Source organism: Carboxylicivirga sediminis, from assembly GCF_018156225.1.
Taxonomy (GTDB): domain Bacteria; phylum Bacteroidota; class Bacteroidia; order Bacteroidales; family Marinilabiliaceae; genus Carboxylicivirga; species Carboxylicivirga sediminis.
The window spans coordinates 1-115,343 of the sequence record NZ_JAGTAR010000012.1 but is presented as its reverse complement, the minus strand read 5'-3'; the positions used below and the strand labels follow the sequence as shown (position 1 = coordinate 115,343).

Genomic DNA, 115,343 nt, shown 5'->3' with positions numbered 1-115,343 from the left:
TAAGGATAGGTGCCATATTTTATCTTTTACTGAAGCTATGCTTCCGGTTCTGTTACCAATTGCCTGTCAGGGACTTGGAGAAGGTTATTTTGTTAGCCAGTTAAAGCATTTGAAAGAACACTATACTCTTGACATTAACTGTGTTTTTAAGGCCGATAAACTAATTGGTTTTAGTTTGGCCTATCAGTGTACTATTGAGGGTGCTTTATGTGATTATGGGCTTAATGTTTCTTCTTATGCCGAATGGGACAGGCAGGTGTATGTGCTAAAATCAATGGTTATTGAAGAAAGTTATCAACGCCGGGGATACGGTACAGAGCTTATGAAAAGTGCTTTGAATAAGGCTAAAGCTAATCAGTTGGATGCAATTATTTTAGTAGGATGGAAAAGTGTCAAGGGAACAAATATCGAGCATCTGATGGATGACTTTGGTTTTGAAGTAATTTGTGAAATACAAGATTTCTGGCATGCAGAAAGTATCATCAACCAATATCAGTGCCCTGTTTGTGGCAACCCATGCAATTGCACGGCAATTATCTACTCAAAGGAATTGAAGATGTAGTTTTTCGTAGTGATTTATTTACTTTTGCACTTTTAATAATAAAGCTGTGCATTTTAATCCCTATAACATAGATTTGCCAATTACTGAGGTAATTGACGATGTGAAAAAACACTTATCGGCGTCAAATACCTTGATTGTTAATGCACCTCCTGGTGCCGGCAAGAGTACCTTATTGCCACTAGTTTTACTTGAAGAGAGTTGGCTTAATGGTCAAAAAATCATCATGTTAGAACCTCGTCGCCTGGCCGCAAAAACCATTGCCATGCGTATGGCCGCATTATTAGGCGAAAAGGTGGGGCAACGAGTAGGGTATCGCATACGTTTTGATAATTGTATAGGTGAAAGTACACAACTGGAAGTGGTTACTGAAGGGATACTGACCCGCATGCTGCAGCAGGATAATGCTCTGGAGGGTGTGGGACTGGTAATTTTTGATGAGTTTCATGAGCGGAGTTTGTTTGCGGATACCGCTTTAGCCCTGGCCAGAGAGGCCCAGCAGGTATTGCGTTCTGATCTGCGCCTGATGATTATGTCGGCTACCCTTGACATGCCACAATTGACCCAATTACTAAAGGCGCCCTCTGTTGTAAGCCAGGGAAGACAATTTCCTGTGGAAATACTATATGGTGGTGATAGTGACTTGATGCTCTTACCGGAATTGACGGCTAAAACGGTGTCAAAAGCCGTGAAGGAGCAAACCGGGGATATTTTAGTTTTTTTACCAGGAGAAGCCGAAATAAAAGCATGCGAAATATTACTAAAACGCTCACATCCTGTTATATCTGTTCATCCGCTCTATGGTCAGCTACCACCCAATAAGCAGTATGCGGCTATTATGCCGCACAAAGAGGGTAAACGTAAGATAATACTGGCTACTTCAATTGCTGAAACCAGCTTAACCATTGAAGGTATTAGCGTGGTAGTGGATTGTGGTTTTAGCCGCACCTTGCGCTTTAATCCTAATTCAGGCTTATCAAAGTTGGAAACTGTTGATATAACACTGGATTCAGCTGATCAGAGGGCTGGGCGGGCCGGACGCCTTGGTTCCGGGGTGTGTTACCGTATGTGGACCAAAGCAACACACAATCGTCTGCAGGCTCATCGTAAGCCTGAGATTGAGGAGGCAGATTTAGCTTCTTTAGTCCTTGAGATGGCACGTTGGGGTGTTAATGATATCAATCGTCTTACCTGGCTGTCGCCACCTCCTAAAGGGCATGTAGCCCAGGCAAGGGAATTATTGCATCAGCTTGAGGCCCTGGAAAATAATCGCATTACTGAACATGGCAAGGCTATTCATGGTTTACCATGTCACCCTCGATTGGCACACATGCTCTTACTGGCTGAAGAAGAGGGCTTAACTGCTCTTGCTGGCGACATAGCAGCTCTGTTGGAAGAGCGTGATCCCTTAGGGAAAGAAGCTGGTATTGATATCAATACACGCATTGAGGCTTTGAGACGCTACAGACGTGGTGAGCTGAAAAACAAAAAGCTTAAGCGCATTGCCAAAATTGCTGAACAATACCGGAAGATCCTTAAAGTTGAAGAAGAAAATAACGCGGTAGATCCATATGAAACAGGATTATTGCTGGTATTTGCTTACCCTGAGCGCATTGCACATGCCAAGCCAGGAAATAATGCACAATTTAAACTGTCGAATGGGAGCATTGCGGCAGCTGGTCATCAGGATGATTTGGCGCACGAAGCCTGGTTGGCTATAGCCAATGTAAATGCCCGTGATGGTGTGGGACGTATTTTTCTGGCTTCACCTTTAAATCCGCAGGATTTGGCCCCAATGGTGAAATCAATGGCATCCATTACCTGGGATACTAAAAACGGTGGGTTTAAAGCAGTGACAGAATTACGAATAGGTAGTATCATACTGCAAAGTAAACCTTTATATGATTATGATGAGAATTTAAAAATCAGTGCTATATGCGATGCCTTAAAGCAGGAGGGAAGCTGGCTCCTTAATTTTAGTAAAGAGGTGGAGCAATGGCAGTATCGTGTTCTGAGCCTGAAACATTGGGATAAATTGCATCACTGGCCTGATGTTGCTACAGAAACATTATTGATGACCTGTGAAGACTGGTTAGGTCCTTATCTGCATGATGTTAAAAAGCCGGCCGACCTAAAGAAGATTGATCTCAAAAGCGTGTTACAGCACCACCTGAGTTATGAACTGCAAGGTTTGCTTGATGAGCTGGCCCCAGAGCGTATTAAGGTACCTAGTGGTTCCAATATCAAACTCGAATATAAAGCCAATGGGGAGGCGCCTGTATTGGCCGTGCGCCTGCAAGAGGTATTTGGTATGCTTGATACGCCAAGAGTATGCGGTAATCAAGTGAATGTATTACTGCACCTGCTATCGCCTGGTTTTAAACCGGTGCAGATTACCAATGACTTAAATAGCTTTTGGAACAAGGCCTATTTTGAGGTAAAAAAGGAGCTTAAAGTAAGGTACCCCAAACATCACTGGCCCGATAATCCTATAGAAGCAGATGCTGTAAGAGGGGTTAAACGTAAGTGAAATTGGGCAATCAGTAAATAATCCTTAATTTGCAGAAAGTGTGATTTTATGAGGATTAATTTATGCATATTGAGTCTGTTATTTCTTGGTGTTTTTACATCGTACACCAAGGCTCAAACAGTTGAACTTAAAGACAATTTTTTTTATATAGATGGTGAAAAGTTTTTCGTCAAAGGTGTTGGTTATGAGCTTGGTGCATTGCCCGGGCAGCTTCCCTGGCAAAAGACATTCTCGCCAGAGCAGATTCATAATGATATCCAGCGTATTCTGGCGGGTGGTTTTAATACGATACGCACCTGGGCTCCCTTTACCAAAGAAGAACTTGATGTAATTGCTGCCTATGACATTAAAATTATTATGGGCATATGGATTGATCCGCATGGTGATTTTTCTGATCCTGTCTTTATAAATGAAGCTGAAAACATAGTAAGGGATGTGCTCAGCTACTCTAAGGATTATGGTAATATTATTGCATATCTCATAATGAATGAGCCATCTCCAGCCACAATTTTTGATTCTGGTTACACCGAAACAACAGATTTATGGCAACAGTTAGTTCAAATAATTCACTCCGGTCATCCCGGACGACCAGTCAGCATATCTAATACCTGTAATGGAACGTATATCGATTCGGGCATATTTGATTTTAAAGCATTTAATGTTTATGTGTACAATCCGGTTACAGTCAATTATCTGTATGAATACCAGGATTATATTGCATATTTAAGAACTTTGAATCAGCCAGAACAACCATTGATTATAAGTGAGTATGGATTGTCAGTTTCACCATCGGGACCTGGAAATTGGGGTTATGGAGGTAATACTCTTTCAGAACAGACCAATGGAGTATTACACATGTATCAATCATTGGTGAATGGAGGTGCCGCAGGTTCATGTGTGTTTAACTATGCCGATGGATGGTGGAAAGCCGGCAATGAATATGTACACGATGATGCTGCAGAAGAGTGGTTTGGCTTAGTAGAATATTCGTCACTAAGCGATGCGGTAGGGACCGAACGTCCTGCCTGGAATGTCATACATGATTATCAGCGTGCTATTATTACAGAACCCCGTAATGGTGAGGTATATGGTACATCCATTCCTGTTGAAGTGTTTGTAAATGATGGCATTGGGCGAATGCAGGTTTACATTGATGATTTGGTCATGCTGGATAGGATAGTTGATAATAATTATTTGAAGGAATATTTGCAATTGGAGTCAACTTCCGGAAAAGATATTGAACTGGTTTTTAGGTTTTATGATAAAGCTGGCATTCAACTGAAGGAAGAGGAGCGGAGAGTCCTGTTCAGTAACGATGAAATAGGATTACCATCAATAAGTATCAGCATCAATAATTCGGCTTATTGGGAGCAGGGATATGTTGATGTTACATATACCATCAATGGTTCAGATGCATTTCAATTAGGAAATAAGCTGTCATATTGCTTTTACCCTCACATAGGCTTTGAATATGGTTTCAGTTACTCAGAAGATATCGCAGCTCTTCAAAACCTGTCACATAGCGTGCGCCACTATTTTAATTCTACTGTGGATGTAATAACCTTAGGTGCAGCAATGGATATTAGCTGGGGTGCTTTTGAAAAACGGATTGTAAACTCTAAAGTACTATCGCGTGAAAATACATTGGTCACCAGCCTGCCTGTTTCTGTTGCAAGCAATGATTTTACTGTATATCCTAATCCTGCAGAGTCTTATATTACAATTCAGCCCATGCACAAGGGAAGCGTTCAAATTTATGCGATTGACGGCACTCTAATTAAGTCAATAAACTATACAGGACAAAGGATTAATGTAGCTGATTTAGTACAAGGAATGTACATTATTCGCTTCAATAATTCTATTGGGCGGTTTATTAAGCTATAATGCTCGACAGATGTGAACAACTCTAAATATCTGGAATGGTTGTGAATCATGTTCAATTGGTTAATATGTCCTTTGTTGTGGTTTTCTTTTAAAAGTTTCAAATATTACTTGTAATATTCAAAATCATTTAATTACTTTGAAATTCAAAGAACTTTTAAAATGAATACACAAGAGCATTTAAACCAGTTGACAGAAATCAAATCCTTAATGGAACGTTCCAGCCGTTGTTTATCATTGAGTGGCTTATCAGGTGTTGCAGCTGGCAGTGTGGCTATTTTGTGTGGTAGCTATGCCTGGTGGTATATTGGCAATGGCACCTTCGCTACACCTGTTACCGTCACCAACCATTTTTTAGCTCTGCCTGTTAACAGTCAAACATTCCTCCACCTGCTTATGGTTGCTGCGTTTACATTGGTATTTGCCATTGGAACTGCATTTTTCTTTACGTGGCAAAACAGTCAGAAGAAAGGGCTTAAGATATGGGATGCATCAACCAAAAACTTTCTGATTAACTTATTTTTGCCTCTGATAGCAGGCGGTTTATTTTGCCTGGCTTTAATTTATCATGGCGAATTATACCTTCTCGCATCAACTACACTCGTTTTTTATGGTCTGGCTTTGTTAAATGCCAGTCGCTATACACACCGCGAAATCCGCTATTTAGGTATTTCCGAAATCGTATTGGGATTAGTTAGTCTGTATTTTATAGGCTATGGTATACTATTTTGGTTGTTTGGTTTTGGTTTGCTGCATATAGTATATGGACTGCTGATGTATGCCAAACATGAAAAAGTATAACTGACTGATTTGGAATAATGAAGCATATAATTGATAATTTGAGCAAACTGTTTGACAGTCGTTTACGTTTGGGTATTATGGCTGTATTAATGGTCAACGACAAGGTCGACTTCAATGCATTAAAAGAATATTTGGATGCCTCAGACGGCAACCTGGCCAGCCATATTAAAGCGCTTGAAAAGCATGATTTAATTATTGTGCATAAACAGTTTGTTGGACGGAAACCAAAAACCAGTTATGAAGCCACTCCACTGGGGCGTCAGTTGTTTCAGAAACATCTCGATGGCCTCAATAATTTAATTAGTAATGTAAAGCAATAATTTTTTTTATTCATACACTTTGAAATACAAAGTACTTTTAAATTATATATCGATGAAAACAAAACTTACTTTGGCACAGCAAATAGGGCTGACTATGATGTCCCTAAGTGTGCTCATCTATTATTGGGTGCCACAATCCCAGAATACACTTAATGGATGGTCATTAATTAATTATGTACTTGCCGTGGCATACTTCTTTATTTCGTTCTTTGATAAACCTGTTAATACCAACATCTTCAGGTTGGTTAGGCCGCGTATGAACTGGCACATATTGCTGGCCTTGTTACTGATTAGCTGTTTCACACTGAATAAAGATGTGCATGTTTTTGCCAAGGCCCCACTTTGGTTGGAGTTGGGATTGATTCCTTTGTTGTTGGCATTTGTATTAACAGGGTATCCAAATGGTTTACCAATGTATATGAGGAAGGCTTTGTGGTTTTTGTCTGGTGTATTGTTTCTGATAATACTCTATTATTCGATTGTTCTTTTGCCAACCATGCTGCTTGCAGTCTTTGGCCTTATTTTACTGGGCATATCCATACACCTGGCGGTACCGATGATCATACTGATTACCCAATTGCGCTATGTACTGGCCGGTAAATCACCCAATCGAATGCCTGGTTGGTTCTGGACAGGCTTTTTGTCGGCAGTACTGGTCGTTGGGGTTTATATTGGGTTATTTGCCTACCAGAATGAGAAAATTACCAGTGCCCAGGGAGACATCATACTGAATGAAAGCCTGGAGTTACCTGAGTGGGTGCAGTATGCTCAAAAATGCGAATCATCCTTTTGGGCCAGGCGGGTTATTGGATTAGGACTGCTGTATGAAAAGTTTTCAGATGACTGGTGGGGCTTCGATTTTAACCGTGGTTCGTTCTCTGAAATACGTGTACACGATCCTTTAGTGGCCTTGGCTGGTGCGAGGATAGGTGATTTAGACTTAAGCAAGGAGGAGAAGGTGAAAATCTTATCAACCAGCGCTGATACAAGACATTATGCATATGAGAAACTGTGGTCAGGACGTGATTTAAGAATAAGCAAGAAAATAACTGATATGCGCGTTTATCCAGCATACCGTCTGGCATACTCCGAACAAACATTTTGGATTGAAAATACCCATCAACATGAACGCAGCCGGCAGGAGGCCCTGCTTACGTTTTATTTGCCAGAGGGTGCGGTAGCTTCGTCATTGTCACTGTGGATAAATGGTAAAGAGGAGCAGTCGCGCCTCACAACCAGGAAAAAAGCAGCGACAGCTTATCGTCAGGTGGTTGGTGTTGAGAGACGTGACCCGGTTGTGTTGCACTGGCAGGAAGGCAACCGGCTGACCGCCACTATTTTTCCATGCACACCCGTTGAGTCAAGGCGCGTGAAGGTGGGTATTACCATACCGATGGCAGTTGATAACGGATCACTGGTGCTTGAAAACATGCAGATAGCTGGGCCTGATAACAGAGGTGCAACAGAGATGGTGCATTTAAAAATAGTAGGCGATTCAAAAACGGCGAAAGTACCAAACGGATTTAAGCTAAAAGCAGCCAACCAATACCTCTACAGCGGACGGCCACTGAATAGCTGGCAAGTGAAAATCCCGCTGCAACCCCTAAGTACAAAACACTTTGCGTTTAACAATCAAAGTTATTGCCTGAAAACACTCACTGGCGGAACCAACTTAAATCCATCAGCTATCTACCTCGATGTAAACAGCCAATGGACATTGGAAGAGGTGCAATTCTACCTGCTATCGGCACAGGACAGGCCGGTGTATGTTTACACTGACCGGTTTCAGCAGTTGGAGCTGGCATCGCTTGATTCGATATATCAACAATTGGCCCGGCATACTTTTAGTGTATTCCCGGTGCATAAGCTGACCAAGGTCAGCGGGGCATTATTGATTACGAAGGGTCAAAAGAATGCGCCCATTCCTTCGGAATTAAGTGGTTCTGAGTTTTATGATGATTTAACCTTATCGCTGAGTCATTACCAGCAGTCAATAGCCTGTTTGGTAGTGGATGGTATGAAGTCTGACTATATTGCGAGTCTAGAGCAGTACAAATTATTGAATTGTCAGGTATTAAAAACCAGGCAGGCGAAAGAGCGCAGTATTGAATCCTGGTACAAAAGCTATCCTGAGAGCGAGAAAGCGGTAATATTGGCTAATTCTGAAATGATGATTGTCAAAAGCCCGATTGTATCAGCACAAGCAGCAGATACCGGTGCTCCCTCACACTTGTTGCGCTTATATAATTATCATGCGATCATTCAGCAAGCCGGACATTTGTTTTTAAATAATGCAGATGAGATAGGTGATACTATTTATGATTTGTTCGATGAAGCTTTTGTTGTATCACCAGTGTCGAGCTTAATAGTGCTTGAAACGTTGCAGGATTACGACCGATTTGATATTGACGAGAGTACCAATAGTGTGAAAAATGCCAGTCTGAAGGACTCTGGAGCTGTACCCGAACCCCATGAATGGGCACTGATAGCGGTTGTTCTGGCAGTAATTGCACTGATGTATTTTAAATTTAAGTTGTAGTATGATCTATCGTTATGTCAGGCAGCTGGCCATAATATTGTGCTTAAATCATCCTGGTTTGTGTATTAAGCTGGCCAATACCATCGAAACCATAAGGCTTCTTTGGATAAAGGCATTAAAGATATGCCATTACAAGGCTTATATGCAGATTGCTTTGCTAATACTGGCTGCCACTCCTGTGTTTGCTGCTTATGGTGGATTAAGTTTAGAGCAAATACTCTTTTTTGTCACCTTACCATTAACACTAGGTAACAACAGGGCGAGGCGATATACAGGATTTACGTTTGTAGCATCAGCCTTGTTTTTAGGTCTGTTTTACCTGACACATGTATATAGCGCTTTTTATATAGGTTTTACCCTTTCTTTACTGCTCACTTTGATGCTAACACCGAAACAACCAGGCCTGCTGTCCTATGTATTGGCGGGTATAAGTACTCCTGCTTTTCAGTATTTATTTCAGGTGTTCAGCTTTTCAATACGTTTATTTTTAACCCGTCTGGCAGGCAAGATATTGGCACTTATATTTCCGTCCATCGAATTGGCTGGAAATAGTCTGGTAATGGATGACGTGAGTTTTACTGTTGCTCCGGAGTGTATGGGACTTAACATGCTTTCTGCGGCTCTAATTGTTGCGATTAGTTCGTTGGCCTTTATAGCCCGGCGATATAATAAACGTATTGCTATTTTCCCTTGTTTATTATTTCTATTGGCAACTTTGCTATTGGTGATATGCGGCAACATATCACGGATCATCCTTACAGTAATTTTGAGAGCCATGCCTGGTACCTTTATACACGAGATAATTGGCCTGTTGGTGTTTAGCATCAATATTTGCTTGCCTCTGGTTCTGTTGGCTGTTTATATGCAGCCGTTGTATAGTGAGAAAGGGCATGAGGCGCCTGTCATCAAGCAAGTCACCTTTCGAAAGGTAATTTTTCTATTGCTACTGGTAGCAGGATCAGCCTTGGTGCGCCAGAATCATGTTCACACCCAAGGTGGAACACCATCTCTTAACTTACCTGATATGCAACAAAGTATTACAAAAGATGGTGTAGTGAAGTACAGCAACAACAATGCTTTAGTGTATGTAAAGCCTCCGGCATTTTTTCTGGGTGCCGATCATCATCCGTTTATTTGCTGGCGAGGTAGTGGTTATCAAATAGCAAATGAGAATATGGTGCAAATCAATCATCATGAGGTATTTACTTTTGAATTACACAAAGAAGGAGAACCGGTGTTGTATTCGTGCTGGTGGTATTCCAATGGCCTTCAGCATACTTGCAGTCAGTTCACATGGAGAATGGCGGCTATAAATGGTGAGGCAGCCTATAGTGTGATTAATGTATCGGCCCCAAGCAGGGAGGTTTGCTTATCATTGGCGAAGCAGCAACTCAAATAGCTGGATAAAATGGATGCGAGTATTTTGATTAGGCATGCAAATGCTTATTGAATACAAGCAGCTGAAATGATTTTATTTCGTGCATTAATAGTATATTCGTTTGATTGATACTAATTCTCGTCTAAAGATATGGCCAGGTTTTTAAAAGCAAAAAAAGAAGCAATTGGATTATCACCTTATGAATTAAGGTTTTTGGGAGAGCAAAAACTTGATTTTGTCAAGTTGCGGCTCATTAATTACAGTGAAGACCAATTAGAAGAGCGGGAGTTGGCCTCAATATCAGAAATCAAGGACTTTCAGTCTGAAGATGCTGTTTCTTGGGTGAACATTGATGGACTGCACGACACCGGGGTGCTGGAGGAGCTGATTGCAGAATTGCAGATTGATAAACTGGTGGTGGCTGACGTGCTGGATACCCATCGACGTCCTAAGCTGCAGGAATATGAGAATTGTCTGTATGTATCGGTTAAAATGCTGCAGTTTGATGATGACGAAGACCAAATAACGTCAGAGAATCTCGTGTTGGTTTTCAATAATAATTTGCTCATATCTTTTCAGGAACGAGTGGGAGACGTGTTTAATCCTATAAGAGAGCGCTTACGCAAAAACAAAAAGCGTATTCGTAGTTCTAATGCTGATTATTTGGCATTTGCCCTGCTGGATGTTGTGATTGACAATTACCTGCACATCATCAGCCGTTTGGGTGAAAAAATTGAGGATCTGGATGATGAACTCATCGAAAAACCATCATCTGATAGTCTGGTGAAAATTAATACTTATAAGGTAGAAATCAGCTATCTGCGGAAAATAATTAAGCCCTGCCGTGAGATGATACAAAACCTCTGCAGGTTAGATTCAGAGCTGATTGATGAAAGTATTCAGGTGCATCTGGATGAACTGAGACATAATATTGAACAGGCCAACGAAGCCGTCGATAACTACCGCGAAATCTTATCCGATCAGCTGAATATTTTCCATACTACCGTAGCTTATAAGCTCAATGATGTACTTAAGATGCTGACCATTTTTTCAGTAATTTTTATTCCCATCACTTTTATTGCCGGGGTATATGGTACCAACTTCGAAAATATTCCGGAGCTTCATTACAAGTATAGTTATTTTATCATGTGGGGCATCATTATCATTACTGTGCTGATAATGTTGTGGTACTTTAAACGAAAAAAGTGGCTGTGAAAAGTTTGGTGATTCATATTTGAACGCCGAGTTGTATAAAAGGATGCAAATTCATAGATGTAATCATGTTTATTATATTGCATCTTGTGATGGATGTATATCGGTTGGTTTTGGGATATTTTAGTTAAAGAAAATTTGCGTTTGTGCGTGGACAATTGAAACTGATTAATTGCAAAGATATAAGTCGTTAATAATTAGCTGTATAGTGGTCTTGGTGAGACTGTAGAATACAAAATGTTTAATGGCAGATTTGCATTGACAAATACGATTAGTGACAATAAACTTGCTGATTTTTTAATTGCATACCTTATCTTGGTCCAATATTTAAGGATGAAAATTGGGCATTCTGCTGTGTTGTTTGTCATAAATTATGAAGCTAGCTGGAAAACAAATAGACTATAACAGTTCGTTATTTAAGGATATCTTTGAACGTCTGTTTCCCTCCATGTGTCTGTTGGCAGCCCGTATTCTAAAAGACGACGATGTGGCCAAAGATATTGTACAGGAGGCTTTTGTAAAGCTTTGGCAAAAAGACAATGAAGACTTTACCGATGAAAACACCTTACGTGCCTATCTGTACGTGCTTGTAAAAAATGCTTGCATCAGTCAGCTACGCAAAGAGAAGCATAAAACAAATGCAAGCATTGACGAAGGATTAACAATTGGCGACCAGGAGTTTTTAAACGAAATTTTAAGAGAAGAAACTTACCAGCTATTGCGTGAAGCCATTAATGAACTATCACCCAAGGCATCTAAAGTGGTTCACTTATCACTAAAGGGATACAGTAATCAGGAAATTGCTGACGAATTGGATGTGACCATTAATACCATCAAAACAGTAAAAAAACGTGCCTACAAAGCACTAAAGGAAAGGCTTGGTGCTGAGTATATTATTATATTGCTTACTCAGTTTATCAATTTTTTTTAAAAAACTTCGAATACCTGTCACTCCCCACAACATTTATTTGCGTCATTCACTTGAAATCAAGTTGTATTTTGTCGATACTTAGATTATGAGAAAAGGAATAGACGTACAAATCAAGAATGCTAAGTTATTAGCCGGTAAGGTTCTTGATTCGTTGAATAAAGAACAAAAAGAGGCTCTGTCTGAATGGGAAAAGTCAGCTCAAAACAGGATCCTTGCCAAAGATATTTTGGATGAGCAGGCTTTCGACCATTGGAATCAGGCCTTTGATGGAGTGGATGCTTCAGAGCAATGGGAAGTTTTTCTAAAACGGATGAATAAGGAGTATCGTCGGGGCAAATCAGTACGTATGCAGGTATATAAGGCAGTGGCATCTATTGCTGCAGTATTGGTGATTGGCATTGCACTGTTTGTATTATTTCAGAAACACGAATACAAGTCTCAATACCAATCGGTTGTCGAGGCTTCTATCGGTCCAGGTTCATCTCAGGCTCAGTTAATACTAAATAGTGGTCAGGTTGTGGATTTGGAAGGACTGGCAAGCGAATCCATTGACGAAGGCAGCATGTCGATTCATAATAAAGAAGGTATTTTGGAGTATCAAGAGTCCGATGCAAAGAAAGAGTTACCTTCAATGATGAACACGTTAAAAATTCCACGAGGTGGAGAGTATCAATTGGTGTTACCGGATGGCACTCAGGTTTGGTTGAACTCCGACAGTGAATTAAAATTCAACGTTCCTTTCACAGGCAAAGAAAGAAGGGTGCAGCTAAGGGGAGAAGCGTATTTCGATGTGGCACACAATGCAAACAAACCTTTTATTGTTGAGTCTAGTGGTCAGTCGGTTGAAGTATTGGGGACAGAATTTAATATTTCGGCCTATCCAGAAGATTTAAATATTATCACCACGCTGGTGGAAGGGAAGGTTTTGGTTGAGCAGCTACTCGACGGACAGACAGCCATGCATGAATACCTGGAACCCAACCAGCAAACGGTTCTGAACAAAGAAACAAAGAACATTTTTAAGCACGATGTTGAAACCTATCTGTATACCTCTTGGAAGGAAGGACGCTTTAAGTTTGATAATGAACCTCTGGAATCATTCTTAACTAAAGTGGCTCGTTGGTACGATGTCGACGTATTTATTACAGATGATAGCGTTAAAGATATCCGCTTTACAGGTGATTTGCCTCGCTATAAAGACATGAATAATATTCTTAATATTATTGAGGCAGAAATGTCGGTGCATATTGAGATAGAAGACAATAAAACAATATACGTTTCACGATAATAACGAAAAAAAAGAGGGTGTTGGCGCACCCTCTGAATATAACGTACCCTTAATAGAATACATTATTTATTAGCATTTACAAAAGTATGAAAAAAAAGAAACTATTAACAGCTCTCCGGCCACCCGGTGAGTTAAGAAAATTATGGTTAATTATGAGGTTATCCATTATTATGGTATTTAGTGCTGTTCTTTCTGTATCAGCAAGTTCTTTTTCTCAGGATAAGCGAGTGAGCATTAATCTGAAAGACGTTAGTATTGCCAAGCTGTTTGAAGAAATCAGGCAACAAAGTGATTATAGCTTCTTCTTTAACCAGGAAAAGATGGCTGCGCTTAATACGGTTACAATCAACAAGTCAAATGTAACTGTAGAAGACGTACTTAAGGAGGTGTTAGCCAATACCAACTTAACCTATACAATGGTCGACGATGTAATAATTATTAAGAACAGGGAAGAAGCCGCTAATGATGTACAACAGGAGACAGTAACTATCAAAGGAACAGTTACCGATTCTGAAACGAGTGAAACATTGCCAGGGGTAAATGTATTGGTTAAGAATGGTATATTAGGAACCATCACCGATTTGAATGGCCAATTTAAGATGAATTCGCCACGGCCAGTAGAAGTATTGATCTTTTCATTTATTGGCTATGAGAAACAGGAAGTAGCTTTGAATGGTCGCACTTCCATTGAGGTTCAGATGGTACCTGAAATGCAAGAGTTGGCTGATGTGGTTGTGACTGGTTATCAGGTAATTGACAAGAGAGAATTAACATCCTCTATTGCCTCAATTGAAGCTGAAGACCTTGATATGATTGGTTCATTGAGTGTTGACCAAATGTTGGAAGGAAAGGCTACTGGTTTAATGATTACTAACCTGAGTTCAACACCAGGAGCGGCTGCCAAAGTACGTATCCGAGGTGGAAGTACCTTTACCGGAAACCAAAGTCCGTTATGGGTTATCGATGGAGTCATCTATGAAGATCCGGTTCCTCTATCAGCTGATGAGATTAATAGTTTTGATAATATTAACTTGATTGGTAATGCCTTAACAGGTATCAACCCACAGGATATTGCCAAAATTGATGTACTAAAAGATGCATCGGCAACCGCCATTTACGGTACGCGCGCTGCCAATGGTGTGATTGTAATTACAACCAAGCGAGGCAAAGAAGGAAAACCTACGCTAAGCTATTCAGGAGGAATGAGTGTGGTACGTGCACCTCAATATTCAGACTTCAACCTAATGAATTCTAAAGAACGTATTGATGTATCGCGTGAAATATATGAGCAAAACCTTGGCTTTAGTTCATCATACAATAATATTGACCATTTAGGTTATGAAGGTGCTTTAACAAACTACTGGAATGGAACTTATAATTTTGAACAGTTTCAAAATCAGGTATCTTACCTCGAAAGCTTAAATGCAGATTGGTTTGGCGAGTTATACCGTCCGGCTGTTAAACAGCAACATTCATTAAATGCCAGTGGTGGTAGTAAAAATGCACGATACTATTTTTCTTTGGGTTATGACGACCAGCAAGGGACAGAGAAAAATGTTGATTTAAATAGGATTACAGCGCGTTCTAATCTCGACCTGGACTTGCGTGATAATATTTTATTGTCATTTAAAATGAGTGGTTCGGTTCAGAAAGCCACTTATAACCATAGCTCTATTAACCCATTTAATACAGCTTATTATACCAGCCGAACAATTCCGATTTATGACGAAAACGGCGACTATTATTATACGAATAAGCAGATGTATAATGGCGTTAATGGATATGTTTATGGGCGTTATAATATTCTTAATGAAATGGATAATTCAGAAAAGAATATTACAAATAAGGATTTGGCATTATCAGCTTCGTTACGTTGGAAGTTCTTAAATAATTTCCGTTTTACATCATTGGTTAGTTATCGAAATACAACCAACCTAACCGAAGAATGGATTAACGAAGATACCTATTACATTGCTGCATTGAGAACTTATGATTCGTTTGAGGACATGATCGCAGAAGACGTGAATAAAGGCTCTACAGTCCCATTTGGTGGAATTTACTCAGGAGGAATGGTAAGTCAGGATACTTATTCAATAACGAACCAGTTAAACTACAATAAGGTTATTAATGGTAAGCATGTGTTTAACGTTAACCTAGGGCAGGAAGCTCGTTCGGCTAACTATTGGGGGGCCACCGGATTTCAAGTGCCGGGATATAATCATTATCAGGGTCGCGGTTTTATTGTTTTGGATCACCCTTCATATAGTTCTTCAATTGGAGGAATGGATTTCGAAAGCTACGACTATGATGCCATGATAAGTTGGCTGACAGACCAAGGTGGAGTATCTGTCTATCCAACTATTACGGATAGAGTTAAAAATTCGATGTCGTTCTTTGGTATTCTCAATTATGTGTACGACAACCGCTATGTTGTTAACTTTAATATTCGTAGCGATGGTTCTAATACGTTTGGACAATATCAGCGCTATAAGTTTAAGCCAACATGGTCATTTTCAGGTCGTTGGAATATTCATAACGAGGCTTTTATGGGAGGCAATAACCTGTTTGACGAGTTGGCCTTACGTGCTTCTTACGGGGTAAGAGGAACTATGCCTAATGCAAGTCCTTATTTGCTTATTTCAAATTATGGTCGCTACAGTTCTATTTATTACCCAGAGACCATCGCTAGTTTGTCAGAGTTTCCAAACGCCAACTTACGTTGGGAAAAAACAGAAACAGTTAATATCGGTTTAAATTATAGCTTACTCAAAGGGCGAATTAATGGTGCATTTGATTATGCTTATTCCAAGAGCAATGATCTGATTCAAAGTCGACCAGTTTCTTTGGTTAATGGTAGCTCTTCGCAGTTATACAATGCCGGTAGCAAGGATGTAACCAGCTACGAGTTTAGCATTCGCACTGTAAATATCAAGAGAGATAAATTTGGTTGGAGCACCCATTTTAACTTCTCATACGACAAGGACCGCGTACTTGAAGGTTTTGAGGAAGGCGTACAAAGTAACCTAACTGTACAAGACTATTTAAATGGTAGCATTTACCGAAAAGGATTTCCAACAAATGGGTTTTTCTCTTATCAGTTTGATGGCCTGACAGAAGAAGGTCTGCCAACCTTTAAACATTTGGTTGAAGAGAATATGACACCTGAACAACAGCTTGAAGCAATGTTGGTATACGAAGGAAGTCGGGTGCCATTGTATTATGGTGGATTTGGTACACAAATTAAATATGGAAACCTTAGTCTTTCTGCCAACTTCACTTATAAGCTAGGGTATAAAACGCGCCTGTTACCGTTGTACAATGGAAATCAGAACCTGCCATTGCCATATGAAAATATTAATAGTGCATTTAATAATAGGTGGCGCCAGGCAGGGGATGAAAATGTTACCAATATACCTGTGATTACTGATTACAACATGAGGTTGACCAGTAACTCAGATGCCGATGGATATGATAATGTATATGCTACCAATACCAGTTACATAGCTTCGCCAGGTAGTAATCTGTGGAGGATGTATGATTATAGTGATGCCCGTGTTGTGGATGCTGATCATATACGTTTGCAGACCATTACATTATCGTATATTATGCCTCGCAAATGGCTTGAAGGTACAGGTATTAAGCACCTTAGGATGGGCGTTCAGGCCAGTAATATTGCCGTATGGGCATTTGATAAGGATTTGAATGGTCAAGATCCAGAGCAGGTTAGCGGAATTGGTATGCCCAACCTACCGACCTATAGTTTAAATTTAAACATGAGTTTCTAATACAGTGTTATCATGAAAAAAATATTATATATACTTATCCTTTTACCTTTTTGGGGGTGTAGTGACTTTTTAGATGAAGTCGATCAGGATAAACTGGTGCCTGAAAAAACAGATCATTATTCGGCGCTATTGTTAAACGAATTTAGCTTCGAGTATCCTATCTTCAAACAGGTTGATTTTATGACAGATAATTTGGTTGAAGATCCTAAAGGATTAACAACTGAAAAGCTTAGCCAAAAAACAACATATACCTGGCAAAGGGAGATTGAGATTGACGAAGAAGGTAATGAGTTGAGCTATGTAAATTCGTCATGGGAAAGAATGTATGAGGACATCGCCATTGCTAATTATGTTATTGAACAAATTGATGAAGCCATCGGCGAACAGACTGAAATCGATCAGGTAAAAGGTGAAGCCTATTTCGTAAGAGCTTTGTCGTATTTCAATCTGGTTAACTTATATGGCGTACCATATAATTCATCATCTGCACAATCTGACTTGGGTGTACCTTTACGCAACGATATCGGGGTTGAAGAAACTTATAACCGAAATAGCGTGGCAGAATGTTATGCTTTAATCGAAAAAGATATTACTGAGGCCAGACGTTTAATTGATGCAGGCGGTCTTTCAAAAACGGTATGGCATCCAACAGTTGCTACCTGCGACTTATTAATGTCAAGGGTGAAACTATACCAGCACAAATGGGATGAATGTATTGAATACGCAAATAAAGTTACAAATGAGTATGGACTATCAACTATAAAAGTTGACCAGCCATTTGTATCAGAGTCAAATAATGAGATATTGTACTCGTATTACACTGCTGCTCCAATCTTTTCGTTGTATGACAACTTAACAGGTAAGGTAAAAGAGTTTGTTTATTATTCAAATATGGAGTTGATTAACCTATATGATAATGAAGACAAACGAAAAGAAGCGTTTTTCGATGCCATTGATGATGGAACTGGTAAGGTTAACTACTTAACCCTAAAGTATCAAAAAGATAATTATACAACGCTTGGCTTTGCAAATATACGCGTGGCAGAAGCCTATTTGAACAGAGCTGAGGCCTATGCTCAAAAAGGGGATGCAGGCAATGCCATTAACGATATTAAGACTTTACATGCAACACGTTATTCTGATGCATCAGGAGTAGTTTATCCAAGTGATGCACAGGAAGTAGTTGCCTTTGTAATAGAGGAACGACGTAAAGAGTTATGTTTCGAAGATCACCACCGTTGGTTCGATTTGAGACGGATGGCTAATCGCCCTGAAATTAAGCATGTGTTTACTTTGGTTGATAATAGTGGTATAAAGCTAGGTACTGAAACCTATACTCTTTTATCGGATGACCTGAATTACACGCTCCCAATTCCATTAAAGGAAAGAGAAAATAACCCTTTAATCAGGAATAATGAGCGATACGAGAAAATACCGGAGATTAATGAAGAGATATTAATCCCTTAAGGTAGATTGTCTATAATTAAATAAGTATTTGATCATGAAGAAAAATTGGATATTATATATTTTATTGGTTGGGTTAATCTATGCTTGCGAGCAAGACGAAGATAGCTTACAACCTTCATATAAGGATATTGATCGTGTAGCTTCGCAGGTTGATTTATCACGACCTATTGTCAAGCGTATCTACGAGGATTACCATGTTGGTATATTACATGAATATGATGACACACTAGATTTTGCCTATGTAGCTCAAACAGATGATGCTGCCCGCTTGTGGGGACAGGTAGAAATACCTCAAATCAGCAGTCTGTTTGTTGATGAAGAGGGAAATATGGATGCTGAAGGACTGGCCGATTACAATAAGTATGTAGATGATGCACTTGCGTTTGTTGATACGGCTATCTTTAAATTCTTTACTCCGGGAAGCATGATTGCTAGTAAACTACCCCAAAAAGTATTAATAAGTGCATCTGTTTATGCCAACGATCGAGTTAATATTAATGCATTAACCGAGTCTGAAGCAAGATATTCAAGATACACTGATGGTTCATTGAGTATGGTTTACAATGTTCATTCAATAGTCATCAATGTTAATCAGGATGAAGTGACCCAAAATACAGAAGATTTTATCATCGATGATTTTTATGTGTTTCTGGCTAAGGTGATGGAAATGAATAATCTTTACAGCTTGGTGCCGGAGGAGTTTTATGCCAATAAACTAGATTATTATGGGCAAGAGATGGATGCGATATATCGCGAAGAGATGGGAATTGATGAGGAAACAAGTCTGTCTGTTATTGATAAGGATTGGGTTTATTCTAAAGGATTTATTGATGCCCAGTATTTTTACAATTCATCATCAGGCCTAGGTACTGTTTGGGAGCGTGTCGATGGCGTTTGGGTAAAACACTATAAGGCATTTAAGCCAACCTATGATTTTGTTCCTGGTGTTGGAAAGGACGTACGCTCCTACATCAATGAGCTGTTATTTCGCAATGCATCTGAATTTGAGGCGTTTCCTGAAAATATACAGGATAATCTCCGCTTAATATATAACCTGGTTTCTGGATGGGGAGTTGATTTAATGAGCTTGAATCCTGACATAGAAGTGTTAATTACTGAGGTTTAATCTTCAAAAATTTTAATTATGACTAAACAATTATTATGTATATTTCTTGTGGGTATTGCCAGTTTAATTACATTTCAGGCATGCCAGGAAGATCCGTCTTTTCCGGATCCAGGATTTGAATTGACCGATCAGCGCGTAGAGGTACGACGCGATACAGCTGATTATTATGATATCTCAATGAGGATGAATGTGCCTAATGGAGTGTCAATTATTGAGTTAATCAACGCCAACGACTATTCGGTTTTAGAGGAAATTGATACCTATTATGGAAAGAAAAAGTTTGATTTTAGTTATCGTGTTGACTTAACTCCTTTTGAAAAGGATACAGTATTAAACTATATCATTAAAGTTTCTGATAAAGATTCACGTACATTTAATCAGGGCATTAGAATTGATGTTAAACCGTTTTCTTTTCCTGAAATAAACCTTGTTGGAGGTAATGATTTGGCAGTAGCAGTGCCGGCTTGCTTTGTTAAAGGGATTGTATCCACTGGCTTGAACCCTCTTAAATCTGTTAAAATCATTTACAACGATACAGAGCAATTTAGCTATTATCCCGCAGATGACGATACTGTTATTTATGAGATGCCGCTTAAGCAAATGGTGCTGCTTGGACAAATGGAATTAGGTGTCAAATATCCGGTTTACATCGTTATTGAAGATGAAGCAGGTCAGACATCAACAACAACATTGAATGTTCATAAAACGAATGAGGTAAAACGTCCTGATCATATTTTACATAAAAATAGGTCTGGGATTATCATTAAAATTCAGTTCCATTACAATGAGTTAACCGGAGAGTTGGATATTATGGATTATATATTCTCATCCGGAACAAATTACCAAACTCTGTTTAGTTATAATGAGTTAGGAATGGTTGATACCATGACATACAGAAGTCTTGATAGTGACGGCATATTTGATGACGAAACAAGGACATACTTTAATTATGTTGAAGGTACTACGGAGGTGTCTAGCATTGAAGAACAGGATTTTGATTTCGATACCGAAGGAAATATCATCGGAGAGTACGAAAAAGATGTGTTGATGAGTAATTTCGTTTATGTTGACGGTGCAGTATCATCATTCTTTAAAGGAAGTACGATGATATCTGATGTGAATTATACAGACCCATTTTTAGCCGGAGAAATGATTTTTAATGAATACTGGCAAAGTCAAACATACATGACGAATCCAGATAGAAGACAACACAGAGAAGATTTTGCTCCAAGCATTATGCCAACGTATATGGAAGGCTTCCCGCCTTTTGCTGTTGCGAATTCAGTACGATTAAACATTTTTAATGATATTCTTTGGCACAAATATATCTATACAAAAACTGTTGGTGCTACTGATTACACTTACCTGCTATTACCAGCTTATACTTATGAGACGGATGAAAGTGGTAATATCACCAAGTTTGTTAAGACATATACAGGTGGTAGTTACTCCTACAAAGGTAAAAGTGAAACATATACATTCTTCTATCAATAAATAGTATTAGTGATATAAGATTGTTAAATGGGGCTAAATAATTAGCCCCATTTTTTATGTACGATTATGAAGCTATTTCATTTCTTATTTTGCCTATGACTTTTCTTAATCAATTGTCACTCTCATTTTTTAATACTGCGTCATTTATCAAAGGGAAAATAACATAATTCAAAATCGATAAGTCATAAAAAAATGTTGTAGTATGAAACGAGCCATTAGAAGAAGGTCTCATACACGAGGATAATTATTTTGCGGGTGAGTTCCATATGGCAACAGAAAAAAAATTGCATATGAAATATTACATAGAATTTAATTATAAACAAGCGACCCTATTGGTATTGCTGGTATTTCTTACCGGAAACTTATTTGCACAACAATTGCCAATGCCCAAAAACTTAACTATTGGAAAGTTAGACAATGGTTTAACCTATTATTTAGCACCGGAAGGCGAACCAGGTAAAGTAAAGGTGGTAATGTTATCAGGGCAGGGAGCATTGGTAGAAAAGCCTGAAGAGCATGGATTTGCACACTTGCTGGAGCATGTAATGTTTAATGGGAGTGAAAACTATCCAGGAGCAGAAGGAGTGCTTGAAATGCGAAGGATGGGTATGCGGCCGGCAAGAGATTATAATGGGTATACGGTGGGCTCAAATGTCCAGTATTTTATGACTATCCCAGAGGATGATACCGAATATCTTAAACGAAGCCTGTTGCTTTTGAAAGACTGGATGTTTCATCTCAGCTTCGATGAGGAAGCATTTGAATTGGAGAAGAAAATTGTTGTTGAGGAAATTAATAGAGGAGGAACAGCGGCCTCTTCGTTATTGGACGGAACCATTCTTGAAGGTCACAACGTGTTAGGTACCAAAGAAGGGATTCTTGCCGTTGATTTGAATAGTTTAAAGGAGTACTATAGAAATAACTATGTGCCTGGTAAACTAGCTCTGGTTGTTTATGGAAAAATAGATAGTAGGAAAGTGAAAAAGATCATAAGTTCTATTTTTGAGAAGGTACCTGCCGCGACTGATAGAACACCTAATTCCTACGTTAATATAAATAATGAAACCATTGTAACCGGTAAATTTAAACCATCACAGATAGATACACGACCTCGTATAGGTATAGCGTTTAAAACAGCACCAATTGCTAGTGATACCTATGCCACATTTAAGCAAAATTTAATTCGTAGTTACTTCAGCAATATCATCAAATTCAGGTTACAGCATTCAAATTATTCAATGGCAGCTCCATCGACTAATATGGGAAGCATCGTACCAGGCAATGAAATTTTCAACTTTAGACTGCAGGATAGAAAAGAAACTAAATACGACGAGCTGATTAATACATTTTGTAACGTACTGGCTCAAGCCAAGCAGCATGGTTTTCTGGAAGAGGAGATTGCTTATCAGGCAAAAAATAGTTTGGCAAGATCTGCCAAATATATGAATGACCAAACAATTTCATTAACTGGCATTCAATCGCACTTCTTAGAAGGGAATACACCTTTATGCGGCAAAACAAAGTATGAATTAACACAGCAGGTTGTTAGTGAGTTAAAGCCGGCTGATTTTTCGAATATGCTTGATGAACTTTTGAATATGCACTATACAGCCATGTTTGATAGTACATCATCTGCCTGCACTCCGCAATTCAATGAACAATATATTTTAGATAAGTTGGCAAATCTATCAGATATTGAAACGATACCCTTTCAATTTGAGGAACCAACTGCTACAGTAAAAGAAATCAGCGATGTGCACATAGAAACAGGAATAGAGCATGTGGCTGATGTTTTAAAGTCCGAACGAGTTAATGAACATATATCTACAGTGTTGTATAAGAATGGATTAAAGGCGGTTATGCACCAAACATCTGATGAAAAAGTCACCTTAAAATTAGTAGGAAAGGATGGACTAAATTTAATTTCTGAAGGTGATCGACTGTTTTATAAGGGTGCTATTCGATCATTCAATAACTCGTATAGTAGCTATTCGGCTAAAGATGCACGGCAAATGGAGCGTGGTCTGAAAATTCTTAAAAAAACAGAAATTGATAATTATGGTTATGAGATAGAAATGAATGGTTTACCTTCTGATATTGAGAAGATATTTCAGATTTTCTACCTGATAATGACTGATAACAGGGCGCCAGATGATGAAGATGTATTAAAACAATTTGAGTCGATTGCAAAACGAACTCTGGATAACCAGAAGGAATTTGATCTCTATAAAAGGAATCTTGATATCCAGGATTTAGCTATTCAACCCGATACGTTAAATACTGAAGGGTTGGGGGAACGTTTGTTAAGCTATGACCGACTAATAAAGCGTAACCTTTCTAATTCGATAATTATAGTACAAGGAGACTTGCCTAAAAACATTGAAGAGCTGGCGTCTAAATACCTGGGGACATTGATTTCAGAAAAAGTTTTGAGGCCAAAGCAGCAAGTCAATCAGTTGATTGTACCAAACGGGACCGTTAAAAAAGAATTTGTGTGGAATTCAAAAACGGGGAAGGTGGATTATTTGTTTTATCACTTTCCTGCCAAGCCATTAACGCTAAAAGATGAACTGATTGTACAAGCCATTTCACAGCATGCCTTGTTAAAGATTGGAGAGATAATAAGAGAAAAGTATGGTTTAATCTATGCTTCGGGAGGGAATATGACCACCGTTAAGTCTCCCACTGATTTTCAATCGGTAAGTTTAAGGTACCTGATTGATCCCGAAAACATTGAGCGCTCACATACTATTATGCACAATGAAGTGTTGCTACCTATGAGTCGTGGTGAAATATCCGATGATGAAATTCAGATTATTAAAGCGATGTTGAGAAGCATGTATGTAATGTCATTTTATGAAGATGACAACTTTAAAAGCATTTGGCCAAAATGGTATCTTAATTATGGAAGATTAGTAAATCCAAATGAAATCCATAAGGTAATTAAATCAATTACGTCCAATGATATTAGGAGCGCAATGAAACGGATTATTCAAGCAGATAAATACTATCAGTTAGATCGCTTTCCAAAAGAAAAATGAGTTTTCTAAACATAAATTATAAATATCACTACAGGTAGTAAGTATTCGAGCCGGACGCATTCAAGACTACTGCAGGTAGTGTTTTTTTTATTATTAGTTGTGTGTATGTAAATCAGAGATTTAAGAGACAAACGTTATAGAAACGTAATGTCGAATTGCTCACAATCAACTAAAACATGCGTAACGATTACCCCCAATAAGCACAACTATTTTGGGCTTGTGTCACTCCCGAAGTATTATCCTGCGTCATTAGTACAAAAGAAATACTTAATCATTTCTGCTGCAATAACTAATTAAATTTTAATTTATGAAGAAATTAGAAGTTCTGTTGGTCTTAATGTTAACCCTGTCATATGGGTTAGTCAATGGTCAGGGAATTAACTTTGAACACATAACGCTTGAAGAAGCATTACAAAAAGCCAGTAAAGAGAATAAGCTGGTATTCGTTGATGTATATACAGATTGGTGCGGGCCATGTAAGAGTATGGCAAGAACGATTTTTACAAACGAGCAGGTTGGCAAGTCTTTCAATCACCAATTCATTAATGTTAAGGTTAATGCAGAAAAGGAAGGCGTTCAGGCGGCTCGAAAATATGGTGTGGATGCCTATCCAACCATGATCTTTTTAAGAGGTGATGGAGAAATGGTCTATAAAAATGTTGGTGCTAAAGATATAGCAGGGGTCATTCAAATGGGCAAAAATGCTTTAGAAGCAGTAAAAAGTGGCTACACTATTGCTGAACTGAAAGAGCAGTATGATAGTAAAAAGACGGATGAACGCTTCTTGAAAATCTACATCGAAAAGATGCTCGAAAACCGTGAAAGTCCTTTTCAAGCTATTGAAGACTGGTTAAGTATTCAAACAGAAATTAAAGAGGATGATGTAGATATGATGGAGTTCTTACTAAATCATAGTAAGTACCTGATGGTAGATGGTAAAGCAGAAGAGATTTTATACGCCAACTTTGATGAGTATATGGATATTGCCACTCGTGCCGAAGAGGCTAGTTTAAAAGCCTTAAAGCGTGGTATTGTCGCCAATACCCGTTCATTTGCCTATCAGGAAAAGGATCCTGAAATGATGCGTGCTTTTATAACTAATTTTAAAGAGTTACCAGAAGCTACAAAGAATACAGAGGCTATTAAAGGCTATGAGTTAGACTATTTGTTAATGAACAAAGAATTTAAAGCCTATAAAGAGCAGTCGAAAGCTTATCTTGATAGCCTTATTAATTCTAAGTCATTGGCACAAATCAAGGCTGATGATGAGGCGGCTTACCTCGATTACAAAGAAAATAAGTATCGACCAAGTTTAATTGGTAACTCAAGGCTTAAAGCGTACGAAAAGGGAGTAGGAGCCACTAAATTGATTCGTACAATTGATAAAATGGTGCGTCAAAATCTAAGACATTGCACAAGTAAGAAGTCAGACTATAAGCAGTTGTATAAATGGATTGATTATGGAGAGCAGTTCATGCCAGATGACTATATGATGGATAATCTTCGATCTGATGTATTGAATAAACAAGGAAAGCGAAACGAAGCCATTAAATACAAGGAGTTAGCTATAAGCAAGCTGCCTGAGAAAAAGAAAGAACGAACTCTGTTAGAGCGCCAGCTTGAAAAGATGAAAAGTGATAAAGGAGAATAGTTTAATTTGGTATAATAGATTCAATAAGATTATGAAATATATAATTAGCGCGATAGTGTTGGTGGCCTTTTCTGTTTCAGTTTTAGCACAGGGTATCAAGTTTGAACAGGGAACGTTCAATCAGGCCTTAACTAAAGCCAAGGCTGAAAACAAGGTTTTGTTTATCGATGGATACGCGGTGTGGTGTGGCCCATGCAAGAAAATGGCCAATACAGTATTTAAGGATGAAGAAGTTGGTAACTATTTCGATGAACATCTGGTTGCTTTAAAAGTTGATGTTGAACGAGGTGAAGGTCCCGTTATCAAAGAAAAATACGGCATTACAGGTTTACCTGGATATGTTTTTATCGATGGTGATGACTTTGTTGTATATCGCTTTTCTTCAGCTATGCCCAAAGACGAGTTTATGAAGGAAGTGAAAAAGGCGGTGGCTTATGCACAAGATAAAAATAGTGTGGGCCGTATGGCAGAACGCTATGAGAAAGAAAAGGATAATGAACAGTTTTTACTTAGCTACCTGGGTAAACTAAAGGAATCAAAGTCATCAGATTACATGGATATTTTGGAACATTATCTGAGTATTCAAACATCTATTGATGAATCGAGCAAGGAAATGGTCACACTATTGGCTGATCATTATAAGCAGATCATATTTGATGGTAAAGCCGATGAAATTATTCAACGCAATTATGGATCGGATGCCTGGAAGCTCTATGTCAGAAAAGATATTCGTGAAATATACCAATTAATACCACGCCAGATGGTGGAGAATACCACCAATTATGCCGTAGCTAAAAAAGACACTGTAATCTTAGAGATGGTGTTTGACAGAGCTGCTAATGTAGGTGCCAGTGTTGGTGAGGAGCAACGTGAAAGAGTATATACCTATTATTACAAGAGCATTGGTGATGGTGAAAACTACAAACGGTTGGTACGCGATAATATCGAAACTTATATAAGTGAAATTGACGCGAAGAGAATACGCAATTTTTACCAGGAAGTACAAAAACGGAAGGCTGAAGGTGATCCGGAAGCACAAAGTTTAAGACCAATTTCAGTCCGAAAAAGTCAGATGATAACGATGATGGTCAATGATTATGCCGAATTTGTCACAAGCGAAAAGGACAAAGAAGATGTTGTGCGTTGGATGAAGGTGGCCTATTATATTATACCAGGCGATTACCGAACGATGAGTGCCTATGCCAACATCCTGTATTTATATGGAAATGATAAAGAAGAGGCCATTAAAATTAAACAACAGGCCTGCGAAATAGCTGAAAAGGAAGATACCAAGCGAGTAAAAGGAATGCAAATGGATTTAGAATTAATGAAAGCTGGTAAAAGCATAGTTCTAAAATAGTTGTTATAATGCTATATCATATTTCAGAATTTGACTGCCATTGGAGCAGTAACAGATAAAGATAGAACGCTCCCTGATTAATTATAAATCTGGAGCGTTTTTTTTGGCACTTGTCACCCTGCAGTTGCTTTTTTAAGTCTTTCAATAAAAGGCTCGGGCTATTCACATTCGGTCCCGAGTCGATAATATGTTTCACTTGTTTACCCTATTTCAATGAATAAAATACAATTATTATTACTGATGTTTGTCCTGTTGGGAAGATTTGCATATTCGCAAGGTATTGACTTTAAGTACGTCACTTTTGAAGAGGCATTGCAATTAGCCAAAGAGCAGGATAAGCTTCTGTTTATCGACTTTTACACATCTTGGTGTGGACCTTGTAAAAAGTTGGCAAAAGGACCATTTATGGAACCCGAAATTGGTGACTTTTACAATACAAATTTTATTAGCCTCAAACTCGATGCCGAAAGGGAAGGTAAACACGCTGCGCAGCTGTATGGTGTGAATCGTTACCCAACCTTGATATTTGTCGATGGCGATTCCAATCTGATCTATCGAGGCACCGGCTCCTCAATGACCAAAGGCGGTGGAATGATACCGTTTGGAAAATCGGCCCTTGAGGCAACCAAGGATCAGTTTACACTGGAAGACATGAAGCAACTCTTCTCTGAAAAACTGGATGATGAAGCTTTCTTGAAAAGCTACTATGACAAGTTGGTAGAATACAAAATGAATCCGATTAATGCGTTAAATGCCTGGCTAAAGGTGCAAACAACGGTTGACGAATCAAGTGAAGAAATGCTTGAGATTTTGTTGAAAAATGCCAGTGGGATTTACTTAGGAAGCAAAGCTGAAGAAGTTTTGACGGCCAACATTGAGCATTACTTAACCTTTGCTTCTAAGGGGAACAAAATACGCTTAGAAAGGATCGATACCAGCCTTGCCAGAACGACGCTCCAAAGGGCATATGGTACACAAGACCCTGAAATGATGAGACGCTACATTGACTTTTGTAAAGAAAAAAATCTAGGAACAGCTAAGAGCGGGGAGTTAAGCTTTTATGAGATGGAGTATTTAAGAATTGCCAATCATAATGAGGCCTATAAAAAGGCTGCAATTGATTACGTGAATAACATTATTAGCCAAAAATCAATAAAACAGATCAAACAAGAAGATGCTGAGGCTTACAACAAATATATGGAGTTTAGTAAAGACCAAACAGGTACATATGTTGAGTTTAAGCGTGAGCTAATGAAGCAAGGAAGGATAGCCAATGACAATGTTGGTGATATCGTTAAAGTTAGTCGCTTGTATTGGTCTCGATGCGAAACAAATGCTGATTATAAGCACCTGAAGAAGTGGATAAAGTATTGTTATAAGCTTATTCCCGATAGCTGGGAAGTTAATAATCTGGAGGCTGATGTGCTATATGCGCAAGGCAAAGCCGATAAGGCAATTTTATTAAAAAACGCAGCAATTAAGAATGTGCCTTTTAATTACAAGAAAAAGTCTAATCTGGAATATCAGTTGCAGTTAATGAAAGAAGGCAAAGTGGTATTTGGTAAGCCAGAGAATGAAGAGGAGTAGAACAGCACAATCTGCTGCTTCTTGTATAGTTATAAAATCGAATCATGGTTTCTCATAAGGTTGATACAGCATTTTTGGCTGAACCTTAAAATTGATATTCAAAAACACTATAATATGCAAAAGTTATTTACGCTGCTATTGGGAGTATTTCTCATTAGTTCAGGGGGCTATGCGCAGAAATTTACCGATTTATCGCAAGCAGCTCCCTTTGATACAACCATAAAAAGAGGCGTTTTACCCAATGGATTAAGCTATTACCTAAAGCGTAACCCGAATCCCAAAGGCATGGCTAGTTTTTACATCTATCAAAATGTAGGGGCAGTACTTGAAACGGATAAGCAAGATGGTTTGGCGCACTTTCTGGAGCACATGGCCTTTAATGGAACCACAACTTTTCCGGGTAAATCGATGCTGGATATGCTGGAACGCAACGGCGTGAAATTTGGAAAGGATGTAAATGCCTACACTACGAAAAACGAAACAGTGTATAACATAAGTCGAGTGCCAAGCAAACGGAAGGAATTAGTAGATTCTTGCCTCATTATTCTGCGCGACTGGTGCGATGAGCTATCGCTTGATGAAGCAGAGATTGACGCTGAAAGAGGGGTGATATCGGAAGAATGGCGCACGCGACGCACAGCCGGTTTTCGTACACAGAACAAAATTGCGCCAACCATCTTTAATGGTAGTATTTATGCATATCGCGATGTAATAGGTGAACTGGATGTAATCAAAAAATTTGATCCTGAGGAGTTAAGGACCTTCTATCATGAATGGTATCGTACAGATTTACAGGCGATTGCCATCGTTGGTGATGTTGATGTAGAAGCTGTTGAGCAACGCGTAATTGAACTATTTTCGGCCATCCCAGCCATTGAAAATCCTAAAGAACGAAAAGATGTCGTTATTCCTGATAACAAAGAGCCAATGTATGTTCAGGTATCAGATAAAGAATACAAAAACGTTAATATCAATCTGAAAATTAGGCATGCTGATGTAGCTGATAATACCCTTCAGGGTTTGCGTGACTCATATGTTATTAGCTTTTTTAATACTTTAATGAAAGGGCGATACAAAGAACAACTACTAAGCGGTAAGGCTCCATATATTAATGCCAGTGCCAGTTATGGTGTATTTGAGAGAGGTTATAAAGCCTTTAACTTGTATGTCACAGCTAATGTTGGGAAAGAGTCTGAAGCATTTGAGGCTGCTTATACTGAATTACAGCGGGTGATTCAACAGGGATTTACCGAAGCTGAACTAGAACGCTTAAAAACGAATACATTGGTATCCATTAAAAATGGGTATAACAAACGGAAAAGTATTAACTCAGACTCATACTGTAAAGCAATAAAAAGGGCCTATTTGGAAGATGCTATCATTACTGACGCTAAATTCAAATATGAGTTTGCTAATGAAATCATTCCGGGGATTACAAAGGAAGAGGTGTCTGCTGTTGCGGCAAAATACTTGAGTGATTTAAACCGGTCATATGTGATTACAACACCCGATAAGCAAGGCGTGGATTTTATCTCACAAAAGCAGTTGGAAGCGATTATTGCTAAAGTGGAAAAGAGTGTGATTGCTCCCTATGAAGATGGATCAAATTTGGATGTTGATTTGATGAGTACGACTCCTGTAGCGGGAGAAATCGTTAATGAGCAAAACATAGAAGAATTCAATGCCGAAGAATGGACACTCTCAAACGGAGCCAAGGTTATTTTTAAGCAAGTTAATAACAACACCAATTCGGTAATATTAAATGCTAAAAGCAAGGGAGGAGATTCAATGTACGAGGTTGCTGACTTGCCATCATTTAAAGCTGCTTCTGGTTTTATTTCAGGCTTTGGTATCGGTAATCATGACCCAATTCAATTGAAGAAAATTTCAGCCGGTAAAACAGCAGGCTGTAGTTACAAAATGGGTACTTACAACGAATCGGTTACGGCGAAAGCAATGATTCAAGATTTAGAAACCATGTTTCAGTTAGTTTACATGCGTTTTGAAGAGCCTCGCTTTGATCGTATGGCCTTTGATAAACTCATGGAGCGCAACTATTACAATGTTGAAAACGAAACTAGAACAGCTAAAACCATCATGCGCGATACACTGGCTACTATAACAGCCAATGGAAATCCTCGTGTTTTAAAATTCGATAAAACATTTTTGGATCAGATTGATTATGAGCGTATGCAGGAGATTTATTTCGAACGATTGTCTAATGCAGCTGATTTTACGTTCTTCATCGTTGGCGATGTTGATGCTGAAATAATAAAGCCTTTGGTTGAGGAGTATATTGGGTCAATCAATACGACTGGTAATACAGAAAATTGGATTGATCATGGCGATTTCTTTCCAAAAGGGAAGCATGAGCACCGTATCTATTTACCTATGGAGGAGCCCAAAGCTACTGTTAATTTGACGATGAGAGCAAATGCCGACTATTCGAGAGAGACAACTATATACCACAACATTTTAGGGTCTATTTTAAATCTAAGATATACCGAAAATATTCGTGAAAAAGAAGGGGGAACCTATGGTGTTAGTGTACGTCCAACAGGCTCCCGAATTCCAGAGATGAAGCTTGGTTTGGAGATAAAATTCGACTGCGATCCGGCTAAGGCAGATTATCTAAAGAAATTGGTTTATAAGGAACTGAAAACAGTTCAAAAAACGGTTTTGCAATCAGATTTAGATAAGGTGGTGCTAAACATGAAAAAGAATAGCTTCAAGGCTTTAAAAAATAACAACTACTGGATGTCAGTTATACAAACGTATTATGAATCGGGGGAGAACAGAATGTCGCCTGAGTACTTTGAAAACGTGATTAATAATGTGACTACAAAAGACATTAGCAAGGCCGCAAAAAAATTCCTTAAAAATGCGGATGTGCTGGATATTATGTTTTTACCAGAGCATTAATGCATGTTTCTAAAAGGTGATATTTGAAACGTGATGATTGAGGAGAAAGGAGTAAGCATTCGTGCTTGCTCCTTTTTTGCCTCATAGAAATGCAAAGACGCAGTGTTAATTATTGAATACATATATTTCTGGAAATCTTTCTCTTTCGCCTATAGGTACTTTCCACAGAGGAAGATGTTAGCAGGCAATTCATCCTAGTAGTTAAAGTTAAAGCACAGGTTGATTGGTAAAACGCCATTAAATTTATAATATTGAAATTCACACCTGATACCGTATAGTACGGAGTTTTAACCCCAGGAATATTTCACTTATTGGTATGCAGATTCAAATTGATTGCATTTGTGGTGTTGAGTTTATTAACAAGGTGTAAGGGCTACCGTGCAAGGTCTATTAAAGATGTTTTAGGTAACTATTTAAATGAAATTAACCACTAGTTTTTATGTCAGCAAGTAACAAGTATGTGTCGGTGACACTTTATGACCAGTCGAAGCGGAGTGCTAACTATCCAAGAGGCTTTCAGTCCATTCTGAAGAGGAGCTGTCTGGGGCTTATGCTGATGACTTTAGTGCCGTCTTTTAGCATAGCAAAGTCCGCCGTTTTTGAATCATCAAACCAACAGGCTAATGAAATCAGAAGCAGAGCTGACAACACGAGCAAAAAGAAGGATAGCGCTACATTAACAAACAACAAAGAAATAAAACGACTTACAGCCGATGGTGCATGGTGTTGGTTCTCAGGGCCAAGGGCCATCTATCTTAATAATGAGAATCAGGAAATCATCACAGGTTGGATCACGAGTAAAGGCGATTTGGAAGCCGGGGTACTCAAGTACGACAGCAAGGAGGTGAAGGTACAAAGGGTGGTCGCTAAGCTTGACAAAGATGATCATGCCAATCCGGGTTTTGTAGAATTATCCAATCATGAGGTGATGATGGCCTATTCAAAGCATTTCGATCACAAAGTGCGCATCAATAAAACACTCGATCCGGTTGAGACGCTGCAATTTGGGCCAGCCATGGAGCATGATATTTACGATGCAGAAGAACTGGAACGCTACCCCAACCGGCGAGTGACCTATGCTAATCCTTTCCGATTGGAAGAGGAGAATAACCGTATATACTGTTTTGGCCGCTGGACTGGTTATAAGCCCAATATCACCTGGTCGGATGATGACGGGCAGACTTTTGCCAAGAGTAAAGTGTTCATTACCAATATCCCCTTTGATAGTAACAACCGTCCCTATGTGTGCTACCACTCCGATGGTCAATCAAAAATACATATCTTGTTTACCGATGGACATCCACGTAATGAGTCACTCAACTCGGTGTATTATGCCTGCTACGAAAAGGGGGCTTTCTGGCGAGCCGATGGAACTCTGATTTGCGATATGGACAACATTCCTTTTGAACCTGAGGAGGCTACCCTGGTTTACAAAGCCACCAAAGAGAACGGCAGAGCCTGGATATACGACCTGATTGTGAATAGCGAGGGCCACCCGGTGATTTTATATGCTCGTTACCCCGAGGAAACGGCTCACTTCTATCATTATACCGTTTTTGATGGTAGTCAATGGATTGATAACCGGATGTGCCATGCTGGCAAATGGTTTCCTCAAACACCCAAAGGCCAGGTGGAACCCGAACCGCACTATTCAGCAGGTATGTCACTTCATCCGCTAAAGCCCGGAATCGTTTACTTGTCGCGCGATGTGGAAGGCACATTCGAGATTGAGAAATGGGTAACAAGCGATATGGGAAAGACCTGGAAAAACACGGCCATTACCCAGAATTCAAAGTATGACAATGTGCGCCCGCTTGTACCTAAAAACATGAAACCGGATGATCCTGCAGTTGTTCTCTGGATGGTCAATAAGAAATACAGACATTATACCGATTATAAAACACGCATAAATTACCTTATCGATGAAGAAAACTGAAAATCAAAGGCTTGATATGCTGAATCTAGGCGCAGGGGGCTTGCTGCTAATACTCTTGCTTTTAGCCAATGCCTGCACCAGTCCAAAAGAAAAATTTATTGAGGATAATGTGGCATTTGCTCAGATGCAGCTGGACGCAGCCTTAAACGCAATGAAAGAAGACAGTGTGGTGAGGAAGTTTCCGCGCTCTGTTAAAACAGATGGTTCCATCGTCTATGTTGGTCCTTATGACTGGACCAGCGGGTTTTTCCCGGGCAGCCTTTGGTACCTCTACGAGCTTAATGGCGACGTACGCTGGCAACAAGAGGCCTCCCGAACCACCGAATGGCTGGATAAAATACAGTACTACACCGGAAACCACGATGTAGGTTTCATGATCAATTGCAGTTACGGAAACGCTTTGCGATTGACCGGCAATGCTGCCTATCAGCAGGTATTGATCAATGCGGCGGAGTCGTTGTCAACCCGCTTCAGTCCGGTGACTGGAGTCATCAAATCGTGGGGAGGTGGCAAAACACGCGATGGTCATGTGTGGCAGTATCCGGTTATTATCGATAACATGATGAATCTTGAATTATTATTTAAGGCTTCTGAGCTGTCCGGTAACGATAAGTACCGCAACATCGCTATTCAGCATGCCAATACCACCATTGAAAATCATTTTAGAGAGGACTACAGCAGTTACCACGTGCTCGATTACGATACCATCACGGGAGAAGTAAGAGGACGTTACACCCATCAGGGCTATTCACATGAGTCGTCGTGGGCCAGGGGGCAGGCCTGGGGGCTGTATGGCTTCACCTTAACGCACCGTGCAACAGGCGACGAGAAATACCTAAAGCAGGCCGAGAGCATTGCCGACTACATCATCAACCACCCAAATCTGCCCGATGACAGGGTGCCGTTGTGGGATTACCATGTTAAAGATGACGCTTATGCACCTTCGTGGGTGGCTGAGATGCCACAACAGGAAGAGCCAAGCCGCGATGCTTCTGCTGCTGCCATTACCTGTTCGGCATTGTTTGAGCTAAGCCAGGTAAGCGACAAGGGTGATGTCTATTATGCGTTTGCAAAAGAGCTGCTTCAGAACCTGTCGGCTCATTACAGGTCGGTAAACAATCCCTATTTTATATTGGAACACAGTGTGGGATACTTGGCTGCCAACTCGGAAGTGGATGTGCCACTAAATTATGCTGACTATTATTTTCTGGAAGCTCTGCTTCGCTTTAAGCAACTCAATAAATAGGGCATAGGCATTTATTAATAACTTATAATGCGAAAATACTCCTTCAAAAGGCATTGTTAGAAGGAGTATTTTCATTTTAAGGGGTTAATTCAATTGTTCGAATTAAACAAGCCAGTTCAATAAGGTATGATGACGCTCTGTACAAACTCACATAACTTATTTGTCTTATGGCTAAATAGGTCAAGGCTGTTTTCAAAATTGCTTGCATTGCAACTATGCATCAGAGGCTTAATTGGCGGCGATCTTAACCGGTTCAGCTTCTGAAATAAGTTTAGGGATCGACTCTCTGACAGCATCTTTTTCATTCTTATCCAAATCGTTATATTCTTTGCCAAAGGTACGAATAGCAAAATCGTTGCGCATCTCGTTAAATGCCCTGAGCAGTTCATTCTGCACAGTCAGGTAAACCTGGTATTTGGTGTCGTTGGCTGTTTGTAATGAGATAACACCCTTGCTCACCTGGCGTTGCCCCAGCAGTGTAATTTTCCTTGTCTCCTTATCTGATAGTTCAGGCAGGTTATGAGGATTCAGTATAAACTCCTTAGTGGCTTCAGTCAGATGGGCAATATCCATTTCCTGTTTTTCTACCATCAGTTGGTTATTGGCATTCACCAGTATTTCAAATACATTTCGTTCGTTCTTTGCTTTATTATCAATGGGTGGTTCTTCTTCATAGGGCGGTAAAATAGTGCCAAGTCCCTTATCAGAATCCATGGTGGTGGTTACCAAAAAAAAGATGAGTAGTAAAAATGCAATGTCGGCCATTGAGCCAGCATTAACTTCCTGTGATTCTCGTCGTGCCATAATTGTCAATTTTTGAAGTGAATAATAATTGACCCTGCATTTTATGGCTTCGAATAAGACAATTGTAAGATAGAAAAAAAATAGTAATGCCCATCATTATTATACATAAAAAATGAATGAGGTGGTTTTACTTTTCTGCGTTAACTGTCAACAGATACTTTGATATAGCCAGCAGACAGATAAGCCTGACCTCATAGCAAAGTTATACTAGTTTGAAGGCTATGAATTCAACAACAGGAGTTCCATTTTTACCATATTTTGGCGTAACTTGACCTTTTGCCGCATTGAAAACTGGTATAAATTGCCTCTTCAATAAAAAGCATTGAGCATGAAAATAGCAGTAACAACAGCAAGTGGTAACCTGGGATCGTCCATTGTAAAACGACTCAAACAGGAGATAGGGGCTGAACAAGTCATTGGTATTGCCCGCACACCTGCCAGAGCTGAGCCATTGGGCGTTGAAATACGAAAAGGTGATTATAATAACAAACAAGAGCTGATGGAAGCCTTGAACGACGTTGAAACCGTGTTGTTGGTATCAGGTATGGATCTGCCTGATAAACGCATACAACAGCACCGTAACGTCATTGAAGCTGCTAAAGCAAATGGTGTCCGCAAAATTGTTTATACCAGCATTTATGGAGCCGAAGTAGGTAACGCATTTAGTCCTGTGGTAGCCAGTAACCGCCAGACAGAAGAAGATATTAAACAATCTGGTTTGCAATGGGCTATTGGCCGAAACGGTATCTACATCGAACCTGATTTGGAATACATTGAACACTATATAAAAGAGGGGGCTATCATTAACTGCGCAGCCGATGGTAAATGCGTCTATACTTCACGAGACGAACTGGCCTGTGCCTATTACCATTTGCTATGCAATGATGGGCTGAATGGAGCCACCTACAACTTGTTTGGCGATGCTGTTACGCAGCAGCAATTGGCCGACGCCATTAATAAAGCTTTTCAGCTCAATTTATTCTACAATAGTATTTCGGTTGATGAATACCTGAAGGAGCGAAAGGCGGCATTAGGCGACTTTCTTGGTACAGTCATCGGTGGTATATATGAAGGAATTCGGACAGGTGATTTTGATGGAATATCCGATTATCAGAAAGTAACCAGTCGCAACCATAAAACACTGGATGAAATGATTCAGGCCTATATAAAGCAAGCTCACTAAATATCTCTTATAATGACACAATACCCGGAAGTAGCAACACAGGAACTAATAGAACTCATCGGAAAACCTAATGTGCATATTGTAGATGTGCGCCAGGCCGACGCTTACAATGGCTGGCCACTAAATGGTGAAGCACGCGGAGGGCACATAAAGGGAGCAAGATCTTTACCCTTGAAATGGACCAGCTATATGGATTGGATTGAAATTGTAAGAGCTAAAGGGATATTGCCACATCACACCCTTGTGTTATACAGCTATCATGATAATAACAGCATACAGGTGGCCGAATTGTTTGCGAAAGCTGGTTATTCCAACATTCATATTTATAAAAACTTTGTAAAGGAGTGGACAACAGATACAAGCCTTCCAATGGATGCATTGCCGCGCTATCAGCAGCTTGTGCCGGCATCGTGGGTTAAGCAGGTGGTTGATGGTTATACACCTGCAGAACTTAAGGGGAAAGACGTGCTGGTGCTGCATGCGCATTACCGTAACCGCGATGCTTATTTGTCAGGACATATTCCTGGGGCCATTGATATGGACACACTGGCTCTGGAGGCGCCAGAAACATGGAACAGGCGTTCGCCAGAGGAGCTGAAAAAAGCATTTGAATCTCATGGTATTACAGCAGATACTACGGTTGTGGTTTATGGCAAATTTATGTGGCCAGATAATACCGATGAATTTCCGGGTAGTGCAGCCGGGCATTTGGGAGCTATTCGCTGTTGCGCTATTATGCTGTATGCTGGTGTTAAAGATGTGCGGGTGATGAACGGCGGTTTCCAGTCATGGAAAGATGCAGGTTATGAAATCAGTACCGTTGATGTGCCTAAACGTGCAGTGGCTGATTTTGGGGCTGAAATACCGGCCAGTCCGCATCTTTTTGTCGATACACCTCAAGCTAAAAAGATGATTGCAGATGCTGATGCTGATATTGTTTCGGTACGTAGCTGGGAGGAGTATATTGGCAAAGTGAGCGGCTATAATTACATTGAAAAGAAAGGGCGAATACCTGGTTCGGTCTTTGGCAACTGTGGCTCCGATGCCTACCACATGGAGAATTATCGCAATCTGGATCATACCATCAGAGAGGCTGGTGAGATAAAAGATATTTGGCATGAAGCAGGTATTGTACCAGAAAAGCGCCTGGCCTTTTATTGCGGAACAGGCTGGCGTGGAAGTGAGGCTTTTTATAATGCCTGGCTGATGGGCTGGCCAACTGTATCGGTGTACGATGGAGGTTGGTTTGAGTGGAGTAACGATCCTGATAATCCTTACGAAACTGGTATTCCAGGAAAAAACTAATCTGCCTATGAATTATTTAGACGAAACCATTATTAAAATAGGTGAGCTTGAGATTGTTAATTACCTCCATAAAAAAGGAATTGATACAGCCCGACAGGAAATTATTGAGGGCTTAACTACATCTCCAAAATATATTTCACCCAAGTACTTTTACGATCAAGCGGGGTCTGAACTTTTTGAAGCGATTACAAAGCTGGATGAGTATTATCCCACACGATGTGAGATGGAGATATTGTCAACGCTTGTTAATCAGCTGGATATTAGCCTCTACGATCTGGATATTATTGAGTTGGGAAGCGGTGATTCATCCAAAATTAAAACACTGATCGGGCCAATTCCGCCACACATTCTTTCAACCATTAACTATTACCCGGTTGATATTAGCCAGTCAGCCATCACAAAATCAATTGAAGATATTATTCAGCTTCATAACTTCAACAGCATTACGGGCATTGTAACTGATTTTCTGCACTCCTTCGATTATATGCCGCGCCGCAGGCATCGCTTGTTTTGCTTTTTGGGCAGTACCATTGGCAATCTTTCAACGGTCGAAGCCAAAGACTTCATGCAAAAGATAGGCGAGGTGATGGATGGAGGCGATGCCCTATTATTAGGGGCTGACATGGTGAAGGATATAACGGTTCTAGAACGAGCCTATAACGATGACAAAGGGGTGACTGCTGCTTTCAACAAAAATATACTAAAGGTGGTCAACCGGCATGTTGACGCCAGCTTTGAGATAAGTGATTTTGAACATTGGGCTTTCTATAATAAGGATGAGCAGCGTATTGAAATGCATTTGAAAGCTCAGAAGGATATTAATGTTCAATTGAGAGCCGCCAACCAAGTGATTCGACTAAAGAAGGGAGAGACCATCCATAGCGAAAACTCCCATAAGTTTACAGTGAACCAACTCGAAGCATTGGGCCATAACGGCGGTATGCAAATCAAAAAAGTATTTAGTGATGATAAAGGGTGGTTTAGTTTGGCTTATTATATAAAATAGCTGAAGTTATGACCAAGACCCTGGAGCGTTTTAAGGGTCTAAATCAAACAATGCCGATAACATGTGGATGAGTCGATTTGCCTTGCGTAGCCGCCTTAAAAAGTAACTTTTGGGAATAGATACATAATTAATATATATATGATTTTAGCATATGCCAAAATGCAGTGATATAAGGCAATACTATAAAGATTTGGAAAACTACTTGATAGTAAAGGTGTTTTATCTAACACAAGATCCACAATTGTATATGCCGTTGATCCAGTAACTTTTGCTGTTCGGATCAATGCCTGAACATGATGTAGGAATTGTAATTCAGGTTGTAGTAGCTTGTCACGCTTATTGTTAGAAAAACAGATACAACGGTGATGACCTTAATTATTTGTGTTTGAACGAAAATCTAATGAATTAATTTAATTTGTAGTGTGTTTATTTATATTGAGGGTGCCTATTGACACCCCCATTTAAAAACACATTATTTAAAAATGTATCCTAATCTAATTCCTCCACCAGGCAAAATAAAGGAGAGATCATTACCTCCATAATAAGCTATCTTACCATAAGGTGTAAATAGTATCTTATTGATTCGTACATTTAAACCTAAAGAGAAACTACTTCCAAAAGCACAAGAGCCAACGTAACTGTTATTTGACTCTTTTGTGATAGAGTTATATTGAATAACCGTTTTAGATGCAGAATAAATACCCGCATTAAAATTAGCCATTAATCCAACGCTACTCTCTCTTGAACCATATTCTATTCCTGTATATGCGCCTCCCACATTACGGATACTCTCTTGAATATCTGATGTTCCAAAAAACTCGACATTATTTGTGTACCTCAACATTGATGTGCCAATTAGATACCTGATATTTTTTCTTTTCGAAGGGAAAAGAAATTCAATACTTGCACCTTTCCACATGCCTGAATTACCAGTATTATAATCTTCTGGACCATCCTCTAGAAACCTATCCCAATTTTGAAGGTTATCAGAAAATAATTCAATTTTGATATTCATTTCGTACTTCTGTACCTCCTCTTGACAAAAGGCAGCAATTGAACAACAAAATAGAATAACTATAACCAGAAATGAATCTCTCATATTCTTTTATATTTTATTGTTATGGTTGATTTGATATTGTGATTCTAGCCCCATAGTTTTGGAAATAATATGTCTTATTTTCTTCATGATAGAAATCAACATAAACAACTCCGCAATCCTCAAAATCATCTGTAATATCTACCTTGTAAGATACACCTAGACTTTCTAATTCTAAAAAGTTTGCTGATTTTTCTTTCAAACCCGCACTAAATGATAAGTTATGAGTCCCCCATTGTTCATCATATTCAACCATAGCTAATGACAAAACGTCATACCAAATATCCTGATCCCAATCAACTAATCGCCTCCCTGAAAAATTCCAACTTTTAACATCATTCCCAAAATCAAAATCAACATTTTTTACTACTGAGTAAGATGTTAGTGTCGACCTATTCACACTAGCAACATTTATTCTAAATTCAGGTTTTCCTGCAGGCCATCGTTCTAAATCCCAACTATCAAAAGAAATATTTTTCACATAAACTGGATTGGTCGATTGTATATCTCTAAATGGAATTCTAACATGATCCAAAACACCAGAAGATGGTCCTTGTTGATTCCAATGTGTTATCATATATTCATATTTCTTACCCGCTTGAAGATTACGATCAAAATAATAGGAATTATCTTTAGTTAGTGTTGCGATAAGCTCGTAATCATTATTTGGCTCAACTAGGTACCTTAGAACTTCTGTTTTTAGAATATACTGCTGATTATTATTAACCCAATTTAGCTTAGCCTCATTTCTTACAACGTGAGAGACATTAAATGATATAGGCGGATTAGGATTATATGGAGCTTGCGCAGATGCTGTATTTGAAGGAGATGACATAAGTTGATTAGTATCGTCAAGAGTTTTAACCTGATAACTATATGTTACGCCAGACTCAACTGCATTATCTTGGTAGGTTGTATTAAAAGCTCCACTATTAGATCCAATAGCCTTAAAATAACTATCGCTTGGCCCTTTTCTTGATATTTGGTAGCCAGTGACACTAATTCCATTTGCTCTATCCCAATTTAAAAGGATTCCTGTTGGGGAGGTCTCAGCAGTTAAGTTTGATGGAGCTGGCGGAGGGGTTGGATCTTCCCCTGGATCCTCTATTATTCTAGAAGACATATATTCAGGATAGATATCACCATTCTCATCACATCTCTCATTCAATCCTACTACAATTACAGGCACATCAGGTTTTTGCAAATTACTAAGAACAATTTTTTTTCCATTCTGATCGAATCCATTTACAAATTCGTCCTCTTCATCATAATCGCTCGCCAAATAGATAACAACTGGTTGATAGTTCTCATAATCCCATTTTTCACAGTTTACTGGAACAGAAATTTGCAATTGTTTAAACTCATATTCAAAATTTTTAAATTTATATGATTCATTTGAGATATCTGAATCAATATCAGCTTCTACTAGCTCTCTAACAGATTTGCCATTATTAACAGATTTATTCTTAAAGTTCTTCCAAATAATAGAGTAATCTCCATCTAATAACAACTCTGCTTCTGTCTTTACAAGTCCCCTAAACTCATTACCAGAAAGGGATTTTGAAATTGACTTTGCAAACTTGACAATAAATCTGTCATATTTGCTCTTCTCTTCTTTTCTTTAAACTCCGCGTCGTTTTGACTAGTCTTGAGTTGTGAAACTTCGTTTTCAAATGGTGTTGGATCATTATTGAATTCACAGGAGTGAAACCCAATAATAATTAAAACCATTACTAGATTAATTTTCAATTCTTTCATACGAAATAATTTAAGTTAATAAAATGGTAAGGTATTTAGCTTAATTAAGCTCAGATAATATTTAATTATACCGATAAATAGTTTCCTTTTTTACTTTTGGGAAGTAAGAAAGAAACATAAAGCAACAGGACTATAAGTCTAATCCTTTTTTTTATTTGAAGAAAAGTGGTACAAATAAAATATTTACCAAGTAATAGAGGTATTAAATGCTGGTTAAGTTTCATAGCATTAGATTTGGTTAAAAATAATAACCACCTAAATCTTAACCCTTATGTATTATTGACGATTCTCATAACAATAATACAAATATATTTGGATTTTAACTAAATGTATTACGAAATATTTTTTCCACATACATCAATCCCACATAAATCTTTAAATTACTATATTTTAATCGATTTAATATATCAATAAGAATTGTATCACATGAAAAATCTGGGTCTAAACATAAATTTCACAAAGTCAGATAAGAAAAAACATCACAACTGACAAGCCTCTAAAATTGTTTTCCGGAGTCTTTGATTTTGCCATTAAATGATTCTGCAGTCGCGTTAGTGCTACTGCCATCAAAGTATTTGAAGATAAGGTTGTTATGAGCTTCAAAGCTACGACATGTTATAGCAAAGGCATTGAAACCGGATTGCTCTGAATCATTAAACCAATTTGCAAGTCCGGTACTTACAAGATTGGGCTTTAAGAAATGATTGTAATTTTTGTAAAGCTTATAAAATTCAATACCAATATTATCATCACTAAAATACAAAAGCCTGCAAGTATAAAACTTACAGGCTTTTATGTGATCCTGAAGGGATTCTTTGTATTTTTATAATTTGCTTATTTCCAAATTACTACAAAAGCACTTAAAACCAAGGTCTCTATATAGTCTCGTCTGATATTTTATCATTTGTAAAAATAGCAATAAGTTTTGAAAGAATTTGGTTATGTTATTGATAAAATCATAATCTTTTAAAATTCTAATAGGGTATATTACAATGCTTTGTTTAGACATGAAACAGCTACTCATTATTGTTCATAAAGGTCATCGACCCAAGTAAATCTTTTACATTGATGGTAGCTATTCCGGTTGATATATCCGACATGGCATATGGAATAATTAATTGTTGATGAAGCAATAGGCCGCCGCACGAATAGATAACGTTAGGTACATAGCCTTCCCGTTCCGTTTTTGTTGGCGTTATCAGTGGTTCATCCAGTCGGGCTATCACTTTTGTAGGATTATCCAAATCAAGTAATATTGCCCCAATGGCGTATTGACGCATGGCACCAACACCATGGGTGAGCACCAGCCATCCCTCATCTGTTTCTATTGGAGACCCGCAATTACCAATCTGTATGAATTCCCAGGGCTTTGTTGGTTCCTGAATAATCTGGGATGATTGCCAGAAGTGTAAATGATCAGAAAACATGATGTGGTTGTTTTCGCCATCCTGCCGCGATAACATCACATACTTCCCATTAATCTTTCGAGGAAACAGTGCCATTCCTTTATTCTGAACAGCCTTTCCATTCAGAGTCATCACCTTAAAGCGGAGAAAATCCTTGGTTTCAATTAACTGGGGTAGAATGCTGAACCCATTATATGCTGTATAGGTAGCATAGTAGGTCACTTCACCATTGTCATCCTTAAATTGTACAAACCGGGCATCTTCAATTCCCCGGCTTTCGTTATCCGATGATGGAAAAATTACCCGTTCCGAAATATTACTGGTTTCATCAAACTGAAGCGTATAGTTGGAATTAGCCACCCAGTAGATGATCTCAATAACTTTATCATTGCATACAAAATCAGGATCTAAGTATAGCACACCTATGCTCACCTTTAGCTCCTGATAAGAAAAGGTGTCCGGAATCTGGTCAAATATGCGAATACTTGTTTCATCCCAGGCGTCCAAATCCTGCAGTTTCAATTGAAACAGGTGCCTGTCATAAGCTGAGTTGTGGCACACCGACGCTTGCTCGACATACCTGCTGGTTTCGTCAAATGAGAATGAACTATCTGTATTGATCACCCCACTGCGAAAAACAATGGAGGAAATATGGCCTTCACCAGTGGCCCGCAGACTCATAATAAACCTCAGGCAGCCATCTACCACATATTTCTGGTTTGGATGAGCAACAATGGAAGGGTTAAATAAAGCGGCTGATTCAATGGAATATTCCATGGTTAAATAGGCGCCAATCAGCATCTGCATATTTTGGCTTAGCTGCACGGAGGCAGGAATATACTCCGAAATTTTGTTATAATGCTTAATCAACTGGTGATCCAGGTTTTTATGTCTGCTTTCAAAATCACGATACACTTTTTGTAATTCCCGCTCAACCCCGTCCTTAGTAAGCTTTAGTACCCTGTTGATGATGTTATTGATACGCGTTAATTCACCTGGGATATGAGCGCGTGTGATGACGCGTGAATCGTCTCCATGGATGATTATTTTCTGCCTTTGCACTAGTTCAGAAGCGTTTTTATCCTCAATCTTAAATACTGTCATGGCCTTGTAATGTATTTATAAATAACTTAAAATACTCTTGTAAACATCAATATACCCTTCAACCATTTTATCTTGCGAAAAATTAGAGCTAGCCCATTGCTTGCAGTCCCATCGATTGATGTTTGAAGTCTTATCAACTGCAGCAACGGCTTCATCAAGCGTATTGACTAAAAAACCGGTTTTACCATCAAGTATGATTTCTGACATTGATCCTCTGTTAAAAGCGATGACTGGAGTTCCGCAAAACATAGCTTCTGCTACACTTAATCCAAAAGGTTCATTGAAACTAATCGGATGCAACAGGGCAAATGCCTGCCGCAGCAACTCATCCCGCTGTTTAGGCCCTGAATTACCAACATATACAATGTCTTCGTTATTGATATGAGGTTTAACACGGCTGTAAAAATAATCTTCATCCTGAACCAATCCAGCAATAATAAGCTTGCGTTTGGCTCTTTTTGCTATCTGAATGGCCTCGTAGGTGCCTTTTTCAGGGTGTATTCTGCCAAAAAAGAGCAAGTAATCGTCCGGAACGCTATTAAAAGTGAAATCAACCGGATTAATGCCATTGTAAACTGTGGCGATATAATTGAGTTCAGGGCTTCGATCAGCGTTGCTTATTGAAACGTAATAATTATGGTTGTTGTACCGCTTAAAAACCGGAATAATTTTAGGTGATGAAAAACCATGAATGGTAGTAACCATTGGAGTTTTGATAAGTCTGGAATAGCTCAGTGGCAAGTAATCAAAGTGATTATGGATGATATCAAAATCGTTGGCTTGTTCCATCAGGAAGCTGATGTGAAGACATTCCCACACCTTGGAAGCGATCGAATCGTCCTCGCCATAAGCGGTAGGTGAGATAGATTGCAACTTAGCATTGGTATTGGAGTTACCGGTTGCGAATAAAGTCACATCCAGCCCTTTGGCAACCAAGCCTTCGGTAATATTAGAGGCAACCTGTTCCCATGGTCCATACCTCAGGGGAGGTGTTCTCCAGGCTATTGGTGATAATATGGCTATTTTCATGGGCTTATAATTTGTTTGTATATCTGCTTAGGCGAGATGAAAGTCGTCAGGAAAACTCATCCTCGGATGAGGAGTTTACTTGTATTGGCTTAAGGACTTTACCCTTCAAATTCAGGCGACTTCATCAATTTATACAGTTATTATTCTAGTACTTAGAGTACTATTGGCAATTTTAAAAAACAGACTTTACTATTTGTCAATCATCACCAGTTACGAAACTTAACATCAAACCTATTCGACTATTGGCTTATAAAGCTTGTCTGAGATTACTTAGACAGTGATCAACCAATTCGTCAATGACAGCTGTTCCAACACACATCACCTTATCAGCGCCACCCCAGTACAGTTTTAATGTTCCATCGGGTTCAGGTATGGCCCCACAGGTAAAAACAACATTGTGCACATAGCCGGTTATCTCATATTCTTCTTCAGGCTGTAAGATCCATTCATCGCCAACAGCAATAACAACTGACGGATCTTCAAGCTTATGTAAGGCAACGCCTAAGCGGTAGACACATCCATCCATGGTAGGAAATACGCCATGGTATATATTTAACCATCCGCGCGATGTTTTGATGGGGCTTGCTCCGGGGCCGATTTTCATTTCATCCCAATGGTATTGCATTGGACGCATAATCAGTTGAGATTGACCCCAATGAATTAAATCGGGCGAATAGGATATCCAGATGGACCAGGGAGATATTTCGGAGTGCGGACGATCTAATCGGGCATAAAGGTTATTGAACTTTTCGGGGAAAATTACCACGTTCCGATAGTCGGCTTCGGTAATAAGCGCAACGCGCTGAATATGATCAAAGTCTTTGGTCTTTGCCAGTCCAATTCTTACACCATATTGGGAGTAGGCACTGTAAGTAATCAAATATTCTCCATCTATCTTTACAATGCGAGGGTCCTCAATACCATATGCTTCGTATTTTTTAAACGGTTGCTCCTTTGATGGAATCATAAAGGGGTGCTTATCAACAACAAAGTTAAAGCCGTCATAACTCACTGCTTTACCTAATATGCTACGTCCATTAAATTTATGGGATCTGAAAATCATGATGTACTTATTGTCATGTTTGACCATGCCGGCATTGTGGACTGTGGCAACAGGATAGGGCACATCATCTTTCTGCAGAATCGGATTGCCGGGATATCTTTTTATTAACATTTCAAATGATTTAAAGGTAAGTAGGTGCATTTCGTCGTAATTGACATCACTTAAGGCTATAAAAATCTTCATGTGCTTTTAACACCGTTAAGTGTGAAATAAGGTAGGCCAGGGTGCTTTCGGCACCTTGGTTTCGATTGATTCCATCACGCTCTAATCCATCGCAGCATCCATGGGTCTCAAAATCATAGAGTCGCATGCGTAAATCGTTTTCGCCAAGAAACCACATAAAAGAGGTGAATAATTTGCTTAAGTATTCTTTGTTTTTGGTGATGCTATAAGCCTGATGAAACATCAGAATCATGGCCATAGCATCAACCGGTTGCTGACTAAACATTGCTTTGCTACCGTTTTTATTAAACCATCCATCATTGCCTATTAGAGACAGATAGCCATCACTCAAAGTGTGCCGAATCAAAAAGTTCATAGATGCAAAGGCAACACTCTTGATGCGTTCATCATTAAGTCTTTCAGTTGCATGCAATAGGGCAAGAGGGAGAATGGCATTGTCGTAGGTTAATAACTCTTCAAACCAATTCCAGTCTGCAGAGCTATTATTTTCATAATGAGTAATCAATTTATTGGCTAATCTTCTTAATACAGCCACCATACTGTTGTTATCAGGTGAAATATTTAAATAATGGCTTATTCCTATTATAGTATTGGCAATGCTGCGAATAGATTTGAGTTCTTCAAAAATGGGTGCCGCTTTAAAGAATATAGAATAACTAGCCTGATAATAAGAATCATTGGGTGCATTAGCCATCAAGTATCCAAGAGCCCAAATAGTTCTGCCAAAGGAGTCTTCTGAACCCAAATTGTCTATATAGTTCCGGTTGAAGCTCAGGAAGTTTCTAAAGGAGCCATCCTCGTTTTGCATGTAATGGATATAACTCAGGTACACATGACATAAATCCAGTGCCTTTTTACTTTTTTTCTGGGTATAGGTCATGAGTGCCATTAGAAGAGCTCTGGCATTATCATCGAGGCAATAGCCATGTTTCAAATTAGGTATGCCATATTTAGAATGCTGAATAATACCAGTATCATCCGTTAATCTTTTGATATGCTTTAGCGAGAATGAAGGTATTATCAACAAATCAAAAGGTTGCTCATTGTTGTCATCCTCTTTTATGTCTTCCTGAATAGTGTGTGTCAGTAATTCACTGTACTTTATCCCAGTTAAAGGCCAGGTAATTTCTTTTCCATAGTTACCAGCATTTTTTCTCAAGGTATTCAGTTCCTCAGGGTGATCTAACAAATTAATCAAGATGTCGGCCAGCTGTTCTGAATTGCCAAAATCAAAAAGAAGCCCCCGGTTGTTGGCCAGCAATTCAACCGCATGCCAATAGGGTGTTGAAATAACACAAGAACCAACACCAACGGCATACGAAAGAGTTCCACTGGTTATCTGCGCCTCGTTGTTGTAAGGTGTGATATAAATATCCGATGCATACAAGTACATAAATAGCTCATCCTGGCTCATATACTTATGCGGAATAATCACATGGCTTTCCAAACCCAAAGTTTTGACCAGTTGCCTCAGGTAGATGAGATACTCTTCTCCGGAATAGCGCAGTACATTGGGGTGGGTTTTACCCAATACAAAGTAGAGGCTATTAGGATGCTTTTCAATTACCTTAGGCAATGCTTTAATGGCCACATCAATGCCTTTGTTACGCCCCAAAAAACCAAAAGTGAGTATCACATTTTTATTCTGAAGCTTTAAGGCGCTTTTTGCCTTCTGATGGTCAAGTTTGTATTGTGGTACACCGTGTTCAATCAGTTCTATTTTATCCTTAGGCACTTCATAAATTTCATCCAGGAAATCAATAGCTTTTTGGGTCATTACAACTATCTTGCAAGCCTTTTTGCATATCTCCTGAAGGATTAACTTCTCGCTGTAGGACGGGGCGTTAAGGATGGTGTGAAGAGTTACGACAAGAGGTATTTTCAGGCGGTGTATCAATGGAAGGATATAAACGCCATCCTTGCCACCAAAAATGCCAAACTCATGCTGTAAAATACAAATGTCGGTGCCACTGTGGTTAATAAATTTTGCGGCATCAATGTAATCACGCTGGTAATCCTGCCGGATAATCTGTTCCACTTCATTCGGATACGAAAGCAATTTATCTGAATTGTTTAACGCAATAATGCTAACATGGTTCTGGTGATTTGCCCCAATAATCGATTCATAAAGGTGGCGGGTGAATGTGCCGATGCCACATTCTCGGGGAGGGTATGTTCCTATTATTGCTGTTTTCATAAACTCATTCTATTCATTATATATCGTCAATCAATTAGTTGCAACAACTAATTGATAAAGTATGAGGTTATGGAAGCGCATTTCAAACCATAACAAGTTAGTGAAATAATAATGGAATAGATATAATATAATCATCTTTTACGGGAGAATACTAAGGCATATCTATTTCTGCAGAGAGAGTCTTGTTCTTTTAATATTACGATAGCGAAAACTGAAAATCTTAATTCTGACATCGGCTTTAAATTCGACGATAGCTAGCCCAAAACGGCTTTATAAAAATTTGGAATATCCTTAACTTTATACGGCTGCACCAATGCTTCAGTGCCTTTTTTTGTATTTTCGACAGAAGGAAGGAGTGGTATGAAGTGACAACTGAAAAGCATATTATAACACATGAAAATTTATATCAAAAATATGGTATGTATTCGATGCCAGATGGTGGTAAAGAGTGAACTGGATAAGCTCGAATTGGAATATACAGATGTAAAAATCGGGGAGGCCAATATTATCGGTCCAGTACCTGACGAAACATTAAAAAAGCTGGATACGGCGTTAAGAAAAGCTGGGCTGCAGCTTATGAGCAATAAGAAAAGCATCCTCGTTGAAAAAATAACCAATGCGATTATTGAATTGGTGCATTATACCGAAGAACAAATAAAAGTGAACCTATCGGATTACCTGAGTGAAAAACTTTGCTACGACTACACCTATCTGGCCAATCTGTTTTCGGAAGTAAAAGGCACCACCATCGAAAAATTTTACCTGAAGCATAAAATCGAAAAAGTTAAAGAACTCATTGTCTATGATGAACTAAACCTTTCAGAGATAGCTTACAAGATGCATTACAGCAGTGTTGCACACCTATCCAACCAGTTTAAAAAGATGACAGGTCTAACACCTTCTCATTTTAAAAAACTTAAAGACAAGAGACGTGACACACTCGAAAATGTGTGAATCTTGTAACATTAAACAGGAAAAATGTAATGCCTTTTTTGACTGACTCTACGAAATTTGCACCAATACAATTCTTGCAGATGGAATGGTCGCCATGGTTGTGATATCAAATCATTTGCAAGCAGTAAAGCTGTCAGGATAAATACACATCGGTGGGGAATGGGATTAGCTATGAGCAGGCTAAACTATAATGATTAAAGGTGATAATGAACATTTTACTCGTATATCCGCTATATCCCGACTCCTTCTGGAGTTTTAAACATGCGCTTAAGTTTATATCCAAAAAAGCGGCGGTACCGCCACTTGGCCTCATAACTGTATCGGCCATGCTGCCCAGCGCATGGAACAAAAAACTGGTTGATTTAAATATTAGTGAACTGGAAGCTAAGGACATTCTTTGGGCGGATTATGTATTTATTAGTGCCATGCATATTCAAAAGCAATCCGTCAGTCATATCATTTTGGAGTGCGTGAAACTGGGAACAAAAATAGTGGCAGGTGGTCCGCTTTTTACCCAGGAGCATCATAACTATCCACAGATTGACCATTTTGTCTTGAATGAAGCAGAAATCACCTTGCCCTTGTTTCTGGCTGATTTGGCAGATGGCCATCCCGCCAAAGTATACAAAACAGACCAATTTGCCGATCTATCACATACGCCAAGGCCTGATTATCACCTGTTGGAAATGAAAAAGTATTTCTTCATGAATATTCAGGTTTCCCGCGGATGCCCTTTCTCATGCGACTTTTGTGAAATCACCTCCCTTTTAGGGCATAAGGTGAGAATGAAAAAGCCGCACCAGATTATTCATGATTTGGAGGAATTATACCGCTTAGGCTGGCGTGGACCTGTTTCAATTGTGGATGATAATTTTATTGGCAACAAAAAAGAAATTAAATACCAATTACTTCCTCAAATGAGACAATGGATGCAACAGCACAATTATCCTTTTGTGTTTAATATACAGAGTTCTATTAATGTTGCCGATGATCACGAGCTCATGTCATTGATGGTTGAAACTGGCATAACGTCAACGTTTATCGGCATAGAAACACCCGATGAAACATCGCTTCATACCTGTAATAAATTACAAAACAAGGGTAGAAATTTGTTGCAATCCATTACAACCATTCAAAAGACAGGATTGACCGTTTCGGGCGGCTTTATAGTGGGATTTGACAGCGATACGCCCAGTGTCTTTCAACGGCAAATTGACTTTATCCAAAAAAGTGGTATTGTTTCGGCCATGGTGGGCTTGTTAAATGCTCCCAGGCATACACAACTATATAAGCGCTTAGAGGCAGAGAAACGTTTAACCAAGGAAACCTCAGGGAACAATACCGATTTATCAATGAACTTTATCCCTAAAATGGATTACCATCAATTGTTGGATGGATATAAAAAGATCATCGCAGCCATATATGCCACCAAGCCATACTATAGAAGAGTTCGCCAGTTATTTCTAAATTATAATCACACCTACAAACAACACCAGCGAATCAACTTGTCACTGATTGTTGCCTTTCTTAAGTCCATGTATATCATTGGCATTATTGATAAGGGACGTATCGAATTCTGGAAATTATTAGCCTGGACCTTATTTAACAAGCCTGCCTTGTTGACCGAAGCCATCACTTTTGCTGTTTATGGCTATCATTTTAGAACGGTATATGGCCTTAACCCGGGTTAGTATAATGTGTGAATAATGTAAATGAAACTAACTAAAGTGTAACGAATTATGCTGTTTGTAGAACTACCTTTGTTTTATAAGAAAAGCAGAATATATGCCAAGCACTGAATTAGAAAAATCAAAGACTCATATTTTAATTGAGATTATTGAGTATGTTCCCAACTCGGTGGTAAGTAAAACCATTATAAGAAAAACCACAGGTAATGTGAGTGTAGTAGCTATAGACACTGGCGAAGCACTTGCTGAAAAGATCTCTCCCTTTGATACCTTTGTGCAGGTGATTGAGGGGCGGGCAGAGGTGGTGATTGATAATCATTCCAATAACCTTATAGCCGGTGAAGGCATAATTATTCCGGCCCACACGTCCCATAATGTAAAAGCCAACGAACGATTTAAAATGATTTCAACCGTCATTAAGAGTGGCTATGAGGATGTAGCAATCTGAAAATTATTAAATAGCAATTGTCAGAAATTTAGGAGAGAAGTTCGCTAGTTAATCAATCCTATTTTAATTTGTAGGAATCACAAATACTGGAATACTTGAGCCAAGTAACACCTTTTGAGTAACACTGCCAATAGTAGTGTTTTCAAACCATTTGCGACTATGCGAACCCATAACTATCATATATGCGTTTAATTGTTTGGCAACATCAATCAATGAATCGGCACATGAGCCATTGGCTACCATAACTTCGATGTTCTTATCTGCAAGATGTAACATCGCCTTTTTAAGAAATTCCTGCGAAATAACATCAGGGTCAATTTTTTCAGGTGCAATAGGTGTGTCATCTTTTAAATGACCTGAAAAACCAATAACGACCACTTGCCCCAACGAACTGTAATAATCTGCTGTAGCTTTTACATGCACTAGCGTAACCTTCGCTTTTAAAGCCTTAGCTAGGGCATAACCTTCCTCAGCCACCTTTTGGGCGCTGGGATCAAAGTCAAGTGCAATAATAACTCGTTTCATCAGATGATAGTTTAATTGTTAATTAACCCATGGCAATAATCATAATTCGTATAGGCTTCGAAAACAAGCTGGCCTAATAAAAGGTTCCTTTTAAGAAACCCCTCATTACTAACTTTATTATTTATCACTAGGCTTTGCTAATTAACTAGTTTGTTACTCGCCAATTAAAAATAAGCCTCATAAATATCACTAGTGCAGCAAATGCCAACAACCAATGTACGGTTCCTGAAGAATGAAATCCAAAAAAGATAATTCCCCATATGACTATCAATAGTCCTGCTATAACATACAATAAATTTTTCATGGTATTTTGTTTTAATAAGTATGTAAATAAACCAAATCTGATTAATTCAACACATGGTTCATTCGAAAGGCGATGTAGTATAATTGACTGGTTAACCGACTAATACTTCCACACTAAAATCAAGGTTATTTCCTTATACGTGACTTAATGGTTCATTAAAAACATCTTTATTGAAGCAATCATCTTAGCCTGATCCTTATCAGATTGTAACTTAGCCAATTTATGCGTGTGGGTATTTTCTTATATGAACAAGTAGCGAAGCAATTATTCTATAACGCCTTATCATTACCTAATTTCTATAGAAATACCTACTGGCATATACAAAATTACGATCCAATTAATGGGGAGTCCTTACACAAATCCATAAATATGTTACATAATTCACACATTGGGCACTTTTAAATTAACAGGGGAATATTGTGATGAAGCCTATTCAACAGCAGCATGCGTTATTAAAAACACAATTATCATTGCACCGATTTGCGAAAAAGAATAGATACAGTGGTCAATTATGAACTGAACCTCTGAATTTTAGTTTTGCATAAAATACACACTAACAGAGTCTTATTAATTACTTCATCAGATAATATTACTAGTAATTTGATCGTGGATTTTGGAAATGTATTGTTGAGTCATTGCATCAATTGGCTCTTTAGCATTGTATAAACTCTACTGCCGCAATAGATTGGTTTTTAAATTAGCTACCCTGCTGCTTTCTACTTTTACTTGTTTCATATGGCCTAAATTCATCGAAAGGTAAACAAATGGTTTGTACCAATTGCCCAGTAATCGCTTCAATACAGACGTTTTACTATAAAACTTCTTCCTGGCGTTTATTTTCCCCATCTGCAACTCAAGGGGTGTCATGTTTTTGGGCTTAAACACAACTGTATTGTGGTCATAATACTTCCAATCTGTTGTTATTAAGCGATCCTCATTTTTTAGTTTTTCATACACTTTGGTTCCGGGGTAGGGTGTTAACACATTGAATGAAACTGTGCTTACTTTGTTTCGCACCAGGAATTGAACTGTTTCATCAAATATTTCCTTCGTGTCATCATCAAAGCCAAAAACAATTGACGCATGGATAAGAATTCCCATCTTTTTTACTTTTTTAAAAGCGCGTTCTAGATGTTGAATTTCCTTTATCGATTTGCGCATGGATAGCAGCTGTTTTACCGATACACTTTCAATACCTAGAAAGAGTGATTGACAGCCACTTTCAGCAGCCAACCGTATGAGCTCATCATCACCTACTAATAATGATATAGAAGCTTGTCCAACCCACTTAATTTTTAAAGGTTTAATAGCTCTAAAGAGCGCTTTGGCATATGCAGGATTGCCAATGATATTATCATCCAGAAAAATAAAAACCTTGGCCTTCGATTCCTTGATATCACGTACCACATTCTCAACTGAAATATGTCGTATTTTTTGTCCGAATAAGTTAGTGACGCAACAGAAATCACAATTATATGGGCAGCCACGGGTTGTTAATATTGGAATGATGTTGAATAGTCTTTTCGATGCTATTTTTCTAAAATCTTTACGAACATATTTCTCTAAATCTGGATTAGGGTTGTGATATTTTTGCTTCAAGGTATTGTTTTCAAAATCACATAGTAGAGTCTCCCAAACACCTTCTGCTTCACCAATAACCACCGCATTGGCATGCAATAAAGCTTCGTCAGGAAGTATGGTAGGGTGCACACCACCCAGTACAACAGTTTTCCCTCTTTTCTGAAAATCATCGCAAAGCTGATAGGCCCTGGGGGCATTGGCCGTCATGCAGCTTATGGCAACCAAATCACATTTATGTTCCAGGTTAACCTCCTGTGTTTCTTCCTCTATCACCTCTACATCAAATCGTTCAGGAGTTAATCCTTCAAGTATATAAAGGGCCAGCTGAGGTATCATCAGGCCTTTGTTAGTTCTTTTTTCGGCATCTACTGTTGGAGAAATCAAGAGGATAGTCATGATAAATAGTATTAATCCTTATTGTTGGCTGAAGCTCGTTTTAAGTTACGAATAATTTAGAGTACAGTCATATTATTGATTAACTTCACACTCAATTAAATAGTTAACGGCCAGTCTTTATTGGCTAAGCAAAATCAGGACCTGATGAATATTAATCTGGCAGTACTAATTGATGGTGATAACATTCCATCGGCCAACGTGAAAGAAATGATGGAGGAAATTGCTAAATACGGCAATCCTACTATTAAAAGAATATATGGAGACTGGACAAAACCAGATTTGAGTAAATGGAAAAAGGTATTGTTAGAGAATGCCATCACACCCATACAGCAGTATGCCTATACCGCTGGTAAGAATGCCACCGATTCGGCCATGATTATTGATGCTATGGATATCCTTTATTCGGAGAAAGTCAACGGGTTTTGTCTGGTATCCAGTGATAGTGATTTCACCAAATTGGCTACGCGCTTAAGAGAAGCCGGATTGCTAGTTATAGGTATTGGTGAGAAAAAGACGCCAACACCCTTTATTGTAGCATGCGATAAGTTTATATACATCGAAATCTTAAAAACCAGGGCTAAGGAGAAAGTGGATGAAGATGACAAGGAAGCTGAAAAAGAAGCATTTGATAAGATTACCCCAAAGGAAATAAAACTGATAGCAGCCACCATCACCGACCTGTCTGATGATGACGGATGGGCATTTTTAGGTGATGTCGGCAGCTTGTTGCAAAAGAAACGCCCCAACTTTGACCCGCGTAACTATGGATTTCAGAAATTGACTCCACTGATTGATTCTATCAATCGATTTGAGATAGAGCAAAGGGATAGCCCCAATAGCCGACACAAACTGATTTATGTGAAGAATAAAGTGAAATTCGCATCAAAGAAGTAAACCATCTGACATTGATACCCGCTAAAGACAAGTATATTATGTGTATTCTCGGAAGAACCAATTGTGGATAATTTTTTAGGCTATTCCCCATTTTGATGACCTGCCAAGAAATCACCTTTGTCGGGACTTTTTACCATAGTAAGAAAATCCCAAACTTCATTTAAAATTTGACGCTCTTCCGACTTTGGCGGCTTAATGCCATCGAGGTATTGCACTTCAGCAACACTTTTAAAAAACTTATCAAAATCAGTATAATAGCCTTCAGTACGTTTAAAGCGGATAAAGACACTGGGGAAGCTTAGTTTAATAACAAACTCATATTCAGGAAAGAATAGCTTGTTTGTTCCCAGATAATAGTTTTTAAACTTTTCAGGAATCATAATTTTTTATTTTTTTTGAATAAGGTCAGTTACTGATTGGTAATTGTATTAGGTGCCCATAGTATAATTACCTGTTACCATTACTTATGGCAAGGTAAAGTAAATTTAAATTCGCTGCCTTGTCCCAAATTACTTTCTACCCAAATTTTACCTCCTTCAATTTCAATAAATTCTTTACAGAGTAACAAGCCTAAACCAGTTCCTGGCTCTTGTGCGGTACCATAGGTTGAGTGAATGGCTTCCTGCTTAAAAATCTTTCGCAAAGCATCTTCATGCAGACCAATTCCATTATCCTTTACTACAATTTCAATAAAATCATTCTTTGCAAGGGCAGTAACTTCAATAGTACCATTGTTATCTGAGAACTTTATTGCATTATTAATCAAGTTTCTGAAAACTGTAGCAATCATATGCCTATCTATGTAGGCAACAATATCTTTGTCGATAAAGTTATGAATGGTTATGTTTTTTTTATGAGCATTTAATTGCGCTGAATTGATGGCTTCGGCTAGAATGGGTGATATGTTGATGCGTGACGGTTTAAATGGCATCTTATCGTTTTGAACATTTAACCATTCTGATAAGCTAATAAGTAATTCGTATGTTATTTTAGACGACCGGTATAACATTTTCAGGAAGCTTTCTATTTCCTCCAATGTATAACTCCGAAAATCATTAATTAGTAATTCTACCAAGCCCAAAATTCCATTAAAAGGGTTTCTTAACTCATGTGCGATTATCCGATAGAATTTATCACGGGCTTTTATGACCTCCTCAAGATCATATATTCGGCCGTTGACAATCTTTTCAATTTCACGCTGTTGATCATCGACAATTAATTTTAGTTCGGCATTTTGCTGTTCTAGTTTTTGAATATAATCATTGGTGGAAAGACTTTTCATCGAATTTAGTTTAACCTCTGTCTCGATATACTTAATAAATAATACCTTACTAAAAACCGAGAGCTTGAATGTAGTGCTACAAAAACATTTAAAAACTTGCTGACTTTACAGCAAGTTAGTGAAAATATGATGGAATACTCACAAAATAAAACATTGTACAGGCTACTTATCTTTGAAAACTGGTGTATTTCCAAATATTGAAGAATCAACAAGAAAGTTAAGTGAATAAAAAGAAATCTTTTGCTCTCATTATGAATTAATTTCAATATTATTGCAACAAAGGTCAATAAGCCAATAAAAAGTCACCCACTTTTTATTACATGCTTCATCAAATTTATTATCGGCCATGATTTGATACAAAAGAGTTAGGCATAAACGCGCCAAAATCAATCAAAGACATTTTCTTTTCCACTGCACAGGCCCAATGGCAAAAAGCTTTTGATTATAATGATTACCTTAAAATTAAAGCCCTTTCTCTGTCCGCTCAAAATCTCTTTAATTGATTTTTCTTTCCATCGCACAAGGCTATTTATTCCGCTTCCTTTTGCCAAACCATAACCTCTAAAATAGGGTGGCTTACGCATGTAAAAAAAGCTCCAAAGTATGTATTCAAAAGAGAAGAAGACTGAAAATTAGTAAAAGGAAATCTCAAAATAGATATTAATATCTGTTTCTTTAGCGAAGCTATTAGCAAGTTTATGTTTTGGTGCGACCAAAACGCTAAAATGCATCCCGTTGGTCTGGTAATTTTAAGAGGCAAGATGTGTTTTTTGGTACCTAAAACAAAACACTTGCTCTCCGAGAGATACTAAAAAAACACGCCATTTGTTATCTAAAGGACGAGGTACAAATCCAAACTAATTTTACAGAAGTGTTTTCAGCTTTTTCATATCCTTAGTGATTTTCGAATCGATAATTTTCCCATATATCTGAGTTGTCTTTAGTGAATTATGTCCAAGCATTTTAGAAACGGTTTCGATGGGAACTCCATTCGCTAAAGTAATAGAAGTTGCGAATGTATGTCGGGCCACATGCATTGAGAGTTTCTTGTCGATTTGACAGATATCTGCAATCTCTTTTAAATAGGCATTCATCTTTTGATTGGAGTTAATGGGTAATAACCTACCTTTTTCAACATTAATTGGGTAATCTTTATACTTCTCAATGATACTTTTAGCTTTAGATAGCAATGGAATACGACATCGAGTATTGGTTTTTAAACGGTCAGTAACAATCCACTCTTCACCATCATCACCTTTGCTAAGGCTATTTGGTTTAAGGTTCGCTATTTCAGAATAAGATAGTCCTGTATAACAGGCAAATACAAACACATCTCTTACAATGTTTATTCTCGTAAATGCAAACTTTTTACGTTCAATCCTGGTGACCTCTTCCAGAGTCAGGTAATCCCGTTTTCCTTGAAATCCTTTGATTTTAAAATTGATATAAGGGTTTTTATCCAATAAATTCATGGCTATGGCATCATTCAGCACCTTTTTCAACTGTTTATGGTATTTACCAGCTGTATGCCCGGACACCTTATGTTTGACTTTCAGCCAGGTATCAAATGAATTAATAAAGTTGTAATCAATCTTATTAAGGGCAATATCTTGCCTGATATTAACTTCATTCAAATAGAGTTTAAGGCGTTTGAGTGTGGTTTTGTAATGTTTGTAAGTACCATATGAGTAACCATAACCGATTTTCTTTTCTATGGAATCAATAACAAGCTGAAAGACTTTAACCAGATAATTCTTTGGTGTACCACATAAGCGCTCTTTAATGGAGCGAATATCAAACTCTTCACCTAGTGCATCCAATTGATAGTAGGTCTCGGTCAGCTTATTGAGAACTTTGGTAAGTCGGTTATTCAATAATTTGGAATTGGGATATCTGTTGCTGATTTTCTGTCCCGTTTTATCCCAACCGTCAAATGAAACAAATACTCCGGTCGACAACTCGATACGTTTGCCATCCAAAGTAGCTCTGATGTAAACAGGGTAGGTTCCATCACTTCTTTGTTTTGCCTTCTTTAAAAGGAAGTTTGTTGTAATTCTCATAACACACAGTTTTAAAAGTTATTATCCTGTGTTTTACCTGTCTCAAGGTATTAAAGAGAATTCCCAACACAAAACTCAAAACAGGTCAAAACACATTAATGTAAATCTCAAAACATCAGAGTGTTGACTTATTTTATCGAGACCATTAGGATAAGAGTGCAACTACTTGTTGGAAGGGTCTCGATTTAGTCTCGATAAACCTGCATTTTAATGGCTATACTTGACATTTTCATAAAACAAAAAAAGCACCTAAAGTGTTGACTTTAAGTGCTTTTGGTTGAAAATAATATTTCAACCAGTGATCCTGAAGGGACTCGAACCCCTAACCTCTGCGGCCGTAACGCAGTGCTCTATCCAATTAAGCTACAGAACCATTATTTTATTTGCTTTGATTGTGAACCATTGTTCTCAAATGCGATGCAAAGAAAGGGTATTTAGTTGAAATACGCAAACAGAAAAACCTTAAAAAATGTAATAAAACTCAATGTTGGCGCACCTTATAGAGCAAAGTGGGTGGTAGGCTGATGGTTATGGTTGAGTAAAAAAAATAAAAAAATCGCACCTGCTGGCAGATGCGATTTCTTATTCTATTGTTGCTTGTTGTTACCAAATTGTTGCTCTGTTTTCAGGTGCAATGTACAAGGCAGCAGTATTATCCAGGTTAAAGGCATCATAAAACTCCTGAATATTAGGCAGTGGGCCGTTTACACGGTTTTCACCCAATGAGTGTACATCTACTTTTGTCAGACGTGCTATTTCTTTATCGCGGATGTTTTGTGCCCACACACGCGAATAGCCCAGGAAGAAGCGTTGTACATCAGTGAAACCATCAATTTTGGCCACCTCACCTTTATCTTTACTGGCATTTTGGTAGGCCTGGTAGGCAATAGCCAAACCACCCAGGTCGGCAATGTTTTCGCCCAACGACAGCTCGCCATTGGCAAAAGTACCGGGTAACACCTCAATCTTGTTAAACTGGTCCACTAAAATTTGTGCACGCTTATTAAAACGTTCCGAGTCGTCCTCGGTCCACCAGGTTTGCAGGTTACCATCTTTACCATACAGGCGTCCTTTGTCGTCAAAACCGTGCGTCATTTCGTGGCCGATAACCACACCAATAGCACCATAGTTAACGGCATCGTCACCATCAAGGTAAAAGAAAGGTGGTTGCAAGATAGCTGCAGGGAACACAATTTCGTTACCCACCGGACTGTAGTAGGCGTTTACTGTTTGCGGGAACATGTGCCACTCTTCTTTGTCAACGGGCTGGCCAATCTTCGACATTTCAAAGTCAAAGTCAAAGCGGTTACTGGCTAAAATATTATTCAGGTATGAGTCACCGCCAATGGCAAGCGCTGAATAGTCGCGCCATTTGTTGGGGTAACCAATCTTAACGCGTATAGCTGCCAGCTTTTCATGAGCCGCCTGCTTTGTTTCGTCACTCATCCATTCCAGTTGATCGATACGCTGACCAAAGGCAATGCGCAGGTTCTCTACCAAATCATCCATACGCTGCTTGGCTGCAGGCGGGAAGTACTCAGCCACAAACAACTGACCTACTGCTTCGCCTAATGCTCCGCTGGTGCTGCCCAGTACTTTCTTCCAGCGGGGCTCCATGGCTTTTTGTCCCGACAAAGCTTCGCCGTAGAATGCAAAGTTGGCTTTCACAAAATCATCACTCAGGTAAGCTGCTGTGTTGCGTATCACTGTGGCTGATAAAAAGGCTTTCCAGGTAGCCAGGTCTTCTGTTTCATACATCTTGGCTATGGCCTTGATGAAAGCTGGCTGGTTCACATTGATATCGCCTGGCTCAGGCATGTTGATGCCGCTTAAAAACGCTGTCCATGGAAATTCAGGTGCCATCTCCTGTAATCCTTCAACGCTTACCTTATTATAGGTAGCATGCGGATCGCGGTTTTGCAGACGTGTGTTAGAAGCTGCTGCTAAAGCTGTTTCAAAGGCCAGTACTGTTTCAGCTTGCATTGCTGCTTCATCTTCGGCCTGGCCAGTTAAGGCAAATAGCTTGGTCAGGTACAAGGTATAAGCTTCACGCAGTTTAACCGATGTCTCGTCATCTTCCAGGTAATAGTCACGGTCGGGCATTCCCATGCCACCCTGGTAAATGCCGGCAATGGTCATCTCACTGTTTTTCTGATCGGCCGAGGCATAAAAATAGAAGAGCGGTGAAATCTGTTGTGCCTGAAGTTCACTAATCATATTGACCAGTGCTTCTTTAGAGTCAATGGCAGCAACTTTATCAAGCAAGGGCTTAATAGGCTGATAACCGGCCTTATTGATGGTAATGGTATCCATACCGGCATTGTAAAAATCACCAATCTTTTGTGCAAGACTACCATTTTCAGCTTTTTCAGCAGCGGCTTTCTCCACAATGGTTCTCACTTTTTCTTTGCTTTCCTCAGCCAGCTTATCAAAACTGCCAAAACGACTCTTATCATCGGGCAGCGGGTGTTGTTTCATCCAGCCACCGTTGGCATACTGGTAAAAATTTTCTCCCGGATTAACGCTCAGATCCATGTCTTCGGCCGAAAATACCGGCTTGACTGGTGCTTTAGTGCTTTGTTTTGTTTGGCAGGCACCCACGGTTAACCCCAGGGCACAGGCCAACATCACAGACATTTTTTGCATAGATGTTTCTTTAGTTGTTATTAGTATGATTTTGAATCTATCGTGCTTTTTTGAGCATGCCAAATTAAGTTAATAGCCACCAGACCACAAAAGAATTTGGTATGATTGATCACAGTAATTTTTGAAAGTGTGATGTGGTCATATCGTCTTAACTTAATGATTACCTGTAGGCTTATTAATCACTGAGACAGTTTTTAACACAATTTGAAGAAAAACGGATAAACAAATCTGAATTATCCTTGTTTAGCAAGGTGTATTTTGTAATGTAGAGATTGCAATTTGGCCAAAACAATTTGGTAAAAAAGTTTGTTTTAAATTCGATATTTAGATTTGATATAAATAAGAAATTTGAGTTAAAAGTAATACAAAGAATAAATAACGATAAGCATATGTCAACATTTGAAATTTTAATGCCGAAAATGGGCGAGAGTGTCGAAGAGGCAACCATTACCAAGTGGTTTGTTTCTGAAGGTGACACCATTCAGGAAGATGATGTGTTATTGGAGATTGCTACCGATAAGGTTGATTCTGAAATTCCGTCGCCTGTTGCCGGAACAGTCAAAGAGATTAAATACCAGGTGGATGATGTGGTGGCTGTTGGCCTGCCTGTAGCGGTTATCCTGTTGGAAGGTGCCGAAGATACGGAGGAGGCAGCTCCTGCTGCAAGTGCACAACCGGCCGCTCAGGCTAGTGAAACAACTCAGGTGGCAGCTCCGGTTGCTGAAACCGCAGATGTTAAATCCATTAATGCCGATTCTGATCGCTTCTATTCACCATTAGTGCGCAGCATGGCCAGTCAGGAGGGCATTGGTGCTGAAGAGTTAGAAAAGATTCCTGGTAGCGGTAAAGATGGTCGTGTCACAAAAGCTGATATGCAGAATTATATTGCCAGCCGCGGACAACAAGCGCCTCAACCTGTATCAGTAACGCCTGCACAGCCAGCTACTCAGGCTGCTGCTGCACCACAACCGGCACCAAAAGAGCATAAGGTGAACGTGTCTGTTTCGGCCAATGATGAAATTGTTGAGATGGGACGTATGCGCAAGCTGATTGCCGATCACATGGTGATGTCGAAGCAAGTATCACCGCACGTAACCAGCGTAGTGGAGGCTGATGTGACCAACATGGTACTTTGGCGCACAAAAATAAAAGATGCTTTCCAGAAGAAATATGGGGAGAAGATTACCTACATGCCAATTATTACTGAGGCTGTGGCTAAGGCATTACGCGATTTCCCGGGGGTGAATGCCTCTGTAGATGGCGATAAAATTATCCTGCGCAAGAATGTGAACGTGGGTATGGCCGTGTCATTGCCTTCGGGTGATTTGATTGTGCCGGTCATCAAAAATGCCGATCAGAAAAACCTGGTGGGGCTAACCGGTGATGTGAATCGCCTGGCTAATGATGCGCGCGCCAACAAGCTGTCTGCTGATGATATTCAGGGTGGTACATTTACCATCACTAACTTCGGCTCGTTTAAAAACATCATTGGTACACCTATTATCAATCAGCCACAGGTGGCTATTCTGGCTACGGGTTCAATCGAAAAGAAACCGGCTGTTATTGAAACACCAACGGGTGATGTGATTGGTATCCGCCACAAGATGTTCTTGTCGTTATCTTACGATCACCGGATTGTTGATGGCGCATTGGGAGGCGCCTTCCTGCGTCGCATTGGTGATTATCTGGAAGCCTTTGATATTAACACTGAGATTTAATTTATTGATACAATAGCAGTAATGAAGCTGCAACAGAAGTGGCTTCATTACTTTACTTCACACTTAAACTTTTTAATATGAGTGATATTCCTAAGATACATTCCATTAAAAAAACAGATAAGGAGACGTTGATGAAGTGGTACCGCCTGCTGTTTTTGGGCCGCACCCTCGACGAAAAGGCGCCTAACTATCTGAAGCAGGCCATTGGCTGGTCGTACCATGCACCGGCTGCCGGTCACGATGGTATTCAGCTGGCCATTGGCCAGGTGTTTGACCGTTCAAAAGATCACCTGTTTCCATACTACCGCGATTTGATTACCAACCTGTCGGCTGGTTTAACAGCAGAGGAAATCATCTACAACGGTATTTCCAAAGATACGGATGTAGCTGGTGGTGGGCGTCATATGTCCAACCACTTTGCCAAACCGGAATGGAACATTCATAATGTATCGTCATGTACTGGTAACCACACTTTGCATGCGGTTGGAGTGGCCCGTGCCATCAAGACCTACGAGGCCAAAGGGGTGGCTTTTAGCTCTCAGGGTGAGTCATCTGTGTCTGAAGGTTATGTATATGAGGCGATTAATGGAGCGTCTAAAGAGCAGCTACCAGTTGTATTCGTGTTTCAGGATAATGGATATGGTATCTCTGTACCTAAAAAGGACCAGACTGCTAACCGCAAAGTTGCCCGTAACTTCGAGAGTATGAAGCATCTGCGCGTTATGTACTGTAATGGTAAGGACGTGTTTGATTCGATGAATACCATGCTGGAGGCCACCAAGTGGGCCGAAGAAAACCAGAAACCGGTGATTGTACAAGCTAACTGTGTGCGTATTCACTCACATTCCAACTCTGATCGTCATGAGTTGTATCGTGATGATAATGAGTTGGGTTACGTGAAAGAATACGATCCACTGGCCAAGTATCGCCGTCTGCTGTTGCGCTACGAGCGGGCCACAGAGGAAGAGCTGAAGGCCATTGAGGAAGACGTAGCGGCTGAAGTGAAGGTGGCGCACCGTAAAGGAATGGCTGCACCACACCCAACACCGGAGTCGATTCACGACTTTGTGCTTCCAGAACCGTATGCTTCAAGCAAATATCCTGATGGCACACACACCTTTGATGGTGAGCCACAGAAGCTGATCCAGGGATTAAACGAAACGCTGAAAGCTGAATTCCGCCATAACCCGGATACTTACATCTGGGGACAGGATATCGCCAACAAGGATAAGGGGGGTATTTTCAACGTGTCGAAAGGCATGCAGCAGGAGTTTGGCAAGAAGCGCGTATTTAATGCGCCTATTGCCGAGGACTTTATCATGGGTACGGCCAATGGTATGGTGCGCTACAATAAGAATATTCGCGTAGTGGTTGAAGGCGCTGAGTTTGCCGACTACTTCTGGCCGGCCATGGAGCAGTTTGTTGAAACGACCCATGAATACTGGCGTACGAAAGGACAGTTCTCACCAAATATTACAGTGCGCCTGGCTTCGGGTGGATACATTGGCGGTGGACTGTATCACTCGCAAACCATTGAAGGGGCACTGGCTACATTCCCGGGTGTGCGTATCGTGTATCCGTCATATGCCGATGATGCAGCCGGACTGTTGCGTACCAGTATGCGTTCCGAAGGGATGACGGTGTTCCTGGAGCCCAAAGCACTCTATAATGCTCCGAAGGCAGCAACACCAATTCCTGATGATTTTGAGGTACCGTTTGGTAAAGCACGCACTCGCCGCAAGGGTAAAGACATGACCATCTTTACCTATGGTAACACTACGCACATGTGCGTAGAGGTGGCTGAACAACTTGCCAAAGAGGGACTTGGAGAGGTGGAAGTGATCGATTTACGTTCAATTATTCCATTGGATACAGAAGCGATTTTGGCATCTGTTAAAAAGACCTCTAAAGCCTTGGTGGTACACGAGGATAAGGTATTTGGCGGTTTTGGTGGCGAAATTGCGGCTCAAATCACGACGGATGCTTTTGAATACCTTGATGCACCCGTTAAGCGTGTAGGATCAACATTTACCCCGGTTGGCTTTAACCGGACCTTAGAAGCTGCCGTTCTGCCAAATAATGAGCGTATTATGGAGGCAGCCAAAGAACTATTAGCGTACTAATTTTAGAGTTTATTCAAATGGAGAAAACAGGTATATTCTATAGTTTCAGATCAGTTAAAACGGCTCAGCAGGTGAAAAAGATTATGAAACTGCTCGGGGGTGATGTTGATACGGTTGACGTGGATATTGCAACCACCGATGATTTCATGAAGTTTACTAATTACATTTTGGCGGTGCCAACCTGGTTTGATGGTGAACTTCCCAGCTATTGGGACGAATTCCTACCATCTGTCGAGGATGAAGATCTGAAAGGTAAAAACTTTGCCTTATTTGGCGGCGGTGATCAGAAAGGTTATCCCGAGAACTTTGTAGATGGCATAGGCCTAATGGCTGAATTTCTGGAAGAAAGAGGTGGTCAGCTTGTTGGTTTTACATCAACTGAGGGCTATAATTTCGAAGAAAGTCGTGCACAGCGAGGTGAGCAGTTTGTTGGTTTGGCCCTGGATATTGAAAATCAGGCAGCTCTTAGCAACGAACGTATTGAAAAATGGGTAGAGTCCCTGAAGAAAGAATTTAAGTAGTAGTAATCATCACTTAGATATCAAGGATGGCTTGTATAAGTCATCCTTTTTTTATGCAAAAATATGCTCAATGAGCACTTTAAAACCAATACCCACCAATATAATGCCACCAATCAGCTCAATTTTACTACGAAATATGCTGCCCAATTTCAAACCGATGGTCAGTCCGCCAAAGGAGAAAAGAAAAGTAGTACAACCAATAATAATGGCCGGCAGAATAATCTCAACATCCAACAAGGAAAAACTGAAACCAACAGCCAGGGCATCAATGCTGGTAGCAATACCAAGCAGGCAAATGGTGCGGTTGCTGTATATATTAATGCAATGAGCCTCTTCATGATGCTGCAGAGCTTCATAGATCATCTTTCCTCCAATAAAGCCCAGCAGAATAAACACTACCCAGTGATCATAGTTGCTGATGACTTCCACAAAATTTAAACCTAGGCTCCAGCCGATCACCGGCATGATACCCTGAAAGAAGGCAAATATCAGACTGATGCGCAACATGGTGGATGCCTTAAAACGTTTCAGAGAAATACCTGCAGTAATTGAAACAGCAAAAGAGTCCATAGCCAATGCCGAGGCAAGAAGGATGAGCGTTAAAATTTCCATTGTTCATGTTTGTCCTGCGAAAATAATTTTTTCAGTCGACATATGAAATTGAAAAAGAAACAGGTTTAGTATTAAACAATAATTAACCGCAGGAGAATGGCATTTTTTCATTGCTACTCATAATAATTCAGGAATATTAAAAACGACTTTTCGGATACCGCTAGTTTATATTATGACAATTCGCGTTATAATGGGGGGTATTATTTTTACACGTTTAAATGAGTAACATTAAACTGATGCATCAAAACTAAAGTAAGATAAATGGTGTGTTTACATATGTACATAGAAGTGGAGTGGGATATGAGTTACATAAGTAATCAAACTCGCTAATTAGGATATATACATATGTAATCGCACAGCAATATTTCACGCATAAGATTGTTGACATTATGCACCGGATTAGTTTAGAGTTGTATTGCAATACCTATCTATTAATACAGCTACTTAATAACTCATATAGCACTATAGTCCAACGAATTAAAACGTTCAAATAAAGTAAGATGTTAATGCTTCAGGAGAAAATTATGCATATTTATACATAAACCACCTGTGATCATTATTTATAAGGACCCATATGGCTTAATACCAGTAATTTATAACACTTACTTGATGCAAAGGTTTGCTTAATGCCTAAGTGCTTATTTCATAGAGGTATATAAATTGATGACTTGTTGTATTTAACGCATTGTAAATGATCATTTTGCGTTTGTTTTAGAATTCATTACGCTATATAAAGCATTGTATAATAATAATTAATGGAAGATTAATTAAATCATGGCATTATTATCACTCTCTGCTATACACTCATATTAATAATAACTGCTCTTTAATGAGGTTTAAATGGAAGACAAGTGCAGTTTTGTAACGGATACATTTGTAGATTACATGAAGATGATTTACATTTGTACTGTTGCACGAAGTCAATGTTGTAACCGCGAACTATTGTTGCTATTGGTTATATTTGTAAACAACCACATACTGCAGTAACCAAAATTAAGCTTGTAAACTAATGAAAGAACGTATTGAGGCTATTATAAAACACGAACGCTTAACACCGTCATTATTCGCTGATGCCATTGGAGTGCAACGTTCAGGTATATCACATATTTTATCAGGTCGTAACAAGCCCAGCCTTGACTTTCTTAATAAACTACTGGGGCGTTTTCCTCATATTAGCGGCGATTGGTTGATAACAGGACAGGGAACCATGCTTAAAAACGCTGTTTCACTCCCCAAAGAGGAGGCTCAGTTACAAATGCCTATGACAGGAGAACAAGTTAAAGAAAGTCCTAAAAAGAGCTTTAAATTGCCTAAAAAGGAGGTGAAGGAAGAAGAGGTACCAGCGTATAAGCCTCTAGAAAAGCCTCAAACTGCCCAGAATCTGGCACAAACCGTTGCTGCAGTTGATGGTAAAAGCATTGAACGCATCATCGTTTTTTATGCGGATAAAAGCTTTGTTGAATATCGCCCAGAATAGGCTGTTTCTATTGTTTTTGATAGCCATTTAAGCACTTAATAGGAGATGACAGCGTGTATGTTATTTAGGCGCGTGTTGTGGTTTAAACTTATCTTATCCATCGTCTTTTCTAATGATAATAGACGCCTATTTATGTACCTTATCAAAATGTAACCAGGAGGATTCGTATTAATTACTCAGTTTTGTGTATCTTTGTCCAATTTTGGGATTGTTACAAATGTAAACAACAATTCTTTTATTTGTACAGTATTAATAGTAATAAAGATACATGAAGAAGTACATCGATGATTTTAAGGTCATTAAAAATGAACGCTTAAATTACGAGTATGTCATCTTAACGCTACAGCATCCTGGTAAACTACCGGCGATGATGCCAGGTCAGTTTGTCGAAGTGCGGGTGGATAATGGGCCTAATACCTTCCTCCGACGACCTATTTCCATTCATGACATTGATGAAGCAAATAACACCATGAAACTGCTGGTGCAGGAGATTGGTGAAGGCACCAAATTGATGGGACAGCTTAAGGAAGGTGACAATTGTAACTTAGTTTACCCGCTGGGTAATTCCTTTTCTCTGCCTGAGAAGCCACGCGTTTTGCTGGTAGGTGGCGGTTGCGGTATAGCGCCTTTATTATTTATGGGCCGCCATTTAAAGGCCAATGGTATTGAACCACAGTTTCTGCTGGGAGCGCGCACAGAGGAAGGCCTGATTGCTCTAGAGGCTTTCAGAGAATTGGGGCAGGTGCACACTACCACCGAAGATGGTTCGGTAGGTACTAAAGGCTACGTGATTCACCACCCTGTGATGCGCACGCATGAACCGGAGATTGATATGATTTATACGTGTGGGCCGGAAGCAATGATGAAGGTGGTAGCCAAATATGCCCGTAACCATAACATTAAATGTGAGGTATCGCTCGAAAATCATATGGCTTGTGGTTTTGGTGCTTGTTTATGCTGTGTGGCAGACACCATTGACGGGCATAAATGTACGTGTACGGATGGTCCTGTTTTTGACTCAACTTATTTGAAATGGTAGATTTACAGATAGATTTAAACGGATTAAAGCTAAAAAATCCGGTGATGACAGCGTCCGGAACCTTCGGCTATGGTGAAGAGTTCATGGATTTTTTCGATATCAGCTGTTTGGGCGGTGTATTAGTAAAAGGTACTACACTGGAACACCGCGAGGGCAATGCTTATCCACGTATGGCCGAAACGCCGCAAGGGATGTTAAACGCTGTAGGCCTGCAAAATAAAGGCGTACACTACTTTGCCGAGCACATATACCCACGCATTAAAGATTACGATACGCATATGCTGGTGAATGTATCTGGTTCAACCATAGAAGACTATATTAAAACAGCAGAGGTGGTGAATGAACTGGATAAGATTCCTGGTATCGAGCTGAATATTTCGTGCCCGAATGTGAAGGAAGGCGGTATGGCATTTGGTACCAGCTGTCCATCTGCTGTATCGGTGGTAGAAGCTGTACGTAAGGTGTACAAGAAGCACCTGATGGTGAAGCTATCGCCAAACGTAACGAACATTGCGGAGATTGGAGCCGCAGTGGAAGGGGCTGGTGCCGATTCCATCTCATTGATTAATACCCTGCTGGGCATGGCCGTTAATGCGAAGACCCGTAAGCCGGTGTTGAGCACAGTTACGGGTGGTTTATCCGGTCCGGCTGTGAAGCCTGTTGCTTTGCGTATGGTGTGGCAGGTATCACAGGTGGTAAAGGTGCCGATTGTGGGTATGGGTGGTATCATGAATGCCACTGATGCAGTTGAATTTATGCTGGCTGGAGCCTCAGCCATTCAGGTGGGTACGGCCAATTTTATTGATCCTTGTGTAACGGCTAAGATAGTTGATGGACTGGAACAATACTGTCAGGAGCATGGCTTTTCTAAGGTCAGTGACCTGGTTGGTGCTTTAGAGGTGTAAACCATTCAACGATTTATTGATATTAAGCTCACTTTATTGTGGGCTTTTTTTGTGTGAAGCTGATTTACAAAAGTAAACAACATGCATTGTGCTGTATTTGAGACTTTAATTACACTTGTAAACTATTGAGTAGAGTAAGTTGTATTTACATTTGGCAATTGCTTATTAGGAGTATAATAATAGTTTGTTTTAAGCTCACAAAAGGCCACTGTGCTCTTTATAGTTTTTTGAATAGGCCAATGACAAATATCTCTGCTAATAACCTATATAGCAGCTAAAGTCTATAAACAAAAAAAGCCCCTTAATACGGAGCTTTGTGGTGACTCAGCAGGGATTCGAACCCTGGACCCACGCCTTAAAAGGGCGTTGCTCTACCAGCTGAGCTACTGAGTCATCCTTTGCTTTTGCGCTTGCAAATATAGACCTTATGAGGCATATGCACAAGTTTTGTATAATATTAATCAAGATGATTTTACTTACTGGATAATCAAGCTTTTTACCCACTGGCACTTAAGAACTGATTATTTTTATTGCGAAGGTTAATTATGGGCTTAAAATAGCGCCTGATAATTGGCCAGCGCTCCGGGTATTGCTCTAATAGCTGTAATATTCGCACCCTGTTTTTGCGCAATGCATCTGAGATGGCAGGTGCTGATATGGGCTTTTGCATTGTAGCTCCAACATCTGCGCTGGTAATGGACTGTCCTTGCTGTTGTAAATACGTTGCAGCATCCTCCAGGCGGTCTAGTATCAGCATGGCCCTGTTTTGCTGATTACTAGCTAAAAAAGTCTTTGATACTTGTTGGTGAGCTGACTGTTGGGTTAGTTGAATGTAGCTTGCCTCGATCATCAATTCATCACCTGTTGCCGGATTATAAAGTTTACATATGTAATCTATACAATTGTCAATTGCAACTTTGCATACCTCGTAAGTGTGTTCGCCTGAAAGTAGTTTGTCGCGAGCCTGTACAGATATAACATAATTAACGCCATCTCTTCGGCTTGATTCAAGTAAATATGTATCTAACCAGTTGTTTTTCCACTCCTTTAAAGACTCTGATTGCTTGGTATTATCTAATTGATTGGCATTCAGTAGGCTTCTGGTGGCTTCCTTAAAGCTCTCTGATTCCTCTCGCACGGAATAATAATTGCCAAGGGTAATGCTGGCAAACTGACTGGCCATTTGGCCGATAATGGCCTTATGCGAAGTCTCCAGTTTGCTTTGATTGCCCGAAATACCAAAATTACTGCAGTCATTCCTGAAAAACAGATACGATAAAATCGTTGTCTCGCGGCTTCTGGTGCGCACCAATAAAACCAGGTAATGCGACTCTGAGAATAAGTCGAGCTGATTAAGCTTTAAGGTATCCTGGCTGACAAATGGCAATAACTCGGGTCGCAACCATTGATGGCTTATCTTTTCTCTCGAGATGTTTTTTAATTTTTGCCTGGCCTCATCACCGATATTAAGTGGAGTAATGATACCATGCATTTGTTGATGCCATTCCAGACCTTCCACTTGTTTATCGCTTTCATAAAAGGTTAATATTCGATCAAGGCCACTTAAGAAACTCTGCCACTGCCGCATTAAAAAAGCTGCAGGATGTGTGTGGATAGTATTTGTGGCAGGTGCGTGTCGCATTAATTGATTCTTTGACTAACAAAGGTATAAAACTTAAGTATAAACTTAAGTAATTACTTAAGTTATTAAGTAGTCTTAAGCAACTTTTTTTGTAATAAAAATTGCTTAATAAGTTTATAAATGTCTAATATATAGGAGATATTTGAAATTATATTGGTTTACTGTTTTAGTACTGTACTGGAAAATATAAGTAATTAATTAAGTAATTATGGTTTCATATCACGTATTCATTGAAAGACTGGCTGACTGGTTTATGCTGTTATTTTTGGATCCAGGTTATTTAAATGACATGGAGACTGAGGTAAACAGGCATCGTGTCATAGCAAAGACAAAGAAGGTTATTATTGGATTTAAACGGCCCATCTTGGAACTCAGCAATGTTTTGAAAGAAAAAGTTACAAAGTGTGGTAAAAGTGTTTTGCACATCTGCCAGCAAGCGATAATAATAGTGCCTGAACTGATGGTGCAGCCATTGCGCAGTCAGGCCCTTATGGCCCAGTGGCTATACTAAAAAGTCACCTACCTGAGCAGATGACCTTTCACTAAACATTAGATGCTGGAAATATCATTAATTAAATACTTCCTGCTCTCCTATATAGCCTTCCTGAATAACTGTCATCCTGATGTTTTGGCTATTAACAACACTGGCTTTCAAAAGAATGGCTGGCACCAGGCGTTTGCCGTTATTAACGGTGATATTCATATTGGAAGGTGCTTCGCCATCAGAAATTTTAATGGCCGCATTGGCAGCCGCAAAAGCTAACGATTCAATAGGTTTATAAATAGTGATGGTTTGATTGCCGGCAACAATATTGCGCACGGCCATGATATCGGCATCCTGCCCGGCCAAAAGAACTTTACCGGCTTTATTGTGTTCTTTGAGTGCTGTAATGGCACCTGATGCTAAGGCGTCATTGCCACAGATAATAGCATCTACCTCATTTTTGTCTTTTAAATAGGTGCTTAAAATGCGATAGGCCTCATCGGGCAGCCAGAAGTTGCTGAATTCGTCTAACACAATATTAATATCACCCTTATCTACCAGTGGCTGTAGTACATTCATCCAACCTAAACGCAACAGATAGGCATTGTAATCGCTGGTTGGACCGCTTATTAGCAGGTAATTGCCGGTAGGAGCTATTTTTGTCAGGTAATCAGCCTGAAGTTCACCAATATTAATGTTGTCGGTCGAAATGTAATAGTCCAGGTTACAGTTCTTAATCAGGCGATCGTATGATATTACAGGAATATAGTTTTTGTGGGCCAGCTTGACAATTTCACCGGCTTTTTCTAAATCAACCGGCACAACCACCAGCACGTCCACGCCTTCATCAATCAGCTTTTGTGCTTGTTCCACCTGCTTATCTGGATCTGAGTCTGCTACTTCAACATAAGGAATGCCACCCAGCTCCTTCACCTTTTCTTCAAACAGGGCCTTGTCTTTATTCCAGCGTTCTATTTCAAGGCTATCCATTAAAAAGCCTACTTTGGGTTTCATCTCGCAGGACGAAAGGATGAACACCCCCAGAAGGCAAATGGCAAACACATATTTTAAGGCATTGATTGAAAGCCATATTGGCGTGTTTGAATGGTTTTTTGCCACTATCCTGGCAGGTAGCTGCCCATCTCTATTGGGAAGGGTATCAACGGTCATGTCTTGTGTTTTGACGATTCTTTTCATACCGGATATTTTTGAGGTGGATAAATTTGTATTTAATTTACAACAAATGCCGGTTAAAGTAAAGTTCAGAACTGGCTATTATCTTGAAAATATGATTTTAAAAAGGAATAAATGTTAATTGAAAATCAACACTATAGAACGGTTTGGTATGATGATACAACCAGACAGGTGGCCATGATTAATCAGAATAAGCTGCCTTTTGTGTTTGAGCTTGTTTATTTTAAGACCTATCAGGAAACAGCTGAGGCTATTCGTGACATGACTGTAAGGGGCGCTGGAGCTATTGGTGCTACCGCCGGTTTTGCCATGGCACAGGCTTTTGATACCACAGGCGACCTTGTGAAAATACAGGAGGCTCGTGCATATATTGAAGCGACACGTCCAACAGCTGTTAATCTGTTCTATGCTACTGAAAAGGTTTTTAATGCTGGCAAGGAGCATAGAAACTCAGCTATGGTTGCAGCACAGCAGATTGCAGATGAAGACGCAGAGGGGTGTCGTTTGATTGGTGAATATGGGAACACCCTCATAAAACCATCCGGGAGAATACTGACTCACTGTAATGCCGGCTGGCTGGCCTTTGTGGATTACGGGTCGGCACTGTCACCGGTATATGCGGCGCATAATGCAGGCAAGCAACCCTTTGTATATGTGGATGAAACCCGGCCAAGAGGTCAGGGAGCTCGACTGACGGCCTATGAACTGGAGCAAAACAAGGTAGACCATCGAATAATCGCTGACAATGCCGCTGCTTACTATATGGCTAAAGGTGCTATTGATATGGTAATTACCGGCGCCGATAGGATTACGGCCAATGGTGATGTGGCTAATAAAATTGGTACCCTTGAAAAAGCTATTCTGGCCAAGGAATTTGGCATTCCGTTTTATGTAGCAGCTCCATTCAGCACCTTTGATTTTAATACGCCTTCTGGTGATATGATTGTAATAGAGGAAAGGAGCGATGAGGAATTGCTCTATCATGAAGGGCCGGATGAGCATAATATCATACGCAAGATTCGTATGGCTGCTCCTGGATCTGCAGGGCTTAATCCGGCTTTTGATGTCACACCACATCGCTATATAACGGGCTTTATCACCAATCGTGGTATCATACGCCCTGATGAGTTAAAAGGCTACCAATAAAAAAACAAACAGTTTTGTAGGTGCTTTGCTTATAAATTAATAAAAAAATAGGGGTTGTAATTTTGATTTAAATTATATATCCCTATTTTTGCAATGAAATCACTCATTCGTGACCGAAAAATAAGATGAATTATATCATTACAAATATTACTACTTCTACAACTACCCCTTGGGGGGTATAGCTTATTATTTCATCCGGTCATTTCATTTTTTTATTTATAAGTTTTTCAACCTAATCTGTTGTGGTTAGGCATTGATTATTTTGATTTTGTAAAGCTCACTATATGAAAGTTTTAAAATTTGGTGGTACATCTATGGGCAGTGCCTCAGCTATCCGTCAGGTACAAGCGATTGTCAAGAGCCAGTCAGAACCTGTTGTTGTTGTCGTTTCAGCCGTCGGAGGAATTACCGATAGGCTAGTGTTGGCTGCCAATACAGCGGTAAGGGGCGAGGACTACCAGAACATAATTGAAGAGGTAGTTAAGAAACATGCCACCATCGCACAGGAATTATTTGAAGACAATGGTCAGGCAGATCTTCATAGCTCGTGTCAGGATGTATGGCAAGAGTTAAGGCAAGTGCTCAAAGGGGTTTACTTAACGCGTGAATTAAGCACCAAAAGTTACGATACAATAGTGGGTGTTGGAGAGCGCCTGTCATCTGTTTTTTTAAGTCAGCTTATTGATGGTGCCAAACTGTTTGACAGTCGTCGTTTTATTATGACTGAAGCCAATGGCAAAGGTCACCATGTTAAATACAATGAAACCATGCAAGCCATTGGCGAGCTAAAATTTTCGCTAAGCAAGGTGAATGTCTTTCCTGGTTTTATAGCAGCCAATGCCGATGGCGAAAACACAACGCTTGGAAGGGGAGGTTCAGACTATTCGGCGGCTTTACTGGCTGCAGGTCTGGAGGCGAAAGCGCTGGAAATATGGACGGATGTTGATGGATTCATGTCGGCCGATCCGCGTGTAATAAAACGGGCCTACTGCATTGAACATCTGAGTTATGCAGAAGCGATGGAACTGTCGCATTTTGGTGCTAAGGTGATTTACCCGCCAACTATCATTCCGGCTTTACAAAAGCAAATCCCTATTAAAGTTAAAAATACATTTAATGCTTCGGCAAGAGGCACTTTAATTGATGATCAGAAGGATGAACAACAGCGCGTTAAAGGTCTGTCGTCTATAAAAGATGTGGCATTATTGACGCTACAGGGTAATGGTATGATTGGGATCACTGGTATTTCTATGCGCATGTTTAGTGCACTAGCCAGCCATAATATAAATATTATCCTTATCTCACAGGCATCCAGCGAAAGCAGTATTAGTGTGGTACTGGCCAATGAGGATGTAGAAGTGGCCAGGTTGGCCTTAATAAAAGAATTTGATAAAGAGATTGCCCGCCGCGAGATCAATGGAGTTTCTATTGATAAAGATATGGCAGTGGTGGCCATTGTTGGAGAGGGCATGAAACATGCACCAGGTGTGTCGGGCAAATTATTTAGTGACATAGGGCGCAATGGTATTAATATATATGCTATTGCCCAGGGGGCTTCAGAACTGAATATTTCATTTGTAATCCATGCACGCGACCTGAGAAAGTGCCTCAATGTGGTGCATGAGTCGTTCTTCCTGAGTGCTTATCAGGCTATTCACCTGTATCTGGTGGGTGTTGGTACAGTTGGTAAGAACCTGCTGCAGAAAATCACACGTCAATCAGAGCGCTTATTAAAAACCGAGCATCTAAGCATACGTTTAGCTGGTTTGGCCAACTCAAAGCAAATGATATTCAACGATAGGGGACTGGAATTGGAATCTGCCCTTGAAGTGCTTCAGGAGGCTAGTCCGGGAACAATAGACCAGTTTGTGGAGCAAATCATTGCCAACAACCACTCAAACAGTGTATTTGTAGATTGTACAGCCAGTGCACTGGTGGCTGAAAAATACCAACGATTACTGGAAAACAATGTATCTGTGGTGACAGCCAATAAGATAGCTGGCTCATCAAGTTATGCACGTTATGAACAACTGAAGAAAACAGCTCGTCAGAAAGGGGTGAAGTACCTGTTTGAAACCAATGTGGGAGCTGGCTTACCAATCATTAACACCATTAATGGTATGGTGCAGAGTGGTGATCGCATCCTGCAACTGGAAGCAGTGCTGTCGGGCACCTTGAATTATATCGTCAATAATGTCAGCGCAGATCGGCCCCTGTCAGAAGTAGTACTCGAGGCGAAAGAACTGGGCTATAGTGAGCCTGATCCACGTATTGATCTGAAAGGAACAGATGTGCTGCGTAAACTGCTGATTTTGGCACGTGAAAGTGAATATGCCCTGGAGGAGCAACACGTAGAGATCAAGCCATTTGTGCCTGCCGAGTATTTTACAGATGAGGCTGTGGAAGGGTTTCTGGAGCGTTTGAAGGCATACGATGCTACCTTTGAAGCGATGCGCGCCGAAGCTGACGCAAAAGGGAAAGTCATTCGCTATGCGGCCTCACTCAAAGAGGGGCGTGCCCGGGTGGGATTTATTGAAGTGGATGCCCATCATCCGTTTTATAATTTGGCGGATAGCAATAATAAAGTAATTCTCCGATCAGATTATTATTACGAGCATCCAATGGAGATAAAAGGCTACGGGGCCGGAGCAGACGTGACAGCTGCCGGTGTTTTTGCCGATATTATTAAAGTAGTGAACCTTTAACCTTAAACGAAATAAGCACATGAAACATCTTGTAATACTGGCAGATGGCTTTGCCGATCAACCAATCGAACGCCTGAATGGCAAAACGCCGATGATGGTGGCTAATACACCTCATATCGATCAGCTATGTGAGAAATCGGGTTGCGGTTACCTGAAAACGGTGCCTGATTCATTACATCCGGGCAGCGAAGTGGCCAATATGACTATTATGGGCTATGATGCCGAAAGATACTATCAGGGACGAGGCGTGTTGGAAGCGGCAGCTCTTGGGATTGATATAGGACCCACGGATCTGGTGTTTCGCTGTAATCTGGTGACCGTGGAAGCAGCTAAGCTGCTCAACCATTCTGCCGGCCATATTGAAACGGAAGAAGCGCGGGAATTAATCAATGCCTTGAATGAGTATTTGGGTACTGAGCGGGTTAAATTTTATGCCGGCGTAAGTTATCGTCATGTGATGGTGATAAAGGGTGGCAAAAATGGCGTAGAATGTACGCCACCTCACGATGTACCTGGCGAGTTTGTTGAAACAATCCTACCCAAGCCCTTTGAAAGTAATGATACCGTTAAACTGCTGCGCCAGTTAATGTTTGCTTCCAATGAACTGTTGAGTGAGCATCCGGTAAATGTGCGCAGGCGCGCTAAAGGATTGCCCGTTGCCAATATGATATGGCCCTGGTCGCCTGGTTTCAAGCCAGCCATGCCCACCATGAAGGAGCTATATGGCATTGAGCAGGGAGTGGTGATATCGGCGGTTGATCTGATTCATGGATTAGGCCAGCTGGGAGGACTGCAATCCGTTTTTGTAGAAGGAGCAACTGGCTTGTATACAACTAACTATACGGGCAAAGCACAAGCTGCTCTAAAAGCATTAAAGGAGGGGGCCGACTATGTGTTTCTGCATATTGAAGCACCTGATGAAGCTGGTCATGAAGGTGATGTGGAGTTGAAAATAAAAACGCTGGAGGATATTGATCAGAAAGTGGTGAAGCTGGTGCTTGAATATCTAAGTAAGGATGGCGAAGATGTGAGTGTGGCTTTTCTGCCCGATCATCCAACACCATGCGAGATAAGGACACACACGCGGGATCACGTACCTTTTATGATCTACCGGCCTGGGGTGGCCCCCGATAAGGTGAAGGAATATAATGAAGAATCGGTAAGCAATGGTGTATTTGGTTTTATCGATCAAACAGAATTTATGCAGGTATTATTATCCGGAAAAAAGTAAACAATGCAATATTACAGTACAAATAATCCATCTGTTAAGAGTGATTTAAAGAGGGCCGTCATTAATGGTTTGGCAGCTGATAAAGGCCTGTTTATGCCAGAGTTAATCCCGGTTTTACCGGATGATTTTTGGAAAGCTTTGCCAGATATGTCATTGGGCGAAATAGGCTTCCAAACCTTAAAGCACTTCTTTTGTCCTGAGATTCCCGAAGACGAGTTCAGGCAACTAACAACAGAAGCATTTAATTTTCCCATTCCGTTGGTGCCGGTCACCGATAGAATTGGTTCATTGGAATTATTTCATGGGCCTACCTTAGCCTTTAAAGATATAGGTGCCCGTTTCCTGGCACGGGTTATGGCGCGTTTTACCAAAGACACAGGTGCAGCGGTAAATGTGTTGGTGGCTACATCGGGTGATACGGGCAGTGCTGTTGCCAATGGCTTCCTCGGAGTAGAAGGGGTCAATGTATTTGTACTTTATCCCAAAGGGTTGGTGTCGGATGTCCAGGAAAAGCAATTCACCACCCTGGGCCAAAATATTACAGCCATAGAGGTGGATGGCACCTTTGACGACTGCCAGCGGCTGGTTAAAACTGCTTTCATGGATGATGAACTTAAGAAAAGTATGCAGCTGACCTCGGCCAACTCCATTAACCTGGCGCGTTTTCTGCCACAGATGGTTTATTATTTTTCAGCTTATGCACAGGCGCTTAAGCAAGGGCGCAAAGAAGTTAAGTTGTGTGTACCCAGTGGTAATTTCGGTAATTTAACTGCCGGATTAATTGCTTACAAGATGGGCTTGCCTATTAAACGTTTTGTAGCTGCTACCAACTGTAACGATATTGTTCCTAAATATCTGAATACGGGTAATTATCAACCTGCCCCGAGCATTGCTACACCGGCCAATGCCATGGATGTAGGTGATCCAAGTAACTTTGTTCGGATACAGGAGTTGTTCCATCATAAGTTATCGGATATTAAAGCGGTTGTAGAAGGTGTGAAGGTGGATAATGATACAATTTATTCAACCATTCGTTCGGTATTCAAGACGTCTGGTTATGTACTTGATCCGCACGGAGCCATTGGCTATCATGCTATCAAAGATAAATTGGACACCAATGCTTACGGTATTTTCCTGGCAACTGCTCACCCGGCTAAATTCCCTGAAACGGTAGAGGAGGTGATTCAGCAGAAAGTGGAACAACCAGAACGCCTCAAAGCATTTTTAGATGGTCAAAAGCAAGTGGAAAGTGCCTCGGCTGACTATGGTGATTTGGTAAAAATCCTGCTGGGCCACGCCGGACGTAAGTAGGCATGTGTTAAAAAATCCTGCTAATCTTTAATATATTTTTAAAAAAAAACTATTTTTACGACCGTTGAAATCAATTGTATCAATAAAATAGATTAAAAGAATTTTATTATGAAGTATTTAGCAACTTTATCTCTTGTGTTAATGGTAGCTTTCGGAGCTTATGCTCAGGAAGAAAGTGCGGCAGAATTGAAAAATCAGGGGAATGAAGCTTTAAGAGCGAAAAATTACAAAGGCGCGTTGGAGTTATTTGAAAAAGCAATTGCAACTTGGGGCGAAGAACCAATGGATGAAGCCATGGTTTACAATGCAGCTACTTGTGCGCGTAAAATAAAAAATTACGATAAGGCCATTAACCTTTACGGCGAGTCTAAGAAATTAAACTACAAAGCTGACGTTTCTACCTATTACATTGCTTCAGCATTGAAGAGTGCTGATAAAGATGCCGAAATGGAAAAAGTGCTTTTAGCCGGTATTGAAGAGTATGGCACAAGCAAGTACGTGGCACATATGAAAAAGATGTTGGCTGGTTATTATGTGAAAGAAAGTAACGAACTTTACACCAAAGGGCAGGGCATCTTAAATACACGTGTTGATGGTAACCGCGATGAGTGGGATGCTATTAAAGAAAAAGCTAAGGTTGTTTTGGATGAAGCAGCTGATTTAGCTAAGAAAGCTTTGGAGTATGATGCAGCTAATAAAAATGCACAAGCCATCTTAAGCGGAATTGACACTTTCCTGGCTAGCTAAGAAAGAATAAAAATAGTTGAAAGCGGCAGTCTGATTAGGCTGCCGCTTTTTTTTGGTATCATTCTTGGTGAATTTCTAACTAACTCAGTTATTTTTGTAGCTCAACCCCTAAAAACAAGAAGTAAATGAAACAACTGTTATCAGTGCTGTTACTCACCGGCTGTGTGAGTGCACTATTCGCGCAAAATGCGGATGTAATGAAGAGTGATGCTATCATGCAGGAGAGTCAGATGCAATACCTCGCTGCTGCCGAATTGTATGAAAAAGCTGCTCAGCTCTATGAATCAGATGGTCATACGGATGCCTTCTCCTGGTTCAAAGCTGGTCAAAACTATGCAAAGGCTAAAGCTTATCAAAAGGCCGTGACCATGCTGGATAAGGCACAGACAAGCGGTTATTCCGAGGCAGAATTGTATCTGTCTATGGGGGATGCTTTTGCCGGCACAAAGCAATTTGATAAAGCAGAAAAGGCCTTAATCGATGGGCGCAATCAGTTTGCAAGCCAAAAGGCTGAATTCACCAAAAAGCTGGGCTATCTGTACTTTAACTCTGAGCAATATGAAAAAGCGGTGACATCCTTAAGTGAAGCTATTAGCGAGGAGCCAGGCAATTATATGTATCACTACCTCTTAGGTTCATCTTATGAGCGTTTGAAGGATTATGCTAAAGCTACAGAGGAGCTTGAAAAAGTGGTGGCTTTACAGCCCAATCACCTTAACAGTATTAAGAAGCTCGGTGTGATCTACTTTAAGCAAACTGACCATCTCTACAGCAAAGAAACAAAACGCTATGAGGCTATGAAAAACCCGAGTCGGGTAGATTATCACAACTCAACAAAAAAGCTGGAGGAGATTGCTAAAGGGTATAATAAAGCCTTACCATACCTGGAGCAGGCGCACCAACTTTCGTCTAAGGACAAGGCTATAATCAGCTGTTTGAGTATTGCTTACAGACGATTGAAAATGGAGGATAAGGCCAGCCAAATGGCAGCCTTGTTAAAATAATCCAAAATAAATAGCACAAAAAAAGCTGCCTGTGGGCAGCTTTTTTTGTGCTTGGAAATATTTCTATTCTTCCTTTTTCTTCGATAGTTCAATAATGGCAGTGGTTATTTTTTCTTCTTTATCGTCATAATCCACCTTAATAATATCACCTTCTGATACGGACGCCTGGATAATGACCTCGGCCATTTCATCTTCCAGGTATTTTTGGATGGCACGTTTCAGAGGACGCGCACCATACTGAACGTCGTAGCCTTTCGAAGCAATAAAGTCTTTGGCTTTATCGGACAGCTCCAGTTTGTATCCCAGAGCTTCCACGCGGTCATACAGTCCTTTTAGTTCAATATCAATAATCTTGTGAATGTCCTCTTTTTCCAGGTTATTGAAGATGATAACATCATCAATACGATTAATAAACTCAGGCGCGAACGCTTTTTTCAGCGCTTTCTCAATAACCCCTTTAGCATGATCACGGTCTGAGATACTACTGGCCGGGGTAAAACCAACTCCACGGCCAAAATCTTTCAGTTCGCGCGTACCGATGTTCGAGGTCATGATGATAATGGTATTTTTAAAGTCCACTTTTCGACCTAAACTATCAGTCAAACGACCTTCATCCAGCACCTGAAGCAGTAAATTAAAGACATCTGGATGAGCTTTCTCAATTTCATCCAAAAGCACCACTGCATAAGGGCGACGGCGTACCTTTTCGGTTAGTTGACCACCCTCTTCGTACCCAACATATCCCGGAGGGGCACCTACTAATCGCGACACAGAGAATTTCTCCATGTATTCGCTCATATCAATGCGAATAAGTGCGTCGGTTGTATCAAAAAGATACCTGGCCAGCACTTTTGCCAGGTGGGTTTTACCAACACCGGTTGGTCCTAAAAAGACAAAAGAGCCAATGGGGCGGTTCGGATCTTTCAGTCCGGCCCGGTTACGTTGTATGGCTTTTACAATCTTTTCAATGGCGGTATTCTGGCCAATGACCGATCCATTTAACTCTTTACCCATCTTCAAAAGGCGGAAGCCTTCGGCCTGGGCTACTCGTTGTACCGGTATACCTGTCATCATGGCTACTACTTCTGCCACTTTTTCAGCATCTACGCTCTCACGGTGTTGAAGCAGTTCTTCTTCCCATTTACTTTTGGCACTATCCAGCTCATCAAGCAGCTCCTTTTCTTTGTCACGGAAGCTGGCCGCCAGTTCAAAATTCTGGGCTTTTACGGCTTTGATCTTATTCTCCTTAACCTCGTCAATGTTGTTTTCAATCTTCAGGATGGTTTCGGGCACTACAATATTGGAAATATGTACGCGCGAACCAGCTTCATCTAAGGCATCAATGGCTTTATCGGGCAAATGCCTGTCAGAGATATAGCGCTCAGTCAGCTTAACGCAGGCCTCCACGGCTTCCGGTGTATAGCTCACATTGTGGTGGTCTTCGTATTTCTCCCTGATGTTATTCAATATCTCCACGGTCTCTTCAATGGTCGTCGGTTCCACCATTACCTTTTGGAATCGACGCTCCAGGGCACCGTCTTTTTCAATGTGCTGACGGTATTCATCCAGTGTAGTGGCACCAATGCATTGTATCTCACCACGTGCCAGGGCTGGCTTCAGCATATTGGCCGCATCCAGCGAACCAGTGGCGCCACCGGCACCTACAATGGTGTGTATCTCATCGATAAACAGGATAATATTCGGATTGCGGCTTAACTCGTTAAGAATGGCCTTCATACGTTCCTCGAATTGCCCCCGGTACTTGGTGCCGGCAACAATAGAAGCCAGATCAAGGGTTACCACACGTTTGTCAAAAAGTACCCTGGACACCTTCTTTTCATTGATGCGTAGAGCTAAGCCTTCGGCGATGGCTGATTTACCAACACCCGGCTCTCCAATCAAAATGGGGTTGTTCTTTTTGCGACGACTTAATATTTGTGCCAGTCGTTCAATTTCTTTTTCTCTGCCAACGATGGGGTCCAGTCGATTTTCTTCCGCAGCTTTGGTGATGTCAATGCCAAAGTTGTCCAAGACAGGTGTGTCTGAACCTGTTTTGGCACTAGCTTTACTGCCTTCGCCACCCGAACCGGAGCCCGATCCGGAAAAGGGGCTATCCTGATCGTCATCCTCCGGATAGTCGGCCTTGGCCAGGGGAGCTTCTTGCTCAAGTATTTCTTTAACCCGCTGGTAATTAATATTTTCTTCTGCCATAATTTCCCATATTATACTGCTCTTTTCTTTCAGAAGAGCGATTAGTAAATGGCCTGTATTAACACGCTTACTTTTTAAGGCTTTAGCTTCGAGGTGAACCAGTTTTAATACTCGTTCGGCTGATTGTAATAATGGCAGATTATCGCTTTGGATGGCCTCCTTTTCTTTCAGGTGCTCATCTAATGCATATTTGATGCGCGAAATATCGGCATTCAGCCATTGCATTATTTCCATGGCAACACCTTCACCGTCACGCAAGATGCCAAGCATCAGGTGTTCTGGCGATATGAAATGGTTACCCAACCTTTCAGCTTCTTCCTTACTGTATGAGATCACGTCTTTAATACGTGGCGAAAAGTTTAAATCCATATAATTGTTTGAATCTATTTATTACAAAACAAGCTGCCGGCTCTCTTGTTTGGCCGACAGGTAAAAAAAATGAACAAGAATCGTGCAACAAGCGAAAGAACAGCCTATGAACTGCAAAACCTGACAATTGTGCAGCTTCTTGTCAATGGATGAATTTAATTATTCTCCTTGCAATAATCAAAAAATGTTGAAAACATTCCTGCGGTGAACCTGCTTTTTGCCTGTTGATAAAATGTGTTAATAATCGTTTTTCCATCTAATCGAAATTACTTAAATTAGTGCGTTCAAAAAATGGCTGATACAAGCCATTTTTTATTGTAATAGATTATATAAAAACAAACTCATAAATGACTGAAGGAGAAAAAATAATAAAAATCAACATTGAGGAAGAGATGAAGTCAGCCTACATCGATTATTCGATGTCGGTGATTGTTTCGCGTGCCTTACCTGATGTTCGTGATGGAATGAAACCGGTTCACCGCCGCGTTTTGTATGGGATGAGTGAGCTGGGATTAGCAGCCAATAAGCCGTATAAAAAATCTGCCAGAATTGTAGGAGAGGTGCTGGGTAAGTTCCACCCACACGGCGATTCATCGGTTTATTTTGCCATGGTAAGGATGGCTCAGGACTGGTCATTGCGCTATCCTTTGGTTGATGGACAAGGAAACTTCGGATCGGTTGATGGAGACAGCCCGGCGGCGATGCGTTATACGGAGGCGCGTTTAAATAAGCTGGCGGAAGAAATGTTGGTGGATATTGAAAAAAACACCGTCGATTTTCAATTGAATTTTGATGACTCTATTCAGGAGCCAACAGTTTTACCTACACGCATCCCCAACCTCTTAGTCAACGGGGCATCAGGTATTGCAGTGGGTATGGCTACGAATATGCCGCCGCATAACTTGCGCGACACGATTGACGCCACCATTGCTTACATCAACAACAATGACATCGAAATTGATGAGTTGATTGATATTGTTAAGGCCCCTGACTTCCCGACAGGAGGTACGATCTATGGTTACCAGGGTGTTAAAGATGCCTTTAACACTGGTAAAGGACGTGTGGTGATCCGTGCCAAAACAGATATTGAGATGGAAGGCAACGGTCGTGAGAAGATTATCATTTCAGAGATACCATACATGGTGAATAAGGCCGAGCTGATCATGAAGATTGCCGACCTGGTGAATGATAAAAAGATTGATGGTATCTCCAATGTGAATGATGAGTCAGACCGTCAGGGTATGCGCATTGTGATTGACTTGAAGAAGGATGCAATTGCCAATGTGGTGCTGAACCATCTATATAAGTATACGGCCATGCAAACCTCTTTTGGGGTCAATAATATTGCATTGGTGAATGGTCGTCCACAATTATTGAATCTTAAGGGATTAATCAAGTGTTTTGTGGAGCACCGTCACGAAGTTGTGACGCGTCGTACACAATATGAATTGGATCAGGCCGAAAAACGCGCGCACATCCTGGAAGGTTTGATTATTGCCAGTGATAATATTGATGAAGTGATCAAAATTATCAGGGCTGCTAAAACGCCTGATGAAGCGCGTGAGAACCTCATAAAGCGCTTTGAGTTAACGGATATACAGGCACGTGCCATTGTGGAAATGCGCCTACGTCAGTTAACCGGACTGGAGCAGGATAAACTGCGTGCTGAGTATGAAGAGCTGATGAAGGAGATTGCCCACCTGAAAGATATATTGGCCAACTTTGAATTGCGCATGAGCATTATCAAAGAAGAGCTGGAAGAGGTCAAAGCTAAGTATGGTGATGAGCGTCGTACAGATATCGTTTACAGTTCTGAAGAGTTTAACCCGGAAGATTTCTACGCTGATGAAGAAATGATCATTACCATTTCTCACCTGGGCTATATGAAGCGCACGCCATTGGCTGAGTTCAAAACGCAAAACAGGGGTGGTGTAGGCTCAAAAGGTTCCAACACACGAGACGAAGACTTTATTGAGCACATCTATCCGGCTTCTATGCACAATACCATGCTGTTCTTCACCAAAAAAGGACGCTGTTTCTGGCTGAAAGTTTATGAAATACCGGAAGGTACAAAGAACTCTAAGGGTAGAGCCATTCAGAATTTGCTGAACATCGATCCGGATGATACGGTGAAGGCATTTATCAAGGTGAAGAAGCTGAATGATGAGGATTACATCAATTCGCACTACATCATGATGGGTACCAAGAAAGGTGTGGTTAAGAAGTCATTATTGAAAGATTACTCTCGTCCGCGTGTGAATGGAGTAAACGCTATTACCATTAAAGAGAACGATGAGCTGTTGCAGGCCCGTCTCACCAATGGACAGTCTGAAATACTGATGGCTACACGCTCAGGTCGTGCCATTCGCTTTAACGAAACACAGGCCCGATGCATTGGCCGGACAGGTGCAGGTGTGCGTGGTATAACGCTGGCTTCAGAACATGATGAAGTGGTTGGCATGGTTTGTGTGAAAGATACAGAAGCTGAAGATATTCTGGTAGTGTCCGAAAAAGGATATGGAAAACGTTCCAAAACGGAAGATTACCGGGTTACCAACCGCGGTGGTAAGGGGGTAAAAACCATGAATATCAGTGAAAAAACCGGTGAATTGATCACGATTAAAAACGTGACTGACGATAACGATTTAATGATTATTAATCGTTCGGGTATTGCTATTCGATTATCAGTTAGTGAGATGCGAGTAATGGGACGTGCTACTCAGGGCGTTCGATTAATCAATCTGAGCAAGAAGCAGGATGAAATCGCATCGGTAGCTAAAGTAACTTCAGAAGCGGCCATTGAACAGGAAGCTTTTGAACAGGAGGATAACGATGATGTGGTAACCGAAAATACTAAGGAACAAACTAACGAATGAGGATAAATACTATATTTGCCTCACAAAATCAATCTAAAACTTTTTGAAATGAAAAGATTAGCGCTATTTGCAATTTTAATGTTCAGCATCTCAGCTGTATTTGCCCAAAAAGGTAAAGTATCAGCTGCCAGTGGTTATTTGGACACAAATGACGTAGATGCTGCAAAAAAGGCAATTGACCAGGCTATTGAGAACGAGAAATCAATGAACTGGCCTAAAACATACATCATTGCTGCCAAAGTTTATACTGAGTTGGCTAAATCCGGACAGGATGCTGATGGTATCAAAAAAGCGGTGGATTTCTACAAGAAAGCCATTGAGCTTGACCAAAAAGGTGATGAAAAAGGTAAGGGAATTGGTAAATATGAGAAAGAAATTAAGCTTCAGCTGACATTCTTCAAGCCTGACTTAACTAACTCGGGTATCGAAGGATTTAATACTGAAAATTTCGAGCAGGCTTTATTTGCTTTCGAAAATGTATTGTATATCAATGCTTTACCAATGTTCCAGGAAGAAGCCCCAGGTATTGATACAGCTATCGTATACAACTGTGCATTAGCTGCTTACAATGCCAAGGACTGGAACAGAGCTGAAAAGTATTTCAACCAGTCAATTGACTTAGGCTACGGTGGTGGTGATGCTGTATTGTTGTTGGATCAGGTGTTTGATGCATCTGGTGACAGCACAAAAGTAGCTGAAAACCTGCAGCGTGGTTTCCAAAAATATCCTGAAGATGAGCGTATTTTAACAACACTGATTCAGTACTACCTGGATGCTCAGCAGAATGATGCTGCTTTAGAATACCTGAATACAGCCATCGAAAAGGATCCTGAGAATCCATCATTCTACTATGCGCGTGGTGTTCTGTATGAGAGCATTGATAAAGATGAAGCCATTAAGAACTATGAAAAGTGTTTAGAAATTGACAACAAGTTTTTCAATGCGCTTTATAACATTGGAGTTATCTATTATAACAAAGGTGTTGAGCAGCAAAATGTAGCCAATGATAAAACAACCACAAAAGAATTCAATGCAGCTATGAAAGTGGCTAACGAATTCTGGGAAAAATCATTACCATACATGGAAAGTGCTCACGAAGTGCAGCCGGAAGAAGCAGCCGTTCTAGAAACTTTAAAAGGTTTGTATTACCGCTTCGAGAGAATGGACAAGTACAATGAAGTAAAAGCTAAGATTGACGCTTTAAATTAATAAAGAAGGTAGCCGGTTTAATCGCCGGCTATTTTTTTATATTTTAAAAATAACATAATATCAAATATAAGACAGGGGTATTGGTGCTTTGGCCAAAGCCAAATTATAAGCATAGGCATACGACATTGTGGTAATTGAAATAAAATCAGTATTGCTCTTTAATAAAGCCTCTGAGAATTGAATATCTCATTCGTATCTGCATAAATCCACGTACGTGCCAATCTCAGCGAATTTTAAATGGCTTAAATCCTTAAGAGTATGTGGTAAACAATGCACTAAGTGCAAACAGATTTTCCTGAGTGGATGTATGGTTTATAACAAATACGGGTAAAGCTAAAATTATAAGTCCGGTAATTGTGCCTGTTTAAGTCAGAACGTCTGAACAGGTTCAGCACTGAATAGATTATTTGAAAGAATACTAAATGAGTCTCATAAGAAAGCCGCTGAGTAAACGTTATTAAACAGCGGCTTAGGTTGTAGAATCCGGGAAAAGATAAAGTTTGCAGCAATTTAGGTATTTGAAGTATTATTTATCTTAGTATATATACCTAGTCAATAAAAGACTTGAGAGTCTGTTTTGTCACAGAAGTCAAATTGTATACATACCTCACACATTAAAACTCGTATCCGAATTTTGCAAGAGTATTTTATGTAAAACAGATAAAATAACAGCTGAGTATTGCCATTCACAACTGTTTAAGTTTAATCTTACGTAGTGGTTGTTTGGAAACGCAAGGAATACAAACCCATGTAATATCAGTCTCAATACTATCATGTCAGGATTTATTTTTGCACTCATTGCATGATATGGCCAATCTTCGGCTTTCAACTGTTATAACAATGACCATTTTTCGCGCTTTTTCACCTTCAATATGCCCTATAATTTATTAACAAAGCGTTTCAAAACCTACATTTTTATTAAATTCGCATGTAAATCAAGAGAGAGGTTTTGGACAAATACCAGAAATTGCAATTATTTACCAATTATATACTAGCTGCTGCCCTATCTAAGTTAGCTCATGTAAGTCATAAAATCTTGCATAAATACTTTGACAGGCTGGCTATTAGTCAATACGCGCATCAATTTCAATGGACTGTCCGTTACCGGGTAACTACTTCTGTAAACACTGCAGTGAGCACTAACAGAGCTGACTGCCCCATACACCAATCCGATAAAAAAGAATGTGCTGTTAGGGTAACCTATGGCCTTTTACGGTGTATAACGGAAGTGGAATCGCCTGTTTTCTCTGGGATTTTACTTAAATGATATGGGGGTCTGGACTCAACCTCATTGGTGTTTATATGTTTCTTGAGTGGAGACTGTTTATTCGCCTTAAAATCAGCCAGTAGCTGACTCACACATTGTGACTGAGGAGGCGAAGCTTTATCATCTTGAACGCCTTCGGCTTGTAGGCCATTAGTGAAGAGTTAAAAGTGATGAGTGATGAGTGATATGCTTTATTACATCAATTTTGAATCTCAATAAGCACATTAATCTGTGGTTAAAAAGAATGAAAAATTAAAAGTGCATAACGGTAAAAATTCATAGCATACTCAACTCTTCAACCAATAAACAATTCAACAATATTTAACTCGCAGCTACCGCACGACTCTGATCGTGTGGGCGACGAAATTAATTTGCAGACTACAATGGAATTCATTAACACCCAAATACAAGACCTGACATTAATTAAGCCAAGTGTTTTTGGCGATAACCGGGGCTATTTCCTGGAATCGTTCAACCAGGAGAAGTTTAGCCAACACATTGGTGATGTCAACTTTGTACAGGTTAACGAATCCAAATCAGCTTATGGCGTATTGCGGGGCTTACACTATCAGAAACCACCCTATTCACAGGCTAAGCTGGTGCGTTGTATCGAAGGGAAGGTGTTGGATGTGGTGGTGGATTTACGTCACCTCTCTCCTACCTATGGTCAGCACCTGAGCTTTGAGCTAAGTGGTGAGAACAAGCATCAACTGTTTATCCCAAGGGGATTTGCCCATGGTTTTGTAGTATTGAGCGAAACGGCTATTTTCAGCTACATGGTGGATAATAAATATGCCCCTGACTATGATAGTGGCATTGCCTGGAATGATCAAGACCTGAATATTGACTGGCAACTGCCCGTTGAGGAAATCATACTATCGGAAAAAGATAAAGCGTTAATGCCAATGAAAGAAACGGTGATTCCAACAATGTGAAAAAGTTTCTAGTTGCTGGTATATAAGTCTAAAGTACAAGCGCATTAACGTAAAAGACTATTTCTAAAAATGAACCACAGATTTAAAAGGATTAAGAAGATTAAACAATTTTAATAATCACCATAATCTGTGGTAAACTATTTAAAACAAACAATCTTAATAATCACCATAATCTGTGTTTAATCATATGCAAAATATTCACCCCACAACATCTATCTCAACCGCGACGATAAAGAACCGAACCAAATAGTTACCACAGATTAAAAGGATTAAAAGGATTAAAAAGATTAATAATGCCAAACCTATTAGATGAACATTTTCCATTAAAAGATGAAACCTATGCAATAATAGGGGCAGCAATGAGCGTTCATAAATCATTAGGTTTTGGTTTTCTTGAAAAAGTTTATCAGGAGGCCCTTGAAATTGAATTACAGAAACGTAATATTCCTTTTAAGAGAGAAGAACAAATAGAAATTTTCTATAGCGGACAAAAACTTAAACAAAAATACATAGCTGATTTTATTTGTTATGAGAAAGTTATAGTAGAGTTAAAAGCTGTATCTCAATTGTCGAATGAGCATGAAGCTCAATTATATAACTATCTGAAAGCTACAAATAAAAAAGTGGGTTTATTATTAAACTTTGGTGAAATAAGTCTAAAGTACAAGCGCATTAACGTAAAAGACTATTTCTAAAAATGAAGCACAGATTTAAAAGGATTAAGAAGATTAAACAATCTTAATAATCACCATAATCTGTGGTAAATAATTATTAAAGCTGCCAATCATATAATCTTAATAATCAACATAATCTGTGGTTAATCATATGCAAAATATTCACCCCACCAACATTTATCTCAACCGCGACGATAAAGAACAATACCTGAAGCAAAAAGCCAAGGTCATCTGGATCACTGGATTATCAGGTTCGGGTAAAAGTACCCTGGCACATGGACTGGAGCGTCGACTGGCGGAGCGTGGTTATCTTACCCAGGTATTGGATGGTGATAATATCCGCACGGGCATCAATAATAATTTAGGCTTTACGGAGGAAGACCGCACTGAGAATATTCGTCGCATTGCGGAGATTAATAAGCTATTCCTCAACTGTGGCATCATCTCCATCAATGCCTTTATCTCACCCACCAATGATATCCGCCAAATGGCACGGGAGATTATTGGAGATGTGGATTTTATTGAAATATTTGTGGATGCATCCTTTGATACCTGTGCAAAGCGAGACCCCAAGGGCTTATACAAGAAAGCACTGGCCGGACAAATTAAAAACTTCACCGGTCTGGATGCGCCTTTTGACAGACCAGACAATGCTGAAGTAACCATCAACACCGATGAATTAAGCATTGAAGAAGGCATTGAGAAAGCCTATCAGTTTGTAAAGAGTGAAGTAAGGTGGTAGTAAGCGCGCTTCGGCTTTTAGCTCATTAGCAAAGAGCAGAGAGTGAAGAGTTAAAAGTGATGAGTGATAAGCATTATTACATCAATTTTGGATCTCATTAATCATCATAATCCGCTTAATCTGTGGACCAAAACTAACCAAGCTGCCAATCAATGCTCCACCCGGGGAGCTGGCCAGAGGCCTGAGGGGCTTAATAAGCTAAGCGTTGAGAATTGAGACTCTGTTGCTTGATCAATATTTTCATTTATAGTAATTTACCGGATATACCTAACAAAAACTGCGATGCATACCATAAAACTAAAAATACATGACAAAGCCTATAAGCATTTTATTTGGCTGTTAAGCAAGTTTAGCAAGGATGAGATAGAGATTATCAGTGAAGATGAAGCATTTCTAAAAATACAGGCAGAACTTCAGGCTGAGCTCAATGAAATAAATGAAGGAACAGTTAAATATTATACCATTGATGAATTAGAAGAACGACTGGAAAGCAAAATAAGGAGAAATGAAGATAGTCTTTAAAGAATCCTTTATTCTAAAGCTTGAACACCAAGTTGAATACATAGCTGTTGATAGCCCGGCGAGAGCTCGAAAGTTCAAATCTGAACTGATTCAACAATTAAAGCAAATACCAAAGAATCCATACCAATACAGAGCTTCCATATACTTTGAAGATAAAAGAATAAGGGATGTTATTTTCAAGGGTTATACAATTGTATTTCGCATCAATAACAATACGATTGAAGTGTTTGGCTTCGTTAAGTACCAAAACAAATTGGACTAATGAAGGACAGACTTTCAACGCTACCGTACGACTCCGATCGTGTGGGCGACGAAATAAAAAGCTATACTAATAGAAAATAGATAGAATAAGCGATAAGAAGTGAGAGACCAGAACGCCTTCGGCTTTTAGCACATTAGCAAAGAGTGAAAAATTAAAAGTGATGAGTGATAAGCTCTATTACATCAATTTTGAATCCCAATAATCACATTAATCTGTGGTAAATAATTATTAAAGCTGCCAATCATTAATCTTTATAATCTGCGTAATCTGTGGTTAAAAAGAGTTAAAAGTGAAAAATTTAAAGCGCATAACGGTAAAAATTCATAGCATCCTCAACTCTTCAACCAATAAACAATTCAACAATATTAAATTCGCGTTCATTCGCGTAATTCCCGGACAACCGAATTAACCAAGCTGCAAATCAATAATCATCATAATCCGCGTAATCTGTGGACCAAAACTAACCAAGCTGTAAATCATCTTGATACTTACATCTTGATACTTGTTACTAATTTAAAACAATGGAAAAATACGATTTAATTATACGCCCCAAACGCCATGCGTTCGATATTAATTTTAAGGAGATATGGCAGTACCGCGACCTGCTCCGTATGTTTGTGAAGCGGGATATTATCACCGTTTATAAGCAGACCATCCTGGGGCCAATTTGGTTTGTGGTGCAACCCATTCTAACGACCCTTATTTACATGGTGGTATTTGGCCGAATAGCCCAAATCAGTACCGATGGCACGCCCCAGATATTGTTCTACCTGGCCGGTATCACCATCTGGAACTATTTCTCCGAGAGCTTTAATAAGACGGCACAGACCTTTAAAGAGAATGCCAATATCTTTGGGAAGGTGTATTTCCCACGGCTCATCATGCCTTTTGCCAAGGTCACAAGCGGGCTGATTAAGTTTGGTATCCAGTTCGCCTTTTTTATGGCGGTGTACTTGTATTACCTGCTAACACAGGAAGGCGCAGTACAGCCCAACTGGAGCATTGCGCTCCTGCCCGTCTATATTATTCTGATGGCCATGTTTGGTTTGGGCACCGGCATCATCTTCACCAGCTGGACCACCAAGTACCGTGATCTGACCTTCTTATTAACCTTTGGCGTGCAACTGCTGATGTATGCCTCACCGGTCATTTACCCGGTCAGCTCTATACCCGAAGGCACCATGCGCGACATATTGCTGCTCAACCCCTTCACCCCTATCCTCGAAGGTTTTAAATACGCCTTTTTAGGAGCCGGTCATTTTAGCTGGGCTAGCCTGGGCTATAGTGCTGCCGTAGCAACAGTCATCCTGTTTTTAGGCATTATCATCTTCCATAAAACAGAACGTAACTTTATTGATACAGTCTAGTCATCTAATTAATGCGAATTTGACGAATTATTGATTAGCATGGCGCTTAATAAAATATTGTCCGCTGATTTAGCGGATTGACGCTAATAAAAAATAAATAATGCCTAACCTGCTAAATACTCATAAACTGTTATATAATGACGAAACCTATAAAATAATAGGTGCCGCTATGGCTGTCCATAGAGAGCTTGGATGTGGCTTTCTCGAACAGGTTTATCAAGAAGCATTAGAGATAGAATTTAAAATGCAAGGGATTCCTTATCTAAGAGAAGCTTCTCTACAAATATCATATAGAGGTCAGAATCTAAAAAAGGAATATATTGCAGACTTTATTTGTTATGACAAGGTCATCATAGAACTCAAAGCCCTTGACGAGCTATCTGGTAAGCATGAGTCACAAGTTTTTAACTATTTAAAAGCTACTGGATATAAGTTAGGACTTCTTTTAAACTTTGGTCAAGAATCATTGCAAAGAAAAAGAATTATAAAAGAAAAATAAATCTGCATTAATCTGCGAAATCTGCGGACAAAAATCATTGCTAAGCAGTAACCTTAGATTTAAAAAATTCGTTGAGAATATCATATGTCGAATACTGTAATCAAAATAGAAAACCTTAGTAAAATCTACCGCCTTGGAGAGGTTGGTATCCCGCATAAGTTCGGCTATATGCTATCGCACAGCCTCCCTAGCGCGGGACAAGCCTAATTATAGTTTTATCAAAATGCGTAAGCATTTAAAATTCGTATAATTCGCTAAATTCGTGGTTCTAAATAATAATTGCGAAGCAATTAAAATCCATATAATCCGTTTAATCTGCGTAATCTGTGGACAAAAAGAAAAATGAGCAATACTGTAATCAAAATAGAAAACCTTAGTAAAATCTACCGCCTTGGAGAGGTTGGTACTGGCACTTTAAGCCACGATTTAAACAGGTTTGTACGCATGAATATATTGGGGCAAGACGACCCCTACGCCAAAGTGGGCCATGTGAACGACCGCACCCAAAAAGCCGAGAAAGGCGAATTAGTGGCTGCCCTGCGCGATATCAACCTCGAAGTGAAAGAAGGTGAAGTGCTAGGCATTATTGGTAAAAACGGCGCTGGTAAGAGCACTCTCTTAAAGCTCCTCTCCCGCGTCACCTCTCCTACCACCGGCAGCATCAAAGTCAAAGGCCGACTGGCTTCACTTTTAGAGGTAGGTACCGGCTTTCACCCGGAGATGACGGGCCGTGAGAACATTTACATGAACGGCACCATCATGGGGATGCGCAAGTGGGAGATCGACCGTAAGCTGGACGAGATTGTGGAGTTTGCCGGTGTGGCCAAATACCTCGACACCCCTACCAAACGCTACTCCAGTGGTATGACGGTGCGCCTGGGCTTTGCCATTGCGGCCCACCTGGAGCCCGAAATACTGGTGGTGGATGAAGTACTGGCTGTGGGCGATGCCGAGTTTCAGAAAAAAGCCATTGGCAAGATGCAGGATGTCTCCCAAAACCAGGGTCGGACGGTGCTGTTTGTGAGTCATAATATGGCGAGTATCCAGTACTTATGCAATCGTGCCTTAGTCCTTCAAAATGGAGGATATCTATTTGATGGCGATGTTTCTGATGGTATCAATTTGTACCTAGCAAATAATATGGCTAAATCAGAAAAAGATTTAATAGATAGAACGGATCGTAAGGGTGGCTATAATTTTAGATTTACTAATGTAAATTTACTAAATGAGCGACATGAAAAGATCAACTTATTACAAGCCGGTTTAAAATGCAAAATCGAACTTGAATATAAATTACTGGAGAATACAAAAATAATAGGTATTAGAATGCTTATTGTTGACAATAAAGGTGTTGTTAGAATCCTGTGCAACTCAGGATTAGTCAATCAAACGCCTAAAATTTTTAATAAAACCGACAAAGGAAAGGTGCTATTTAGTTTTTCAAAATTTCCATTACCGGAGGGAGAATACTCATTACAGTTAAGCTGTTATACAGAAGATGGTATTGGAGATGACATTGAGCACGCCTATTCCGTTACAGTTGAAGGTGGTGATTTCTATGGATTTGGAAAAGAGGCCGTAGTGAAAGAAGGCGTACTAGTTAATTATGATGTAGAATGTTAGAGAACTATTTCAGAAAACAATTTCATGCTATTCTTAATTTATTTGGACTATTTAAGCACTATGCTACATTTAAAGAGCAACAATTTATTAAAAGACGAAATAACCCAAAAATATTTGTTATCGGTTTTAATAAAACCGGAACTACTTCTGTAGAGTCTGCACTAAAAGAGTTTGATATAAAACTTGGTAATCAAAGAGAAGCTGAATTATTATTGGATAACATCATAAATGACGACTTTAAAACGCTATTCAATTACTGTTTAAAAGCAGAGGCCTTTCAGGACATACCATTCTCATTACCTAGTATATTTAAAATTTTAGATCAAAAGTTTGAAGGGAGTAAATTTATATTAACTGTACGCGATAGTGATCAGCAATGGTTCGAATCCTTATGCAAATTCCATGGAAAACTGTGGGCCGATGGAAAAACACCCACTAAAGCTGATTTAGCAAATGCGAAGTATATCTATAAAGGGTATCCATTAAAAGTAATAAATCGCATTTTTGGTGATTGTTACTATGAAGCTGAACATTATAAGGAAGTTTACAATAAACACAATAATGATGTCATAGAGTATTTTAAAAGCAGACCAAACGATCTGTTGGTTATTAATGCCGCGGAGAAGGAGAGTTATAAAAAAATGTGTCATTTTATTGGAAAGACGCCTTTAAGAGAAACATTTGAGTGGAAAAATAAAACATCTGAAATATAATCAATGATCCCTGTTACTAAACCATTTTTGCCTCCTAAGAACGAGTATGACCAATTGATCGACCAGATTTGGCAGCGTAACTGGCTGACCAATAATGGGCCTCTGGTTAATGAACTGGAGTTAAAGTTGAAAGCTAACCTTAACCTCGAACACCTGCTTTTTACCACCAATGGCACCATCGCTTTACAGATGGCAATTAAAGCATTGGATTTAAAAGGAGAAATTATTACTACTCCCTTTTCTTATGTGGCTACCACCAGTTCAATTGTTTGGGAAGGGTGTACACCTGTATTTGCTGATATTGTTTCGGAACGCTTGACCATTGATCCAACAAAAATTGAAGCATTGATCTCTGAGAAAACAAGTGCTATATTGGCTACCCATGTCTATGGTATACCCTGTCATGTTGAAGAGATAGAAGCCATTGCAAAAAAAAACGGACTAAAGGTGGTATATGATGCAGCCCATGCTTTTGGCACTAGCTACAAGGGGCAATCCCTACTCAGCTATGGCGATATAAGCACATTGAGTACCCATGCTACAAAGTTGTTTCATACCATTGAAGGGGGGGCAGTAATCGCCAATGACCCTGCTCTATTAAAACGCCTGGCCTATCTTCGTAACTTCGGGCACGATGGAGCTGACCGATTTAACGGTGTTGGTATTAACGGTAAAAACTCGGAGTTCCATGCCGCCATGGGTCTGGCCAATCTGCCGTATATTGATAATATTATTGAAAAACGAAAAGAAGATAGTGCTCAGTACGATGCCTGGCTGCTTGATAAAGGACTTATGCGCCCCGCAATACCGGCTGATACGCTGTATAACTATAGCTACTACCCTATTATCTTTAAAACAGAACAAGATTGCGTAAAGGTATTTGATGCCCTGGCTAAACATGAAATATTTGCTCGCCGATACTTCTATCCATCCTTAGCTAAATTGGACTATATTGTAAAAAGACAAACCACACCTGTTTGCGATAATATTGCGCCACGCGTGCTTTGTCTGCCTTTGTATTTTAACCTCACGCAATCAGAAATCGATTTAATTTGTCGGCTTATCTTAAGAACTTTAAAATATTAACGATGGCTTTTTTAACTGAGGATGAATTAAAAAATGTGGGCTTTAAAAGTTATGGTAGCAATGTACTGATTTCTGACAAAGCCTCCATTTATAGTCCAGAAACTATCAGCATTGGCTCACACGTGCGCATTGATGACTTTTGCTTACTTTCCGGGGATATTACTTTGGGTAATTATATTCATATTTCAGCTTATTCAGCTCTTTACGGAAAATTGGGCATTGAAATGGAAGATTTTACGGGCCTTTCTCCGCGCTGTACCATATTTAGTGCCTCCGATGATTTTGGTGGGGAATATATGATTAGTCCCATGGTGCCCGATGAATTTACAAACGTTAACGGAGGTAAAGTTACGATTAAACGATTTTCTCAAGTTGGAGCTGGTACAGTTATTCTCCCAAATGTTACACTTGATGAAGGGACAGCTATCGGTGCAATGTCACTTGTAAAAACCAACACGGAAGAATGGAGCATTTTTGGGGGATGCCCGGCACTTTTTATTAAACAACGTAAAAAAAATATACTCAATTTATATGAGTCCATTAAATAATAGTAAATCCCCAACTGTTAGTGTATGTATGATTACCTATAATCATGAATACTTTATAGCCGAAGCAATTGAAGGGGTATTAATGCAAAAAACGAATTTCCCGATTAAATTAATCATTGGCGAGGACTGTAGCACTGATAAAACCCGCAATATATGTGAGAACTTTCAACATCAGCACTCTGAGTTGATTGAACTGCTCCCCATTCATAATAATCTAGGTATGATACCTAACTTTATTAGGACATTAGAAGCCTGTACAGGCAATTACGTCGCGCTTTGCGAAGGCGATGACTATTGGACTGATCCTTTTAAATTGCAAAAACAAGTGAACTTTTTGGAGGCGAATGAAGCATATGCCATTAGTTTTCATAATTCGACTGTTTATAATAATCATGGTAGCACAGGTAATTTAGTATTAAAAACACCAAGATCATACACAATCCAAGACATCTTTCGAAGTAAGATAATTCCTACACAAACAGTCGTTTTTAGAAATCCTAATACAAGTTTTCCAACGACTTTTTCAAAAGTTTATAATGGCGATACATTTTTATTTTGTTGGCTGGCTAATTTATATGAGAAGGGTGCTTATTTTCATAACGATGTAGCTCCGTCAGTATATAGGCACCATGATACCGGTAATTGGAGTACAATTAGTTTAAAAAATAAGTATTTTCATTCATTACACACAATGAAAGTACTCTACAACACCTTTCCTAAATATAAAAAAGATCTGCTTTTTAGGATTCAGCAAATGCAGTTAGAGTATAACTCCTTAGTCAAGGAAAAGAATAAAAAGATTCACTTTGCTTTTGAAGTAGCTAAATTTGCTTTTCAGAAGTTCAAATTCGGATTTGGCCGTTTGATAATAAGAAGAGTTTTATAATGATAATATGTATTAAACCCGGCTTAAAGGGGCAAATAAACTTAATATTCAGACTTATAGCTAAACTAAAGAATATTATTTTTAGACCGGGTCAAAATTGGCAGAAGATACCCGTAATCATCAATAATTTTAATCGCCTTGATTACTTGCAAAAACAACTGTCGTGGCTTGAAAAAGCTGGCATGAAAAACATATATATCATTGATAATGCTTCTACATATACTCCATTATTAAAGTATTATAAAAACTTGCCCTATACCATATTTCAACTCACCGAAAATGTCGGACACACAGCATTTTGGGATACGCACATACAGTTATGGTTTAAAGATCAATATTATGTATTAACTGATCCGGATATAATACCAGTTAATGAATGCCCACTGAATGCGGTCAACTATTTTAAAGAGGTATTAGATCAATATCCGAATATATCAAAAGTAGGATTTGGACTAAAGATAGATGATATACCTGACCATTACTTACGTAAGGAAGAAGTCATAAAATGGGAACGACCTTTTTGGGAACAGGAGATCGAAAAAGACATTTATAAGGCTAAAATTGATACAACCTTTGCGCTTTACCAACCCAACACCCGATATCAACAATGGGACACCTGCCTGCGTACCGGAGGAAAGTATGTAGCACGTCATTTACCTTGGTATGAGGATAGCGACAAACCTTCCGATGAGGAGCTGTTTTTTAAGCAAGTGACCACGAACGTCAGTTCATGGTATAAAGAGGAAGAATACAATGGATAAAACTCAAATTAATATTTCTACCATTCAACCAAGCATTTACACTATCATAGTTACGTATAATGGCATGCAATGGATCGACCGTTGTATAAGCAGCCTATTGGAGTCGGTGCTTCCGACTCACATACTGGTCATTGACAACCTTTCGACCGATGGTACACCTGATTATATAGAGCAACATTTCCCACAAGTGGAGTTAATCCGTTCGGAACAGAATCTGGGATTTGGAAAAGGAAATAACATTGGTATGCAGAAAGCCTTGGAAGTAGCTGCTGATTATGTGTTTTTATTGAATCAGGATGCCTGGATTAAACCGGATACTCTGCAGGTTTTGGTGAATGCGCATAAAAGTGATTCCGAATATGGGGTTTTAAGTCCAGTCCACCTAAATGCTCAGGAAGATGGATTAGAAACTAAATTTGCTGAATATACTGGTCCAGAGAACACAAGAGGACTATTATCGGATTTGTACAAGAACAGCTTAAGGCAAGTTTACACCACCAAATTTGTAAATGCAGCAGCCTGGTTAATATCCTTAGAGTGTCTTTCTAAAGTAGGTGGCTTTAATCCACTTTTCCCACATTATGGCGAGGATGAGGATTACATTAACCGAGTACATTATTGGGACTTTAAAGTCGGTATTGTACCCAAGGCTCAGGTTACTCACGATTCTATTTTTTCATGGGAAAAAATTGAACACCATCCGGTTCGTAATGTCATATTTAATTTGATCCCTCTGGCCAATATTAATCATCGCTACCGAAGTGCCTGGTTACTATTCCTAAAGAAAAGTATGGACGAACTAAGCACTCTTCTTCTATTCCGGAAGTTTAAGAAATTTAAAACGCGATTTAAAGCATTCTGGCAAACACTCAAGCAATACAAAAAAATTAAAGATTACAGGCAAAACAGTTTAAAACCTAAATCCCACATATAATGTCTACTCTAAGTATTATAACACCTTTATTTAATCGACTTGATCTGGTGCCTGAAACCTGGGCTTCCATCAAAGCGCAAACCTATACTGACTGGGAATGGGTTGTGGTGGACGATGGATCAACTGATGGTGGTGATACGTACATAAAAGAGTTGAGCCAAACCGATCCCCGTGTGCAACTTTACTATCGAAAAAGTTTACCCAAAGGGCCATCGAGATGCAGAAACCTGGGCGTACAAATGGCCAAAGGTGACTATTTGTTGTTTTTGGACTCAGATGACATAATATCTCCCAAATGTATCGAAAAAAGGGTGGATTTTATCCGACAGCGTCCTCAACTTGATTTTGCTGTTTTCACTCAAGCTACCTTCGAAATTAACATTGATAGTTACAAAATTTTCAGTAAATATTGTACCAATTCCAATAAATATCTGGAGTCTTTTTTAATGGACTCGCCCCCCTGGTGTATTAGTGGGCCAATTTGGAGAAAAGAAAGTTTTGAAAATACGGATGGATTTCGCGAGGATTACACGATAATGGAAGATCCGGAATTACATATCCGGGCGATACTACAAGGTTTGCATTTTGAAGTCGTGCAGGGTGAACCCGACTTCTTTTATCGCCTTCTACCCAAAACACCTGAGCAGGAACTGGCCTTTTGGCATAATTCCATTATTGGACGAATGAAGTTTTACAGGGATTTGCTACCAAAAGTTCCTCATATACATCATAGGCAGGCGTTTAGTAAAGGTATCTTAAACTTATATAAAACATTTTTATTGAAACGAGTAAAAAGCTACCTCACTGAACATCAAAGTTTTTTAACTTGGGTAGAAAAAGAAAAATTATTAAGCATTGTAAAAATAAAGTTAATAAAAGTATACAGTAAGTATTCAACGCTTTCAATTCTTAACAGTATCCCCTTTCTGAAAGGCTGTCTTTTTAGAATGATATAAACTTTATTAATTTTCTTTATCTAAGGAATGTATAAAATAAAAAGTAAAAAGAATATTTTAATCGTAGCTGATTCTCCTAATTGGGCGTATCATCATATTGCTTTGTTTGTAAAAAAACATTTTGCAAAAAAATATAATATCTATATAGACTTTACATGTGTGTATGAGAAATCAGATATAAAGCGGAAGTTATCGAATATTAAAATAAGAATAAAGTATTGCAAAAGAAGGCTATCTAATAAATATGATATTGTAATCCTTTTAGGATTCTATTTTGATAGAGGTATTAATTTACCATATAAATACAATCATATCATTAAAGGAATCTACACTTCTACTTTTCCTCCTCAAGGAGCAGTTAGAGAAGATTGGTCTTTAGATAAGAACCAATTTCTAGAAAAGTATTTTAGCAATTGTGATTTGATTATTGCTGGCAGTCATGATATAGTTGAATTATATAAAAACAAAGAAATACCTATAAAATACTGCAATGCCCCAACAATAGATGAAGATAGGTTTAAAGCAAAATTCAAGGAAACAAAGTCACCAGGGATCTTAACAATCGGATGGACAGGAAATCCCAATCGAAAATTCAAAGGCTTTTATGATATTATTCTTCCAGCTATAGATAAAATTCAAGAGAAATATGGTAACAAGGTTAGGTTTATAACTAGGTTCAAAGGACCTTTAGAAACTCTAATTGACTTTTATAATGATGTTGATTTAGTTTTGATTGCATCAAATGGAGATGCTGGACCATCACTATTTTGGGAAGCAAGTATGTGTCATATTCCATGTATATCAACTAAAAATGGTTGGCCTGCAGAAGTCATAATTCATCAAGAAAATGGTATTCTTTGTGAACGCACAATTAGTGATTTTTATTATTGGATTGATTATATATACAACAACAGAGACATTTTGGCTTTGTTTTCTAGGCGCATAAAAAATGATACCATTAATAAGCTTGGAAATCAAGTGAATATCGATAGATGGGATGATGCTTTAGAAAGCATTTTAAGTCAAAAATAATACATTAACGAGTAAATAGGATTTAATGAATAACGCGACTGTTTCAATAGTTATACCAATATATAATGTGGCGCCATACTTATCAAGGTGCTTCAAATCTTGTATAAATCAATCATATACTAATATTGAGCTAATTGCTGTTAATGATGGCAGTACGGACGATTCACTAAACCTAATAAATTCGTACGCTTCAAAAGATTATCGGATAAAGATTGTGGATAAGCCAAACGGAGGATTAAATAGTGCAAGAGAAGCTGGTATAAAAGCAAGTAGTGGCAAGTATATAACCATTGTGGATGGGGACGATTATTTGGAAACAGATGCCATCGAAAAACTGCTAAATATTATAGAAATAGAGAATGCCGATATTGTGGTAGCTGGCGCAAACATTATTTTGGCAGATAATAATCAACTAATAAATACAATTCAGCATCCAGAATTGGTATTGTATAATGAGGATTATACCAAACGAATCCTAAGCCATGGCCCCAACACGGTGTGCATGAAGCTTTACAAAACCGAATTAATTAAAGAAGCTACAAAGTATCCGAATATTAAGGCCGGACAAGATCTACCAGTGAGCATTCAATGGAGTTTGCTCACTAAAAAGGTTGTCTTTACACAAGAGTTAATATACAATTATGTTGTTGCTCGTAAAGGCTCTACAATGAGTGGCGACCGAAAGATATACGTTGAGGCAGGTTTTCAGGCATTCTACTATACTTTTGAAATACTAGCTAATCATATTTCCCTTAAAAAGTTTGAAAAAGAACTTACGATTTGCACATGCAGTAAGCTTTACACTTACATGTTTCATCAAGATAACGATATTGAAAAGAATAAAAGTAAGATTACTGAAATGGGCAATTTTGTCTTAAAAAAAAGAAAATATCTTAGCAATAAAAAACAATATAGAATTTTTATATGGTTGCTTTTATGTAATCATCAAATAGCACATACTTTTGTTGCTTTTATGCAAAAGATAAAGCCCACTTTAAATCCTTATACGAAATAAATGGATCAGTCCTTAAAAGAGCCGTCAATATCAATCATTATCCCTGTCAAGAATGGTATCGCCACAATCCGTCAATGTTTGGATGCTATTTACAGTCAGACCCTTATTAAATCCTCCGAGGTTATAATAATAGACAGTGGAAGTACAGATGGTACATTGGATATTATCAGCCAGTATCCGGTTCGATTAGTTCAGATTCCGCCTGAAGATTTTAACCATGGTACCACACGTAATTATGGGGTTTCATTGGCTAAAGGCGATTACATAATGATGACTGTGCAGGATGCCATTGCATCAGATGACTATTGGTTGGAAACCATGCATTCACATTTTTCAGATGATAATGTAGCAGGGGTTTGTGGAATGCAAATGATACAAAAATTACAAAGTATTAATCCCTTTGAATGGACTCGTACAGTCAACCCGCCGAGAATTAGAGCATATCAGTTTAAAAACATAAGTAACTACAACGCCTTATCAGCCAATAAAAAAAGGGAGATATGTGGTTGGGATAATGTGAACAGTATGTACCGAAAATCTGTTTTGACATCCTATCCATTTGAACCTGTTAAATTTGGTGAGGATATTCGCTGGGCCATCTCAATATTAAAAGAAGGCTATAAAATCATCTATGATCCTCACGCCAAGGTAGCTCATTATCATCCTTTTGATAAAAACAGTGAGTTCCACAGAAAATACATTGAGATAGCACAAGATGATATCCTTTTAGAATTAAAGAGCAAGCGGGTACCACTTTTAAGATCTTTTGTTATGCTATTATACAAAGCCTATAAATGGCGCATTAACCCCAAATGGATGTTTACTCAGATACACCGTTGGTTGATATACAATCAGGCACATAAGCAGTATATAATTGCAAAAAGAAACCACTCAAAACACGAAATTATAAAACAATTATTTATATAACATGGATACTCCTTTAGTTAGTGTCTTAATGACCGTTTACAACCGAGAAAAATTCATTGCTGAAGCCATTGAAAGTGTACTTGCCTCCTCTTACCAAAACTGGGAGTTAATTATCGTTGATGATCGGAGTACTGACTCATCTGTTGAAATTGCGCGCAGATATGAAAAAACAGATTCCCGTATTAAAGTATTCATAAATGAGCATAATTTAGGAGATTATCCAAATAGAAATAAAGCAGCTTCATATTCCAAAGGTAAGTACTTAAAGTATCTGGATTCTGACGATTTAATATATCCTCATGGACTAAATTTAATGGTTGCTGCGATGGAAAGATTCCCCGAAGCGGCCATTGGCATGTCCAACTTTCAAGAAGATGAACAACAACAGTTTCCCTATAGTTTTAGTTCGGGAGAAGCTTATTACCAACATTTTTTGAAAAGAGGTCTGTTATATTCGGGTCCTACCGGTGCAATATACCGCGCATCTAGTTTTTTTGAATTAAAAGGGTTCGATGCACAATACAGTGTTGCAACAGATATGGACTTCAACTTAAAATGTGCAAAATTAGGGCCGGTTGCTATTTTTCAAAGAGATCTGTTCTGGTGGCGTCCTCATGGAGGGCAGGAAATTAATTTACGACAGCATGAATATGAATCCTTTAATGATAAAATAAATAAGATTCATCTAACCGGACCTGATTGTCCATTATCAGACAAAGACAGGAAAGAAGCTTATTTTAACTTAAAAAATATACAGGCACGTCGGGCTATGTCTTTACTACTCAGGTTTAATTTTGCAATGGCACTTAAAAAAATCAAAGAATTAAGCATTCCGGCTAAATCACTTTTAATTTGCTTTTTGCCAACAAAGTTGCGGATTCAATTATATTAATAGATGGCTGTATCTCGAAAACTACTCTTCTCCCTCGAATCTTTTTTTCCATCGCATCGTGCAGGCACAGAGGTGTATGTACTTAATCTGTGTCACTACTTTAAACAGCGCGGATGGGATGTAGGTGTGTTGATTGCTACCAGTAAGAAACTGGCTGATTACCATTATGAAGACATTCCGGTTTATACCTTTGATATACCTGAAAGGGCCAACGCACAAGAGTTAAACGGATTGATACCACCGCGGGGGATTGAGCACTTTACCTTACGCATCAGAGAATTACAGCCAGATATTGTCCATTTCCATTCATTTGGTCGTGCCATCAACAGCTTTCATCTCGAGGTTGTCAAAGAGTTAGGAATAAAAACAGCTTTTACCCCACACCTGGGTAGTTTTTTCTGTATTAAGGGTGATGTCAGGTTATTTGGTCATTCTAATTGTGATGCACGTGTCGACAAAAGGCGCTGTATGAGCTGCTTTTTAAAAGGCAAGGGCCATTCAAAACTCACAGCTCAACTACTCAGCTCGTCAATTACTCAAATAATCAAACTAAAAGCCTTAAAAAATCATGTTCCTGCTACCCTGTTTTTGGCGCAACATCGTCAACAAGAAATTGAGCGGGTCAACCAATACGCCGATATCGTATTCTCCATTGCCCCATGGATTCAGACAGCTTTTGAAATCAATGGCATCACCAAAGCCCAATTAATCCCTCAGGGCATAAGTCCTGTCTTTATTACCAGTTCAACAATTAAACAATTCAACGATTCAATAAAAAAGATTCATTTTGCTTTCATTGGCCGTATGCACCCTATTAAGGGCTTCCACCTATTAATGCAAGCTTTTTCGAATATAAACCCGGAAAAAGCATGTTTACATGTAATTACAATTAAAGATAGGAATGAAAGTGAGTATTATACGAAGGCTGTGAATTGGGCAAAAGGTAGAACTAATGTAATCTGGAATGAAAATTTAGCACCTCATCAAATAAAAGATTACTATTCAAAAATTGACTGCCTTATTCAACCATCAGTCAATGAAGTTTCACCTCTTGTAAGTCTTGAATCACTTTCTCAGAAAACGCCTATATTATGTTCCAATATATCAGCTTTTAAAGAGCAAATCAAAGAATTTGGAGGAGGTCTTCTTTTTGATAAAGGTTGCCATGCTTCACTTGCTGAGAGAATGAATGAGTTGATTAAATCTAAAACACTTCTTAGGCAACTTTCAAAGAATATAAAAAAACCATGCTCAATGATGGAAGTAGCTGCTATCATTGAAGAAGCCTACAAGGCTTTAGAACTTTGAGAATAGGAATCACTGGTTCAGATTGACACGGCGGAGCTTGTAAATATATAGTTATTAGATCTAAAAGCCTATCAAGAACTTAAAGAGCGCTACTAATTAGTTCAAAACTAGGACTAAATTGATGTGAATTGGAAGTAATAAGTAGCAAATAAGCACTTCGAAGGTCTAAAGCGGAACTTAATAGTTCAAAAACAGAACTAATTAGATGTAAATTGGAAGTAAAAAGTAAGAAATCAGCACTCCAAAGGTCTAAAGCGGAACTTAACCGTTCAAAAACAGAACTTCCGGTTAGCACATTATAGCTTAGAAGCAGTCAACCGGAAGTTAAGTTTAAAAATATAAGGTTGGCAAGTAAATGCTAAAACCTATTTATCTAAGGACTATCACCAAAATAGCTATTCAGCCTTTTTCTTACGCCCATTGCGTGGAAACTGGGCGGCCAAATCATCATAAATAGCCTTGGCGCCATTCACATTTTGGGCAGCCATCAGGCGTACGTTCTGATAATAACTGAGATTGGCCTGGTAGAGGTCAGAACCTAGAATCAGCATGGTGTCGTCCACCATATCCTGTAGTGCTTGTAGTTCATTAAATATAGGTTTGAGTGTTTCGCGAGCCTCAAAGTCACGCTGGGTTTCTTCGGCATCAATAAATGTCGGATTAAAACCTGGTTGTTCATTCATGTATTGCATCACTTTGCGCGACCAGTTTTCGGTTTTATTGCCAATGCGTCCATGCTCCCGTCGTTCTTCGGCAGTCAGACTGATACACTTGCTGCCCAGCAGCTCCCGAATGGCACTCATGTGCTCCCGGATAGATTGAACTTCTTCAGCAGTAAAGCTGATTGCAATTAAATTTGAATTTGCCATAAGACATTAAATTATTAATTAATACTGACAGTGCTGCCAGGCCTGTTACAGTTCGCCAAAATTGTATATCCAGGCCGGCAGTCACTGCTTTATTTGTTTTAGTAAAATACCATATATAAAATTAAAAATATAACGTAACGTGACTAAAGAGCTAATACCAATGACGAACAGCCTAATTAATTTGATGAAAGGTGCTATTTGAACAATTTGCGCACAACACTTAATTTAACAGTGAAAGACAACGACACATTACTCTATTAGGGTTTTACAAAAAGTAATAGGAAGACTTATCAGGTGCAATCGTATAACCAGTCTAATCATTAATCATCATAAGGGTGTTGATAGAGTAGTAATAAATATACTTGCCAGTGTTTAATACCCCGCTCAACTAACAAGTGCTAAATCCATTTAATTAATAGCTACTGAACAATCCTAATGCCTAATACCTAACAGCTAATTCCTTAAACCTAATCCCTAACACCTAAAACCTCATTATGCATCTACTATTTTTGACCTCCAACAACCTGGCCACCAATCCGCGTTTATTTAAGGAAATACGACTGGCCCAGGAATTAAACCACCAGTGCACACTTATTCAGTTTAAGATGGGCAATTGGAGTGACAAAAAAACAGATGAACTGATTAATCGATTAATTGAGAATAATACACAAGATGCAACGAATCAAATAATCACTTCCTCCCCGTCTGCGTCGGGGCACGCAAATCCTCAAATAATCAATCTTAACGCCACCCAAACCAATAAATTGACCTGGTTGAAGTGGGGATTAATGGAGAAGGTGGCGCAGAAGGTGTATGCTTTGTTCAGGCATAATTTGTACTTCAATGCATTGGCTTCCAGCCGACGTTCAATGCAAATTAATCAAGCAGTAAAGCAACTGGCTATAAAACCGGATATAATATGTGCACACAATCTGGCCACCTTATATCCGGCGTATTCAATTGGTAAAAAATGGGATATACCCTTTGTTTTTGATGTGGAAGATTATCACCCAGGAGAGTTCATTCGTTTTGATGCCAAGAATGAAAAGAGCAGGCGTGAATTTTTAATGAAAACCCTGTTGCCCAAATCAGCCGCCCTCACCTCTGCCAGTCCACTAATTGGTGATTATACCCTCCAACTGATTGGCGGTCACCCTAATCATCAGGTCGTCCTCAATAGTTTCCCACAAAACGATTTTGTCTTCCCTAAACCCCAAACCCCAAGCCCTAATGCCTCAGGCGCTCTGCGCCTGGTCTGGTTCTCCCAAAAAATATCCTTTGGCCGGGGCCTGGAACAGCTCTTTGACGCGCTCCTTATCCTCCTTTCATCCAATGCCCCTAAACCCCAAACCCCAAACCCTATAACCTTAACTTTAATCGGCGACCTCGATCCACAATTCAACCAGCAAATCATTCAGCCTTTCATCAACACCCTAAACCCTAAATCCTATAACCTACATTCTCACCTCTCATTACTCATCAAACCGCCCCTCTCTCAAACTAGCCTCCACGCCGAACTGGCCCATCATACTATTGGATTAGCCTTAGAACCCGGTAAAGACCTGAATAATGAATTAGCAATCTCCAATAAGATAATGGCTTATGCTCAGGCAGGCCTTTATATTTTAGCCACTGATACCCCTGCGCAGAAGCAGTTTATAGAACAACATGCCGGGGCTGGTATTGTATGTCAACAATCGACGAAAGCTTTAGCAGATGCCATTGAGCAATTGAGCTTTGAATGTAATGCTATTCATTCTGGTCAGCAAGAGCGTTTTGAACAAGGACAAGGGTTGACATGGGAAGAAGAAGCCAATAAGATTAAGAACTTGTGGTCAGTAATTAACTCTCAATTAGGAAAAGTTGCTCCCTAATCAGATAATTAAGTAGATATTTATATGTAACGAGCCATTAGAAAATGTTCTCACACATTAGGATGATTATTTTTCAGGCGAGTTCCATATGGCAATTGAAAGAAAATATAAGCATATGAAACGAGCCATGAGAGAAGTTTTCTCACACAGGAGCATGACTATTCTGGCGAGTTCCATGTGACCATTAAGAAATAAAATTTTAGACACATGAAAACTATCCTTATTATATATCCACACTGGCATCCGGCTAACTTGGCCGGTGTGCAACGTCCCAGGCTGATTGGCAACTACCTGAAACAGCTAGGCTGGCACCCAAGAGTGTTAACGGTGGAAGCCGGTTATTTTGAAGAAACACCTGACCCGGATTTTGAACAGACCTTTAGTAGTGATTATGACGTGACACGTGTGAAGGCATTTAAGGTTACTAAACCTCGCCTGATAGGGGACATTGGTCTGCGGGCCTTTTACCAGTTGTATAAAAAAGCCCGCGAAATTATACGGAACGAACACATAGATTTTATCTGGTTGCCCATCCCCAGCTTTTACAATGCTCTGCTGGGGCGTCTGCTTTATGATCGTACCAAAGTACCCTATGGTGTTGATTACATCGATCCATGGGTGCGTGATATTAGTAACCAAAACAATCGAAGAGCTAAACTAAGTCAGTGGGTCGCCAGAATTTTAGAACCAATTGCCATTAAAAAGGTCAGTGTCATCAGCGGTGTCTCCACGCCTTACTATGCCCCTGCTATTGAGCGCAACTTCCCGGAAATAGCGTCTCAACTTCTCACTACTGACTATTCACTACTGACTACTCAAGCCCAAACCCTAAACCCTAACACCTCTAAACCCATCACTCATGTCGCCATGCCCTATGGTTTCGATCCCAACGACCATAAAATCAAACTGAACAACCTGACCTATCCCTGGGATAGCACTCTCCTAAAGCCTAAATCCAATCAGCTAAAACCTAAAATCTGGCTCTACGCCGGTGCCTTTTTGCCAAATAGCCATGTACTGATGGATGCTTTTTTTGAGGCAATTGCCCAAATGCGACAGGTGGGGCAATGGGATGAGACTATCCAGCTGTGGTTTATAGGGACCGGACCTTACCCGGCTAAACGGATTACCAGCTATGCTAGTGATCATGCTATTAATGACATAGTGTTTGAACAGCGGGAGCGATTCCCATTTTTACAGGTACTTAACTTTTTATCAGCTGCTGATACGGTAATGGTCATTGGCAGTACCGAGGAGCATTACACAGCCAGTAAAACCTATCAATCGATACTCAGTGAACGCCCTGTGGTGAGTATTTTCCACCATTTAAGCAGTGCTGTAAACGTAATGGAAGATTGCGGTGCCGATGCTTACACAGTCAGATACAAACCGGAAATGAGTCACACTGATATAGTCAATGCGTTCAAAGAAGTACTTAGTAAACGCTTGCAAGAAGACCACTGGCAACCCGATTTATCAGCCTTAGCCCCCTATTCGTCTAAAGAAAGTGCAAGGAAGTTGATTGAGGCTATTGAAAGTGTGATTTAACCGCAAAAATAGGATTTAGAGTCTAGGTATTAGGATATAGGTTTGTGATATTAATGCAATATGATGTTTAACCAAAATTTATTCAAACATGATAGAATTTGATTTTAAAAAACTTATAGTTTGGCAAAAATCTATGGCTTTAGCAGAACTTATATTGGAAATATGTGAGAGTGTGAAAGGTCATTATCGATTAGTAGAACAACTAGAGTCTTGTTCTGCATCAGTACCACAAAATATTGCAGAAGGAAAAGGCAGGCATTCTATTAAGGAATACATTCATTTCTTATATATCTCACGTGGCTCCTTATACGAATGTATTACCCTTCTAAATCTGTTTCAAAGAAAAGGTATAATTTCAGCAGAACGACTTAATTACATTGAAAATCAAGCAGGTGAAATTCTCAAAATGCTAAATGCTTTAATAAGCTCTCAACGCACGAAACTACAAGATTTAAAAGGTTTATAAATCGTTTCCTATCACCTAATTCCTATTACCTAAATCCTTTTTATTTATGAACAAGCGTCTCGCCATCATCACCACTCACCCCATTCAGTACAATGCACCCTGGTTTGCCCTGCTCCATCAAAGAGGCAAGGTTGACATCAAGGTTTTTTACACCTGGCCGCAAGCGGTTGAAGGTTTTGATGATCCGGATTTTGGTAAAAATATACAGTGGGATATTCCTCTGCTCAAGGGCTACCCATACAGCTTTGTGAAGAATGTGTCAGTACACCCCTCTTCCAAAACCTGGAAAGGTATTGATAATCCCACTTTGATTGATGAAGTCACTCAATTTGAACCTAATGCCATCCTGGTATTTGGCTGGAAATTCAAAAGCCACTTTGCTCTGATGCGCCATTTCAAAGGCAAGATACCTGTTTGGTTCAGAGGCGACAGCACCCTGTTGGATTATGATATTAAAGGCTTGAAGGATATAGCTACTCGGAATAATCTCACCTCTCACCTCTCTTTTCTCTCCTCTTTTAAATTATATTTAAAATATAGGCTCCGCCAAACTGCGCTCCGCCTTGTCTATCGCTATGTTGATAAAGCTCTATACGTGGGAACCAACAGCCGACATTATTTTATGGCGCATGGCTTAACAAACGAACAGCTGGTACTGGCGCCGCATGCCATCGATAATCAGCGCTTTACATATTCAATAGAAGTGGATTATGAAATGGAAGCTATAAAATGGCGAAAGGAATTAGGTATTAGTGAAAATGATACCGTCGTATTGTTTGCAGGCAAACTGGAACACAAGAAGAACCCATTACTGTTGCTTAATACCATTCGAGAACTTAACCAATCAGGCAATAGCACTATTAAACTAATTTTCAGTGGTTCCGGGCCACTTGAAGCAGAGCTTAAAACTATTGCCGGACGTGATAATAATATCCGCTTTATTTCATTTATCAATCAACGTCGCATGCCGGTTGCCTATCGTTTAGCAACTATTTTTTGTTTGCCATCCCAAGGACCCGAAGAAACATGGGGTTTGGGGGTTAACGAGGCTCTTGCTTCGGGGCGTCCGGTGCTGGTAAGTGATAAAGTGGGGTGTGCTGCTGATGTCGTTCATGCATCAATTGGCAGTATCTTTTCTTCAGGAAATGCCAGTGACCTAAAAGCTAAATTGATGGAATTAGCAAAAGAAAACATCACTCCCCATGCCTGCCAACAGCATATTACCAGCTGGAGCTTTGAAAAAATATGCAATGTTATTGAAAAAGAAATGACTTAGAGCTAGAAATTAATGATTTTTAAAGGTGGAAACCACTTCGAGAGAAGTATTAGCGCTTACCCCTATAACCTAAAACCTAAAACCTAAATCCTACTTCCTAAAATCTAAACCTTATCTTTAAACCTACTAATACGCCTAAAATACATGCAACAAAGCAATAGCTTCTATTGGATTATCATTCTAGTAGCTGCCATAAGTATGGCCATGGGGAACCTTCTTTGGTCATCAATTGGTTTGGGACTGGCGGCCTATTTCTTTATGGATCTACTCAGTAAGATGGGCAAGAACATTCCCATAATTGAATTGATGGCGACCATGGCCGCCCTGCAATGGATTGTAGGGCCATTTATTGATTACCACAATGATTCGTACCACTATAAATACCACATGTATGTGGAGGAAAGCACGTATATGGCCTTTGTGGTACCTTCTGTTTTGGCTTTCTGGCTGGGCACCCGCCTATTTAAACAGCACTCTGATCTGGAAGAAATAGGCGAGCGGGTGAGGTCCTTATTGGAGAACTACCCGAGATTACCATTTATTATGGTAGGCGTTGGTTTATTAATACCCTATTTATCCCCATTGCTACCAGCTTCATTAGGTTTTGTATTTTATCTGTTAGCCAATATCAAATACATTGGTGTTATCTACCTGTTGTTTTCTGATAATAAAAACCGCTGGCCTGTATTTTGGGGCACTATGGCCTTTACAGCTATTGCATCAATTGCGGCCGGTATGTTCCACGACCTACTCCTGTGGGCCATCCTGTCATTTACATTTGTAGCCAGGGAACTACACCTGAGTTTGGTGCGCAAGTTCAGTTTTGCCATTGCAGGGGTTATACTAGCCATGTCTATCCAATCAGTAAAAGCTGAATACCGCAACACCATCTGGCAAGGCTATACGGGCAATAAACTGGCCCTGTTTACCAGCCTGGTTGTTCAGCAATGGAGCACTGGTAGTATAGTTAATCCTAATGCAGATACGGATGCTAACGTGCGTCTAAATCAGGGCTGGATTATTTCGGCCATTATGAAGCATGTGCCGGAGAAGGAGCCTTATGCCAATGGCTCAACGGTTACCGAGGCCATTGAATCAAGTCTGTTACCACGTTTTCTGGCACCCAACAAAAAGACAGCTGGGGGCCGCGAAAATTATGAGCGATTTACAGGTTTTAATATCAGTCAATCAACGTCCATGGGTATTAGTCTGGTAGGAGAAGGCTATGCCAATTATGGTGTTAGTGGAGGTATCCTGTTCATGTTTATATGGGGTGTTTTTATTGCCTGGTTCTGGCAAAAATTATGGCGTTTATCCGCTATCTACCCAACCCTTCTTCTTTGGAGCCCTATCCTGTTTTTACAGGTAATAAAAGCCGAGACGGAGTTCTAAGTCGTTCTTAACCACTTGATTAAATCGTCCATTCTGGTATTTGGCCTGCTCTATTTGATAAGAAAACAGTTTGGTATACGCATTTAGTTTTTCCTGCACCCAAAACATTACTCCTCATATACTCTCATCACTTTTCACTCCATCACCGGTCATCAGTCTTCCACCCTCAACCCCTCAACCCCTCAACTTTAAACTCTTAAACCCCTCAACCTTAAACCCTAAACCATATACCTTTCTCATCTCCATGCCACCTGTCTTCGGTCTTAAACCTTACACCCTTAACCCTATACCTTCCACCATTTCTTTTGCCTCATCAGTCTTTCACCCTCAACCCCTCAACTTTAAACCTTCAACCCTCAACCCCTAAACTTTAAACTCTTAAACCCCTCAACCCCTCAACCTTACACCCTAAACCATATACCTTTCTCATCTCCATGCCACCTGTCTTCGGTCTTAAACCTTACACCCTTAACCCTATA

The 115,343-nt window shown here is 39.6% G+C and carries 88 protein-coding genes and 2 tRNA genes; 68 read left to right on the top strand and 22 right to left on the bottom strand.

Going from position 1 to position 115,343, the window contains the following annotated elements:
• The first annotated feature begins 37 nt into the window (after nucleotides 1–37).
• The 21 genes from KDU71_RS09640 (at nucleotide 38) to KDU71_RS09540 (ending at nucleotide 35,054) form a co-directional block, all read left to right on the top strand.
• The gene (locus KDU71_RS09640) at nucleotides 38–562 is read left to right on the top strand and encodes a GNAT family N-acetyltransferase (RefSeq protein ID WP_212190169.1); all 525 of its coding nucleotides are present in this window, start codon (nucleotides 38–40) and stop codon (nucleotides 560–562) included.
• A 46-nt stretch (nucleotides 563–608) separates the two neighbouring features.
• Nucleotides 609–3,089, top strand: coding sequence for an ATP-dependent helicase HrpB (gene hrpB, locus KDU71_RS09635; protein WP_317195164.1), 2,481 nt, complete (start codon nucleotides 609–611; stop codon nucleotides 3,087–3,089).
• A 48-nt stretch (nucleotides 3,090–3,137) separates the two neighbouring features.
• Complete coding sequence (locus tag KDU71_RS09630) at nucleotides 3,138–4,973, top strand: T9SS type A sorting domain-containing protein (RefSeq protein WP_212190167.1); 1,836 nt, start codon at nucleotides 3,138–3,140, stop codon at nucleotides 4,971–4,973.
• Between the two features lie 159 nt (nucleotides 4,974–5,132).
• Complete coding sequence (locus tag KDU71_RS09625; RefSeq protein ID WP_212190159.1) at nucleotides 5,133–5,771, top strand: hypothetical protein; 639 nt, start codon at nucleotides 5,133–5,135, stop codon at nucleotides 5,769–5,771.
• Nucleotides 5,772–5,788: 17 nt separating this feature from the next.
• Nucleotides 5,789–6,091 (top strand): winged helix-turn-helix domain-containing protein, encoded by a 303-nt coding sequence (locus tag KDU71_RS09620; protein ID WP_212190157.1) that lies wholly within the window; start codon nucleotides 5,789–5,791, stop codon nucleotides 6,089–6,091.
• A gap of 52 nt (nucleotides 6,092–6,143) precedes the next feature.
• Nucleotides 6,144–8,630: an XrtN system VIT domain-containing protein gene (locus KDU71_RS09615; protein ID WP_212190155.1), complete on the top strand. Its 2,487-nt coding sequence runs from the start codon at nucleotides 6,144–6,146 to the stop codon at nucleotides 8,628–8,630.
• Nucleotide 8,631: 1 nt separating this feature from the next.
• Nucleotides 8,632–10,029 carry an exosortase N gene (gene xrtN / locus KDU71_RS09610; protein WP_212190153.1) on the top strand — a complete coding sequence of 466 codons (1,398 nt, stop codon included), beginning with the start codon at nucleotides 8,632–8,634 and terminating at the stop codon, nucleotides 10,027–10,029.
• Nucleotides 10,030–10,158: 129 nt separating this feature from the next.
• Nucleotides 10,159–11,223 carry a magnesium/cobalt transporter CorA gene (gene corA, locus KDU71_RS09605; protein ID WP_212190151.1) on the top strand — a complete coding sequence of 355 codons (1,065 nt, stop codon included), beginning with the start codon at nucleotides 10,159–10,161 and terminating at the stop codon, nucleotides 11,221–11,223.
• A gap of 370 nt (nucleotides 11,224–11,593) precedes the next feature.
• The gene (locus KDU71_RS09600; protein ID WP_212190149.1) at nucleotides 11,594–12,151 is read left to right on the top strand and encodes an RNA polymerase sigma factor; all 558 of its coding nucleotides are present in this window, start codon (nucleotides 11,594–11,596) and stop codon (nucleotides 12,149–12,151) included.
• Nucleotides 12,152–12,236: 85 nt separating this feature from the next.
• Nucleotides 12,237–13,439, top strand: coding sequence for a FecR family protein (locus KDU71_RS09595; protein ID WP_212190147.1), 1,203 nt, complete (start codon nucleotides 12,237–12,239; stop codon nucleotides 13,437–13,439).
• 86 nt (nucleotides 13,440–13,525) lie between these two features.
• Entirely contained in the window at nucleotides 13,526–17,224 is a 3,699-nt protein-coding gene (locus tag KDU71_RS09590) for a SusC/RagA family TonB-linked outer membrane protein (protein ID WP_212190145.1), read from the top strand.
• Nucleotides 17,225–17,236: 12 nt separating this feature from the next.
• Nucleotides 17,237–18,691 (top strand): RagB/SusD family nutrient uptake outer membrane protein, encoded by a 1,455-nt coding sequence (locus tag KDU71_RS09585; RefSeq protein WP_212190135.1) that lies wholly within the window; start codon nucleotides 17,237–17,239, stop codon nucleotides 18,689–18,691.
• A 34-nt stretch (nucleotides 18,692–18,725) separates the two neighbouring features.
• Nucleotides 18,726–19,817 (top strand): hypothetical protein, encoded by a 1,092-nt coding sequence (locus KDU71_RS09580; RefSeq protein WP_212190125.1) that lies wholly within the window; start codon nucleotides 18,726–18,728, stop codon nucleotides 19,815–19,817.
• An 18-nt stretch (nucleotides 19,818–19,835) separates the two neighbouring features.
• Entirely contained in the window at nucleotides 19,836–21,311 is a 1,476-nt protein-coding gene (locus tag KDU71_RS09575; protein ID WP_212190123.1) for a hypothetical protein, read from the top strand.
• Between the two features lie 290 nt (nucleotides 21,312–21,601).
• A complete protein-coding gene (locus tag KDU71_RS09570; RefSeq protein WP_212190121.1) occupies nucleotides 21,602–24,352 on the top strand; it encodes a M16 family metallopeptidase in 2,751 nt (916 codons plus the stop codon).
• 307 nt (nucleotides 24,353–24,659) lie between these two features.
• Nucleotides 24,660–26,003, top strand: a complete 1,344-nt coding sequence (locus KDU71_RS09565) for a thioredoxin family protein (RefSeq protein ID WP_212190119.1) — start codon at nucleotides 24,660–24,662, stop codon at nucleotides 26,001–26,003.
• 31 nt (nucleotides 26,004–26,034) lie between these two features.
• The gene (locus tag KDU71_RS09560; RefSeq protein WP_212190115.1) at nucleotides 26,035–27,363 is read left to right on the top strand and encodes a thioredoxin family protein; all 1,329 of its coding nucleotides are present in this window, start codon (nucleotides 26,035–26,037) and stop codon (nucleotides 27,361–27,363) included.
• Between the two features lie 213 nt (nucleotides 27,364–27,576).
• Entirely contained in the window at nucleotides 27,577–28,950 is a 1,374-nt protein-coding gene (locus tag KDU71_RS09555; RefSeq protein ID WP_212190114.1) for a thioredoxin family protein, read from the top strand.
• A gap of 114 nt (nucleotides 28,951–29,064) precedes the next feature.
• Complete coding sequence (locus KDU71_RS09550) at nucleotides 29,065–31,872, top strand: M16 family metallopeptidase (RefSeq protein ID WP_212190113.1); 2,808 nt, start codon at nucleotides 29,065–29,067, stop codon at nucleotides 31,870–31,872.
• A 439-nt stretch (nucleotides 31,873–32,311) separates the two neighbouring features.
• Entirely contained in the window at nucleotides 32,312–33,808 is a 1,497-nt protein-coding gene (locus KDU71_RS09545) for a BNR-4 repeat-containing protein (protein WP_212190112.1), read from the top strand.
• The gene (locus KDU71_RS09540; RefSeq protein WP_212190110.1) at nucleotides 33,795–35,054 is read left to right on the top strand and encodes a glycoside hydrolase family 88 protein; all 1,260 of its coding nucleotides are present in this window, start codon (nucleotides 33,795–33,797) and stop codon (nucleotides 35,052–35,054) included. The genes KDU71_RS09545 and KDU71_RS09540 overlap by 14 nt, the downstream gene beginning before the upstream one ends.
• Nucleotides 35,055–35,282: 228 nt before the next feature.
• Here KDU71_RS09540 and KDU71_RS09535 read toward each other — a convergent pair whose 3' ends face one another.
• On the bottom strand, nucleotides 35,283–35,858 hold the full coding sequence (locus KDU71_RS09535; RefSeq protein ID WP_212190108.1) for an ExbD/TolR family protein: 576 nt from the start codon (nucleotides 35,856–35,858) through the stop codon (nucleotides 35,283–35,285).
• A gap of 328 nt (nucleotides 35,859–36,186) precedes the next feature.
• Here KDU71_RS09535 and KDU71_RS09530 point away from each other — a divergent pair, with 328 nt between their 5' ends.
• Genes KDU71_RS09530 through egtD form a run of 3 tightly spaced genes read left to right on the top strand, consistent with a single transcriptional unit; the run spans nucleotide 36,187 to nucleotide 39,352 of the window.
• Complete coding sequence (locus KDU71_RS09530) at nucleotides 36,187–37,041, top strand: NAD(P)H-binding protein (protein WP_212190106.1); 855 nt, start codon at nucleotides 36,187–36,189, stop codon at nucleotides 37,039–37,041.
• A gap of 12 nt (nucleotides 37,042–37,053) precedes the next feature.
• Complete coding sequence (locus KDU71_RS09525; RefSeq protein WP_212190104.1) at nucleotides 37,054–38,346, top strand: rhodanese-like domain-containing protein; 1,293 nt, start codon at nucleotides 37,054–37,056, stop codon at nucleotides 38,344–38,346.
• 7 nt (nucleotides 38,347–38,353) lie between these two features.
• Nucleotides 38,354–39,352 (top strand): L-histidine N(alpha)-methyltransferase, encoded by a 999-nt coding sequence (egtD, locus tag KDU71_RS09520; RefSeq protein WP_212190102.1) that lies wholly within the window; start codon nucleotides 38,354–38,356, stop codon nucleotides 39,350–39,352.
• Nucleotides 39,353–39,824: 472 nt separating this feature from the next.
• On the opposite strand, the gene KDU71_RS09515 is transcribed toward egtD, so the two are convergent.
• The 8 genes from KDU71_RS09515 to KDU71_RS09480 form a co-directional block, all read right to left on the bottom strand.
• The gene (locus tag KDU71_RS09515) at nucleotides 39,825–40,451 is read right to left on the bottom strand and encodes a hypothetical protein (protein ID WP_212190100.1); all 627 of its coding nucleotides are present in this window, start codon (nucleotides 40,449–40,451) and stop codon (nucleotides 39,825–39,827) included.
• A 19-nt stretch (nucleotides 40,452–40,470) separates the two neighbouring features.
• Nucleotides 40,471–41,958 (bottom strand): fibronectin type III domain-containing protein, encoded by a 1,488-nt coding sequence (locus KDU71_RS09510; protein WP_212190098.1) that lies wholly within the window; start codon nucleotides 41,956–41,958, stop codon nucleotides 40,471–40,473.
• Nucleotides 41,959–41,972: 14 nt separating this feature from the next.
• Nucleotides 41,973–42,206 carry a hypothetical protein gene (locus KDU71_RS09505; protein WP_212190096.1) on the bottom strand — a complete coding sequence of 78 codons (234 nt, stop codon included), beginning with the start codon at nucleotides 42,204–42,206 and terminating at the stop codon, nucleotides 41,973–41,975.
• 496 nt (nucleotides 42,207–42,702) lie between these two features.
• Complete coding sequence (locus tag KDU71_RS23420; protein ID WP_212190094.1) at nucleotides 42,703–42,969, bottom strand: transposase; 267 nt, start codon at nucleotides 42,967–42,969, stop codon at nucleotides 42,703–42,705.
• Between the two features lie 253 nt (nucleotides 42,970–43,222).
• Nucleotides 43,223–44,716 (bottom strand): glycoside hydrolase family 130 protein, encoded by a 1,494-nt coding sequence (locus KDU71_RS09495; protein ID WP_212190087.1) that lies wholly within the window; start codon nucleotides 44,714–44,716, stop codon nucleotides 43,223–43,225.
• A 15-nt stretch (nucleotides 44,717–44,731) separates the two neighbouring features.
• Nucleotides 44,732–45,745 carry a glycosyltransferase family 4 protein gene (locus KDU71_RS09490; RefSeq protein WP_212190085.1) on the bottom strand — a complete coding sequence of 338 codons (1,014 nt, stop codon included), beginning with the start codon at nucleotides 45,743–45,745 and terminating at the stop codon, nucleotides 44,732–44,734.
• A 247-nt stretch (nucleotides 45,746–45,992) separates the two neighbouring features.
• Complete coding sequence (locus KDU71_RS09485; protein ID WP_244828334.1) at nucleotides 45,993–46,991, bottom strand: glycoside hydrolase family 130 protein; 999 nt, start codon at nucleotides 46,989–46,991, stop codon at nucleotides 45,993–45,995.
• Nucleotides 46,966–49,188, bottom strand: coding sequence for a glycosyltransferase family 4 protein (locus KDU71_RS09480; RefSeq protein WP_212190083.1), 2,223 nt, complete (start codon nucleotides 49,186–49,188; stop codon nucleotides 46,966–46,968). The genes KDU71_RS09485 and KDU71_RS09480 overlap by 26 nt, the downstream gene beginning before the upstream one ends.
• Before the next feature lie 393 nt (nucleotides 49,189–49,581).
• Between KDU71_RS09480 and KDU71_RS09475 the strand changes: the two genes are divergently transcribed.
• From KDU71_RS09475 to KDU71_RS09465, 3 genes are all read left to right on the top strand, one after another.
• Complete coding sequence (locus KDU71_RS09475) at nucleotides 49,582–50,142, top strand: helix-turn-helix domain-containing protein (protein WP_244828332.1); 561 nt, start codon at nucleotides 49,582–49,584, stop codon at nucleotides 50,140–50,142.
• Between the two features lie 206 nt (nucleotides 50,143–50,348).
• Nucleotides 50,349–51,833: a B12-binding domain-containing radical SAM protein gene (locus KDU71_RS09470; RefSeq protein WP_212190081.1), complete on the top strand. Its 1,485-nt coding sequence runs from the start codon at nucleotides 50,349–50,351 to the stop codon at nucleotides 51,831–51,833.
• Nucleotides 51,834–51,927: 94 nt separating this feature from the next.
• Nucleotides 51,928–52,278 carry a cupin domain-containing protein gene (locus KDU71_RS09465; RefSeq protein ID WP_212190079.1) on the top strand — a complete coding sequence of 117 codons (351 nt, stop codon included), beginning with the start codon at nucleotides 51,928–51,930 and terminating at the stop codon, nucleotides 52,276–52,278.
• 63 nt (nucleotides 52,279–52,341) lie between these two features.
• On the opposite strand, the gene KDU71_RS09460 is transcribed toward KDU71_RS09465, so the two are convergent.
• Together KDU71_RS09460 and KDU71_RS09455 are read right to left on the bottom strand one after the other, a co-directional pair.
• Complete coding sequence (locus KDU71_RS09460) at nucleotides 52,342–52,803, bottom strand: universal stress protein (RefSeq protein WP_212190077.1); 462 nt, start codon at nucleotides 52,801–52,803, stop codon at nucleotides 52,342–52,344.
• Nucleotides 52,804–53,776: 973 nt separating this feature from the next.
• Nucleotides 53,777–55,084, bottom strand: coding sequence for a B12-binding domain-containing radical SAM protein (locus KDU71_RS09455; RefSeq protein WP_212190075.1), 1,308 nt, complete (start codon nucleotides 55,082–55,084; stop codon nucleotides 53,777–53,779).
• Between the two features lie 144 nt (nucleotides 55,085–55,228).
• Between KDU71_RS09455 and KDU71_RS09450 the strand changes: the two genes are divergently transcribed.
• Nucleotides 55,229–55,978 (top strand): NYN domain-containing protein, encoded by a 750-nt coding sequence (locus KDU71_RS09450; RefSeq protein WP_212190073.1) that lies wholly within the window; start codon nucleotides 55,229–55,231, stop codon nucleotides 55,976–55,978.
• A gap of 80 nt (nucleotides 55,979–56,058) precedes the next feature.
• Here KDU71_RS09450 and KDU71_RS09445 read toward each other — a convergent pair whose 3' ends face one another.
• The 5 genes from KDU71_RS09445 to KDU71_RS09425 all read right to left on the bottom strand — a co-directional run bounded on the left by KDU71_RS09445 (nucleotide 56,059) and on the right by KDU71_RS09425 (nucleotide 61,966).
• Nucleotides 56,059–56,358 (bottom strand): hypothetical protein, encoded by a 300-nt coding sequence (locus tag KDU71_RS09445; protein ID WP_212190065.1) that lies wholly within the window; start codon nucleotides 56,356–56,358, stop codon nucleotides 56,059–56,061.
• Between the two features lie 80 nt (nucleotides 56,359–56,438).
• Nucleotides 56,439–57,260, bottom strand: coding sequence for a sensor histidine kinase (locus tag KDU71_RS09440; RefSeq protein ID WP_212190064.1), 822 nt, complete (start codon nucleotides 57,258–57,260; stop codon nucleotides 56,439–56,441).
• 863 nt (nucleotides 57,261–58,123) lie between these two features.
• Nucleotides 58,124–59,320, bottom strand: a complete 1,197-nt coding sequence (locus KDU71_RS09435) for a site-specific integrase (protein ID WP_212190061.1) — start codon at nucleotides 59,318–59,320, stop codon at nucleotides 58,124–58,126.
• 299 nt (nucleotides 59,321–59,619) lie between these two features.
• Nucleotides 59,620–59,693 (bottom strand) — tRNA-Arg (locus tag KDU71_RS09430).
• 230 nt (nucleotides 59,694–59,923) lie between these two features.
• Complete coding sequence (locus KDU71_RS09425) at nucleotides 59,924–61,966, bottom strand: M13 family metallopeptidase (RefSeq protein ID WP_244828330.1); 2,043 nt, start codon at nucleotides 61,964–61,966, stop codon at nucleotides 59,924–59,926.
• A gap of 389 nt (nucleotides 61,967–62,355) precedes the next feature.
• Here KDU71_RS09425 and KDU71_RS09420 point away from each other — a divergent pair, with 389 nt between their 5' ends.
• The 3 genes from KDU71_RS09420 (at nucleotide 62,356) to KDU71_RS09410 (ending at nucleotide 66,328) form a co-directional block, all read left to right on the top strand.
• Nucleotides 62,356–63,684 carry a dihydrolipoamide acetyltransferase family protein gene (locus KDU71_RS09420; protein ID WP_212190060.1) on the top strand — a complete coding sequence of 443 codons (1,329 nt, stop codon included), beginning with the start codon at nucleotides 62,356–62,358 and terminating at the stop codon, nucleotides 63,682–63,684.
• Between the two features lie 77 nt (nucleotides 63,685–63,761).
• Nucleotides 63,762–65,807, top strand: a complete 2,046-nt coding sequence (locus KDU71_RS09415) for an alpha-ketoacid dehydrogenase subunit alpha/beta (RefSeq protein ID WP_212190058.1) — start codon at nucleotides 63,762–63,764, stop codon at nucleotides 65,805–65,807.
• 17 nt (nucleotides 65,808–65,824) lie between these two features.
• Nucleotides 65,825–66,328 carry a flavodoxin gene (locus KDU71_RS09410; protein ID WP_212190051.1) on the top strand — a complete coding sequence of 168 codons (504 nt, stop codon included), beginning with the start codon at nucleotides 65,825–65,827 and terminating at the stop codon, nucleotides 66,326–66,328.
• Nucleotides 66,329–66,379: 51 nt separating this feature from the next.
• Here the strand turns inward: KDU71_RS09410 and KDU71_RS09405 are convergent, their stop codons facing one another.
• Nucleotides 66,380–66,940: a manganese efflux pump MntP gene (locus tag KDU71_RS09405; RefSeq protein WP_212190049.1), complete on the bottom strand. Its 561-nt coding sequence runs from the start codon at nucleotides 66,938–66,940 to the stop codon at nucleotides 66,380–66,382.
• Between the two features lie 1,009 nt (nucleotides 66,941–67,949).
• Here KDU71_RS09405 and KDU71_RS09400 point away from each other — a divergent pair.
• The 3 genes from KDU71_RS09400 (at nucleotide 67,950) to KDU71_RS09390 (ending at nucleotide 70,361) form a co-directional block, all read left to right on the top strand.
• A complete protein-coding gene (locus KDU71_RS09400; RefSeq protein WP_212190047.1) occupies nucleotides 67,950–68,417 on the top strand; it encodes a helix-turn-helix domain-containing protein in 468 nt (155 codons plus the stop codon).
• 268 nt (nucleotides 68,418–68,685) lie between these two features.
• Nucleotides 68,686–69,456 carry a dihydroorotate dehydrogenase electron transfer subunit gene (locus KDU71_RS09395; protein ID WP_212190045.1) on the top strand — a complete coding sequence of 257 codons (771 nt, stop codon included), beginning with the start codon at nucleotides 68,686–68,688 and terminating at the stop codon, nucleotides 69,454–69,456.
• On the top strand, nucleotides 69,450–70,361 hold the full coding sequence (locus KDU71_RS09390; protein ID WP_212190042.1) for a dihydroorotate dehydrogenase: 912 nt from the start codon (nucleotides 69,450–69,452) through the stop codon (nucleotides 70,359–70,361). The genes KDU71_RS09395 and KDU71_RS09390 overlap by 7 nt, the downstream gene beginning before the upstream one ends.
• Before the next feature lie 317 nt (nucleotides 70,362–70,678).
• Here the strand turns inward: KDU71_RS09390 and KDU71_RS09385 are convergent.
• A tRNA-Lys gene (locus KDU71_RS09385) sits at nucleotides 70,679–70,754 on the bottom strand.
• Between the two features lie 103 nt (nucleotides 70,755–70,857).
• Nucleotides 70,858–72,003, bottom strand: coding sequence for a hypothetical protein (locus tag KDU71_RS09380; protein ID WP_212190035.1), 1,146 nt, complete (start codon nucleotides 72,001–72,003; stop codon nucleotides 70,858–70,860).
• Nucleotides 72,004–72,211: 208 nt separating this feature from the next.
• Between KDU71_RS09380 and KDU71_RS09375 the strand changes: the two genes are divergently transcribed.
• Nucleotides 72,212–72,514, top strand: coding sequence for a hypothetical protein (locus KDU71_RS09375; protein ID WP_212190033.1), 303 nt, complete (start codon nucleotides 72,212–72,214; stop codon nucleotides 72,512–72,514).
• Between the two features lie 57 nt (nucleotides 72,515–72,571).
• Here KDU71_RS09375 and KDU71_RS09370 read toward each other — a convergent pair whose 3' ends face one another.
• Nucleotides 72,572–73,684 (bottom strand): substrate-binding domain-containing protein, encoded by a 1,113-nt coding sequence (locus KDU71_RS09370; protein ID WP_244828328.1) that lies wholly within the window; start codon nucleotides 73,682–73,684, stop codon nucleotides 72,572–72,574.
• A gap of 111 nt (nucleotides 73,685–73,795) precedes the next feature.
• On the opposite strand from KDU71_RS09370, the gene mtnA reads away from it, so the two are divergent.
• The 6 genes from mtnA to KDU71_RS09340 all read left to right on the top strand — a co-directional run bounded on the left by mtnA (nucleotide 73,796) and on the right by KDU71_RS09340 (nucleotide 81,825).
• Entirely contained in the window at nucleotides 73,796–74,827 is a 1,032-nt protein-coding gene (mtnA, locus tag KDU71_RS09365; protein WP_212190031.1) for an S-methyl-5-thioribose-1-phosphate isomerase, read from the top strand.
• 284 nt (nucleotides 74,828–75,111) lie between these two features.
• Nucleotides 75,112–77,532: a bifunctional aspartate kinase/homoserine dehydrogenase I gene (gene thrA, locus KDU71_RS09360; RefSeq protein ID WP_212190029.1), complete on the top strand. Its 2,421-nt coding sequence runs from the start codon at nucleotides 75,112–75,114 to the stop codon at nucleotides 77,530–77,532.
• A 19-nt stretch (nucleotides 77,533–77,551) separates the two neighbouring features.
• A complete protein-coding gene (locus KDU71_RS09355) occupies nucleotides 77,552–78,763 on the top strand; it encodes a cofactor-independent phosphoglycerate mutase (RefSeq protein WP_212190027.1) in 1,212 nt (403 codons plus the stop codon).
• Nucleotides 78,764–78,766: 3 nt separating this feature from the next.
• Entirely contained in the window at nucleotides 78,767–80,074 is a 1,308-nt protein-coding gene (thrC, locus tag KDU71_RS09350) for a threonine synthase (protein ID WP_212190025.1), read from the top strand.
• Nucleotides 80,075–80,182: 108 nt separating this feature from the next.
• A complete protein-coding gene (locus tag KDU71_RS09345; RefSeq protein WP_212190023.1) occupies nucleotides 80,183–80,821 on the top strand; it encodes a tetratricopeptide repeat protein in 639 nt (212 codons plus the stop codon).
• 125 nt (nucleotides 80,822–80,946) lie between these two features.
• Complete coding sequence (locus KDU71_RS09340) at nucleotides 80,947–81,825, top strand: tetratricopeptide repeat protein (RefSeq protein WP_212190021.1); 879 nt, start codon at nucleotides 80,947–80,949, stop codon at nucleotides 81,823–81,825.
• Nucleotides 81,826–81,888: 63 nt separating this feature from the next.
• Here the strand turns inward: KDU71_RS09340 and KDU71_RS09335 are convergent, their stop codons facing one another.
• Nucleotides 81,889–84,405 (bottom strand): ATP-dependent Clp protease ATP-binding subunit, encoded by a 2,517-nt coding sequence (locus KDU71_RS09335; protein WP_212190013.1) that lies wholly within the window; start codon nucleotides 84,403–84,405, stop codon nucleotides 81,889–81,891.
• A gap of 347 nt (nucleotides 84,406–84,752) precedes the next feature.
• Here KDU71_RS09335 and gyrA point away from each other — a divergent pair, with 347 nt between their 5' ends.
• The 22 genes from gyrA to KDU71_RS09225 all read left to right on the top strand — a co-directional run bounded on the left by gyrA (nucleotide 84,753) and on the right by KDU71_RS09225 (nucleotide 107,439).
• Nucleotides 84,753–87,281, top strand: coding sequence for a DNA gyrase subunit A (gene gyrA, locus KDU71_RS09330; protein ID WP_212190011.1), 2,529 nt, complete (start codon nucleotides 84,753–84,755; stop codon nucleotides 87,279–87,281).
• 48 nt (nucleotides 87,282–87,329) lie between these two features.
• A complete protein-coding gene (locus KDU71_RS09325) occupies nucleotides 87,330–88,490 on the top strand; it encodes a tetratricopeptide repeat protein (RefSeq protein ID WP_212190009.1) in 1,161 nt (386 codons plus the stop codon).
• A gap of 1,650 nt (nucleotides 88,491–90,140) precedes the next feature.
• Nucleotides 90,141–90,692, top strand: coding sequence for a dTDP-4-dehydrorhamnose 3,5-epimerase (rfbC, locus tag KDU71_RS09320; RefSeq protein ID WP_212190007.1), 552 nt, complete (start codon nucleotides 90,141–90,143; stop codon nucleotides 90,690–90,692).
• A gap of 293 nt (nucleotides 90,693–90,985) precedes the next feature.
• Nucleotides 90,986–91,387 (top strand): GxxExxY protein, encoded by a 402-nt coding sequence (locus KDU71_RS09315; protein WP_212190005.1) that lies wholly within the window; start codon nucleotides 90,986–90,988, stop codon nucleotides 91,385–91,387.
• A gap of 130 nt (nucleotides 91,388–91,517) precedes the next feature.
• A complete protein-coding gene (gene cysC / locus KDU71_RS09310; protein WP_212190003.1) occupies nucleotides 91,518–92,108 on the top strand; it encodes an adenylyl-sulfate kinase in 591 nt (196 codons plus the stop codon).
• 282 nt (nucleotides 92,109–92,390) lie between these two features.
• On the top strand, nucleotides 92,391–92,630 hold the full coding sequence (locus KDU71_RS09305) for a hypothetical protein (RefSeq protein WP_212190001.1): 240 nt from the start codon (nucleotides 92,391–92,393) through the stop codon (nucleotides 92,628–92,630).
• Entirely contained in the window at nucleotides 92,614–92,892 is a 279-nt protein-coding gene (locus KDU71_RS09300; RefSeq protein ID WP_212189999.1) for a type II toxin-antitoxin system RelE/ParE family toxin, read from the top strand. The genes KDU71_RS09305 and KDU71_RS09300 overlap by 17 nt, the downstream gene beginning before the upstream one ends.
• A gap of 521 nt (nucleotides 92,893–93,413) precedes the next feature.
• Complete coding sequence (locus tag KDU71_RS09295) at nucleotides 93,414–94,259, top strand: ABC transporter permease (RefSeq protein WP_212189997.1); 846 nt, start codon at nucleotides 93,414–93,416, stop codon at nucleotides 94,257–94,259.
• A gap of 100 nt (nucleotides 94,260–94,359) precedes the next feature.
• Nucleotides 94,360–94,758 carry a GxxExxY protein gene (locus KDU71_RS09290; protein WP_212189995.1) on the top strand — a complete coding sequence of 133 codons (399 nt, stop codon included), beginning with the start codon at nucleotides 94,360–94,362 and terminating at the stop codon, nucleotides 94,756–94,758.
• A 342-nt stretch (nucleotides 94,759–95,100) separates the two neighbouring features.
• On the top strand, nucleotides 95,101–96,381 hold the full coding sequence (locus KDU71_RS09285; RefSeq protein ID WP_212189994.1) for an ABC transporter ATP-binding protein: 1,281 nt from the start codon (nucleotides 95,101–95,103) through the stop codon (nucleotides 96,379–96,381).
• Complete coding sequence (locus KDU71_RS09280) at nucleotides 96,375–97,094, top strand: sulfotransferase (RefSeq protein WP_212189992.1); 720 nt, start codon at nucleotides 96,375–96,377, stop codon at nucleotides 97,092–97,094. The genes KDU71_RS09285 and KDU71_RS09280 overlap by 7 nt, the downstream gene beginning before the upstream one ends.
• Nucleotides 97,095–97,097: 3 nt before the next feature.
• A complete protein-coding gene (locus KDU71_RS09275) occupies nucleotides 97,098–98,180 on the top strand; it encodes a DegT/DnrJ/EryC1/StrS family aminotransferase (protein WP_212189990.1) in 1,083 nt (360 codons plus the stop codon).
• A gap of 2 nt (nucleotides 98,181–98,182) precedes the next feature.
• A complete protein-coding gene (locus KDU71_RS09270) occupies nucleotides 98,183–98,728 on the top strand; it encodes an acyltransferase (RefSeq protein WP_212189988.1) in 546 nt (181 codons plus the stop codon).
• Nucleotides 98,712–99,614, top strand: a complete 903-nt coding sequence (locus KDU71_RS09265; RefSeq protein ID WP_212189986.1) for a glycosyltransferase family 2 protein — start codon at nucleotides 98,712–98,714, stop codon at nucleotides 99,612–99,614. Before KDU71_RS09270 ends, KDU71_RS09265 begins: the two co-directional genes overlap by 17 nt.
• 182 nt (nucleotides 99,615–99,796) lie before the next feature.
• Nucleotides 99,797–100,375: a hypothetical protein gene (locus KDU71_RS09260; RefSeq protein WP_212189984.1), complete on the top strand. Its 579-nt coding sequence runs from the start codon at nucleotides 99,797–99,799 to the stop codon at nucleotides 100,373–100,375.
• Nucleotides 100,368–101,309, top strand: coding sequence for a glycosyltransferase family 2 protein (locus KDU71_RS09255; protein WP_212189982.1), 942 nt, complete (start codon nucleotides 100,368–100,370; stop codon nucleotides 101,307–101,309). The genes KDU71_RS09260 and KDU71_RS09255 overlap by 8 nt, the downstream gene beginning before the upstream one ends.
• The gene (locus tag KDU71_RS09250) at nucleotides 101,309–102,265 is read left to right on the top strand and encodes a glycosyltransferase family 2 protein (RefSeq protein WP_212189981.1); all 957 of its coding nucleotides are present in this window, start codon (nucleotides 101,309–101,311) and stop codon (nucleotides 102,263–102,265) included. The genes KDU71_RS09255 and KDU71_RS09250 overlap by 1 nt, the downstream gene beginning before the upstream one ends.
• Nucleotides 102,266–102,292: 27 nt before the next feature.
• Nucleotides 102,293–103,297, top strand: coding sequence for a glycosyltransferase (locus tag KDU71_RS09245; protein WP_212189979.1), 1,005 nt, complete (start codon nucleotides 102,293–102,295; stop codon nucleotides 103,295–103,297).
• Between the two features lie 25 nt (nucleotides 103,298–103,322).
• Nucleotides 103,323–104,312: a glycosyltransferase family 2 protein gene (locus KDU71_RS09240; RefSeq protein WP_212189977.1), complete on the top strand. Its 990-nt coding sequence runs from the start codon at nucleotides 103,323–103,325 to the stop codon at nucleotides 104,310–104,312.
• Entirely contained in the window at nucleotides 104,313–105,239 is a 927-nt protein-coding gene (locus KDU71_RS09235; protein WP_212189975.1) for a glycosyltransferase family 2 protein, read from the top strand.
• 1 nt (nucleotide 105,240) lies between these two features.
• Nucleotides 105,241–106,131 (top strand): glycosyltransferase family 2 protein, encoded by an 891-nt coding sequence (locus tag KDU71_RS09230; protein WP_212189973.1) that lies wholly within the window; start codon nucleotides 105,241–105,243, stop codon nucleotides 106,129–106,131.
• A gap of 3 nt (nucleotides 106,132–106,134) precedes the next feature.
• Nucleotides 106,135–107,439: a glycosyltransferase gene (locus tag KDU71_RS09225; RefSeq protein WP_212189971.1), complete on the top strand. Its 1,305-nt coding sequence runs from the start codon at nucleotides 106,135–106,137 to the stop codon at nucleotides 107,437–107,439.
• 395 nt (nucleotides 107,440–107,834) lie between these two features.
• Here KDU71_RS09225 and KDU71_RS09220 read toward each other — a convergent pair whose 3' ends face one another.
• Complete coding sequence (locus KDU71_RS09220; RefSeq protein WP_212189969.1) at nucleotides 107,835–108,308, bottom strand: hypothetical protein; 474 nt, start codon at nucleotides 108,306–108,308, stop codon at nucleotides 107,835–107,837.
• 494 nt (nucleotides 108,309–108,802) lie between these two features.
• Between KDU71_RS09220 and KDU71_RS09215 the strand changes: the two genes are divergently transcribed.
• The 5 genes from KDU71_RS09215 (at nucleotide 108,803) to KDU71_RS09195 (ending at nucleotide 114,864) form a co-directional block, all read left to right on the top strand.
• Nucleotides 108,803–110,182 (top strand): glycosyltransferase family protein, encoded by a 1,380-nt coding sequence (locus tag KDU71_RS09215; protein ID WP_212189967.1) that lies wholly within the window; start codon nucleotides 108,803–108,805, stop codon nucleotides 110,180–110,182.
• A 207-nt stretch (nucleotides 110,183–110,389) separates the two neighbouring features.
• Nucleotides 110,390–111,730, top strand: a complete 1,341-nt coding sequence (locus KDU71_RS09210; protein ID WP_212189965.1) for a glycosyltransferase family protein — start codon at nucleotides 110,390–110,392, stop codon at nucleotides 111,728–111,730.
• A gap of 88 nt (nucleotides 111,731–111,818) precedes the next feature.
• On the top strand, nucleotides 111,819–112,196 hold the full coding sequence (locus KDU71_RS09205; protein ID WP_212189963.1) for a four helix bundle protein: 378 nt from the start codon (nucleotides 111,819–111,821) through the stop codon (nucleotides 112,194–112,196).
• Between the two features lie 46 nt (nucleotides 112,197–112,242).
• Nucleotides 112,243–113,472 carry a glycosyltransferase family 4 protein gene (locus tag KDU71_RS09200; RefSeq protein ID WP_212189961.1) on the top strand — a complete coding sequence of 410 codons (1,230 nt, stop codon included), beginning with the start codon at nucleotides 112,243–112,245 and terminating at the stop codon, nucleotides 113,470–113,472.
• Between the two features lie 144 nt (nucleotides 113,473–113,616).
• Nucleotides 113,617–114,864, top strand: a complete 1,248-nt coding sequence (locus KDU71_RS09195) for a hypothetical protein (RefSeq protein ID WP_212189959.1) — start codon at nucleotides 113,617–113,619, stop codon at nucleotides 114,862–114,864.
• Nucleotides 114,865–115,343 lie beyond the last annotated feature (479 nt).

Excerpts from the sequence above, each read along its gene's own strand:
- KDU71_RS09640 (WP_212190169.1), top strand. The coding sequence starts at position 38 with ATGCTTCCGGTTCTGTTACCAATTGCCTGTCAGGGACTTGGAGAAGGT.
- KDU71_RS09630 (WP_212190167.1), top strand. The coding sequence starts at position 3,138 with ATGAGGATTAATTTATGCATATTGAGTCTGTTATTTCTTGGTGTTTTT.
- KDU71_RS09625 (WP_212190159.1), top strand. The coding sequence starts at position 5,133 with ATGAATACACAAGAGCATTTAAACCAGTTGACAGAAATCAAATCCTTA.
- KDU71_RS09620 (WP_212190157.1), top strand. The coding sequence starts at position 5,789 with ATGAAGCATATAATTGATAATTTGAGCAAACTGTTTGACAGTCGTTTA.
- KDU71_RS09615 (WP_212190155.1), top strand. The coding sequence starts at position 6,144 with ATGAAAACAAAACTTACTTTGGCACAGCAAATAGGGCTGACTATGATG.
- xrtN (WP_212190153.1), top strand. The coding sequence starts at position 8,632 with ATGATCTATCGTTATGTCAGGCAGCTGGCCATAATATTGTGCTTAAAT.
- corA (WP_212190151.1), top strand. The coding sequence starts at position 10,159 with ATGGCCAGGTTTTTAAAAGCAAAAAAAGAAGCAATTGGATTATCACCT.
- KDU71_RS09600 (WP_212190149.1), top strand. The coding sequence starts at position 11,594 with ATGAAGCTAGCTGGAAAACAAATAGACTATAACAGTTCGTTATTTAAG.
- KDU71_RS09595 (WP_212190147.1), top strand. The coding sequence starts at position 12,237 with ATGAGAAAAGGAATAGACGTACAAATCAAGAATGCTAAGTTATTAGCC.
- KDU71_RS09590 (WP_212190145.1), top strand. The coding sequence starts at position 13,526 with ATGAAAAAAAAGAAACTATTAACAGCTCTCCGGCCACCCGGTGAGTTA.
- KDU71_RS09585 (WP_212190135.1), top strand. The coding sequence starts at position 17,237 with ATGAAAAAAATATTATATATACTTATCCTTTTACCTTTTTGGGGGTGT.
- KDU71_RS09580 (WP_212190125.1), top strand. The coding sequence starts at position 18,726 with ATGAAGAAAAATTGGATATTATATATTTTATTGGTTGGGTTAATCTAT.
- KDU71_RS09575 (WP_212190123.1), top strand. The coding sequence starts at position 19,836 with ATGACTAAACAATTATTATGTATATTTCTTGTGGGTATTGCCAGTTTA.
- KDU71_RS09570 (WP_212190121.1), top strand. The coding sequence starts at position 21,602 with ATGAAATATTACATAGAATTTAATTATAAACAAGCGACCCTATTGGTA.
- KDU71_RS09565 (WP_212190119.1), top strand. The coding sequence starts at position 24,660 with ATGAAGAAATTAGAAGTTCTGTTGGTCTTAATGTTAACCCTGTCATAT.
- KDU71_RS09560 (WP_212190115.1), top strand. The coding sequence starts at position 26,035 with ATGAAATATATAATTAGCGCGATAGTGTTGGTGGCCTTTTCTGTTTCA.
- KDU71_RS09555 (WP_212190114.1), top strand. The coding sequence starts at position 27,577 with ATGAATAAAATACAATTATTATTACTGATGTTTGTCCTGTTGGGAAGA.
- KDU71_RS09550 (WP_212190113.1), top strand. The coding sequence starts at position 29,065 with ATGCAAAAGTTATTTACGCTGCTATTGGGAGTATTTCTCATTAGTTCA.
- KDU71_RS09545 (WP_212190112.1), top strand. The coding sequence starts at position 32,312 with ATGTCAGCAAGTAACAAGTATGTGTCGGTGACACTTTATGACCAGTCG.
- KDU71_RS09540 (WP_212190110.1), top strand. The coding sequence starts at position 33,795 with ATGAAGAAAACTGAAAATCAAAGGCTTGATATGCTGAATCTAGGCGCA.
- KDU71_RS09535 (WP_212190108.1), bottom strand. The coding sequence starts at position 35,858 with ATGGCACGACGAGAATCACAGGAAGTTAATGCTGGCTCAATGGCCGAC.
- KDU71_RS09530 (WP_212190106.1), top strand. The coding sequence starts at position 36,187 with ATGAAAATAGCAGTAACAACAGCAAGTGGTAACCTGGGATCGTCCATT.
- KDU71_RS09525 (WP_212190104.1), top strand. The coding sequence starts at position 37,054 with ATGACACAATACCCGGAAGTAGCAACACAGGAACTAATAGAACTCATC.
- egtD (WP_212190102.1), top strand. The coding sequence starts at position 38,354 with ATGAATTATTTAGACGAAACCATTATTAAAATAGGTGAGCTTGAGATT.
- KDU71_RS09515 (WP_212190100.1), bottom strand. The coding sequence starts at position 40,451 with ATGAGAGATTCATTTCTGGTTATAGTTATTCTATTTTGTTGTTCAATT.
- KDU71_RS09505 (WP_212190096.1), bottom strand. The coding sequence starts at position 42,206 with ATGAAAGAATTGAAAATTAATCTAGTAATGGTTTTAATTATTATTGGG.
- KDU71_RS09495 (WP_212190087.1), bottom strand. The coding sequence starts at position 44,716 with ATGACAGTATTTAAGATTGAGGATAAAAACGCTTCTGAACTAGTGCAA.
- KDU71_RS09490 (WP_212190085.1), bottom strand. The coding sequence starts at position 45,745 with ATGAAAATAGCCATATTATCACCAATAGCCTGGAGAACACCTCCCCTG.
- KDU71_RS09485 (WP_244828334.1), bottom strand. The coding sequence starts at position 46,991 with ATGAAGATTTTTATAGCCTTAAGTGATGTCAATTACGACGAAATGCAC.
- KDU71_RS09480 (WP_212190083.1), bottom strand. The coding sequence starts at position 49,188 with ATGAAAACAGCAATAATAGGAACATACCCTCCCCGAGAATGTGGCATC.
- KDU71_RS09475 (WP_244828332.1), top strand. The coding sequence starts at position 49,582 with ATGAAAATTTATATCAAAAATATGGTATGTATTCGATGCCAGATGGTG.
- KDU71_RS09470 (WP_212190081.1), top strand. The coding sequence starts at position 50,349 with ATGAACATTTTACTCGTATATCCGCTATATCCCGACTCCTTCTGGAGT.
- KDU71_RS09465 (WP_212190079.1), top strand. The coding sequence starts at position 51,928 with ATGCCAAGCACTGAATTAGAAAAATCAAAGACTCATATTTTAATTGAG.
- KDU71_RS09460 (WP_212190077.1), bottom strand. The coding sequence starts at position 52,803 with ATGAAACGAGTTATTATTGCACTTGACTTTGATCCCAGCGCCCAAAAG.
- KDU71_RS09455 (WP_212190075.1), bottom strand. The coding sequence starts at position 55,084 with ATGACTATCCTCTTGATTTCTCCAACAGTAGATGCCGAAAAAAGAACT.
- KDU71_RS09450 (WP_212190073.1), top strand. The coding sequence starts at position 55,229 with ATGAATATTAATCTGGCAGTACTAATTGATGGTGATAACATTCCATCG.
- KDU71_RS09445 (WP_212190065.1), bottom strand. The coding sequence starts at position 56,358 with ATGATTCCTGAAAAGTTTAAAAACTATTATCTGGGAACAAACAAGCTA.
- KDU71_RS09440 (WP_212190064.1), bottom strand. The coding sequence starts at position 57,260 with ATGAAAAGTCTTTCCACCAATGATTATATTCAAAAACTAGAACAGCAA.
- KDU71_RS09435 (WP_212190061.1), bottom strand. The coding sequence starts at position 59,320 with ATGAGAATTACAACAAACTTCCTTTTAAAGAAGGCAAAACAAAGAAGT.
- KDU71_RS09425 (WP_244828330.1), bottom strand. The coding sequence starts at position 61,966 with ATGCAAAAAATGTCTGTGATGTTGGCCTGTGCCCTGGGGTTAACCGTG.
- KDU71_RS09420 (WP_212190060.1), top strand. The coding sequence starts at position 62,356 with ATGTCAACATTTGAAATTTTAATGCCGAAAATGGGCGAGAGTGTCGAA.
- KDU71_RS09415 (WP_212190058.1), top strand. The coding sequence starts at position 63,762 with ATGAGTGATATTCCTAAGATACATTCCATTAAAAAAACAGATAAGGAG.
- KDU71_RS09410 (WP_212190051.1), top strand. The coding sequence starts at position 65,825 with ATGGAGAAAACAGGTATATTCTATAGTTTCAGATCAGTTAAAACGGCT.
- KDU71_RS09405 (WP_212190049.1), bottom strand. The coding sequence starts at position 66,940 with ATGGAAATTTTAACGCTCATCCTTCTTGCCTCGGCATTGGCTATGGAC.
- KDU71_RS09400 (WP_212190047.1), top strand. The coding sequence starts at position 67,950 with ATGAAAGAACGTATTGAGGCTATTATAAAACACGAACGCTTAACACCG.
- KDU71_RS09395 (WP_212190045.1), top strand. The coding sequence starts at position 68,686 with ATGAAGAAGTACATCGATGATTTTAAGGTCATTAAAAATGAACGCTTA.
- KDU71_RS09390 (WP_212190042.1), top strand. The coding sequence starts at position 69,450 with ATGGTAGATTTACAGATAGATTTAAACGGATTAAAGCTAAAAAATCCG.
- KDU71_RS09380 (WP_212190035.1), bottom strand. The coding sequence starts at position 72,003 with ATGCGACACGCACCTGCCACAAATACTATCCACACACATCCTGCAGCT.
- KDU71_RS09375 (WP_212190033.1), top strand. The coding sequence starts at position 72,212 with ATGGTTTCATATCACGTATTCATTGAAAGACTGGCTGACTGGTTTATG.
- KDU71_RS09370 (WP_244828328.1), bottom strand. The coding sequence starts at position 73,684 with ATGAAAAGAATCGTCAAAACACAAGACATGACCGTTGATACCCTTCCC.
- mtnA (WP_212190031.1), top strand. The coding sequence starts at position 73,796 with ATGTTAATTGAAAATCAACACTATAGAACGGTTTGGTATGATGATACA.
- thrA (WP_212190029.1), top strand. The coding sequence starts at position 75,112 with ATGAAAGTTTTAAAATTTGGTGGTACATCTATGGGCAGTGCCTCAGCT.
- KDU71_RS09355 (WP_212190027.1), top strand. The coding sequence starts at position 77,552 with ATGAAACATCTTGTAATACTGGCAGATGGCTTTGCCGATCAACCAATC.
- thrC (WP_212190025.1), top strand. The coding sequence starts at position 78,767 with ATGCAATATTACAGTACAAATAATCCATCTGTTAAGAGTGATTTAAAG.
- KDU71_RS09345 (WP_212190023.1), top strand. The coding sequence starts at position 80,183 with ATGAAGTATTTAGCAACTTTATCTCTTGTGTTAATGGTAGCTTTCGGA.
- KDU71_RS09340 (WP_212190021.1), top strand. The coding sequence starts at position 80,947 with ATGAAACAACTGTTATCAGTGCTGTTACTCACCGGCTGTGTGAGTGCA.
- KDU71_RS09335 (WP_212190013.1), bottom strand. The coding sequence starts at position 84,405 with ATGGATTTAAACTTTTCGCCACGTATTAAAGACGTGATCTCATACAGT.
- gyrA (WP_212190011.1), top strand. The coding sequence starts at position 84,753 with ATGACTGAAGGAGAAAAAATAATAAAAATCAACATTGAGGAAGAGATG.
- KDU71_RS09325 (WP_212190009.1), top strand. The coding sequence starts at position 87,330 with ATGAAAAGATTAGCGCTATTTGCAATTTTAATGTTCAGCATCTCAGCT.
- rfbC (WP_212190007.1), top strand. The coding sequence starts at position 90,141 with ATGGAATTCATTAACACCCAAATACAAGACCTGACATTAATTAAGCCA.
- KDU71_RS09315 (WP_212190005.1), top strand. The coding sequence starts at position 90,986 with ATGCCAAACCTATTAGATGAACATTTTCCATTAAAAGATGAAACCTAT.
- cysC (WP_212190003.1), top strand. The coding sequence starts at position 91,518 with ATGCAAAATATTCACCCCACCAACATTTATCTCAACCGCGACGATAAA.
- KDU71_RS09305 (WP_212190001.1), top strand. The coding sequence starts at position 92,391 with ATGCATACCATAAAACTAAAAATACATGACAAAGCCTATAAGCATTTT.
- KDU71_RS09300 (WP_212189999.1), top strand. The coding sequence starts at position 92,614 with ATGAAGATAGTCTTTAAAGAATCCTTTATTCTAAAGCTTGAACACCAA.
- KDU71_RS09295 (WP_212189997.1), top strand. The coding sequence starts at position 93,414 with ATGGAAAAATACGATTTAATTATACGCCCCAAACGCCATGCGTTCGAT.
- KDU71_RS09290 (WP_212189995.1), top strand. The coding sequence starts at position 94,360 with ATGCCTAACCTGCTAAATACTCATAAACTGTTATATAATGACGAAACC.
- KDU71_RS09285 (WP_212189994.1), top strand. The coding sequence starts at position 95,101 with ATGAGCAATACTGTAATCAAAATAGAAAACCTTAGTAAAATCTACCGC.
- KDU71_RS09280 (WP_212189992.1), top strand. The coding sequence starts at position 96,375 with ATGTTAGAGAACTATTTCAGAAAACAATTTCATGCTATTCTTAATTTA.
- KDU71_RS09275 (WP_212189990.1), top strand. The coding sequence starts at position 97,098 with ATGATCCCTGTTACTAAACCATTTTTGCCTCCTAAGAACGAGTATGAC.
- KDU71_RS09270 (WP_212189988.1), top strand. The coding sequence starts at position 98,183 with ATGGCTTTTTTAACTGAGGATGAATTAAAAAATGTGGGCTTTAAAAGT.
- KDU71_RS09265 (WP_212189986.1), top strand. The coding sequence starts at position 98,712 with ATGAGTCCATTAAATAATAGTAAATCCCCAACTGTTAGTGTATGTATG.
- KDU71_RS09260 (WP_212189984.1), top strand. The coding sequence starts at position 99,797 with ATGAAAAACATATATATCATTGATAATGCTTCTACATATACTCCATTA.
- KDU71_RS09255 (WP_212189982.1), top strand. The coding sequence starts at position 100,368 with ATGGATAAAACTCAAATTAATATTTCTACCATTCAACCAAGCATTTAC.
- KDU71_RS09250 (WP_212189981.1), top strand. The coding sequence starts at position 101,309 with ATGTCTACTCTAAGTATTATAACACCTTTATTTAATCGACTTGATCTG.
- KDU71_RS09245 (WP_212189979.1), top strand. The coding sequence starts at position 102,293 with ATGTATAAAATAAAAAGTAAAAAGAATATTTTAATCGTAGCTGATTCT.
- KDU71_RS09240 (WP_212189977.1), top strand. The coding sequence starts at position 103,323 with ATGAATAACGCGACTGTTTCAATAGTTATACCAATATATAATGTGGCG.
- KDU71_RS09235 (WP_212189975.1), top strand. The coding sequence starts at position 104,313 with ATGGATCAGTCCTTAAAAGAGCCGTCAATATCAATCATTATCCCTGTC.
- KDU71_RS09230 (WP_212189973.1), top strand. The coding sequence starts at position 105,241 with ATGGATACTCCTTTAGTTAGTGTCTTAATGACCGTTTACAACCGAGAA.
- KDU71_RS09225 (WP_212189971.1), top strand. The coding sequence starts at position 106,135 with ATGGCTGTATCTCGAAAACTACTCTTCTCCCTCGAATCTTTTTTTCCA.
- KDU71_RS09220 (WP_212189969.1), bottom strand. The coding sequence starts at position 108,308 with ATGGCAAATTCAAATTTAATTGCAATCAGCTTTACTGCTGAAGAAGTT.
- KDU71_RS09215 (WP_212189967.1), top strand. The coding sequence starts at position 108,803 with ATGCATCTACTATTTTTGACCTCCAACAACCTGGCCACCAATCCGCGT.
- KDU71_RS09210 (WP_212189965.1), top strand. The coding sequence starts at position 110,390 with ATGAAAACTATCCTTATTATATATCCACACTGGCATCCGGCTAACTTG.
- KDU71_RS09205 (WP_212189963.1), top strand. The coding sequence starts at position 111,819 with ATGATAGAATTTGATTTTAAAAAACTTATAGTTTGGCAAAAATCTATG.
- KDU71_RS09200 (WP_212189961.1), top strand. The coding sequence starts at position 112,243 with ATGAACAAGCGTCTCGCCATCATCACCACTCACCCCATTCAGTACAAT.
- KDU71_RS09195 (WP_212189959.1), top strand. The coding sequence starts at position 113,617 with ATGCAACAAAGCAATAGCTTCTATTGGATTATCATTCTAGTAGCTGCC.